This window comes from Neobacillus kokaensis, assembly GCF_014656545.1.
Taxonomy (GTDB): domain Bacteria; phylum Bacillota; class Bacilli; order Bacillales; family Cytobacillaceae; genus Neobacillus; species Neobacillus kokaensis.
The window spans coordinates 1-115,343 of sequence record NZ_BNDS01000006.1; the positions used below are offsets into that span (position 1 = coordinate 1).

Sequence of the window (115,343 nt, forward strand, 5' to 3'; positions counted from 1 at the left end):
CGTTCATGATAACTCGGCGCTAAGCGCCTGCGGGGTCTCCCCAGCCCCGTACTCCCGCAGGACATTGATTTTCATCCTCGAATTCGCCCACGCACGAAGGAAATGCGCCAGCATTTGCGAGGAGTCTACGCCGCCTTCCGCTCCAATCAACTGTCTGTTATTTAATAAAGAGCTTCCGTTCAACTAATATAAAATTAATATAAGTGGTAAAAAATCAATGTTTAAGCCAAAAGAGTTTAGCCAAAATGAATACGAATTTGTATCTATTGATGAATTAGTTCCAGATGATCACCTCCTTCGCTTGATTGACAAATATATAGATTTTTCATTTCTTCTAAAAAAAGTTCGTCCTTATTATAGTGAAGATAACGGACGCCCTGCTGATCCCCTTATTCTTTTTAAAATGATGTTTATTGGCTATATTTATGGCATTCGTTCAGAACGTCAATTAGAAAGGGAAGTAAAAACAAACGTCGCCTAACGCTGGTTTTTAGGGTTAAAATTCAAGGATCCAGTTCCACATCACTCCACGATTAGCTGGAATCGTCATTAACGTTTTAAGGATACCAATTTTTTTCAGGAGATTTTTATGTCCCGTGAAAACAAGCAGGAAATGTTCTGTTATCTTGAACACCGGACTACTGATATGAAATTCAATATTATTACAGATGTATTTGTTACATCTGGCAATGTTCATGATTCTGTTCCTTATCTATGTATGGGAGGAGCATAAGGAAAAGGTAAGGTTAAATCGTTTATCAAAATCGGGTAAAATGCTTTATAAATTCAGAAAGGAAAAAATCGAGCGAAGCTTCGCAGACTCTAAAGAGCTGCATGGGCTTCGCTACTGCCGGTTACGGGGATTGAATAATGCAAGTGAACAAGCTCTCCTTACCGCAGCTTGCCAAAATATAAAAAAGATTGCAACACACTTGGCAAGATTAAAAAGTGTGTTGCAATACTTTAGGTTGATTACCTTCCTGTTGATTGGAGCGGNNGCGCTGAGGAGGCTCCCGGACTTCCCCGCGGAAAGCAAGTGCCTGGAGCGGAAATCAACAGGCCTGTTAGCATGGACAATCTTTTAATAAATAATGGTATTATGTTCAGATAAAATAAAAAAATTGCCGAGAAAAATACCCTTTCTCGACAATCTAAGCTGCCGTCTAAAACGGCAGCTCTTTTGCATTTTAAGAGAAAATTGATTTAATAAAATCAATCAACCAAATAAAAAATTGCTTGATTTTCTCAAGAAAGCCTTGGCCTTCTTCAGAATGAAGAAATTTTGATATCCGGTCTTTTGCTTTATTCAATTGGTCGCTAACTTGATTCCAGTCAATATCCAAGTTTTTCAACTTATTAAATAGGTCAATCAAATTTTGTAACTCATTTTCACTAAGTGTCACATTTAAATCTTTAGAGGCTTGTTCGATAATTTTGCGCAGTTCCTCATCATTTTTTGGTTTATTCTTGGCAATTTCTTCTTTAACTTTTGCTATCAATGCAGCGGCATTTTCATCACCTATAGAATCGCCAAGCTTGGCTGTTTCAACCATTTCTTGGTTAGCCGCTTGTTTCACAGCTTCTGGGATAGTTTTATCAGCTGAAATTTCGTATGCCTTGATAATTCCTGTCAGAGCTGCGGTACCAGAGACGGAAATTGGAGAGGTGATGTAGATATTTGCATCTTTAACACCTGCCGTAATTAAGGCATTTACATACATTTCATCAGTTACCCAAGTAATATTTTTTGTTTTTACAGTTATTCCCGAACCTTGTGGGGCTATCGTGATAGCAGATGACGAAATAGCCTTTGTGCCAATTAATGATTTGGCAATATATTTTCCTAAATACTGATGTTCTTCTTGATTTGAAACCGTTACAATTTGCACCTCTTTAGGGGCGCGCATTTCCGTTAAAAGGCTATTTTTTTGAGCCTCTGTTAAATTTTGACCTAACGTTACAATCATGTCGCCTTCGGCCATATCTGCTAAACTTTGTATTGGATATAGGAACATAAAAAGACTTATAAGTACGATAAGATGTTTTTTCATGGTCTCCTCCTTCTTTAATAATATAACCTATTTCATTATAAATAACGAAAAAATGGTTTTAGAAGTTTCATAGAAAAATGAATAGCTGTAATTTAATTTATAAAGGAAAATGGATTATTTTTTATATTTGTTGTAGAATGAAGCAAAGCAAGAACTTTTTGGAGGCAGGCCTTTTCATGAAAAAAAGCAATTGGGTCTTATTTGGTATTCTAATTGGTATTTCTTTTATATGGGGGATCATCTATTGGATGTTTATTGTTCCAAACAAATAGATAGGAATATCCTGTCGTTTTGTGCTAAATAAGCAAAATCATTTTCATTACATATTATAAATAAAGGTTTATGATTTGAGTTGGTTGGGAAAAATATACTATTGTTAAACTGAATAATTAGCTCGGTTTATTTAATTTAATGAGGGATCTAAATGTTAATTCGTTATAAAAAAACATTTGAAAAAATCGCTATGGGTTTATTGTCCTTTATGCCGAATGAAAAGGATTTAAGGAAGCTTCAGCAGACCATGAAAGAATATGAAGCAGAAGAAAGCAGACAGCTTTTTTTATGGAAAGAAGAAGATATTATTGGCCTTCTTGGAATTGTGTATCATACGGATCGGAATGCGATTGAAATTCAACATATATCCGTTAACCCCTCCCATCGATTCCAAGGAGTTGGAAAAAGAATGGTAAAGGCGCTAAAAGAAATGTATCCAGATAAAGAGATTATTTCTAATGATGATACTGCGGCATTTATTCAAAAGTGTGATGTATGCTAAAGCGAACGAAAAGGCAGCGAATAGACTTATTTGCTGCCTTTTTTTGCTAAAAGTATTCTATTGCGTTCTTCGATTACGCTGGTTCGATCCCTTAATTTATGGCGGTGGATAAGGTGATCGTTTGTTAAATCACTATCTTTTCCCCATTCAAAGCCTTGCTGGTGACAAGTATTTAAACACAATTCGATTAACTGCGGATCAGTAATGGGCAGGGAAAAGCTGAAATATGTTTGATTTGACTCAATCATACGTAATCGACTATCTAATAAATGGATGAAATCTGATTCTTTAAAACCGAGTCTCGGTAAAATAGCATTATGTGATTGAACTATTTTTATCGCTTTTTCAAGTGTCCTTTTTGCCCCTTTGAAATTACCTCTGCGATGATGATAAGTCGAAACTGCCAATAAAATCAGTCCAACCCAAATAGAGTCTTTATTTCCTGGATCGATATCTTTCCAATAATCTTCAAGAATCTCGTGACATTCAAAATAATCTCGATCCCCGTGGAAATGAATTAAAAATTCGATGTATTCTTGTGGGTACAACCGGATTCCCCCCTATTTCTTTTACCTTCAGTTTACCACAATAAGGCGGCCTGATTATTAATAAACATGAAATTAAAAAGCCCGTCAAACAGACGGGCTTTTTTTACCATCCTAAAAAGGAATGTTTGCTCTCTTTAATCGGCATACCTAGTTTAATTTACCAAACCCAAGCAGCACCAACAATTATTAACAAAATAAATAGTACGACGATTAACGCAAAACCAGCACCGAATCCACCTGCTACTACGCCATCAGCCATGTCTAATACCTCCTAAATATTATTTTATATCTCGATAGGCTGGAACTGTTCTTTATTCTTAACCTTGCGCCTAAAGAGAATTGCACTAAGGCGAGTTTTCCTTAACATCATATGTAGGGGATTTGTCCAGTGTTATAGGCAATTATCATGTATTCGACTAATGCCGCGTGTCAAAAATACTTTTCTATTGGATAACCTAATCGAATCCTCTATACTATAAATAGTCAAAAATGAATTTAAGAATTTTGGTGAGACAATCATGCCATACCAGGTGAAAATTGATGCCTTTGAAGGTCCGTTAGATTTATTGCTTCATTTAATTAATCGGCTTGAAATAGATATCTATGATATTCCAGTTTCTCAGATTACAGAACAATATCTGCTATATATTCATACAATGAAGGAGCTGAGGCTTGATATTGCTAGTGAGTATTTAGTTATGGCTGCAACCTTGCTGGCGATAAAGAGTAAAATGCTTCTCCCTAAACATGAAGAAGATTTTCATGATGTGGATCAGGAAATTTCCTTCGAGGAAGACCCGAGAGATGAACTTGTAGAGCGTTTAATTGAATACCGAAAATATAAAGAGGCTGCTCAAGACCTGAAATTAATGGAAGAGGATCGGAGTCTCATGTTTACAAAGCCGCCAAGTGACTTATCAGGATTTGCAAAGGATATTCAGCCAAGTAAATCAGAATTAAATGTATCACTCTATGATATGTTAGCAGCATTTCAAAAATTGCTGCGCAGGAAGAAGCTTCAGCGCCCGCTGGCAACGAAAATAGCCCGTCAGGAAATATCGATTGAGGCAAGAATGTCTGAAATCATGGAAGAATTAGAGCAGCTTAAAGGACGAAAGAATTTTTATGATCTGTTTCCAACACCAACAAAGGAGCATATAGTGGTTACTTTTTTGGCCATTTTAGAACTGATGAAGCGGAAGAAAATTGAGATTGAGCAGCAAGTAAATTTTGGTGAAATTTTTGTTGGAGCTATTGAGGAAGGGAGAGACGTTGTTGGAAATTATTAATTGGACAAGCATCCTTGAAAGTCTATTGTTTGCTGCCGGGGATGAGGGGCTTACATTAAAGCAAATTGCCGAGGTTCTAGAGGTAGATGAACTTGAAGCAAATGAAATTATTGAAGATCTCAATAGGGAGTATGCTGAAAATGAAAAAAGAGGTGTTATAATCGTGCAGCTGGCGGGGACCTATCAGCTTGCCACCAAGAAAGAAAACGCCGATTATTTAAAAAAACTGGTGGACTCACCAAACACTTCAACATTATCACAGGCTGCTTTAGAAACATTAGCCATAGTTGCTTATAAACAACCGATTACACGAGCTGAAATTGAGGAAATCCGAGGTGTGAAGACGGAAAGACCGCTCCATACGCTTATGGCAAAAGCATTAATAAAAGAGGCGGGTCGAGCGGAGGGGACAGGCCGGGCTTATTTATATGGAACGACAAAGGAATTTCTTGATTATTTCGGTTTAAAAAGCTTAGAGGAACTTCCCAAGCTACCTGAAAAAGTGGAAGATGAATATATTCAGGAAGAAGCAGACCTGTTTTTTGAAAAATTTCAAGAAACGTTAAACACATAAATATCAATCGCAGGCTTGTTTTATGCTAAAATAATAATAAGATTTGTATCTCTAGGATTTAATAAGGAGCGGGATTAAGTTGCTAATAAAAGAATGTAAAGGATATGAATTGGAAAAGGAAAAATCTAATACTTCGGAGGACTTTTTTAATAGAAGTGAATTAACATTTGTAGAAGATGGAGCGGAGAAGACTCTTCATGTTTTGTATGTTAGGTATTTTGATGAAATTTTCCCGGAATTTACTCCTTTTAAACAGGATCCAGTATTTGTACAGGATGAATATGAAGTCAACTTTAAGGACATTGTCGCCCTTGTTTGTCTCTTGAAAAACCCTGGACTACGTGAACGGAAACGAGTTTATATAAATTCCAAACATGAATTTGCAAGCTATTTTCGAGATATTAATTTCTCGAAATTACCTGAAATTTTTGCTGGAGTACACCAAAAGAATGGGTTCGAGCTTCGATCACCGCTTGAATTCATACTGCAGCCGTAATAAGAAGAACATACTGAGAATCATGGCTGGCCCTATAACAGGGCCGGCTTTTTTTGGTCTTTATCCATACTTTTCTACATACCTTTAATTAAAATTGGGATGTAGGGGAGTGGAACACGGTGAGTCGTTTCAACCGTTATGTCAATGAATTATTTAAATGGAATGGACAAATGAGAGATTTTCTTCAATCGGAGCAGGTAGAGAAAGAATCGGAATTATGGGAGAAGCTTGATCTGTTTACTGAGTTGATTGAAAGTACAAATCATGAATTATCCACTGATGAATTGCTGACATTGCAGGTAAAAGCAGAACATATTCATGAGGAATTGGAGGCTTATTTTAATAGAAAACAAGTTCGGGAAATAGGAACAATCATGATGGTAGAAAAGCATGTTCCGCCTGGCGGACATACACTTCCCGATCTTCCCTACGCCTATGACGCATTGGAACCCTTTATTTCTGAGGAAATTATGCGGCTTCATCATGATCAGCATCATCGTACCTATGTGAATGGGTTAAATAAGGCTGAACTTGCACTAAAAAAGGCGAGAGAATCGAATGATTTCTCATTAGTCAAACATTGGTCCCGTGAGCTAAGCTTCCATGGCTCGGGGCATTATCTTCATTCTATTTTTTGGCGTAATATGAGCCCGAATGGCGGAGGACACCCGCAAGGAATTTTAAAAATTGAAATTGATAATTATTTTGGAAGCTTTCAAGCCTTTAAAAAACAATTTTCAGAAGCTGCAAAACAAGTGGAAGGTGCTGGCTGGGCGCTATTGGTTTGGTCCCCAAAAGCAAGACATTTAGAAGTACTCCAGACGGAGCGGCATATGATTCTAACGCAATGGGATACAATCCCGCTATTAGTCCTCGATGTATGGGAGCATGCCTACTATCTTCAATACAAAAACAAACGTTCCGATTATGTAGATAACTGGTGGAATATTGTAAATTGGCATGAGGTTGAAATGCGATTTGAAAAAGCTGCCGATATCAAATGGCCGGCTGTATAGCAAAATGGGAGAAGGTATCCGGTTAACCGGATGCCGTTTTCCTTATAATTGTCATATCATACCTTGTCCTGCATAAAATTTAATAAATAGGAAAAGCAAAAGCGACTTGGTCAGGGGCGACAAGCATAAGACAAGCCTGCGGAAAGGCTGCCTTTTAGCCTTTTTGATGGCTTGGCTGTAGACCTAAGAGCCACTAGGCGCTGGAGCTAGACATAAGAGAGGGACGAGGTATACCAATGAGAATGATACGGAAGCGTATAGTTTTTTTTCTGATGATAATTTTATTCATTGCAAATATTCCTCAAAAAGTGGATGCTTCGGCAGGCGTAAGTGCAGCAAGCGCTATTTTAATAGAACAGAAATCCGGTCGTGTCCTCTTTGAGAAAGAAGCACATACGAAAAGAAGAATTGCTAGTATTACGAAAATCATGACAGCAATTCTCGCTATTGAGTCAGGAAAAATGGAGCGAACGGTAACGGTAAGTGAAAAAGCCACCAGAGCAGAAGGATCATCGGTTTATTTAAAACCAGGTCAAAAAATAAAGCTTGAGGATTTGGTATATGGCTTAATGCTTCGATCAGGAAATGATACGGCTGTTGCGATTGCTGAGTTTGTTGGAGGCAGTGTTGAGGGCTTTGCTTATTTAATGAATCAAAAGGCAAAGGAAATTGGCATGGTTAACACTCATTTTGCTAATCCACATGGACTTGATGACCATGAAAACCATTATTCCACTGCCTATGATATGGCGCTATTAACCCGCTATGCAATGCAAAACAAAACCTACCAAAAAATTTCCGGTACAAAGGTACACCGTGCTCCTAACCCCAATGAGGCATGGGATTATAAATGGACTAACAAAAATCGCCTGTTGACTAAATATAAGTATTGTACAGGCGGGAAAACAGGCTTTACAAAACGGGCAAAAAGAACGCTTGTTACAACTGCAGCGAAGGGCGATATGGAACTCATCGCAGTTACATTAAATGGACCAGATGATTGGAATGATCATATTTCCATGTATGAATCTGGATTTGTCCATTATGACATGGCTGAAGTCCTTTCAAAAGGTAAACTAGATTTAGAAAATAATAAATACTATAAGAAAAATCAATTATATATTAAAAAGTCAATTCTCTACCCAGCAACAAGCAAGGAGATAGGGTTGTTTTCTGTCAAGTATAAATTGTACAAGCCAGAAAAAAAATGGAAAGTGACGAAAAAACAAGAAAAAGTGGCTGGTAAAGCTATTGTGTACTTAGACGGCAGAGCCGTGCAGGAAACACCTATTTTCTATCAGAATGTTCCCGAAAAAAAGAAAGGTATTTTTAATTTTATGAAGGATATTTTTCTTTCAATCATGGGTGTGAAGTTAAATGGTTAATTATATTTGGGTCGGTATGACGATTATTGGCATTGTGTTTGCGCTAATTAACGGAACAATCGATGAGGTAAACAAAGCCGTTTTTGATGGTGCAAAAGAGGCAGTAACTATTTGTATCGGGTTAATAAGTGTTCTTGTCTTTTGGCTTGGAATGATGCGAATTGCTCAAGAATCAGGGCTGTTGGAGAAGTTATCCAAACTATTCCGCCCGCTGGTCAAAATCATCTTTCCGGAGGTCCCGGTTAACCACCCAGCGATGGGATATATTTTATCCAATATGATATCGAATATGTTCGGCTTAGGAAATGCAGCTACCCCCCTCGGGATTAAAGCAATGGAGGAGCTAAAAAAATTAAATGACGGCAAAAACTCAGCCAGCAGGTCTATGGTTACATTCTTAGCGATTAATACCGCAAGCATTACCATTATTCCGACAACTGTCATTGCAATTAGAATGAATTATAATTCTGCATCACCAACAGAAATTGTGGTACCAACGATTATTACAACTCTATTGTCAGCAATTGGGGCAATTCTTATCGATCGCTATTTCCATTATCGCAGAAGCCGTAAAGGATGATGAGGTTATGTCTCTTTCGACCATTTCAATTACATTTATACCACTTTTAATTGGCTCTATACTGCTTTACGGTACGTTTAAACAAGTACCAACATATGAAAGCTTTGTAGAAGGCGGAAAAGAAGGAATAAAAATCGCTGTACAAATTATTCCTTTTTTAGTAGGGATGCTTGTTGCGATATCTATTTTCCGGGCATCCGGTGCATTAGAAGCATTAATGACTCTTCTACGTCCTTTGATGAACACAATCGGTGTTCCGGCTGAGATAGTTCCATTATTGTTTATTCGTCCAATCTCAGGGACGGCAGCATTGGGTATGACAAGTGACTTAATTGCTTCGCATGGACCGGATTCCTTCATCGGCAGACTTGCATCTATCCTGCAAGGGAGTACCGATACAACCTTTTATGTATTAACGGTTTATTTTGGGGCCGTCGGCATTAAAAAAATGGGAGATGCCTTAAAAGTTGGTCTTTTAGCTGATGTACTTGGCATCATCATAGCCATTGTAGTTGTTACGTTTATATTTGGAATGAAATAATAAGAATAATACAAGAATTACCTTAAAGCAGGTCTGAATATTCGGACCTGCTTTATTATTTTTCTTCAATAATAGTCTGTACTTTGAAAAGTGAAGATTTTGTGTCATAATTCAGTAGGATGAATGAATACATAGACCCATTAATAAAGGGTAATAAAGGCAATGATTTGCCCATGTCCTTTATTAGTTGAATAACTTTTGAGGTGAATTGAATGGAACGACTCCAAAAAGTCATAGCCCGTGCTGGCATTGCATCAAGAAGAAAAGCAGAAGAATTAATTAAAGAAGGCAGGGTTAAGGTAAACGGAAAGATTATAACGGAGCTTGGGGTAAAGGTCACAGCTTCTGATCGTGTTGAGGTTAATGAAATACCGATTGAACGTGAGGAATCGGTTTATTTCCTGTTATACAAGCCAAGGGGTGTTATCTCAAGTGTCAGCGATGATAAAGGCAGAAAGGTTGTTACTGATTTTTTCGCCGGACTCAAAGAAAGGATTTTTCCAATCGGCAGGCTGGATTATGATACATCAGGATTGTTGCTGCTAACAAACGATGGGGAATTCGCTAATTTACTAATGCATCCTAGAAGTGAAGTTGAAAAGGTTTACGTAGCAAAAGTGAAAGGGGTTCCTTTAAAGGAGAATCTGAGGAAATTAGAAAAAGGGATTCGTCTTGAAGATGGAAAAACAGCACCGGCTAAAGTGAAAATGCTCTCTTTTGATAAGAAAAAGGAAACAGCTATTATTGAAATCTCCATCCATGAAGGCCGAAATCGTCAGGTTAGAAGAATGTTTGAAGCTATTGGTCATGATGTGTTAAAGCTTAAGCGGGAGCGTTATGGTTTCTTAACCTTGAATGGCTTAAAGGCGGGAGAAGCGAGAGAACTAACCCCTCATGAGGTAAAACAATTAAGAGCGGCTGCTATGGAAACCGGAAAAAAATAATTAAAAAGTTCATAGAAAAGTCACAAATACCTGCTATAGTAAACACTATGCAATCAATGAAAAATGTTATAATTTAGCTTAATTGTGTCATGCTGTAATGGAGGGTTGTTAATGAAAAAACGGCGATTAATCATGCGATCAATTATCTTAGCAATATTAGTAGCTGCCGTTGCTTATACATTGTATGCAAATTTTATGAAAGATCATGCACAAAAGGTAGCAGTTGGGAATCAAGCTCCTGATTTTGTTCTAACTGATATGCAGGGAAATAAGCATCGTTTATCTGATTATAAGGGACAAGGTGTATTTTTGAATTTTTGGGGAACCTGGTGCCCGCCTTGCAAAAAAGAAATGCCATATATTAATAACCAGTATCACCAATTTAAAGACCAGGGTGTTCAAGTTTTATCAATTGATATTCAAGAATCAGAACTTGCGGTTAATCAATTTATTGCCCGTTATAAGCTTGATTTCCCCGTTATGATTGATACCGATAAAGAAGTCATGACCGCTTATGGAATCGACCAGCTTCCAGCAACATTTTTGATTGATAAGGACGGAAAGGTTGTAAAGTCTACAACCGGCGAAATGTCTGAAGATATGGTGAGGGAATATATGGAGAAAATAAAACCATAACGGTTACAGGGAGTTTGTTATCATGAAGGATGTAAAATGTGAATGTGGGCATGTCAATCCCCATGGAACTGTGCTATGTGAGGCCTGCGGGAAAATTCTCGATGAAGAGGAAAAGAAAAAGCAGCTGCTTGATATGCGCTACGAAGGCAGTGCCCGCCGCTCACAAACTTATTCTAAAACGATTATTGATAAAATATGGAACTTTTTTTCGTCTGTTAAGGTTGGGGTCTGGCTGATTGTCATTACCTTAATAGCTTCAATACTTGGAACGATCCTTCCTCAGAAAATGTACATAGATCTTCCTCCAGAAGTTTATTATGAGCAGGAATACGGCTGGTTTGGGAAATTATACTACCAATTAGGTTTCCATGATTTATATGGTTCATGGTGGTATTTATTGCTTATTGCCATGATTGGTATTTCGCTGGTAATTTGTAGTCTTGATAGAGTTGTGCCGCTTTATAAGGCATTAAAAGCTCAACGGGTAACTAGACATGAAGGCTTTTTAAAAAGACAGCGTATTTTTGGAATCAATACACTTGTAAATCAACAAGATATTGATATTGTTAAAGAGCGTTTAAAACAGAAACATTATCATGTGCGCGAAGAAAATGGCGATTTGCTTGCTGAAAAAGGACGGTTCTCGCGCTGGGGCCCATATGTAAACCATGTTGGTTTAATTATTTTTCTTTTTGGCGGAATGCTCCGTTTTGTGCCAGGAGTGTATGTGAATGAAAACCTTTGGGTTCGTGAAGGAGAAACTGCCTTAGTACCGGAAACCGGGGAACAGTTATATCTGCAAAATAATAAATTTATCTTACAGCACTATGATAAAGAAAAAAATAAGACCTTTGAAAAAGCACTGGAACGGGCCGGCGACGTTGTGAAAAACTACCAATCAAATGTCGTGCTTTATAAACGTTCTGGAGAGAAGATCCCTGGTGAAAAGCCAAAGCTTGAGAAGGTAAAGGATTATAAGGTGCGTGTTAATCATCCTTTAACTTTTGAAGGCTACTCCATATACCAGTCATCATATCGAAGTGAAATGAACTCAATGACATTTAACCTAATTAATAAAAAGACAGAGCAATCTTTTGGGGAGCTTACGATAAATCTGCAAGATCCAAAGGAAAAATATGATTTGGGAAATGGGTATTCTGTGAAAATTCTTAACTATTTTCCAGACTTTGAATTTGCTAAAAATGGTGAACCAAGTACGAAATCGCGTGTGCCGAATAATCCGGCGTTTATTTTTCGGATGACTGCTCCAGATAAGCCAAAAGGGGAAACAAGCTTTGTTGCCATTAGGCAAACAATTGAACCATTTGGCGATAATACTTATAAAATGGCCTTTAAAGGAATCGGAACAAAAAATGTTTCAGGATTTACTGTTCGTAAGGATTCATCTCTATGGGTTATCATTATTGGCGGGATACTATTTATGATTGGTGTTATTCAAGGTGCATATTGGAATCACCGCCGAATTTGGGTGCAACATAAAAATGGGGAAGTTTGGATTGCTGCACACACAAATAAGAATTGGTATGGGTTAAAACGGGAAATTGAAAAAGTATTAGAGGATACGAATCTGGGTAATCCGGAAGATCAGCTTCAAAGTGAAACAACGGACAAGGAGGGAGTTTAGTTGGCGGCCCTAAGTAGTAATTTATTGTTTTCAGCGTTTATTCTTTATTTAATTGCAACACTTTTTTTCGGCGGGTCAATTAAAGCCAAAAAGGATCTAAATGATACAAAGACTACTAATAATTGGGGGAAAATTGCTGTTTTCTTAACCATTGTAGGCTTTATATCACAGCTTGGATATTTTATTACCAGGTGGATTGCTGCCGGACATGCACCGGTTAGTAATATGTTTGAATTTACAACATTTTTTGGGATGGCTCTAGTTGGAGCATTTATTATTATTTATTTTATATATCGGACCACATTACTTGGATTATTCACGATGCCTGTAGCTATCTTGGTGATTGCTTATGCGAGTATGTTTCCGAGAGATATTTCACCATTAATTCCAGCGCTTCAAAGTTACTGGCTGCATATACATGTTACCACTGCAGCGATTGGGGAAGCGATTCTGGCAATTAGTTTTGCGGCTGGATTAATCTATCTTGTAAAAGTGATAGACCAAACTAAATCGAATAAGAAAACCTTCTGGCTTGAATTCGTTATGTTTGGTTTAGTTACGGTAATCGGTTTCGTGGCTGTCTCTTCCATATTTGCCGGGGCAGGTTATCAGGAAAAGTTTAATTGGATCGATAAACATGGAAACCAGGCAGAGATTGAGTATTTAATGCCTGCCTTAACAGGACCGCATGAAGGAGAATTGCTGACTAAAGACGGATTTAAACCGTTGGTAGAAATGCCTGCAATTATTAATGCTAAGAAGCTAAATACCGTTATCTGGTCGTTTGCAGCAGGAATTATTCTATACGCTCTAATCAGATTAATTCTCAGAAAACGAATTGGGGCGGCACTCAAACCGCTTGTTAAAAATATTAAACTGGATTTTGTAGATGAAATTAGTTACCGTTCCGTATTAATAGGGTTTCCGGTGTTCACTTTAGGGGCTTTAATTTTTGCGATGATTTGGGCGCAGGAAGCTTGGTCCCGATTCTGGGGATGGGACCCAAAAGAAGTCTGGGCGTTAATTACGTGGTTATTCTATGCTGCATTTATGCATTTACGGCTTTCGAAAGGATGGCATGGAGAAAAGTCGGCTTGGCTTGCGGTCATTGGTTTTGCCATTATCATGTTTAACTTAGTAGCTGTAAACCTTATCATCGCCGGTCTGCATTCTTATGCTGGTTCATAATAAAAATTTTGCCTTCGCTTTTATATAAAGTGAAGGCTTTTTATAAAATGACTATGTTATACACTGTGTTGATTGGGGCGGTAATTAACACCTTTTTTTCAATTTGTCATATTATTGACACTTTTTAAGGCGTTTATTAACACAGAACATATAGCAAAATTAGAAACCATTTTGTAAAATAAACATCATGGGGTGATTATTAATGGAAAAAGACGTGAAAATTTTAGTTGTAGATGATGAAGAAAGAATTCGCCGCTTATTAAGAATGTACTTAGAGCGGGAAGATTTTATTATAGATGAGGCTGAAGACGGAAATGAGGCTTTATCAAAAGCCATTACAAACGAATATGATGTTATTCTTTTAGACCTAATGATGCCCGGTAAAGATGGGATTGAAGTTTGTCGGGAATTAAGAGAAAAGAAGGCTACTCCTGTTATTATGCTGACAGCAAAAGGCGAAGAAGTAAACCGTGTACAGGGCTTTGAAGTTGGTACCGACGATTATATTGTGAAGCCTTTCAGTCCAAGAGAAGTTGTTTTAAGGGTAAAGGCACTATTAAGAAGAGCGTCTCAAACAACTTTTCTACAAACGGAAACAACCACAAAGGACGTCATTGTATTCCCGCATTTAACGATTGATAATGATGCCCATAGGGTTTCAGCTGATGGCAAAGAAGTCAGTTTAACACCAAAAGAATATGAATTGCTTTACTTCCTTGCGAAGGCTCCGGATAAAGTATTTGATCGTGAGCAATTATTAAAGGAAGTTTGGCATTATGAATTTTTTGGAGACTTACGTACTGTTGATACACATGTGAAACGTCTTCGGGAAAAATTAAATAAAGTGTCCGAACAAGCCGCGAGAATGATTGTAACCGTTTGGGGTGTCGGCTACAAGTTTGAGGTAACAAATGAATGACCTTTTTACGAAGCGTTGTAGGTAAGCTTTGGTTTACCATCCTTTTATTAGTTTCATTTGTCCTGTTCATTTTAACCGTAATGCTGCTAGAGTTCTTTCAAAACTATACGATTGAACAAACCAAGGATAATTTAATTAATACAGCGGAAAAAATCGCTCGGATTCTTGAAGAACACCCTAATGATAAGCAATCGATTGGATTGGAGATCTCGTGGGAAGTAATTGATAGAGTGACCAAAGTGGTGATTATCAAAAATGATCATGAAATCTATTACTCCCCTAACACGGAAAATGATCAAAAATTAGCCATCGATGATATTAAAAATGATCCAGATTTATCTCAAGTTTTCCATAAAGATATAATGGTTGAAAAAGTATCTAATCTATCGACGAGGAAATCGCCCAATGATGAGAATGCGAATTATTCCATCATTGGGGTGCCGCTGCATCTTTCAGGAAACCAAGGTGCTGTTTTTATTTATCAATCATTGGAAGTAATGAAAGATACATCGCGGTCCACAACAAAGTTTATTTTGCTCGTAGCAGGTGTCGCGATTGTCCTGACAACTATTTTCGCCTTCTTTTTATCAACTAGAATTACTGCCCCGCTAAGGAAAATGCGGGAAGCCGCTTTCGAAGTTGCCAGAGGTAAATTTGACACAAAGGTTCCGATACTTACCCATGATGAAATTGGCGAACTAGCAACTGCCTTTAATCAAATGGGACGGCAGTTGAAGTTTAACATGAATGCTCTTAATCAGGAAAAAGAGCAGTTATCAAGTATTTTAAGCAGTATGGCGGATGGGGTCATCACGTTCAATCGAGATGGAACAATCCTTATTACCAATCCGCCCGGTGATCGCTTTCTTCAATATTGGTATTATGAAAAAGGTGCCAGTACTTCTTCTGAAGCGATACCATCACAGGTAATGGAACTGTTTCAAAAAGCAGTCGAAACAGAAAAAGAACAAATGGGAGAAATATCGCTTCAAGGTCGTCATTGGGTTATTCTGGTAACCCCGCTATATAGCAATCGTTTTATTCGCGGTGCGGTTGCTGTTTTGAGAGATATGACCGAAGAGAGACAATTAGACAAAATGCGGAAGGATTTTATTGCAAATGTTTCACATGAGCTTAGAACTCCTATTTCCATGCTGCAAGGCTATAGTGAAGCCATTGTCGATGATATTGCAGAATCGCAAGAAGAGAAAAAAGAGATGGCAAAAGTTATTTATGATGAATCACTAAGAATGGGGCGCCTTGTGAATGAACTGCTTGATCTTGCTCGAATGGAGGCTGGCCATATTCAATTATCAATGGAAGAAATAAATCTTTCCTCTTTTATTAATCGAATTATCCATAAGTTTCAAGGACTAGCAAAGGATAATGAAATTTACCTAGATGTTGATATTGATAGTGGTGTTGAATCCGTTTTTCTTGACCCCGATCGAATTGAGCAAGTGCTCACTAATTTAATTGATAACGCTATTAGACATACACCAAAAGGCGGGACAGTCAAATTAACAGTTGAATTGGAAGAAAAGGGGTTTAGAATGAATGTACAAGATTCCGGCTCAGGTATTTCTGAGGAAGATTTGCCATTTGTTTTTGAGCGTTTCTATAAGGCAGATAAAGCAAGAACAAGGGGGAAATCGGGAACAGGACTTGGTCTTGCTATTGCCAAGAATATTATTGATGCCCATAAAGGAACGATTTCAGTGCAAAGCAAACTGGGACATGGAACGACATTTTCCTTCTTTTTACCTCGAAAATAGGTAAAAACAATAGATATTTGCCGATTGTTCTTGATTCACGAGGAACATTTAGAAGATGACCTTTTTAAGGGAAGTCTTTTAAATGTTTTTCTTTTTTTTGTTTTCCAAATAATACCTTCCTTTTTGTTGAAAAACCGTCTATATTTAAGAGGTGAAACCTTTTATACATAAATAACGACTAATACTATGAACGGGGAGGGGAAATGATGGACTCCGTTTTCGATGAGCTTTATAAAAAATACCACCACGATGTCTTTCAATTTTTATTTTATATGGTCAGAAACAGGGAGCAGGCAGAGGACCTTGTTCAAGAGGTCTACATTAGAGTTTTTAAGTCCTATAATCGTTTTGAAGGAAAAAGCAGTGAAAAAACATGGCTTTTTTCGATTGCCCGTAATGTGGCAATTGATTATTTTCGTAAGCAAAAGGGTTGGAAGGACAGACTGATGGAAAAGTTTGATTGGTCAACCAACCAGCTGAAAGATGATTACCCAATTCCCGAGGAGATTACAGTTCAAAAGGAAGAAATTCAATGGGTTTATAAATGCTTAGAATATTGTAATGTTGATCAAAGAGCAGTCATCATTTTACGGTTCTTACAGGACTTATCAATTGCGGAAACAGCGCAGGCTTTAGGTTGGACGGAAAGTAAAGTGAAAACAACGCAGCACCGGTCATTAAAGCTGATAAAAAAACATATGGAAACTTTTTATGCAAAGGAGGAATCAAACATTGAAAAAGTCAGAGTGGAGCGATAGAGAAATTGAGGAACTATTAAGGCATATGCCGAAAATACAAGATCATCGCGATCCTCGTGACATATACCAAAATCTTTCCTTAAAAAAGCGGAAAACATTTCCTTGGGTGTTGCCAAGTATTGCGGCGGCGGCTGCCTTATTCCTTCTTATTGTTTTAGGTCCTAAATTAATGGACGGGGGACCAAAGACACAATATTCATTCGATCAATCCAGCAACAAAAAATCGGTTGAACAAAATATTGCCATGAAAAAAAAGGATGCTGCACAGAAAGATTACTCCATATCAAAAGCAGAGAATTATGACCGAATGAGTGAGGGACCATTAAAAACAGCCATTTATGAGGATGAAATAGGAAGCGGAAAAGTAATTACTTATTGGGTACCGGATGATCAAGCGCAAAATCTTATTCCTGTTTCTACTATTGTTCAAGAATCACAAAATGAATCATGGCTGGATTTATTTAATGAACATATGTCCCAAGTGAATGAGGATGCCTGGGGTTTAAGTGAGTACTACCCAATAAATGCGGAGTTTAAATATGATGAAAAGAATCAAATACTTGAAGTGAATGTTCCTGCTGACCACCAATACGGCCAAGGAGCTGCAAATGAACTTATGTTTCTTAATATTATTAAAAAAGATATAGCGTCTAATAGTGATTTGAAAAAGGTTAAATTATTCACTGATGGAAAGCCTGGAATTGAATTTGGCAATACGGGGATTGAGACAGAACTTATTATTCAACCTGAAAAAAATCATGCTTATTTGCTTTATTATCCTAATAATAATGAAACACCATATCTTGTGCCAACGATTGAATCGTTTAAAACAATCAAGGATGCTATCGCAGCCATGAAAAAAGATGATCCAACAAATGGATTGAGGAAATCCATGCTGTTTGAGCTCAGTGAAAAAGATATGACGATTCAGGATAATACGCTACATGTAACAATGGAGAAAAATGCAAAAATGAAGAATGACCAAATAACATTGTTTTCCTTTGAGGCACTTTTACTAACGGCTAAAGAATTTGGCTTAGAAAAAGTTATGATCAAGAATGCGCCAATTAAACAAATTGGGCCATTTGATCTTTCTATAGAAAATAAGGTACCAATTGCACCTAACCTGCGTAATATAGAATAACGGTTTGTAATCAACCATTTATGGTTGATTTTCTTTTTGCTTAATTTTTGCATAAAATGTCTGTTGTCTCCAAAATATAACAAATATGTTCTGTCCATCATTTACGAAATGTTCTAAAGATGAATCATAGAACATATCGTGAGGAGGAGAGTAATGATTTTAAGGAGGAAAAGGGAAAGAAAATGCGTGATTACATAAGGAGATTTTTAATAGCCATCATCATGGCACTTTGTGTAAGTTTATTATTTTTAGGCGGGAAACACTCGCAGGCAGCAGGATTACCTAATTCTGCCGGTAATCCACATTGGATCTGGCCATCGGATGGTGTTGTCTCAGATACCTTTGGAACAAGAATGGAGAAGCATAAAGGGATTGATATTGCTGGAGGAATCGGTGCTCCAATTCTAGCTGTTGAGGATGGTATAGTGGAGAAATCATATTTCTCCGATACATATGGAAATGTAATATTTATAAAACATCCAAAAAATTTTGTAACAGTATATGCTCATTTAAACAAACGCTCCGTTCAAGAGGGGCAAAAAATAAAGCAAGGTAATGTGATTGGCATGATGGGTAAAACTGGACAAGCTACCGGTACACATCTTCATTTTGAAGTCCATCAAATGGAATGGAGATACGATAAGAAGTATGCCATCGATCCAGAAAAGCTGTTAGGTAAAACGGAGGTTGGTGAATTTGTTCGAGGCGGAGTCGCCAGTAATGGAGTTATAGCTGTAAGTTCTCCAATTCGTGAACAAAATCAGAAAGCTTCAGCAAAACCAGTAATCAACGGCAAATATATTGTCCGACAAGGAGATACTTTGTATTCGATAGCCTTAAAGCAAAATTTGACTGTTGCGAGAATAAAAGAAATAAATCACCTAACTTCAGATCTTATAGTTCCGAAACAAGTATTACTTGTAAAATAATAGGAAGTCCGCAGATTAAAAATCTGCGGTTTTTCTATTTCATTCACGAAAGATGAATGATAACAGCATAATGTTATTTTGCTTAACAAAGCTGCTTTTTTCCAGTATAATAAAGTTGTAATTTTATATCGATCTATCTTCGGGGCAGGGTGAAATTCCCGATCGGCGGTATTAGATATTTTCTTAAGCCCGCGAGCCTTTTTAAGGCAGGATTTGGTGTGATTCCAAAGCCGACAGTATAGTCTGGATGGGAGAAGATGGAGGTTCTGCAGACATTCAAAAAATTTTATTGTTTGAATGTTTATTAAGCGTGCCTTAAATTTCTCCCTCAAGCGTTTATCTTGGGGGATATTTTATTTTGTGCACCTAAAATGCTGAACCTCTCTTCCTAACATGATGGATCAAAAAGGAGAGAGGAAGATGAAAAAGGTGAGGAACACAAAAGTCAAAGCAATGGTTTCTATTGGTATGCTAAGCAGTATTGCGTATTTATTAATGCTGCTAAATTTTCCATTGCCGCTATTTCCAAATTTTTTGTTTGTTGATTTCAGCGATATTCCTGCCCTTCTTGCCACATTAATTTTTGGCCCGGCAGCAGGAATATTAGTCGAGTTTTTCAAAAATGTCTTAGATTATTTTGCGAAAGGAAGTCCCACGGGTATTCCAGTTGGTCATATTGCAAATTTTCTAGCAGGTATTGTGTTTATTCTGCCTACTTATTATGTTTATATGAAATTAAAAACCAAAAAAGGAATGACGTTCGCCTTAATTGCCGGAACGATTATAATGGCTGGTGTAATGAGCGCTTTAAATTACCTTCTCATATTACCAGCCTATACAGCTCTTTTAAATATGCCAGATATGCGAAACTTAGTGGTCCCTTTTATACTGCCTTTTAACCTTCTAAAAGGCGTGATGATGTCAATAATCTTTATGCTGTTATTTATCCGAATGCAGGCATGGATCAATAAATTTTCAGCAGTTAAAAACGTTTAAATAAAAAAACAGCCTTTTTACGGCTGTTTTTTATTGTAGAAAAATATTAAAACCCCTGCGGTTATGGCAGGGGCCAGTAGCTTAATAATATCGTACTGCTAAAAATTATTCGAATTTAGTTGGATTTCCATCGAATGGTTCGTCAGCAACTTTGATTGAATCAGTTGGGCAGCCCTCGAATGCATCCATCATGTCATCGATTAATACGTCTGGAATTTCAACAATTCCTTCGTTATCGTCAAGGGTTACAAAGGCAATCCCTTCATCATCGTAATCGTAAATATCAGGTGCAGCAGCGCCGCATGCACCGCATGCGATACAAGTTTCCTTATCAACAATTGTGTACTTAGCCATGAAAAAAAACCTCCCAGTGAAATTTCAATAAAACTTATTGGATGTTTACTGCTATAAACAGCAGGTAAACGCTTTTCTCAACCTCTATTGTAAATCTGTATTGATAACTTTTCAATAGAAAAATAATTATTCACTATTGTGTTTGTATTATTTCGTAACTTCCTTATTTTTAGAGCAACAAGATTCCACATTTCATGTTAAAATATATAAAGGTTTTAGACGGAATATGTCGAATCGACGAAAATGTGGTGGTTCAAAATGGTACAATTGGAATCAATCATTCTTTATTGTCTAATGCAATTAAATAACGAAAGAACTATTTACTCCATTTATCATCTGCTAAAGGGAAAAAAATCATCACAAACAATACAGGATGCTCATCTATTTAATTTAAAGAAGTATTTCGGTATTTATGATTTTTTATCAAGAGAAAACTTTGACCAGATTATTCAAATGCTTCAAGACCAAAAGCTCATACAAAGCTGCGGTCTTCAGCAATTTCGATCGACCTCCGAAGGAGAATTATTTTTAATAAAAAATCCAATTCCAATTGATTTAAACGGATGGGAATTCCATCAGGTGACGGCCAGATTTTGGGCAAGGCTGTCATTATTAATTCAAGTAGCCTCAAACCTTGAATACAAAGAAACAAATTATATACCGATTCAAAAAGATAAAGATATTCATTTATGGTTAAAAACTGTACTTAAAGAAATGAATGTCTCAAAAAAAGATATGGGCGGTAAGCTCTATGATGAGTTAATCGCATGTTTTGCTGAGAATAGTGAACTTGACCCTTCTGTATTGGTTTATCGGCTAACCGGTTTCAATCAAATTGGTTTAACCTCATTACAAGCTGCTCAAAAACTTAAAATGGATATTTTTGATTATCATCTCCATTTTATTAATATTTTACATTTTATGATTCGCAAGTTAGGACAAGAGCCAGAGCTTTTTCCGTTGTTAGCACATCTTCACAGGGCATTAATGCAGCAAAATGATTTAACACAATCTTCGCAAAAGACATGGCAATTATTAACCCTTGGCCATTCTCTTGAAACGATTGCTCAGATCCGCCAGTTAAAATTAAGTACGATTGAAGATCATCTTGTGGAGATTACTTTAAATTTCAAAGATTTTTCGATTAATGAATATGTTGAACCAATACTGCAAAAAGAGATTTTGCATGTTTCAAAACTTATTGCCTCAAAACAATTGAAACTGATTAAAGACCAGGTAAAACAAGCAAGTTATTTCCAAATCAGGCTAGTATTGGCGAAGTATGGTGGTTAAAAATGGAGCTAGAAGACCTATTAAATAAATATTTCGGTTATACTGCTTTTAAAACAGGACAAAAGGAAGTCATTTCAGCACTGCTTAATGGCGAGAATACGTTAGCCATGCTGCCCACAGGAACTGGAAAATCATTATGTTATCAGCTGCCTGGGTATATATTTAAAGGGCACATATTAATTATCTCACCGTTGCTTTCTCTCATGCAGGATCAAGTGGACCAAATGAAGCGTTTCGGTGAAAAACGTGTAGTGGCACTTAATTCATTTTTAACTCATATAGAAAAAGAGCAGGTTCTGAATGTATTAAATCAATATAAATTTATTTTTATTTCACCGGAAATGCTGCAGGTACCTTATATTATCAAAAAGCTGCAAAGCTTATCGATTTCCTTATTTGTAATAGATGAAGCTCATTGTATTTCACAATGGGGTTATGATTTTCGGCCGGATTATTCAAAATTAGGTGAGATCCGTAAGTCTCTATGTAATCCCCTAACCCTTGCTTTAACGGCAACAGCAACGGTTAATGTGCGACAGGATATTATTCAGTCGCTTGGACTAAGTAAAGTAACAAAAGTAGAGTCAACAATTGATCGCCCAAATATTGGGTTTTATGTCGAGGAAATAGCAGATTATCGCGATAAAGAACGGCGTGTACTAGAGCTTGTTGATAGGCTGCCAAAACCGGGCATCGTTTATTTTTCTAGTAAAAAAGCCGCAGAACAAATGGCCGAACTGTTATCATATCAGCAGAATTACCGATCGAGTGTCTATCACGGCGGATTAGAGCAAGATTCGAGAATATTAATCCAACAGCAATTTATCCATAATCAGCTCGATGTCATCTGTGCGACAAGTGCCTTTGGCATGGGTGTCAATAAAGAAAATATCCGTTTCGTCATTCACTTTCATATGCCAATGCAAATCGAATCGTATTTACAGGAAATTGGCAGAGCGGGACGCGATGGGAATCCAAGTATCGCCATATTATTATATTCACCTGGTGATGAGCTTCTTCCAATCCAACTGGCTGAAGCGGAACTGCCATCTGATCAGCAACTAGACTGGCTTTTCAATAGAACTGACTTTGCGATAAGGACTAATAATAGAGGATTCAAACTAACCAACACATTAAAGGAGCTTGGCGGTTTTTCAGATGTACAGTGGCGGATTGTAGAAGATCTACTAAATCGTCCTATACAAGATACAAGCAGCCTTCAACAGATAAAGGAAATGCTTCAAGACTTTACGAAAAAAAGATTAAAAGCAAAAAAAAATAATATTTTTAGAATGAAGCAATGGATCGATACGAAATTCTGCAGACGGCAATTTATCTTGGAATATTTTAATGACCGGTTAATAACGGAGGTTAATCCATGCTGTGATAGATGCGGTCTTGACATTAGAAATTATCACTCAGCCGAGGATCGCCCGCAGGTAGAACTATTAGAAGTTACTTGGATGGATTATCTACGCAAACTATTAACCAATAGCGAGTTGAGTAAATGAAAAAGAAATATAATGAAATCATCTCCAGTTTATCTGATAAGGAATTACTTCAACACTTGTATTTGACACAAATCATCATTTTAGTTATTTCATTATTCTTAGGATGGATTTTATTTGATGATTTATCTTTTTTAAATTATTTTCGTCTGAATGACCCAAATATCTTTAAAATAGGGTTCGTTGCAGGAATTGCTGTGGTTCTGTTTGATATTTTGTTAATGAAATGGCTGCCACGACATTTTTATGATGATGGCGGTTTAAATGAAAGAATTTTTAAACATCGAAACATCTTTCACATTTTTTTCATTGCAGCCGTTGTTGCAATATGTGAGGAATTGTTATTTCGAGGAATAATTCAAACAAAAGTTGGACTTGTATTAGCAAGTATCATTTTCGCGATTATTCACTATCGTTATCTGTTTAATTGGTTTCTATTTGTTAATATTGTTTCACTGAGTTTTGTTATAGGTGTGATCTATCAGTGGACTGAAAATTTCGCTGTGACGATCATGATGCATTTTGTCATCGATTTATTACTAGGTATATATATTAAGTTTACACGTTCGCAAAAATTGGAGGATGAACAGGAGGGGGGCTGCCATAATGAATAAAGAAGAGCCATATAGACAACAAGCAGAACGATTAAAACAACGGATTCAAAAAATTAACGAGACTACAGAGGTTGATGACCAATTGCCTCCTCGGGAGCAGCTCCACCGTCGAAAGAAAAAGAAATTTAAATTGAAACTTAAATATCCGGTTATACGCCTGCTGGTGCTATTTTTTGTCTTACTTCCTGTTATTATTTTTAGTGCTATTTCTTATCTCGATGGCAAAAAAGTTAACCATGCTGAGACAACCACTGTCAGCCCTGTCGGCTACGAAACGATCAATCTCGACCAATCAAATGATGAGGAGGAGAAGGTTCAAGAAGAGCGGTCTAGGGATACGATTGAAGGAACTGGTGATTCGAAGGAGCCTGGCGAAGAAAGCGATGAACCTAAACAAGTTAATGGAAGTGAAAGCAGCACGGCTTCCCAACCTCTAAGTTCGCCTATTACTGAAGCAAAACAGGATCAGAATAAAACAGCGGAGACAGATAAAACCAAAAATCAAACCAATTCAAAGCCTAAAATGAGAATTATTTATCATAAAGTGCAGCCAAAAGAAACGCTCTATCGTATTGCTATGACCTATTATCATTCTCCAAACGGAATGGCAGTAATCAAAGATGCTAATCGTTTAAGCAGTGATCAGGTAAATGCCGGTCAGGTTTTAAAAATTCCAGTTTCTAATTAGCCGATCAGTTTTTGATCGGTTTTTTGTGTTTAAAATAACATAATCAATGGGACAAGGTCATAAGTATATAGGGAGAATGGAGAATGGGGGGAGATATATGGATACTCCAATTCAATTACTGGATAATACTGACCCTGCGACAAAGCAAATGTTGGAAAACTTAAGAAAAAGAAAAGTGAAATTTGACGTTGCGGAGAAACGCCATTTTATCTCTGTTTATGGAACTCTTGGTTTAGCCTTCTTATTTTTTTGTTATTTCTACTTTAATATTGCGAACCATTACTCCTACTCGTTCTTTGCGATGTTTTCGGCGTCATTAAAAGATTCAATGAATATGTTTTTACTAGCGGTGACACTGATTAGCTATGGGATGATGAACGTTTTAAGGCAGCAGAAGGACAAAAAAGAAAAGGAATACCAAGAATTGAGATGTGAAATTGTGAATCGAAGCACGGACTTATGGAAAGGTGAAAAAGAGTGGAAAAATCGGCATCTTATTTTTGAATTAATGAAAAAGCAATATGATATTAACCTATTTCATGAAAAAAAATAAGAGGCAGCTTAGTACTGCCTCTTAGAATATTTTTTTTCTTCCTTGCTCTTCTTTTAATATTTCGACGGCTTCCCGGAAACGCTGAGCATGAATGATTTCCCGCTCCCTTAAAAAACGTAAGCTGTCATTAATATCTGGGTCATCACTCATATTGATGATCCATTGGTATGTTGCTCTTGCTTTTTCTTCAGCGGCAATATCCTCATATAGGTCTGCAATTGGGTCACCTTTAGCCTGAATATAGGTCGCTGTCCAAGGAACACCGCCTGCATTTTCGTAATAAAGTGCCTTTTCATGGTTGGCATAATGCGCACCTAAACCAGCAGCCTTCATCTGCTCTGGAGTAGCGTCCTTTGTTAATTTATATACCATAGTGGCGATCATTTCCAGGTGAGCGAATTCTTCGGTTCCAATATCTGTTAAAAGGCCGATTACCTTATCTGGAATAGTGTACCGTTGATTTAAGTATCGTAAGGCAGCTGCCAATTCACCATCAGCCCCGCCATATTGTTCAATTAAAAATTTTGCCAGCATCGGATTACAGGTACTGACACGGACTGGATATTGCAGTTTTTTTTCGTATATCCACATAGATTCTATATCCCTCCCTCAATTAACATGAAGATTTCGGCTTAATTGCTTAGCAGATTATTAGCACATACATGCGTCCAACACTTACACTTGCCACGGCCAAGGGGAATCATTCCAGTTCCAAGGTTTTCCGGAATAACTATTCCCAAATTGCTGTAATGGTCCAAATTGGCTTTCAAACTGTTTTTTAATACGTTTTCGTTCCTGAACATAATGATTAAATTGATTAATTGCATCCAGGTCATCATTATGAGTATCCAAATATAGCGTCAGCTCAACTAAAACAAAATCAACCGCTTGAAGCTGCTCCATTAATTGATAATACTCAGCAGGCACCTGTTTCATGAAGGGACCCCCCAGTTCTTCTTTTCATAAGGACCATACCAAGGGTCATAAAAGGCTTTCCAGAGTGTGCCTGCTCGGAGTGCCTCCATCGGGGTAAATTGCGGAAGATTCGGCGGCTGAAAACCGATATATAAATGGGGCGGTGTGGAATAAGTTTTTTCAATCATTGGTTTACAAGGGTCAAATGGACTTACGTAAGGTTGATAGGATTTGTGATGAGTATGCATTAAATTACCCTCCCTTTTTGTTTAACATCATTTAATCATATGAAAACGTTTTGGCTGAAATGCCATAAATCTTTACTATATTAAAGGGTATTTAAGAGGTATATCGAAGTATAATAAAGTGAAAGTACTAATCCTTGAGGTGATGGGATATGTTTGTGAAACAGATGATGATTCCTAGGCATGAATGCATTACTGCCAGTGAAAATGAAACATTAAAGGATGCTTTAAGAAAAATGGAGCAGTATCAGATTGATGGACTGCCGGTTTTACAAGGCAATCGCTACCTGGGGGTTGTTACAAGATACGGTATTTATGAAAATTATTTTCTTTCCGACAAACAAAGGAATGAATACCTCACGACAACCCTTGTGAAGGAGATTGCCACTCATCAAGAAAAATATTTAGTCGGGGCAGAATTATTTGAAAAAACCATGCTTGATTTAAAGGATTTTCCGTTACTTGCTGTAGTTGATGAGAAGCATATATTTCAAGGGGTAGTCACTCGATCTGATGTAATAGGAGCATTTGAAAGTGCTTTTGGCGTAAATCGCCCTGGTGTTAGGATTGCCTTTACATCCGTTGAAACGGAGGGGAGAATTGCCCGCCTATCAGAAATTGCCCATCACTTCCATGAGCATATCATTTCACTTGTTACCTTCGATGAAACTGATAAACTTATTCGCCGAATTGTCATGAAAATTGAAAAGAAAGACAATATTGATAGGTTTGTTAAGAAACTTGAAGAGCATGGCTTTCGAATTTTAAGCATACAGGAAGTTTAAATGATTATTGGTAATTATCACAAATCCTTCTCAATTCTGTTCTATGGGAGGGATTTTTTGATTATATTTTATTCCATAGTTTTCGTTATGGTATGATTTCTCTAGATATAAATTAATGAAATGGAGCAATAGGCTATGAATATCATTTTATTATTCTTAATCTTATTCGGAGTCATCCTTTTTTTATACATGCTGCGTGAGGCGTTTTTGAATCGAGTGGAAGAACATAAATTTCATTTTGCGGATTTTCCAAAATCCTTTGGGACTGTCTCCATTTTCTTTATCTCTGATATTCATCGACGGACAATTTCGGATAGTATTATTGATAGGGTAAAAGGCAGGGCGGATGTAGTGATTATCGGCGGGGATTTAGCGGAAAAAGGGGTTCCCATCAAAAGAGTCAAAGCGAATTTATGTAAATTGAAGCATATTGCTCCTGTTTATTTTGTTTGGGGTAATAATGATTATGAAATCAATCATAACAAACTGATAAAAATGATGGAGGAGCTACAGATCAAAGTATTAAACAATACAGCAAGTACGTTTAATTCTGAAAAAGGAGAGAAATGGTGTCTGCTTGGTGTTGATGACCTTGGTCAAGAACGTGACCGACTTGATTTAGCGCTCAAGGCTGCAGACGATCAAGGGTTTAAAATTCTAATTAGTCACTATCCAGATATTACGGAAAAGATCCTCCCTGAACACGATATTCGACTTGTGTTAAGTGGTCATACACATGGCGGGCAAATTCATTTTCTTGGATACAGCCCGCAAAAAAGAGGAGGGGTAAAACAATTAGCTAACACAACAATTCTAATTAGTAATGGATATGGGACTACGGCTCTGCCGTTAAGGCTAGGTGCACCGGCAGAGTGTCATCTAATTTCCGTTTCTAGATGATAGTGCCGGTTTAAAAAGACAATTCACCAACGCTCCCTTAGGGCATACACTAAAACAAGAGTAGTCATAAGCAGGGGGCTAAAACATGCGCTTAGAACGCTTAACAGCAAATAAGATTAAAATATTTTTAACCTCCGATGATCTTATGGATCGGGGTCTTTCAAAAGAAGATATTTGGAAGGATGCAAGCAAATGGAATCAGCTTTTTCATGACATGCTGGAAGAGGCAAGCATGGAATTCAATGTAGATATTCAAGGAACTGTAGCGGTAGAAGTGTTTTCACTTCAGGCGCAGGGGATGATCATGATTATTACAGTTGAGGAATTTAAAGATTCCGATGAGGCATTACATGACGGCTTTATTGAAATGCAGGTAAGGGCCTGCGGTTTTGAGAAGCTGTTATTTGAATTTACGGAATTCGAAGATATTATTAACGTATCAAAAAGGCTCTCCTTGGCCTCTTTGTTCGGAGGAAGTATATTTTTCATGCATAACCGTTATTATTTGTTAATGGAAGATCAACAAGAAACGGAAAAAAACAAAATGGCTGCCTGCATATTATCGGAGTTTGGAAATGCCTCTATTCTTAGTCCGCATATTCTTAGTGAGTATGGAAAAATTATAATGAAAAATAAAGCTGTGGAAACAATCCTTCATTATTTCCATTAAATTATTCTTCGAGTATCTGATATAAAAAAAGGAGCGGCAAAAGGGGCTTGAGCCCCTCAGATTGTTGAGAAAGGGTATTTTTCTCGGCAATTTTTTTATTTTATCTGAGCATAATACCGTTATTTATTAAAAGATTGTCCATGCTAACAGGCCTGTTGATTTCCGCTCCGGGCCCGCGGAAAGCGAAGCCGCCTGGAGCGGAAAACAACAGACCTATTGAAAAGATTTTTTAAAAAAGATTATATCAATTAACGTGGTGAATTGTTTAAGAAATCATACAAAAATAAAAGGCTATCGAAGTTTTTCGACAGCCTGAGGGGCATGTGAGCCCCTTTTTTTACTGAAATTTATTATATTAAATAAACATAGAATGGCAACGTTTACATATTCACAAAATAAAACACAGAAAGAAAATTTTTATTCTTGCATTAATCAATTAAAGGTGTATACTTGTGACTGAAAGCGGACAACATTCGTAAAAGTGATTTCTTAGGAGGTTTACAAATGGTAGCCGAAAAAGGTACTGATAAGACTAATCAAGAGGAGCAGCATGATGTGTTGAAATCAACACAAACAGTGATTCATAAAGCTCTTGAAAAGTTAGGTTATCCAGAAGAGGTTTACGAGCTCTTAAAAGAGCCATTACGTATGATGACAGTTAAAATTCCAGTTAGAATGGATGACGGTTCTGTTAAAATATTTACAGGTTACAGGGCACAACATAATGATGCGGTGGGACCTACAAAAGGTGGAATCCGTTTCCATCCGGGTGTGACAGAGACAGAAGTGAAAGCCTTATCAATTTGGATGAGCTTAAAATGCGGTATTGTCGACCTGCCATATGGCGGCGGTAAAGGTGGTATTATTTGTGACCCGCGTGATATGTCTTTTAGGGAGCTTGAAAGATTAAGCCGTGGATATGTTCGAGCAATCAGCCAAATTGTGGGCCCTACAAAAGATATTCCTGCACCAGATGTATTTACAAATTCTCAAATTATGGCTTGGATGATGGATGAGTACAGTCGAATTGATGAATTTAATTCCCCAGGGTTTATTACCGGAAAGCCGCTAGTTTTGGGGGGGTCACATGGACGTGAGTCAGCGACAGCAAAAGGCGTAACAATTTGTATTCGTGAAGCTGCCAAAAAGAGAGGCATCGAAATCGAAGGTGCAAGAGTTGTCGTACAGGGATTTGGTAACGCTGGCAGCTACTTATCTAAATTCATGCATGATGCTGGTGCGAAAGTCGTAGGTATTTCAGACGCATATGGTGCGCTTTATGATCCAAATGGATTAGATATAGATTACCTGCTCGATAGAAGAGACAGCTTCGGAACAGTGACGAAATTATTTGATAACACGATTACAAATAAAGAACTTCTTGAATTAGATTGTGATATTTTAGTTCCGGCGGCTATTGAAAACCAAATCACTGAAGAAAACGCTCATAATATTCGTGCAAGTATCGTTGTTGAGGCAGCTAACGGTCCGACAACTTTAGAAGCAACACAAATTTTAACAGAGCGCGGAATCCTTTTAGTGCCAGATGTACTTGCATCAGCGGGCGGGGTTACCGTTTCTTACTTTGAATGGGTTCAAAATAATCAAGGTTATTATTGGAGCGAGGAAGAAGTCGAAGAGAAGCTTGAAAAGATTTTAGTGAAATCATTTAATAGTATCTATGACACTGCCCAGACACGTCGTGTAGATATGCGCCTTGCTGCCTATATGGTTGGTGTTAGAAAAATGGCAGAAGCAAGCCGCTTTAGAGGCTGGATTTAAGATTGAAATAATCGAGAAAAACTCCTATCATTATCAGGTAGGAGTTTTTTTTTGGAATGCTTTTATAAGGAGTGTAATAACCGTGCAAAATGAAGAGATTATCATTGTTGGTGCCGGTCCTTGTGGGCTCGCAGCCGCAATTGCATTACAGGAAATAGGGAAAAAGCCGCTCATTATTGAAAAGGGTAATGTTGTTAATTCAATTTATCATTATCCGACACATCAAACGTTCTTTAGTACCAGTGAAAAATTAGAAATTGGCGGCTTTCCATTTGTGACTGAAAGCTATAAGCCAAAGAGAAATCAAGCGCTTGTCTATTATCGGGAAGTAGCGAAGCGAAAAGATTTGCGGATTAATGCATACGAAGAAGTTATAAAAGTAGAAAAAGATGAAGAAGGCTTTTCACTCATTACCTCTAAGGACACTTATCATACTCGTTATATTGTAATTGCCACTGGTTACTATGATCATCCAAATTATATGAATGTTCCTGGAGAAACTTTACCAAAAGTATTTCATTACTTTAAAGAAGCTCATCCATATTTTGATAAGGATGTTTGTGTCATTGGAGGAAAAAATTCAAGTGTTGATGCGGCCATTGAACTTGTAAAGGCAGGAGTAAGAGTGACTGTTTTATATCGCGGCAATGAGTACTCTTCAAGTATCAAACCATGGATTTTGCCTGAATTTGAGTCATTAGTACGAAACGGTATTATCAGGATGCATTTTTCTGCACATGTAAAGGAAATTACAGAGGACAGTGTGATTTTTATTAAGGATGGAGTAGAAAGTTCAGTCGTTAATGATTTTGTTTTTGCCATGACGGGCTATCATCCTGACCACAAATTCTTAAAAACAATGGGTGTAGAGATTGATGAAGAATCCGGCAGACCAAAAATTAATGCAGAGACAATGGAAACTAATATTCCGGGAATTTATATCGCTGGTGTTATTGCGGCAGGTAATAATGCTAATGAAATATTTATAGAAAATGGCCGGTTTCATGGCGGAATAATTGCAAACGATATTGTAGAAAAAGAACAAAAGGGTGAATAACGATTGAAAAAAGTGGTTTTGTTAACAACTGGTGGAACAATTGCAAGTAAACCCAACAAGGATTCAGGTAAATTAGCCTCGGGTGCCTTAACAGGTGAAGAACTGGCTGCGATGTGTCAGCTGCCGGATGATATTGAGGTCATTGTTGATTCCGTATTCCAAAAAGCAAGCATTCATATAACATTTGAGGATTTATTAGTGTTAAAAGAGAAAGTTGATCATTATTTTGAAGATGAGTCCGTTAGCGGAGTTGTCGTTACTCACGGTACGGACACAATGGAGGAAACTGCCTATTTTCTTGATTTAACGATTAAAGACCATCGCCCTGTCGTGGTTACTGGTTCACAGCGTTCCCCCGAGGATTTAGGGAGTGATGTTTATATTAATTTACGACATGCGATTTATACTGCCTGCTCCAGTGATTTACATAATGCTGGAACGGTTGTTGTTTTTAATGAACGTATTTTTGCAGCAAGATACGTGAAGAAAGAGCATGCCTCTAATATTCAAGGGTTTAATGTATTTGGTTTTGGTTATCTAGGAATTATTGATAATGACCAAGTTCATGTTTATCAAAAACCGTTAAAGAGGGAATATTTCTCTGTTCAATCGCAGATTCCGCAAGTAGAGATCATTAAATGTTATATCGGTGCGGATGGAAAATTTATTAAAGCAGCAAGAGAAGCAGGGGTTAGAGGCATTGTTCTGGAAGGAGTAGGTCGAGGACAAGTAGCCCCGAATATGATGGATGAAATTGAATTAGCAATTAAAAGTGGGATAAAATTGGTTGTTACTACAAGTGCCGAAGAGGGTGCTGTTTATACCACTTATGATTATGTGGGAAGTGCCTATGACCTTTATAAAAAGGGAGTTATCCTTGGCAGCGATAATGACTCAAAAAAAGCGAGAATTAAATTAGCAGTTGCCCTTGCAAGCGGGTTAGATCAAATTGAATTTTAAACTTTTAATTTTGTAAAAAATATCCAATTTTTCTAAAGAAAACAGCAGGAAAGATGAATCTTTCATTTTATACATCCCTGGTTTCATGGTACGATTAAGAAAATGGATTTTATGAAAAGAGGTTCATCATGCTGGGAATCTTATCTGCCGGAATTGCCCCCGGATTAGCCTTGCTCAGTTATTTTTATTTAAAGGATGAATATGAACCAGAACCGATTTCGTTTGTGCTGCGGACATTTCTGTACGGGGCTCTGCTTGTGTTTCCAATCATGTTTATTCAGCATGTACTCGTAACGGAGCATCTGGTTAAATCTGATCTTTTTGATGCCTTTTTTAGCACAGGACTATTAGAAGAATTTTTTAAGTGGTTTGTCCTTTTTTATGCTGTTTATCAGCATGTTGAATTTGATGAGCCATTTGACGGAATTGTGTATGGAGTTGCCGTATCGTTAGGTTTTGCTACGATTGAAAATATTTTTTATTTAGTTGCAAATGGTGTAGGCCACGCCATGACCAGAGCACTATTACCTGTTTCCAGCCATGCACTTTTTGGTGTGATTATGGGTTTTTATCTTGGGAAAGCAAAGTTTACTGGAGGATTGAAAGCAAAATGGGTTTTTCTTTCGTTGTTCATTCCTTTTATTCTTCACGGGCTGTATGACTTTATTCTCCTTACTTTAGAACATTGGGTATATATTATTTTTCCGTTTATGATTTTTCTCTGGTGGTTTGGTTTAACAAAGGTTAAAAAAGCCAAGATATTAAGTGCCAATCATTTTAAAAAACAATATGGCGTTCAAAAAACCCTTCATTCTTGATGAAGGGTTTTTGTATTTAATGGAATAAAAATACCGATATAACAGAAAATAGAGTTACTGTTAAAAGATTTACAATGGGGGTTCATGTTCCATGAATAAAAAAACGTTGTTTAGAATGATAATAGCTGCTTTATTATTTTGCGCTTCTATGCCATTTATCCAGGTCAATAAAGTTCAAGCCTTTTCCAATCAGGTCATCCAGCGTGGAGCAGTTGGTGAAGATGTAATAGAGCTGCAATCAAGACTGAAATATATTGGCTTCTATACCGGAAAAATTGATGGGGTTTTTGGCTGGAGAACTTACTGGGCCTTACGAAATTTTCAGTATGAATTTGGCCTTCCTATTGATGGGCTAGCAGGGGCAACAACAAAAGCAAAGCTCGTGAAGTCAACAAAATATACGAAAGGAAATAATGCTCAAGTAAACAATGGAAATGCTAATAAAACAAACAATAAGGCAACGGCTGTTAATATTCCGAAGGGCTTCTCGCAAAATGATATCCGATTAATGGCCAATGCTGTTCACGGTGAATCAAGGGGAGAGCCATATATTGGACAAGTGGCAGTTGCTGCAGTTATCCTGAATCGGGTAAATAGCTCTTCATTCCCGAACACCGTTTCTGGTGTCATCTTTGAACCTGGTGCATTTACAGCAGTTGCAGACGGACAAATTTGGCTCACTCCAAACGAAACATCCAAAAAGGCAGTTATAGATGCTATTAATGGCTGGGATCCAACAGGAGAGGCCCTCTATTATTTTAATCCTGCAACGGCAACAAGTGCCTGGATATGGTCAAGACCGCAAATTAAAAGAATTGGACAACATATTTTCTGCAAGTAGAGGTGGGTTAAATTGATTAGAGGTTTATTAATAGGAGTATTAGCACTCGGAGTGATTGGCACAGGTTATTGGGGGTATCAGGAGCATCAAGAAAAAAATGCTGTTCTTTTAAATGCCGAAAATAACTATCAACGCGCCTTCCACAGCCTTACCTATCAAATGGATTTATTGAACGACAAAATTGGGGCAACGCTTGCAATGAATTCAAGACATTCCTTGTCTCCATCTTTGGCGGAAGTATGGAGAATTACATCAGAAGCACATAATGATGTCGGCCAGCTTCCACTGACGTTATTACCATTTAATAAGACTGAGGAGTTCTTGGCTAATATAGGAAATTTTAGCTATCGTACTGCAATAAGAGATTTAGATAAAGAGCCATTAACAGATAAAGAATATGAGACTCTAAAGGTCCTTTATAAGCAATCTGGCGAAATACAAAGCGAGCTTCGTAAGGTTCAGTATATGGTTTTAAAAAATAACCTTCGTTGGATGGATGTAGAACTCGCGCTAGCCTCTGGCAAGGAAACGACAGACAATACGATTATTGACGGCTTTAAAACGGTAGAAAAAACGGTGACCGGATTTGATGAAACGGACTTTGGTCCAACATTTGCCAATATGCAAAAAAAGGATGAGAACTTTAAAAACGTGAAGGGAAGTCCGATTTCCCGTAACGAAGCTATTAGAATCGCTAAAAAATATATGAACATGGACGGAAATACAAAAGTAAAGGTAACGGAAAACGGTAAGGGTGCTGATTATGGGTTTTATAGTGTTTCCATTAAAAATGAGAAAAACGGACAAGAAGCCAGTATGGACATCACGAAAAAGGGCGGGCATCCTATTTGGTTTATTAATCAACGTGATGTAACGAAACAAAAAATCAGTTTACATGATGCTATGACAAAGGCCCAGACATTTCTAAAGGACACTGGCTTTACAGAATTAGAACTATTTGAGAGTACGCAATATGACAATATCGGTGTCTTTAATTTTGTTACAAATAAGAATGGAGTCAGAATCTATCCCGAAGCTATAAAGATGAAGGTTGCGCTTGATAATGGCGATATTATTGGGGTTTCTGCAGAAGAATATTTAAAATCATTACAATCAAGGAAAATTGGAAAGCCGGCTATTTCCTTAAAGCAAGCTCGCAGTAAGGTGAACCCCAACTTAAAAGTGATGGAGGATAGGCTAGCAGTCATTGTGAATGATTTAAATAAAGAAGTGCTTTGCTATGAATTCCTAGGAACAATCAAGGATGATACTTATCGTATTTTTATTAACGCAGATAATGGAAGAGAAGAGGAAGTTGAGAAATTAAAGGATTCAGAAAACTTATTTGAAGATGTTTTATAGGAAAAGCATTTGCTTTTCCTTTCTTTGCAGAGGACGGCATAAAATAAACGTATTGCTCCAATAATAGGGATATTCTTAATATGGAGTGGTTATCGTTTGGAAAGAGTTGAGAGAATTTTAATTAAGCTTATTATCGTCCAATGCATTTTTCTTTTGATTTCACAGTTCTTTTTCCATCAACTTAATCTTTTACCCGAAGTAAAGGAATTAACAAAATATGAAGGGGTCAATGAAAATACAATGACTGACATTCTTCAAACCTTAAAAGAAAAATAAAGCAGGGGAGCCTGCTTTATTTTTATGAAATTACATGCAAAATTAAGAAGCATTTCAATTTCTTATGGTAAAATAAAAAGAGACAGCATTAGAGAGAAATTTAGGAGGATTTATGAAGAAGAAATTATCAATTGCCATTGATGGACCAGCCGCGGCCGGCAAGAGTACCGTCGCCAAAATTGTCGCTGAAAAATTAACTTATGTATATATTGATACAGGAGCAATGTACAGGGCGTTAACATATAAAGCGATTGATGAGAAGTTAAACCTTGAAGATGAAGAAGCTTTATTAGATACCCTTTTGGCGGCAAACATCGAATTGCTTCCTTCAGAAAATGGGCAATTAGTCTATCTTGACCATAAAGAGGTTACCAATGAGATACGAACGGAAGAAGTAACCAATTCTGTCTCTATCGTTTCGAAACATCCTAAGGTGCGGGAAGAAATGGTTAGAAGACAACAATCGTTCGCAATTAATGGCGGAGTTGTTATGGACGGTCGTGATATCGGAACGCATGTCCTGCCAAATGCAGAAATAAAAGTATTTTTACTTGCCAGTGTAGAGGAAAGAGCCTTACGCCGACACGCTGAAAATCTGCAAAAAGGTTTCCCGTCCGACCTCGATAAATTAAAAGAAGATATTGCGCGTAGAGATAAAATCGATTCTGAGAGAAAAACTGCTCCGTTAAAAAAAGCTGATGATGCAATTGAAATCGACACGACCTCTTTGACCATTCCTGAAGTAGTCGATAAGATAATGGCTCTCGTGGACGAAAGGATTGGTTAGGTGTGACCTTCTACACATTTGCAAGATCTGTTGTTAATTCGATATTTCGACCATTGTACAGGGTTCAAGTAATTGGGCTTGAGAATTTTCCAAAAGAAGAGGGTGGAATTCTCCTGTGCTCCAACCATATCCATAATTTTGATCCGATTATCGTTGGGATCTCGACACCAAGACCGGTTCATTTTATGGCAAAGGAAGAGCTCTTTCAGGTTCCTATGCTCGGCGGGATAGTCCGTAAATGTAATGCCTTCCCGGTAAAACGGGGAATGAGCGATCGCGAGGCGCTTAGAAAAGGGTTAAATGTTTTAAAAGAGGGAAATGTTTTAGGGCTTTTCCCTGAGGGAACTAGAAGTAAAACAGGTGAGCTAGGAAAAGGTTTGGCAGGAGCAGGATTCTTTGCATTAAAAACAGACGCCTTAGTCGTTCCTTGTGCAGTAATCGGTCCTTATAAAAGTTTTAAAAGATTAAAAGTAGTTTTTGGGAAACCAATTGAGATGGAATCATTGCGGAAAGAAAAGGCGTCTGCGGAACAGGTGACTGAATTAATTATGTCAGAAATTCATAAACTTATTAAGGAACATCGATAGGTTCTGCTTGACAAAATAGTCTATTTATAAGAAGTTATTAATTGAGATTCTTTTTCGAATATTCTTAGTTTACCTGGAGCTAATGACAAATCAGCTCTAGCATGCTCTTAGTAAATAAAGGAATTATAGGTTTTCAGCCAAATGGATGAAGGAGGATTTACATATGTCTGAAGAGTTAAATCAAGTAGAAGTGAAAAGCTTTGAGGTAGGCGAAAAGGTAACCGGACAAGTTACAAAGGTAGAAGAAAAACAGGTCATTGTAGAAATTCAAGGAAGTAAATTGGATGGAATCATTCCTATCAGTGAACTTTCAAGTCTGCATATTGAGAAAGCATCAGATGCAGTACAGGAAGGCGACGAGCTGGAATTAGAAGTGTTAAAAGTAGAAGAAGAGGCATTAATTCTTTCAAAAAGAAAGGTTGATGCTGAGAAAGCATGGGAAAGTTTAGAGCAGAAATTTAACACTGGTGAAATTATTGAAACTGAAGTTAAAGACGTTGTCAAAGGCGGTCTTGTTGTTGATTTAGGAGTGCGTGGTTTTGTTCCGGCGTCATTAGTTGAAACGTATTTCGTTGAGGATTTCAGTGACTATAAGGGACGTAACCTAACGTTTAAAATTGTTGAAATAGATAAAGAAAAGAACCGCATAATCCTTTCTCACCGTGCAGTAGTCGAAGAGGAAATGGGTAAACAAAAACTAAACCGCCTTGAAGCGCTGCAGCCTGGTCAGGTCATTGACGGTACGGTTCAAAGGATTACCGATTTTGGCGCCTTCGTTGATATTGGCGGAATTGATGGACTTGTTCATATTTCACAATTATCACACGAACATGTTAACAAGCCATCTGATGTTGTTCAAGAGGGTCAAAAAGTCCGAGTCAAAGTTTTAAGTGTTGATCGTGATAGTGAAAGAATTTCCTTATCTATTAAAGAAACCTTACCAGGACCATGGTCAAATATTTCTGAAAAGGCTCCAAAAGGCAGTACCTTAACCGGCACAGTAAAAAGATTAGTGTCTTACGGTGCTTTTGTTGAGGTTTTTCCAGGCGTTGAAGGCCTTGTTCATATCTCGCAAATCGCCCATAAGCATATTGGCACACCGCATGAAGTCCTAAAAGAGGGTCAGGAAGTTAATGTTAAGGTATTGGATGCTAATGAAGCAGAACAGCGCTTATCATTAAGCATTAAAGACCTTCTTGAAAAAGAGGTAGAAGAAAAGTTTGATTATGAGCTTCCTGAAGAGACAAAAGGCTTCCAGCTTGGGGAAGTTATTGGTGATAAATTAAAGAATTTAAAAAAATAATGGTGATTAAGAGTGTCGAGAACTGAACGAAAATGGGACCATATACGCTTTGCCCTTGCAAATCAGGAGAAGTCAGCCTTTGCTTTTGATGAAATTAAATTTATACATCAAAGTCTGCCTAATATCAGTACGCTCGATGTTCGATTAGGTCACTCGATTGGCGAACTTTATTTAAGTTCGCCAATTTTTATCAATGCGATGACAGGCGGCGGCGGTGAAAGAACCTATCGAATTAATAAGGAGCTGGCACAGGTAGCTGCCGCAACAGGTTTGGCCATGGCTGTGGGCTCGCAAATGGCTGCTATAAAGGATAAAGCTCAACAATACACCTTTGAAGTAGTCAGAAAGGAAAATCCCTCAGGAATTTTGATTGCCAACCTAGGAAGTGAAGCCACACCGGATCAGGCCAAAGAGGCGGTTAATATGATTGAGGCAAATGCGTTGCAAATTCATTTAAATGTTATTCAAGAGCTGACCATGCCGGAAGGGGACAGGGATTTTACAGGGGCTTTAGACAGAATTGAGGCTATTGTTCGTTCTCTCGAAGTGCCGGTAATCGTTAAAGAAGTAGGATTTGGTATGTCTTGCGAAACTGTCAAGCTGCTTTCATCGATTGGAGTATCGATTATAGATGTTGGCGGTTTTGGGGGAACAAATTTTGCGGAAATAGAAAATAATCGCAGGGAAAGAGCCCTTTCCTTTTTTGATGATTGGGGAATACCTACACCTATCTCCATTATAGAAGCTGCTTCCGTTCTAGGCCAGGACACGGCAATCATTGGTTCGGGAGGTTTTAAGGGAGCAATTGATATTGTGAAGGGGATTGCCATAGGAGCAGAAGCGGTCGGGATGGCAGGATACTTTTTACAAACCCTCATTAAAAAAGGAATTGATTCATTAAAGGAAGAAATTGAAACACTTCATCGTGAAATAAGAATCATCATGACGGCATTAGGGGCATCTAACTTGGCCGATTTAAAAAGAACCCCATTAATGATCACCGGGGAAACTTATCATTGGTTAAACCAAAGAGGTATTAACACAAAAACATTTAGCCAGCGATAGAATAGAAAAGCTCCCGCATTGCGGGAGCTTTTCTAATTTTACAGTCTATCTTTTTCCGTCGTTCAGTCCTCTAGCTTCTTCAGGACTCGACAATTTAGTGGCACCAGGATAATGCAGGGCCTGATCACGATCTGATTCCACTCTTCTTGAGGCTTTTAACTTTTTTTCTTGACGGTCTTTTCCCATCATCCACACCTCCTCCTTTTAAGATGATTCACACATGAAAATATTATTCAAGGTAGTATGAAAGTACATACAGCTTACCGATAATGGGGATAATAGGAGGTGGATAGTATGGAAGGAGCCGTGTTTTTTTGGTTTTTTTGGGCTGTTTGGGTATACGTAACGTTTATCTTAGAAAAGCAAAGTCCCTATCGCTTAAAATTGGCAGTCATTGTTCTTGTTGTAATAATTTTTTCGAATAGTTATTTTATGGTTGGGAGATTACAAATTGCATGGAGCGGTCTAATTTTATTATTTTTTTCTTATTCATTTTTAGTAAATGAAAAGCATCGCATCATTATTTTTCATTCCATTTGCTCATTAATTATTTCGATTGCATATGCTTCATTTCATTTATTTGAGATATTTGATCCAATTTGGATTATTTTTAAAAAAGAATGGATGATTAGCATTTGCATGTGGTATTTAGCCATTGTTTTGCAAAAAAAATTAAAAGGCAGATTAATTATTGCTGTCAGCGGTACTATGCAGGGGGAGTTCTTAACGGCATATATTTTATATAAACTTCAAATTCCTTATACTGTTGGAGCTTTTCCTTACTTAGATGTTTGTTCGTTAATTGCTGTTTTGCTAGTCAGCTGGAGTATACTAGAAAATGCCGGAACATATCTGCAGAACCATTTCCCTTTTTTGGAAAAAGAGAAACAAAAGTCATCTTGATTTGATTTTCATTGCGGGAAGGGATTAACATTTGCTACACTATAAAGGTTGGCCCTTCTCTTTATCAGAAGGGTTTCTTTTTCATTAACTCTTACTTTGTAAATTGGTTGATGTTTATTATTGAAATAGAAAGGATGGCGATGTGAATGGTTAAGCCTGTTATTGCCATTGTTGGAAGACCGAATGTGGGGAAATCCACTATTTTTAACAGAGTTGTTGGAGAAAGGATTTCCATTGTGGAAGACGTGCCTGGAGTAACACGTGACCGGATATATAGCTCTGGAGAGTGGCTGGCACATGAATTTAATATTATTGATACTGGCGGTATTGATATCGGAGATGAACCGTTTTTAGAGCAAATCCGCCAGCAGGCTGAAGTAGCCATGGATGAAGCTGATGTTATAATTTTTTTAACAAACGGCAGAGAAGGAGTAACACCTGCGGATGAAGAAGTTGCTAAGATCTTATATAAAACAAAGAAACCGGTTGTATTAGGTGTTAATAAGATTGATAATCCGGAAATGCGTGAACAGATTTATGACTTTTATGCCCTTGGATTTGGTGAGCCTATACCGATTTCAGGTTCTCACGGATTAGGAATTGGGGACTTATTAGATGAAGCGGCAAAGCACTTTCCAAAGACAAATCAAGCTGAGTATGAAGCTGATGTAATTAAGTTTTCATTAATCGGTCGGCCAAATGTAGGAAAGTCCTCCTTAGTTAACGCTATTTTGGGTGAAGAACGCGTTATTGTAAGCAATATTGCCGGCACAACAAGAGATGCCATCGATTCTCCCTATACATATGATGGACAGAAATATTCAATCATTGATACGGCAGGAATACGAAAAAAAGGCAAGGTTTATGAGACAACCGAAAAATATAGTGTGCTTCGTGCTTTAAGAGCGATTGAACGTTCAGATGTTGTGCTTGTTGTTATTAGTGCAGAAGAAGGAATCATTGAACAAGATAAGAAAATTGCCGGATATGCTCACGAAGCAGGCCGAGCAGTTGTCATTGTCGTTAATAAATGGGATGCGGTTGAAAAAGATGAGAAGACAATGAAGGAATTTGAACAAAGAATAAGAGAGCATTTCTTATTCCTTGATTATGCACCGATTGTATTTTTATCTGCCAAAACGAAAAAACGAATTCATACATTGCTGCCTATGATTAATTTAGCGAGTGAAAATCATTCAATGCGAGTTGAAACCAGTGTATTGAACGACATTATTATGGATGCTGTAGCGATGAACCCAACCCCTACCGATAAAGGAAAACGGCTGAAAATTTATTATACAACACAGGTTTCGGTTAAACCTCCAACATTTGTGGTGTTTGTGAATGAGCCGGAATTATTACATTTCTCATATGAACGATTCCTTGAAAATCGAATTAGAGATGCTTTTGGCTTTGAAGGAACTCCTATTAAAATTTTTGCTAGGGAAAGAAAATAAGTTTGAGGCAGGTGTAATCATGCGAAAAAATCAAGAACCGATTGCTGTAATTGGAGCTGGAAGCTGGGGATCAGCATTAGCACTGGTCCTTGCAGATAATAATCATGAAGTGCGTTTATGGAGTCATAACGAGGAGCAGGTAAAAGAAATTAACGAATTTCACACAAATAAAAAATATTTGCCCGAAATTAAACTTCCAGGCTTAATCACGGGCTATGGTTCACTTCCAGCTGCTCTAGATGGGATTACTAACATCATTTTAGCGGTACCTACGAAGGCAATTCGTGAGGTTATAGGTAAAATGCGGGAAGTATTATCGGGTCCAATTACTATTACGCATGTAAGTAAAGGAATCGAACCCGATACATTATTAAGGATTTCTGAAATGATAAAAGAAGAAATGCCGGCTGATCTTCTGCGGGATATTGTTGTCCTCTCTGGTCCAAGCCATGCAGAAGAAGTGAGTTTAAGACATCCGACTACTGTAACGGTATCTTCGGAAAATATGGCTGCCGCAGAAAAAATTCAAGACTTATTTATTAACCACAATTTTCGGGTATACACGAATTCAGATGTCATCGGAGTGGAAATTGGCGGTGCATTAAAAAATATCATTGCACTGGCAGCAGGAATTACAGATGGCCTCGGTTACGGTGATAATGCCAAGGCTGCATTAATCACAAGAGGCTTAGCGGAAATTGCACGTCTTGGTACTAAAATGGGGGCAAATCCATTAACCTTTGCTGGACTGGCAGGAATTGGCGACTTGATTGTTACTTGTACAAGCGTTCATTCAAGAAACTGGAGAGCCGGGAATATGCTGGGAAAAGGTAAATCGCTTGATGAGGTTCTTGATAGCATGGGAATGGTTGTAGAAGGTGTAAGGACAACAAAAGCAGCCTTTCAGCTTGCGAAAAAATATGAGGTGAAAATGCCGATTGCAACAGCCCTTTATGATGTCCTATTCAATGGGAAGGATGCCAAGGCAGCGGCGGATGTGCTAATGTCACGCGGGAAAACTCACGAGATGGAAGATTTAGTGAATATTCTCGAAGAAAGAAATGAATAAAAAAATTATCTTTTCAATGTGAAATTAGGCGTTCGTCGATACGTTTTAAACTAAAGATGCATACAATGCAACGAAGCAAATTGTAGTATGACGCCCGGCGAATGGGTTATTTAGTCTTAAATATGGCTGAAGTAAAGAAAACGCCCCCCTTTACTTCAGCTTTTTTTATGCAGAATACTTATCCTATGCTATAATAACAATCGAATTAAGGGGGGGATGAAGTTGTCACCAGGTATGATAAAAATGTGGATATCGATAGCGGGAATGGGCTTAATGTTCCTTGCGATTATTACGATTTATTTCAGCAGGTATAAATTAAACGGGGTATTTCGCTTAATTACTGCAATCCTTGCTTATTTATTTATGATTTGCGCAGGTTTAACTTTGCTCATTGTCTTCTTCACTTGATTTAGAGAAATTACATAATAATAAAGGTGATTATATGAAGTGGAAAATGCTTAGCTTGCTTTTTGTCTTTACCACTCTGCTGCTTTCAGGATGCATGTATCCGAAAGAAGAGTTAACGCAGAATCAAGTCCCATACAAAGATCAAATTCAAAACGTTCAGCAGGCAGTAGATGATTTTAGAAAAGATAAAGGAGGCATCCTTCCGATTAAAACGAAGGAAGCCGATACACCAATATATCAAAAATATCCAATTGATTTTAAAAAAATTGCCCCGCAGTACATTTCTGAGCCTCCGGGAAATGCGTTTGAAAGCGGTGGGATTTTTCAATACGTGTTAGTAGATGAAGAAACCAATCCGACCGTTAAATTACTTGATTTAAGGGCTGCTGAGGCCATTCGTGATATCAACTTACGAATTAAAACAAAAGGCTTCCCGCCGTTTAAAAAGGAAATTGCCAAAAATGTTTATTCAATTGATTTTAAAAAATTAGGGTATGATCAGCCCCCGTATGTTGTCAGCCCATTTACCAATAAAAATTTGACATTTGTTGTTTCAACAGATGCTAAAGTATATGTCGATTACCGACCAGATCTATATGAGGCGTTGAAAAATTCCTCCAATGAGGTCAAGCCAGGCGAGGATATCCGCAAAATTTTAGTGGACCACTCCATGTTTGTTCCGGCATTTTCCCTTCCTTATACTATGGATGTGAAAACAAAGGAGCCAATCTTTTTGGAGAAATAAATAGGTGCTGTTAGCTTTTCATAGTGTTAGCACAGCTAATTTTAGTCATAACCCTTTTTCTGCGAAATATATTGTAGGAGAAGGGTTTTTTTGCTGAAAATAGTTATTTATCCAACCAAAGCTCATAATCATGAACTTTAGATAGAAACCCTCCATTTATTTTAATCTTAAACACTATAGAAGATATCTTGCGAATTCAGAAGAAGGGGGTAAAAAATTTTTAAAAAGAGTCATAACAGGATAGGACAACGTCATAAACATATACTGTCCTAAAATACCTAATTGGATGAAATTATCCCACTTTAGTCTATGATCAGGAGGGGATCACTTGGAAAAGGTCGATATTTTTAAAGATATTGCCGAAAGAACAGGCGGCGATATTTATTTAGGAGTAGTAGGTGCAGTTCGAACAGGAAAATCCACTTTTATTAAAAAATTTATGGAGCTTGTTGTCTTACCGAATATACACAGTGAAGCTGATCGATCACGAGCCCAGGATGAGCTGCCACAGAGTGCAGCAGGGAAAACTATTATGACCACAGAGCCAAAATTTGTCCCGAATCAGGCAGCTTCAATTCACGTCGATGAGGGGCTGGATGTGAACATACGGCTTGTAGATTGCGTAGGTTACACAGTTCCAGGTGCAAAAGGCTATGAGGATGAAAATGGACCAAGAATGATAAATACTCCTTGGTACGAGGAGCCGATCCCATTTCATGAGGCAGCGGAAATTGGCACAAGGAAAGTCATTCAAGAACATTCTACCATCGGAGTTGTCGTAACAACTGATGGGACAATTGGTGAAATTCCAAGAAGCAATTATATTGAAGCAGAGGAAAGAGTTATTGAAGAGCTTAAAGAGGTCGGGAAACCATTTATCATGGTAGTGAATAGTGCACAGCCGTACCATCCAAGCACTGAGACACTCAGAACAAATTTATCTGAAAAATATGATATACCAGTACTTGCAATGAGTGTGGAAAGCATGCGCGAAAGTGATGTTTTGAATGTCCTTCGTGAAGCGCTTTATGAATTCCCTGTACTCGAAGTAAATGTTAATCTCCCTAGCTGGGTTATGGTGCTTAAAGAAAACCACTGGCTAAGAGAGAGTTATCAAGAAGCTGTAAAAGAAACGGTAAAAGATATCAAGAGATTAAGAGATGTTGACCAAGTTGTACAACATTTCAGTGAATATGAATTTATCGACAAGGCAGGTCTAGCTGGAGTTGAAATGGGCACAGGGATTGCAGAAATCGACTTATTCGCACCAGATGAACTATACGATGAAATCTTAAAAGAAATCGTTGGTGTTGAAATTAGAGGAAAAGACCATCTATTGGAGCTTATGCAGGATTTCGCTCATGCCAAAGCGGAATATGATCACATTTCTGATGCTTTAAAAATGGTGAAGCAAACTGGATATGGTATTGCATCGCCATCGCTTGCAGATATGAGTTTAGAAGAGCCGGAAATTATCCGTCAAGGCTCCCGATTTGGTGTCAGATTAAAGGCTGTAGCCCCATCGATTCATATGATTAAGGTCGATGTCGAATCAGAATTTGCACCGATTATCGGGACGGAGAAACAAAGCGAGGAGCTTGTCCGTTACTTAATGCAGGATTTTGAGGATGATCCGCTGTCTATCTGGAATTCTGATATTTTTGGACGGTCTTTAAGTTCAATTGTTAGAGAGGGGATACAGGCAAAGATTTCCTTAATGCCTGAGAATGCAAGATACAAATTAAAAGAAACTCTTGAAAGAATTATCAATGAAGGATCTGGCGGCTTAATTGCCATAATCCTCTAATTTTGGACTCCTTTTGGGAGTCCTTTTTTTGTTTATGTCGAAAACTTTGTGAAACATAAGAAAAGATTACCATAAAATCATGTTTTCTTCTTGATATGCTGAATTGATTGTGATAATCTTTTAACAGATTACGTTATAGTGCTGAAAACCTTTATATGATAAGGTTTTGCTCAAAAACTAGATTCAAGGTCAAAAAGCGGATGTTTTTTACTGATTTTGCAATTAAACAGCACTTTGACGTATAGAATTTTGAAAAATTGTTTAGAAATGTAGATAAGTAATCTCATTTATCTGGATAATTCTTTGGGAGGAGGTGAAAGGCATGAACAAGACAGAACTAATTAATGCAGTTGCAGAAACTAGCGAACTTTCTAAAAAGGACGCTACAAAAGCAGTTGATGCTGTTTTTGATGCAATTTTAGATGCTTTGAAAAATGGTGATAAGGTACAACTTATCGGTTTTGGTAACTTTGAAGTACGTGAGCGTGCAGCGCGTAAAGGTCGCAATCCTCAAACAGGTGAGGAAATCGAAATCGGTGCTAGCAAAGTTCCTGCTTTCAAACCAGGTAAAGCGCTTAAAGATGCAGTAAAATAATTACATAAATATTGCTTTAAGCGAATGCTTAGGCAAAAAAGGCCATGGCTGTCCATGGCCTTTTTTCAATTGCGATAATTTCCCGCCCAATTCTCCTTTTTTATAAATAACCGAGCACTCTTTTTACTTCTATTTTTTTGCTTGCATAGAAAGGATTGTGCTAATATGTATTTTGATAAGACAAGCGTAGGAGGAATCGGAATGTCAGAAGTAAATCGTGCCCAAATCGAAGAGGCGGTACGTTTAATATTAGAAGCACTCGGCGAAAACCCAAACCGCGAAGGTTTATTAGATACACCAAAACGTGTGGCAAAAATGTATGAAGAAGTGTTTAGCGGGTTAAATGAAGACCCAAAACAACATTTTGAAACGATTTTCAGTGAGGATCATGAAGAACTTGTTTTAGTGAAGGATATCCCGTTTTATTCGATGTGTGAACACCATCTCGTCCCGTTTTTTGGAAAAGCGCATGTCGCCTATATTCCCCAAAATGGCCGCGTTACTGGGTTAAGTAAGCTTGCAAGGGCGGTTGAAGCGATTTCCAAGAGACCGCAGCTTCAGGAGCGGATAACTGCAACTATTGCTGACAGCATTATGGAGAAATTGGAACCACATGGAGCTATGGTTGTTGTAGAGGCAGAGCATATGTGTATGACTATGAGAGGTGTAAAAAAGCCAGGTTCCAAAACTGTTACAACAGCAGTGAGGGGTACACTTGCAAATGACGCAACAGCTCGTTCAGAAATTCTTACATTAATTAAAAATTAATCAATGTTTTGAGGTGCCGATATTGGAAAAGCGTCAGTTACCAAATAATGAGTATATAGTCATTAAAGCAAATGAAGATGGAGTTAATGTAATTGGATTAACAAGGGGTTCAGATACAAGATTTCACCATTCTGAAAAGCTTGATAAGGGAGAAGTGCTAATCGCACAATTTACCGAACATACCTCTGCCATTAAAATTAGGGGAAATGCGAAAATACTTACTCAATTTGGTGAAGTAGAAAGTGAACCTAAGAAATAAAAGTTAAAAATGAAATGAAATGAAAACTATCATATAACGGTGTAAATATATTTATTTTTTGAATTCCGGCCCATAAGAAAATCTTTTATGATATAATGATGACTGCCTTGTTTAAAGGGAGAGTAAATTTCGTTAAGATAGATGGGCTTGAATTTTTCTCATAATATTAGGTTAAACCATACATAGAGGACATTACTTCGGGGAAGCAAGGGTGATAAGCATGCAAGATATTCGGCAAAATTTCATGAACATTAAGGAGAAAGTCGAACAATACGTTTTTGACAAATACTTGCTTAAACATATTGACACTCCGGTTATTGATGAGGATAAGCTTCTTATCCTAGTTTCAATAATGGATCATCTAGAATTGCCGTTTACGAAACTTGAGAATTTTGCGACGTCAATAATGCTCATTCAAACTGCCCTTGATACCCATGAACATATTTCTAGAACATCAGACAATGAAAAAAGCCGACAGTTAACTGTATTAGCTGGAGATTATTACAGCGGTTTATATTATAAGCTGCTGGCAGATTCGGAAGACATTTTGATGGTTAAAACACTCTCTACTGGTGTTAGAGAAGTGAACGAACATAAAATTTCAGTATACCACTTAGAAACAGATAGCTTAGAAACATTAATTGAGAGTATAAAGGTGCTTGAATGCTCTTTGCTTGAAAGGTTCGTGTCATATTTTCAAGTGGATCTATGGAATGAGCAAACCGCTAATCTATTGTTATTTAAGCGCCTGCTTCAAGAGAAGAAACGATATTTACAAAAGGAAAGCTCGGTTGTTTTTGACGGGTTCAGGAATTTGACAACATACAGCCATCAAGGCCATGAAGGAGAACTCTTGAAAGGCCAGCAAGATCAATTGATTAACGTTTGCGACGAGTATCTTGACCGCTCTAAACAAATCATCAAGGACGGAATCAACAATATTCCTTTCTTAAATGAGCTGCTTGAGAAAAGGATTGGCTGCTTGTTACAAGAACATCAGCCTTATGTAAAAACTTTTATGGAAGAAGGGTAAAACATGCAGCAATCGAAAGAAGAACGAGTTCATCATGTGTTTGAAAAAATATCAGAAGACTACGATAAAATGAACTCTGTCATCAGTTTTCAACAGCATATCAAGTGGCGGAAAGATACAATGAATAAGATGAATGTACAGCCAGGATCTAAAGCACTTGACGTTTGCTGCGGGACAGCTGATTGGACGATTGCTTTAGCGGAAGCTGTTGGATCACACGGTGAAGTAACCGGTCTTGACTTTAGTCAAAATATGTTGAATGTGGGTATTGAAAAAGTCAAGCAGCTTGGAATGAAACAGGTGAAATTAGTCCACGGCAATGCAATGGAAATCCCATTTCCGGATAATAGCTTCGATTATGTTACCATTGGTTTTGGTTTAAGAAATGTTCCTGATTACTTACAGGTATTAAAAGAAATGAAGAGGGTTGTAAAGCCAGGAGGTAAAGTAGTCTGCCTCGAAACTTCCCAACCAACCTTAATAGGCTATAGGCAGCTTTTTTTCTTTTATTTTCGGTTTATAATGCCTTTATTTGGGAAAGTCTTTGCGAAAAGCTACCAAGAATACTCGTGGCTTCAAGAGTCGGCCCGAGATTTTCCAGGAATGAAAGAATTGGCGAGGCTTTTTGAACAGGCAGGATTAAAGGATGTAAAATACAAACCCTATAGCGGCGGTGCTGCAGCCGTTCATATCGGGATTAAAAAATAGGCTGTGTTATATGTGTTGATTGGACTGGAAGGCGCGATACTCCTTAGTGTTTACGAGTTCGAGGAAAGCAAAGCTCTTATGGTGTAAATCAACAGCATGTTTAACACAACCGAAAATAATGAAGTAACGAAGACAGGATGAAAAGCTGGGTGAATACAAATGAAATTAAAAATGATGTATTCATTTTTGAATTCGGATATTAATATTATTGAAAAAGCATTAGAAGAGACCATTGAAGCTGAGTCTCTTCTTTTAAAACAAGCTTCAATGCACACACTAAAAGCTGGAGGAAAAAGAATTCGTCCTGTTTTTGTTTTGCTCGCTGGTAAATTTGGCCATTATGATATTAATGTGATGAAAAATGTGGCTGTAGCTCTTGAACTAATCCATATGGGTTCACTGGTCCATGATGATGTCATTGATGATGCAGATCTTCGCAGGGGTGAACCGACTGTGAAAGCAAAATGGGATAGTCAAACAGCGATGTATACGGGGGATTTTGTATTTGCTCTTGCCCTTAACTTGATGGCCAATATCAAAAAGCCTGCCGCTCATAAGATTCTAGCCAATACAATGGTAGAAGTGACAGTAGGAGAGATCCAGCAAATTAAAGATAAATATCGTTTTAATCAAAACATAAGAGACTATCTTCGAAGGATTAAGCGAAAAACTGCATTGCTAATTGCGGCGAGCTGTCAATTGGGAGCCATTGCTGCAGGAGTGGATGAGTTCGTTCACAAGAAACTTTACTTATTCGGATATTATGTTGGTATGTCTTTTCAAATTACTGATGATATTTTGGACTTTACCTCCACTGAAAAAGAACTGGGTAAACCAGCTGGAAGTGATCTTCTTCAAGGAAATATTACCGCTCCTGTTCTTTTTGCAATGGAAAATAAGGAAATTCGCAAAGAGATCGAAAAGGTTCATGAACTAATGGCTCCTTCGGAAATAGTCCATATTATTTCTTTAATCAAACAATCAGGTGCAATTGATAAATCTGTCGCACTAAGTGATCAGTATTTGGATAAGGCATTAACAATCTTAGAAGAATTGCCTGATAATAAAGCAAAAAAAGCACTACGTGACATTGCAAGGTTTATTGGAAGACGTAAATTTTAAGTCTTATTGAAAAAAAATCGAAACAATGTTACTATTTTTTGTGGATTGTTGTTAAAACAACCATATACATATTTGATAATATAGGAGTGGGATTGATGGAAAAAACATTTTTAATGGTAAAGCCAGATGGGGTTCAGCGTAGTTTGATTGGTGATATCGTGGCACGTTTCGAGAAAAAAGGCTTCCAGTTAGTTGGTGCCAAATTAATGAGCATTCCAACTGAACTTGCAGAGGAACATTATGGTGAGCATAAAGAACGCCCTTTCTTCGGTGAATTAGTTGATTTTATTACATCCGGACCAGTATTCGCAATGGTTTGGCAAGGTGAAAATGTAATTGCTACAGCACGCCAAATGATGGGCTCAACAAATCCAAAGGATGCTGCACCTGGTACAATCCGCGGCGATTTCGGTATAACTGTTGGCAAAAACATTATCCACGGATCTGATTCACCAGCAAGTGCAGAACGTGAAATCGGTTTATTCTTTAAAGAAGCAGAATTAGTTGATTACTCTAAGCTAGCGAACGAATGGATTTATTAATAAATAATGAAACACCTGTATGTTTGTATACAGGTGTTTTTTTGTAAGCGGATTAAAAAAAACTCCATATTTTCTGAATTATTCTACTAGAGTAATTGCTTCTTATATGATATATTGATACATAATTCTTTAATGAGTTGAAGGGGGAAAGAGAATGGGAATGAGATATTTAACAGCAGGTGAATCCCACGGACCACAATTAACAACGATCCTAGAAGGTCTTCCTTCTGGAATGCCATTACTAGCAGAGGATATTAATGAAGAACTGTCAAGACGGCAAAAAGGTTATGGACGAGGCAGAAGGATGCAAATAGAGAAAGATACTGTCGAAATTAAGTCTGGGGTAAGACATGGGAAAACCCTCGGTTCGCCTATAACATTAGTTGTTGAGAACAACGATTGGAAGCACTGGACAAAAATTATGGGTTCTGAACCTCTTGAAGAGGGACAAGAGGATGAAATAAAACGCAAAGTAACTCGTGCCCGCCCAGGACACGCCGATTTAAATGGCGCCCTTAAATACGGACACAGGGATATGAGAAATGTACTTGAGCGCTCTTCAGCACGTGAAACAACCGTTAGAGTGGCGGCGGGTGCAGTCGCAAAAAAGCTTCTTTCTCTGGTAGGTATAGAAATTGTTGGTCATGTTGTAGAGATTGCTGGCATAAAGGCACAAGTGGATCACTCATTGACAATGAAAGAGTTAAAAGAAAGAACTGAAAATTCGCCTGTCAGGGTTGCTGATCCAAGTGTTGAGCAAGAAATGATGAATGCAATTGATGAAGCGAAGAAAAATGGTGATTCCATCGGCGGTGTGGTTGAAGTAATTGCATCTGGTTTACCTGCCGGTGTAGGCAGCTACGTCCATTATGATCGAAAACTAGATGCCAAATTAGCAGCGGCAATTGTCAGTATAAATGCCTTTAAAGGTGTGGAAATTGGTATTGGCTTTGAGGCAGCAAGGAAGCCGGGGAGCGAAGTTCATGATGAGATCGCTTGGGATCCTAAAGAGGGTTATTATCGTAAAACAAACCGCCTTGGAGGTTTTGAAGGTGGAATGACAACAGGGATGCCAGTCGTTGTTCGCGGTGTAATGAAGCCAATCCCAACCCTCTATAAACCACTTATGAGTGTCGATATTGAAACAAAGGAACCGTTTGCTGCAAGTGTTGAGCGATCTGACAGCTGTGCAGTGCCGGCGGCTGCCGTTGTAGCAGAACATGCCGTTGCCTGGGAGCTTGCGTGTGCCCTTGTTGATCAATTTTATAGTGATAGGTTTGATACATTTGCGGAAGAAATTAACAAACAGCGAGATTATGTGAGGGAATTTTAATGGAGACAATCCATATTCAAACGGTGTCTAAAAAGTACAATGTTTTTGTTGGGGAAGGTATAAGTCAAGACATTGCCGCTTTTTTAGCTTCTAATTTTCGTAAGCTGACACGAGTTTTAATCATAACGGATGAAACAGTTGCTGAACTTCACCTTAAACACCTGCTTCCACAGTTGAGTGAGTGGAACCCAGTTGTCTATACAGCACCAAGCGGGGAAAAGGCAAAAACCTTTGAAGTATATTATCAGGCATTGTCTGAAGCGCTTGAAAATCACCTTGACCGAAAATCACTCATATTAGCTTTAGGCGGAGGGGCAGTCGGGGATTTGGCTGGTTTTGTAGCCGCTTCTTTCATGAGAGGAATTCCCTTTATCCAAATCCCCACGACCATTTTAGCGCATGATAGTGCCGTCGGTGGGAAAGTAGCAATAAATCATCCGCTTGGAAAAAATATGATAGGTGCTTTTTATCAGCCGGAAGCTGTTTTTTATGACTTGGATTTCCTTAAATCACTTCCGGCAAAAGAAATCCGTTCTGGTTTTGCTGAAGTCATTAAGCACGCATTAATCCATGATTCGACTTTTTACAATTGGCTTATTTCAAATATTAATGATTTAAACGATCTTACAATGAATCAGCTCTCTTATTCATTGGTGAAGGGGATTCAAGTTAAGAATCATTTTGTCAGCCAAGATGAAAAAGAAATGGGCATTCGTGCGTATTTAAATTTTGGGCACACGCTTGGACATGCGATTGAAGCCGAGATGGGATATGGTAATTATACTCATGGCGAGGCTGTAATGATTGGGATGATTTTTGCTTTGAAGCTAAGCGAAGAGCTATCAGGACTTTCGTTCAATCTTGAGAAGTTTACTACCTGGGTCGAGAAACTAGGGTATCAAACCAAAATTCCACATCATTTGTCATATGATAAGCTCTTAAGCAAAATGAAACAGGACAAAAAGTCTGTTGGTGAATCTGTTCGCTTTGTATTACTTGAGGAAGTGGGACGGCCAATTTTAAGAGAGATTGACGATTCGCTAATTTTAGACAGTCTTCAAAAATTTTAAACTGCAAGGGGGGAGTTTGGCATGATCAGAGGAATAAGAGGGGCGACTACTGTTAGCAATAATTCAGCAGAAGAAATTCTTACTGCTACGGAAGAATTAGTTTCAAAAATAATTGAGCTAAATAAGATTGATCCTGATACAGTTGCCTCTGTTTTTATTTCAACAACCGAGGATATCACAGCTGTTTTTCCTGCAAAGGTATTACGCAATTTTACCGGCTGGACATATGTACCAGTAATGTGTATGCAAGAAATCCCAGTTCCAAATTCGTTAACTAAGTGCATTCGGGTAATGCTCCATGTCGATACTGACATTGCTCAAACAGAAATTAATCATGTGTATTTAAATGGTGCAAAAGTCTTACGTCCGGATCTAGACGAAAGTCTTATTTAATCGAGGCTAAAATTAATGTGATGAATGGAGTGGAGAAATATGAGATTTAAGGAACAATTATTATCATTGACCCCTTATCAGCCAGGAAAATCAATTGAGTCAGTAAAACGGGAATACAATCTAGAGCAAATCGTAAAGCTGGCATCAAACGAAAATCCTTTTGGCTGCTCAGAAAAGGCTATAGCTGCACTTCAAGAGAACCAAGTAAGTTTAGCCATTTATCCAGATGGCTATGCAACCTTGTTAAGGGAGAAGCTTGCAGCCTTTCTCAATGTTTGTGAGAATGAGCTGATTTTTGGAAATGGCTCAGATAATCTTATTCAAATGATTTCAAGAGCCTTGTTACATCCAAATGCCAGCACAATTATGGCGGACCATACCTTCTCACAATATAAACACAATGCTGTTATTGAAGGAGCTATTATTAAAGAGGTACCAACTATTAATGGCGAGCATGACCTTGATGGAATGCTTGCAGCGATTGATGAAAAGACAAATGTGATCTGGGTTTGCAGTCCAAACAATCCAACAGGTACATATGTATCAGAACAAAAATTAATTAATTTCTTGGATCAGGTTCCGGAACATATACTTGTCGTTCTAGATGAAGCTTATTATGAATACGTTGTGGCCGAAGATTATTATGAATCCATCAGCTTGACCCGAAAATACAAAAATTTAATCGTTTTAAGGACATTTTCTAAAATTTACGGATTGGCTGCACTAAGGGTTGGATACGGAATTGCATCCCCTGAAATTATCAAGGCGCTTGAACCTGCTCGTGAGCCATTTAACAATAATTCTTTTGGTCAGTTAGCGGCTGCTGCAGCCATTGCCGACCAAAAATTTGTAGAAATATGTAAAGATAAAAATCGACAAGGTTTGGCACAATTCTATGATTTTTGTGCGGAACATGGATTACAGTATTTTCCATCTCAAACCAATTTTATTTTAATTGATTTTAAGATGGATGCTAACCAAGTGTTTCAATATTTACTAGAAAGAGGATTCATTGTACGATCTGGAAAACCGCTCGGATTCCCAACCTCTGTGAGGATTACAGTTGGTTCCTTTGAGCAAAACGAAGGTTTAATAAAGGTGCTGGGAGAATTTTTGAAAGAAAACAAGTAAAGATAAGCGGCTTTCTTGCTTTGAAAAGCGGATTAAATCCACTTTTCTATTTAGGGGGAATTAACTTTGAACGGCCGGGTTTTTGTTATTGGTTTAGGACTTATAGGTGGTTCCTTAGCTCTTTGTATTAAAAAGCAGCATAAAGAGGTAACCATCAAAGGGTTTGATATAAATAGGGAACAGGCAAGGCTTGCCAAAATGCTGGGAGTAATTGATGAAGCCGCGGAAAATATTCCGGAAGGGGCAAAAGATGCTGATTTAATCATTATTTCTGCACCCGTCAATGATACGAAATCAATCATCCAGGCACTTTCAAATTTACCATTAAAGCCAGAGGTCATTGTAACTGATACTGGCAGTACGAAAGTAACAATTGTCAATACAGCAAGCATTTTAAGGAAACAAGGAATTACTTTTATTGGCGGGCATCCAATGGCGGGTTCACATAAAAGTGGTGTTTCCGCAGCGAAAGAAATACTATTCGAAAATGCCTTTTACCTTTTAACACCTGATGATAATGTCGAAGCAGTTAAAGTTGAGAGGTTAAAAGAATGGCTTAAAGGCACAAATGCGAAATTTTTAACCATTGCCCCTAGTAACCATGATTATTTAACGGGGATTGTCAGCCATTTTCCACATATCATTGCTGCTTCTATTGTACGTCAGACAGAAAAATTATCGGAATCAGAGCATTTGATACCTCGTCTAGCTGCAGGCGGATTTAGAGATATTACCCGTATTGCTTCAAGCAGTCCAAAAATGTGGAAAGATATTTTACTCCATAATCGAGAGGTTTTAATAGAGCTTCTTTCACAATGGCAGGATGAAATGAACGGGGTAAAGGATCTGCTGGAAACGGGAAATGGTGAGGAAATTTTGGATTATTTTTCTCAGGCAAAGCGATTTCGCGATGGCTTGCCACAGAAGGAAAAAGGGGCAATTCCTTCTTTTTATGATTTATATGTTGATGTCCCCGATTACCCTGGGGTTGTTTCAGAGGTAACTGGATATTTGGCGCAGGAAAAAATCAGTATTACAAATATCCGTATCCTTGAAACGCGGGAAGATATCATTGGTGTCCTTGTAATTAGTTTCCAAACAGAAGAGGACCGCGAACGGGCTGAAAAATGTATCTTATCCTATACTAGCTTTAGTACGTCCTACGGGTCCTAAAATGATTGTAAAAAGGTGATAAAATGGAGTCAGTAAAACTAAAAACGAATGTAAATAGATTGAATGGCAAAATTGAAATACCTGGTGATAAATCAATTTCCCATCGCTCTGTCATGTTTGGTGCGATTGCACATGGTGAGACGACGGTAACGAATTTCCTGCCAGGTGAGGATTGTTTAAGTACAATTTCCTGCTTTCGTAAGCTCGGAGTAAGGATTGAGGAGGAAAATGGCAAGCTCCGGATTTATGGTGCAGGGTTTGAAGGATTATCGGAACCTAGTGAATTATTGGATGTTGGAAATTCCGGTACAACGATTCGATTATTGATGGGAATTCTAGCAGGCAGACCATTTTTCTCAACACTTGTTGGCGATCAATCGATTGGCAAAAGACCAATGACTAGAGTTACCGACCCATTAAAGCAAATGGGGGCAGCAATTGATGCAAGGCAAAATGGGGCCTACACCCCAATCGCAATTCGTGGCGGTAATTTAACCCCCATCCATTATCAGTTACCAGTTGCCAGTGCTCAAGTTAAATCGGCACTGATTCTTGCTGGACTGCAGGCAGACGGAAAGACAACAATCCTTGAACCCGCTGAGACAAGAGATCATACGGAAAGAATGATTCGTCAGTTTGGGGGGGAAATTGAGAAGGACAATCGAGTAATAATGGTAGAAGGCGGTCAAAAGCTGACGGCTCAGGCGGTTCATGTTCCTGGAGATATATCATCCGCTGCGTTTTTCCTTGCTGCTGGAGCAATTGTACCAGAAAGTAATATTACTTTAAAAAATGTCGGGTTAAATCCGACAAGGACTGGCATGATTGAAGTATTGAGAAGAATGGGAGCTAATCTTGAGCTTATTCAAAAGAATAAGGATTCCTATGAACCGTCGGGAGACTTAGTCATTAAAACTTCAAACTTAACAGGAACGGTCATTGAAGGCGATATTATTCCAACGCTTATTGATGAAATCCCGATTATTGCATTAATGGCGACACAGGCAAATGGGACTACTGTTATAAAAAATGCTGAAGAATTAAAAGTGAAGGAAACAAATCGGATTGACACTGTGGTGGAGGAACTTCAAAAGCTCGGGGCAGCAATTGAGGCAACTGCGGACGGTATGATTATCCATGGTAATTCTAGATTAACCGGCGGTACGGTCTCCAGCCACGGCGACCACCGCATTGGCATGATGCTTGCGATTGCAGCGCTGCTATGCGATGGGGAAGTTCTGCTTGAAAATCCAGAAGCCATTTCGGTCTCATACCCAAATTTCTTTTCCCATCTAAATAAATTGATTCAATAAAAGCCGCTGAATTAGCGGCTTTTATTTTTGGAAATATTCTCACGATAGACATAGTTTTTTCAAATTCAGCATAGCTTGTCTTAAAAAGAGAGAAAGGGTGGCAGGATGCCGTATATCATTGAAAATGCCAATATCCTTAAAGACAAGGAGCTAACCGTCAATACATTATTAGTACAGGAAGATAAGGTATCTGCAATCTTAACCCGTTCGAAGCATTACCGATTCTTTAAAATGAATCTAGAACCGTTTATCATGACCCCGACATTTGTCCTTTTAAACTCAAAGATCTCACCGAAAGATTCCTTTCAAGAAATGAAGCAGATATTAAAAGATCAATTCTTATCAAAGGGTTGTACTACTATTTTTACGTATGTACCGGTTTCTTTCGAAAATGAACTAATGGAAAAAGTAAAGGAAATGCAAACGGTATTTATGAGCAGTCCGATTGATTATATCATTGGAATTAAAATACCATTACGGCTTCTCACTCCTTCGTTTCTGCGAAAATGTAAAAAGGAAAAAATTCCAGCTATTTTTGTTGAAATTGAGGATCAGGATGTTCTTAGTGATATTCCTTGGGGGTGGATACGGGAAGCTATGTTTCCGTACAATTGTCCGCTAATTCCATTAATTTCTTCTTCGAAAAAGAAGGAAGCTAAGGCCTTGTTGTCGAATTGGAAACATACGATGGTGCAGGAAAAAATCCCGGCAGTCTACGAGGAAATTCAAGAGAACACCCCGATTTCTAAATTTATCTTAAATAAAATCGGCCTCTATCCACAAAAATCTAGCCTTATGAATGGGACAGAATTGAGTTATAATTTATACTTTAAGGCAAGGGAAATCAAGAATGTTGATTGGTCAGATTTATTTCATTATCATAGTGATAGACTTGTTATTACAGTCCACAAAGGGAAAATTGTCCGCACTTTAAATGAGGTTTTATTTAAACCAGGTTATGGAGACCATGTAATGGTGCAAACCCCATCCTATTTTTCTTTGTAAATTTAGCAAAAGAGGTAAAAAATCTATGGATCGAGTCAATAAAATTATTCATTTGTTAGAAAACGGCCAACATAAAGAAGCCTTAGATGAATATAATGTTGTATTAAACAATGGCAGTCACGAAGAAAAATTTCTTCTTAGTGAAGAATTATTACAGTTTGGCTTCCTTGATGAAGCGAGGGCATTAATTGAAAAGTTGTTAACTGTTTTTCCAGAGGAGGGGGAACTCCTCATTCTGTTAGCTGAGATTTTAGTAGAAGCTGGGGAAGAAGAGCAGGCGATTCTCGTCTTAGAAAAGATTTCAACACAGGATACTAATTACGGACAATCATTATTGCTGCTAGCGGATCTTTATCAAATGGAGGGACTATATGAGGTTTCCGAAAATAAGATTTTAAGGGCAAAAGAACTTTTGCCGAATGAAATCATCATTGATTTTGCTCTAGGCGAGCTATATGGTGAACAGGGTGAGGTTTTAAAGGCGATGAAGGCCTATGAAGAGGTCCTAAAAGAAACAAATGAAATTGCCGGGGTCAATGTTCACAGCCGAATGGCTGATTTATTAAGTGCATCAGGTGCATTTGAAGATGCTTTAATCTTTTATGATAAAGCAATGGATGAAAAACTTGAAATTAATACCCTATTTGGTTATGCGTTTACGGCCCTTCAGGCTGGATATAATCGTACTGCTATTGAAAAGTTTATAGAGTTAAAAGAACTTGACCCTGAATATCACTCGCTTTATTTGCATTTAGCATCAGCCTATGAACGAGAGGAAGAGCTTGAAAATAGCCTTCGAACTGTTCAAGAGGGAATCAAACAAGATGAATTTAATAAAGAGTTATTTTTTAAAGGCGGGAAAATTGCCTTAAAACTCGGTATGGAAGAGGAAGCAGAGAGCTACTTACGAGAATCGCTTGTATTAGACCCTGGATATGTGGAAGCAGCACTTACTTTGAATAAACTCTTATTGCAGCAGGAACGATTTAGTGATGTGTTAGAATTAATGACAGAACTTGATTTAGCTGCAGAAGATGAACCACAGCTATTATGGGATTCCGCTTTGGCATATGCAGGTTTAGAAGAATTTTCAGACGCATTAGACAAATATGAAAGTGCATATACTTATTTTAAGAATAATGAAACGTTTTTATCTGATTATGGATATTTTTTAATTGAAGAAGGAAAAAACGCCCTGGCTGCCGAAATTTTTAAACAGATAATCAAGAAAGATCCAACTAATACAGAGGTCCTTGATTTACTTGAGCGACTTACGGAATCAGAAAAATAAAGCTTGAATATGCAGAGGAGGGAAATGACTATGGCAACCCCTGTATCTGTCAACGAGAAGAAGGATTTTATTCGTTGGTTTTTAAATCATTATCAATTAAAAAGAAGAGAATGTGTTTGGATTTTAAACTATTTAATGAGTCATGATCAGTTAATGGAAAAGGTTCATTTTGTTGAGCAAGCACAATATTGTCCAAGGGGCTTAATCATGTCAACACATTGTGTCGATAAAGTGCCGTTTCGCTTTTATAAGGAAAATGTGATGACAACTGATGCCGAGAAATCCTTTCATGATATTCGGCTTAATCGAGACGAAGATATTTATATTCAACTAAACTTTCATGCGTCTAATCAGGCACATCAATATGCAGCTGTTTTGGAGGAAAATCCTTATGTACCAAAACATTTGCAGGTAAATGAAAAAGACGGCATGATTGCCGAACAAATGCTGAAAGAAAGTATTGAACGATTTCAACGCGACAAGCTGCTGCGATTAATCGACGAGGCACTTGACAGGCAGGACCGAGAAGCATTTCAGGCTTTAACAGAAAAATTAAATCAATTATCACCATTAGTATCAAAAGAGAGTTTGCGATAAGCAGGCTCTTTTTTGGTGTAGAAGAGGGCGGAGCGCTGCAAAAATAAACCTATCTTGCTGAAATTAGTTTGATTAACAAGATTTGACAAGAGCAGTTTCGCTCTGAACACGCCGCCTCTTGTGTAAATAAACAACGATATCCAAAAAGATCCAGGGTTACTTTTTGTAAAGTTTCAATATGTTTAATTGTTTAGGGAATAATGGTACTATTGGGGTATTGAAATGAAAAAGGTTGGTGCAAAAAATGAAATGGATACCTCAAGATGTAGAAACGTACTCAAATGCGAAGGAGTATGTTGATACTGCTGTTGTGCCACTATACTCCGTAACAGTTGGAGGAGGGATCAAGCAATCAGCCGCAGCAGCTGAATTTATTACTTTATTAACGACTTATTTAGAAAAACAATTTACCGGTAGAATCTTATTATTTCCGCCTTTTACTTATCTTGAAAATGAACAGAGTGAAAGAGTGGTAACCGATTTGCAAAATTGGGAGGTAAATATTTTTGAGGCTGGGTTTAAACATGTTTTCTATATCACGTCCGATCTTGAATGGCGTGGAAGAGAAGCCCAGCTGGAAGGTTCAGTGATTTGGCTTCCATCAATTCCGCTAGAGCACATGAATGATCCTCAAAAATTAACAATGATTGATAGTCAGGTAAAACAGCTTTTAACACTTTTTACACAAAAATGGCATGAAAATGAATAAAACCACGTATATTAGCTGTTTTTAAAATAGTATGATATTGACCTTACCTGCAGATTGATATATCATTGTTATGTCCTAGTTTTATTGTGTTTAAATATGTCCGCTGGACTTAACTTCATGAATGGAGGGGGGATAAGCATGAGTAAAGATCGCGTTTCAAGACGTCAATTCTTGAGCTACACACTAACTGGTGTAGGCGGATTTATGGCGGCAGGGATTTTAATGCCAATGGTAAGATTTGCTGTTGATCCTGTGTTAAAGGCAGAAGCGGCAGGTGAATTTGTTGCAACAAAACAAAAAGTAGCAGATTTAACAAATGAACCGGTTCGTGTTGACTTTACCTATAAGCAGAAAGATGCATGGTATGAATCTGACGTTACAGAATCTGCTTGGGTTTACAAGGATGATGCAGGCAAAATTGTTGCCCTGTCACCTGTATGTAAGCATTTAGGCTGTACCGTTAACTGGAATTCGGACAAGGAGCACCCGGAACAATTCTTCTGTCCATGTCACTATGGCCGTTATACAAAGGATGGAACCAACGTTCCTGGTACACCGCCGTTGGCACCGCTTGATGTGTACCCATTCAAAGAAAAAGACGGTTATCTTTATTTAGGAAAAGCTAAACCACGGAAGGAGGCGTAATCATTGTTAAACAAAATTTACGATTGGGTAGATGAGCGTTTAGATATTACGCCTTTGTGGCGCGATATCGCTGATCATGAAGTACCAGAGCACGTAAATCCGGCGCATCATTTTTCTGCGTTTGTTTATTGCTTCGGAGGTATGACATTTTTCGTTACAGTTATCCAAATACTTTCCGGTATGTTTTTAACGATGTATTATGTACCGGATATTAAAAATGCTTGGGAATCAGTTTATTATTTACAAAATGAAGTTGCATTTGGGCAAATCGTACGTGGTATGCATCACTGGGGAGCAAGTTTAGTACTTGTGATGATGTTCTTACATACATTGCGCGTATTCTTCCAAGGCACTTATAAGAAACCTCGTGAACTGAACTGGGTTGTCGGAGTACTTATTTTCTTCGTCATGCTTGGATTAGGTTTTACGGGCTATCTATTACCTTGGGATATGAAAGCGTTGTTCGCAACAAAAGTAGGCTTGCAGATCGCAGAGGCGACACCATTCATTGGTACGTACGTGAAAGTGCTGCTTGCTGGTCATGAACATATTGTTGGAGCGCAAACATTAACTCGCTTCTTTGCGATTCACGTATTCTTCCTGCCTGCTGTATTATTTGGATTAATGGCAGCACACTTTATCATGATTCGGAGACAAGGTATTTCCGGACCACTATGATTTATTTTATAGTGGAATGTAAGTGATTTTTACTTATCTTTATAGAAAAAGGAGGGGATTGCTCGATGCATCGCGGTAAAGGTTTAAAGTTTGTAGGTGATTCACGTATTTTAGCACCTGAGGTAAGAGAACAGAAACTTCCAAAAGATTACTCCGAATACCCTGGTAAAACAGAGGCGTTCTGGCCAAACTTCCTTTTGAAAGAATGGATGGTTGGGGCAGTATTCCTTGTTGGAATTTTATGTTTAACAGTAGCACACCCAGCTCCGCTTGAAAGAATCGCGGATCCTACAGACACAGGCTATATCCCATTACCAGACTGGTATTTCTTATTCTTGTATCAATTACTTAAATATACGTATGCATCTGGTCCATATACTGTTATGGGGGCAATGATTATTCCGGGACTTGCGTTTGGTGGATTATTATTAGCTCCATTCATTGACCGCGGCCCTGAACGCCGTGCCAGCAAGCGTCCATTAGCGACTGGATTTATGTTACTAGCATTGGCAGCCATTACATTTTTAACTTGGGAATCTGTTGCGACTCATGACTGGGAAGCTGCAGAACGACAAGGGAAAATTGTCCAAAAAGTAGAAGTTGACAAATCAAGTGACGGATATCAAATCGCTAGTAAAAATACATGTATCACTTGCCACGGTGAAGATCTTCAAGGCGGACCTGCTGCTCCTTCATTAGCTAATACAGGCTTATCTGCAGATGAAGTAGCGAAGATTGCAAAAGAAGGCTATAAAAACATGCCTCCAGGAGTTTTTAAAGGTTCTGATGACGAGTTGAAAAAGCTTTCTGAATATATCTCTGGGCTTGGTAAGTAAGTATTAAACTAAAAAGCTGACGAAATTTCGTCAGCTTTTTTATTAATAAAAAGGCTGTGTTAAACTTGGCTGTTGATTTCCGCTACAGGAGCTTCGCTTTCCGCGGGCGTGCCGGCGAGCCTCCTTGGCGCTTAGGCGCCTGTGGGGTCTCCCCTGCCCCGTAATCCCGCAGGACATTGAATTACATCCTCGAATTCGCCCACGCACGAAGGAAATGCGCCAGCATTTTCGAGGAGTCTGCGCCCCTTTCGCTCCAATCAACTGAGTTAAAAAATCAACAATGACCTTTAACACAGCCAATAAAAAAGTAACGGGGTGTTGTTGTGCGCTGGATTTATCCGCTATTAGCAAATCGTTCCATTCTTCTATTATTGTTAATTGTTAATATTGCGGGAACTGCTTATGGGTATTATTGGTATGGGTGGCAATTGAAAGAAACACCTGATATTTTTCTGGCGTTTGTACCTGATAGCCCGACTGCCAGTCTATTTTTCGTTTTTGTACTGATTGCCTTTTTATTAAAAGGGAACTGGCCATTACTGGAAGCTTTTGCAATTGTAACTTTATTTAAATATGGTATTTGGGCAGTTGTCATGAATATCTTGGTTTATTTTGTACAAGGAGAGCTGGACTGGGTAGGTTTTATGTTAATATTCTCGCATTTTGCCATGGCCATCCAGGGAGTCCTATTTGCGCCTTTTTACCGTTTTAAAGGCTGGCATCTAGTGGTTGCAGCTATTTGGACATTACATAATGACGTTATTGATTATGTCTTCTTCATGCTCCCGAGCTATCATATGCTGGACCAATTCATTCCGCAAATTGGGTATTTTACATTTTGGTTATCTATAGTATCGATTGGAATCGCCTATTATCTAGTTACTCGTCCAGGAAGTTTTAAGCTGGAAATAAAATAATTATTATTCATCATTTAATATGGTCTAACCTTGTCCACCCCTTCATACACTTTATTAGTAACGAAAGGGGGGACAATTGTGAAAATAAAATGGCTTTATTTATTAGCAATCATCTTGATACTTACTCCCATAACAGTACATGCTGAGGTACAAACACCAATGGAGAAATTGGATGATATATCTGATGAGGCACTCCAAATGGTGAAGTTCCATAGATATGAAGATGCAAAGAAATTACTAGATTATTTTTCAGATCAATTTACAAGTGTTTCGGGCAGAGAGCAGCCGTTATCAATGGATGAGGTCAGGATCATTCACACCTCCCATGACGAAGCAATGGAAGCTGCTGTCAGCCCTACAATGAATCACGAAGAACGTATTAATAGGCTGACGAAATTCCGACTTGTCATTGATGCCATTGTCACAAGCCATCAGCCTTTATGGACGGAAATGGAAAACCAAATCATGACAGCATTTACGCACGCAAAAGTTGCCGCGATTCATGGTGATACCGCAAAATTTCATTCAAACTTTAATAATTTTTTATCATTGTACAACGTTATTTATCCGAGTATGAAAATTGATGTACCGGCAGAGAATATACAAAGATTAGATGCACGGATTAAATTCATCGATAATTATCGCTCAGAAATGATTAAAAATGAAGAGAGTAAGACGGAGCTGGAAAAACTTGATACAGATTTAAAAAATCTTTTTGCTAATATGGAAGATGATGAAGCTGATCCCTCACTCTGGTGGGTAATAATATCAACAGGCAGTATAATTATCATGACTTTGTCTTATGTTGGATGGAGAAAGTATCAAGGTGAGAAAGAAATAAAGAAAAATCGCTCCAGAGAGCATAAAGATTGACGCGTCTAATCGGCTTAATTAAAATATTATCAATACAAGCTGGTTAGGAGTGTAGAAATTGTACCTTATCTATTTTGCGATCATTGTCTTAATTCCGTTATGGGCTCAAATGAGAGTGAAAAGTACTTTTGCTAAATACTCACAGGTGCCTTCCGCCACATATAGAAGCGGAGCAGAGGTCGCGAGAGGAATTTTAAACGCTAATGGATTATTTGATGTCAGTGTCGAAGAGGGACAAGGATTTTTAAGTGATCATTATGACCCCCGCTCGAAAACAGTACGATTATCACCACAAAATTATCACGGTCAGTCTATTGCGGCTGCTGCTGTTGCTGCACATGAATGTGGACATGCTATCCAAGATTCCGAAGGCTATGCCTTCTTACGATTCCGTTCAGCGCTCGTACCTGTTGCAAACTTTGGATCTAATGTATCTTGGATACTGATTATGATTGGGATATTTGCTCATTTTTCGGGTTTACTATTAATCGGTATTCTTTTTATGGCGGCTGCTGTTCTTTTTCAAATTGTAACGCTCCCAGTTGAGTTTAATGCCTCCAGCAGGGCGATGGATCAAGTGGTTTCTCTAGGATTAATCGCAAACCGTGAAGAGCGGGAAGCGAGGAAAGTTCTAAATGCTGCAGCACTCACATATGTTGCTGCCGCAGCCGTTGCAGTTCTTGAACTTTTAAGGCTTGTGCTTATTTTTACAGGCATGAATCGCAGCAATGAAGACTAAAAAGGCAATGTCTTAGCGGACGTTGCCTTTAATCATTTATTGGCATTTTATTTTCATCCAGTGTAAATCCTTCACCTTGTACATCATGGACGACAGAAACGGATACAAATGCATGCGGGTCAACAGAGGTAATGATATTTTTTAACCGAATGAGTTCATTTTTAGCAACAACACAGTACAAAACTTCTCGTTCATTCTTCGTGTAGGAACCGTAACCTCTTAGTACGGTAACGCCGCGTTCCATCTCTTCCATGATCTTTTTGGAAATCTGTTCGTTTTGTTCTGAAATGATCATCGCTCCCCGAGCAGAATAGGCCCCTTCTTGAATGAAATCAATTACGCGTGCTCCAACGAATACAGCAACCAGCGTATACATTGCCTGTTTGTAGTTTAGGTAAGTAAATAATGACAGCGTAATGACACAAGCATCAAACAAGAACATTGTTTTCCCCATATTCCAGCCGATGTATTTTTGAACTAGCCTGGCAATAATATCCACTCCGCCCGTAGTGCCGCCAAAACGAAAAATAATTCCCAAGCCAATCCCTGCTAAAACACCGGCAAAAAGAGCTGCTAATGTTAAATCGTGCTCAAGCGGCATCTCAATTGAATTGCGCTGAAAGATCCAGAGAAAAATGGAAACACCAACAGTTCCGATAATCGTGTATAAAAAGACATTCCTACCAAGCAGCTTCCAGCCAATTAAAAAAAGAGGAATATTTAATAGCAGGTTAGTATAAGATGGGTCCCAGTTGAACAAGAAATAGAGTATGAGGGTAATTCCGGTAAAGCCGCCCTCAGCTAATTTATTTTGCATATTAAAATTAACGAGACCAAAGGACATAATGGCTGTTCCCAAAAGGATAAAAAGGATATTTTTTAATTTAAGGCCAAAAATCATAAACATTCCTCCCCTGCCATAATTTTCACATGATGGCGTTTTTAATTATATCTAATATAGTTTATAAGAGCAATCTACTGTAGAAAAATGTCGATATAAGCGAAAACATTTGTAAATCAAGCTTAATTTAGCTAACATAAAAAATAGAAAAATGAGATAAAAACGATGAAAAAGCAAAAAGGAAATGAGGGTGTAATTCTTATGGCAGCTGGAAAATCGATGAAAGACCTTCAGGAAGAAGTCGATTTATACATAAGTCAATTTAAGGAAGGATACTTTAGTCCGCTGGCAATGCTTGCTCGGATGACAGAAGAACTTGGTGAACTGGCAAGGGAAGTAAACCATCATTATGGTGAGAAGCCAAAGAAATCTACTGAAACAGAAAAAGCCATTGAAGAAGAGCTTGGCGATCTTCTGTTTGTCCTAATTTGTTTTGCCAATTCACTACAAATTGATTTGCAAGAGGCGCATGATTTAGTCATGAACAAGTTTAATACAAGAGATAAAAACCGTTGGACAAGAATTGAACAGGAATAATGGGAGTGAGAGGTATGAATCAAGTTAAAATTATCATTGCAGGCCCGCGCGGACGTATGGGACGGGAAGCGGTAAACTTAGTAATGAATACCGAACAATTTGAATTGACTGCCGTATTAGACCATAAATATGATGGCATGATGTTGAGTGATTTAGAAGGATTTCAGGGAGTTTCGAACGTTCTGGTTTATACCGATATTGAAAAATGTCTGCAAGAAACCGAAGCAGATGTTTTAATTGATTTAACTACACCAGAGACTGGCCCGTATCATGCTAAAACCGCCTTAAACTATGGCGTTCGTCCAGTTGTCGGGACTACCGGGTTTACGAAAGGGCAATTACAAGAGTTAGACGAGCTTTGTAAAGAAAAAGAATTGGGCTGCATAATCGCTCCAAATTTTGCTATAGGTGCAGTCTTGATGATGAAGTTTTCTCAAATGGCGGCTAAATATTTTCAAGATGTAGAAATCATTGAAATGCATCATGACAAAAAACTTGATGCACCTTCTGGCACGGCAGTAAAAACTGCTGAGATGATTGCAGCTGTAAGAGAAATGAAGAAACAGGGACATCCAGATGAGAAAGAAACGTTGCAGGGAGCCAGAGGTGCTGACTTCGATGGAATGCATATTCATTCTGTGCGCCTGCCAGGCTTAATAGCCCACCAGCAGGTAATGTTTGGATCAGACGGTCAAACGATTACCATTCGTCATGACTCATATAACCGTGCATCATTTATGTCAGGAGTAAAAGTTGCTGTTGAAACAGTCATGAAGCAGAATACATTTGTTTACGGATTAGAAAATATTTTAGATTAGGAGCTGTCCAAATTGAATATTGCTTTAATTGCCCATGATCAAAAAAAGAATGATTTAGTCCAATTTGTTACGGCTTACCAAGCCATTTTTGCAAAACATACACTGCATGCAACAGGTACTACAGGTTTACGGATTCATGAAGCAACAGGATTATCAATTACCCGTTATCAATCGGGGCCGCTTGGCGGGGATCAGGAAATTGGAGCGTTGATTGCAAAAAATCAAATGGATGCGATTTTCTTTTTTCGGGATCCGTTAACTGCCCAGCCGCATGAACCGGATGTATCAGCGCTTGTCCGTCTTTGTGATGTTTATTCTATCCCCTTAGCGACTAATATGGGTACAGCTGAATTATTAATCAGGGGATTAGACGAAGGGTTATTGGATTGGAGAAATATAGCAAGGGAGAAAGGTGTAAGGAATGGGAAATAAATTACATCTTCTTGCTTTTGGTGCCCATGCTGACGATGTTGAAATTGGCATGGGAGGGACGATTGCAAAACTAACTTCGGAAGGAAAAAGGGTCGGTATTTGTGATTTAACCGATGCTGACCTCTCTTCAAATGGGAATATCGATTTGCGGAAAGAAGAAGCAAGAAAAGCTGCTGACATTCTAGGACTATCAGTTCGCACTTCATTTGGTTTTCCTGACCGAGGGTTATATTTAAAAGAAGAATACATAAATGAGATTGCTAAAATCATTCGAATGTACAAGCCGAAAATTGTTTTTGCTCCATATGTAGAAGACCGCCATCCCGATCATGGTAATTGTGCCCGGCTGGTGGAGGAGGCAGTATTTTCGGCTGGCATAAAAAAATATCAAACACCTGGATGCGAAGAGCCGCATAAGGTGGAAAGAGTATATTTTTATATGATAAATGGCTTTCATCAGCCGGACTTTCTGCTGGATATTTCATCGTTTATTGATCAAAAGCTTTCGGCATTAAGAGCTTATAAGAGTCAATTTGAAAAAACATCTGACAGCTTCAATACACCGCTTGTCAATGGGTATATTGAAACGGTGGAAGCAAGGGAAAGAATGTTTGGAAAACTAGTAAATGTACCATATGCTGAAGGCTTCAAAACAAAAGTTCCAATCCTTTTGAAGCATGACTTGTTAGGAGAATAATAAATGAGGAGACTTAAAATAGGGATTACCTGCTACCCGACTGTGGGCGGTTCGGGGGTAGTCGCAACAGAACTTGGTAAAATGCTTGCAGAAAAAGGACATGAAATTCATTTCATCTCCTCAAGCATCCCCTTTCGATTAAATAAAATATATCATAATATTTACTATCATCAGGTTGATGTCAATCAATATTCTGTATTTCAGTACCCGCCTTATGATATTGCCTTAGCCAGTAAAATGGCGGAGATTGCGAATCGGGAGAAATTGGACGTCATTCACGTACATTACGCCATTCCTCATGCTGTTTGTGCTATTTTAGCTAAACAAATGGCCGGCAGGGATTTAAAAATTGTGACGACCTTACATGGTACGGATATTACGGTTTTAGGATATGACCCTTCATTAACAGATGCCATTAAATTCGGAATTGAAAAATCCGATGTGGTCACGGCCGTTTCTAATGCATTAGTCAATCAAACACATGAGCTTATTCATCCGGATAAACATATTGAAACAGTATATAATTTCATTGATGACCGAATCTATAAAAAAACAAATACAGGCCATTTAAGAGAAGAATTTGGAATTCAAGAAGACGAAAAGGTAATTATTCATGTATCAAATTTTCGGACTGTTAAACGGGTTCAGGATGTGGTAAAAGCTTTTGCGAAAGTTTCAGCAATCATGCCCGCAAAATTACTGCTTGTTGGCGACGGACCAGAAATGACAATTATTTGCAGGCTAGTCAGAGAGCTGGCATTAGAAGATCAGGTTATTTTTCTCGGTAAGCAGGAAAATCTTGAGGAATTATATTCCATTAGTGATTTAATGTTACTGTTATCGGAAAAGGAAAGCTTTGGACTAGTTGTTTTAGAGGCAATGGCATGTGGTGTACCATGTATTGGAACAAATATCGGCGGAATCCCGGAGGTTATAGATCATGGGGTTACAGGCTATATTTGTGAAGTTGGCGATATAGAGGAGATTGCTAGTAAAGCAATTAAATTGTTAGAGGATTCAGTCCTCCATCAGCATTTTTCTGATAAATCGTTGGAACTGGTAAAGACTAAATTTAAATCAGATGAAATTGTTAAACAATATGAAAGAATCTATTACCGTTTAGTGAATTAGGTGAAACGATATGAAAGAACCATTTTTATCGGCCGTTCCGGTTTTAACGCAGCTGGAGGATGCAGGATATGAGGCTTACTTTGTCGGCGGCTCTGTTAGGGATTACCTGCTGAATAAACAGATAAGTGATGTGGACATCGCAACGAGTGCAACACCCGAAGAAGTAAAAGCAATATTCCCAAAGACGGTTGATATCGGGATTGAACATGGTACTGTTCTTGTTCTTTATGGACAGAAATCCTATGAAATTACTACCTTTAGGACGGAAGGGGATTATCAAGATTTTCGAAGACCTAAAGAGGTGGCGTTTATCCGCAATTTAAAGGAAGACTTAAAGAGACGAGACTTTACCATGAATGCAATCGCCATGGATAAAACCGGACAAGTCATTGATCCTTATAATGGACAAGAGGCGATAAAGAATAGACTGATTCAGTCAGTGGGGAATGCTGAGGAACGTTTCAGTGAAGATGCACTTCGAATGATGAGAGCGGTACGTTTTGTAAGCCAGCTCTCTTTTCATATCAATGAGGACACCATGACAGCTTTGAAAAAGCTGACCCCTCTTCTAAGAAAAATTGCGATAGAACGGAAGAGGGCAGAGTTTGAGAAACTTCTGCTCGGTGAAAATTGGCAGGAGGCACTAAGGATTATTCTCGAAGCTAATATTAATGCTTATTTACCTGGCTTGAAAAATAAACCCTTACAAATTGAAAGATTGTTAACCTATAACTGTAAAGGTTTTACAAAAGAAGAAATGTGGTCCATTCTTATTTTTTGTCTGCAGATAGATAAAAAAAATATTGAAGTATTATTAAGAGAATGGCGTCTTCCAGTTAAGGAAATTAAATGGATTCACCAGCTAATATTTTATTTAGAAGTAAGACTTCACCAGGAATGGTCTATTTATGACCTGTATAAGGCTGGCTGCAGCGTGATAGAAGCTGTCGAGAAGTTATATCACGTTATTAACGATCTTCATGACTCAGCCGGGATTCAGGAACTGCTAGAACAGTATCATAAACTACCTATTAAGAGCAGCAAGGACGTAGCGATTACAGGCAGTGATTTGATGCAATGGTTTAATCGCAGCGGTGGTCCTTGGCTAAAAGAGACATTGATGAAAACTGAACAAGCAATTTTAGATGGAAAAGTAATAAACGATAAACGTAAAATTAAGGAGTGGCTATTGGCGTGCAGTCAGAATTAAGAAAACAGCTGCTTGATGCCTTCACAAATGCCGGTGAATCCTACTTATCAGGACAATATTTAGCCGAGCTAATTGGCTGTTCTAGAACGGCAGTATGGAAACATATGGAGGAATTGAGAAAAGAAGGATTCGAATTAGAGGCAGTGAGAAAAAAGGGTTATCGGATCATCAAAACAACGGAAAAAGTAACAGCTGATGAAATTATGCTCGGTTTAACGACCAGTTTTATTGGCAGGAATATCCATTATGAAGAAAGTGTCGAATCTACTCAAAAAATTGCCCACAGATTAGCTTCACAAGGTGTTCCTGAAGGAACGGTGGTAATTGCTGACGAACAAAAGTCAGGCAAAGGAAGAATGAATCGAAATTGGCATTCGCCTAAATATACAGGGATATGGATGAGTCTCATCCTTAAACCCAATATACCACTTACGAAGGCACCGCAGTTAACCCTATTAACAGCCGTAGCTGTTGTTCAAGGAATAGAGGAAATAACGGGACTCATTCCTGAAATTAAATGGCCTAATGACATATTAATAGCTGGAAAGAAAGTGACCGGAATTTTAACGGAATTACAGGCTGAGGCTGACCAGATTCATTCTATCATTATTGGGATTGGCATCAACGTCAACCAGAAACAGGAGGATTTTCCGCTGGAGCTGCAAGAAAAGGCGAGCTCGCTCTTTATTGAAACAGGGAAAACGATCTCCCGGGCGGAATTGATTCGGTGTATTTTCATGCACTTTGAAAAATTATATACACTTTATTTAGAAAAGGGATTTATGCCAATTAAACTTTTATGGGAAGGATACGCCGTCAGTATTGGAAAAATTATTAAAGCGAGAACCTTAACCGATGTTATTGAAGGAGAAGCTTTAGGAATTACTGATGAAGGGGTATTGAAAATAGAAGATCAGTCGGGCTTCGTTCATCAGGTCTATTCTGCAGATATCGAACTTTAAATATAGAAATATACTTCTTGCATGTATCTTATAATTTTTGTACAATTTTATTGGGCAGTATCCTCGACGTGAACTGCACCTACTGAATGTGGACTACACTAAATTTAAAAAGGTTTCTGCCTAGATCCGAAAGACGGACCGGGACAGAGGGATGGAACAAGCAAAAGAGTACGGAATCCTTCTGCCTTCAGAAGGATTTTTTTATTGTCTAGCGCAAGCGTCCCAGCCCCCCGTGGTCACAAGCCAATACGGCCAAAAGGTAAAAAAACAACTTTTCGTCTAGTTTGATCTTGTCCTTGTCAGGGCTGACCAAGGCGCTTGCGCTTTTCTAATTCCTCTTTTATGTTTTATCACCTCTTCCATATTTAAGAGGAGGGAAAGTGATGAAGCAAACGACAGATTTTTTGAAAATGAAGGAAGTAAATGAAAAGATTGTGATGTTAACGGCCTATGATTATCCATCTGCAAAGCAGGCGGAACAAGGCGGAGTGGATGTCATTTTAGTAGGCGATTCGCTTGGAATGGTCGTATTAGGTTATGATTCAACTGTTTCGGTAACGCTTGATGACATGATCCATCATGCGAAGGCAGTGAAGCGGGGAGCAAAGGATACGTTTATTGTCGTTGATATGCCATTTCTCACCTATCATCTATCAGTGAAAGATACCTTAATTAATGCGGGAAGGTTGATCCAAGAAACAGGAGCGCATGCTGTTAAATTGGAAGGTGCAGATGAAGTAATTGAAAAAATAGCCGCAATCACAAAGGCGGGAATCCCAGTATGTGCGCATTTAGGCTTAACACCGCAATCGGTTGGTGTATTGGGTGGATACAAAGTCCAAGGAAAAGACGCTCAAGCGGCAAAAAAATTAATCGAAGATGCAAAAAAATGTGAAGAAGCGGGAGCGTTTGCGATTGTTTTGGAATGTGTACCAAAACAGCTTGCAAAAGAGGTGTCTAAATCTGTTTCCATTCCAATCATAGGTATTGGAGCAGGTATTGAAGTTGACGGACAGGTCTTAGTATATCACGATATATTAGGCTATGGGGTTGAGCGGGTTCCTAAGTTCGTAAAACAATACCATTCCGTTAATCCGTTTATGATTGAATCTATTCAAGCCTATGCTTCAGATGTGAAAAACAAACAATTTCCGCAAGAAAAACATACTTTTACAATGAAGGAAGAGGAATTGAAAGTCCTCTATGGGGGATTGGAATGAAGATCATTACAACCATCAAAGAACTTCAGTCAGAACTAGCAATACAAAAGAAAAGCGGCAAAACGGTTGGATTTGTCCCGACAATGGGATACCTTCATGAAGGCCACTTAACATTAATAAAACACGCAAGACATGAGAATGATCTTGTCGTATTAAGTATATTTGTAAATCCCATTCAATTCGGACCAAAGGAGGATCTTTCCACCTATCCTCGCGATTTTGAACGAGATCGGGCATTAGCCGAATGCGAAAATGTTGATTACTTGTTTTATCCCTCTGTAGAAGAGATGTACCCAAATAAAATAACAGTGCAGGCAGCGGTACAGCAAAGAACCGATGTGTTATGCGGCAAGTCCCGTCCAGGACATTTTGATGGTGTCGCAACAGTGATTACGAAACTTTTTAATATTGTGATGCCCACTAAAGCATACTTCGGGAAAAAGGATGCCCAGCAGGTTGCAGTGATTGATGGTGTAATAGCAGATTTTAATTTTCCGATTGAGCTTGTTGCCGTTGATACTGTTCGTGAGTCTGACGGGCTGGCCAAAAGCTCGCGAAATGTAAATTTGCAGCCTGAAGAAAGAAAGCAGGCTCCGGTTTTATTTAAAAGCTTAAAAGCTGCAAAAGCAGCTATTAATCAAGGGGAAAGAAATCCTGATAATATTGTCAGTGCCATAAAGGAAATGATTTCAAAGGAATCAAACGGATACATCGATTATGTTGAAATCTATTCCTATCCAGAGCTTCAGCCGGTTGAAAGAATTTCAGGCAGGGTAATTATTGCGCTGGCGGTGAAATTTACAAAAGTCCGGTTAATTGATAATCTTGTTATTAATCTCGATTTAGAGGAGGACTAATTAATATGTTTCGCACCATGATGAACGGCAAAATCCATCGTGCAACGGTCACAGAAGCTAATTTAAATTATGTAGGCAGTATTACAATTGATAAGGATCTTTTAGATGCTGTCGGCATGATGGCGAATGAAAAGGTGCAAATTGTTAATAACAACAATGGAGCACGGCTTGAAACGTATATTATTCCTGGAGAGAGAGGGAGCGGCGTTGTTTGTTTAAATGGTGCAGCTGCACGGCTTGTCCAGCCAGGTGATATCGTCATCATTATTTCGTACGTCCTTGTATCAGAGGATAATGTTGCATCACATCAGCCAAAAGTAGCGATAATGGATGAAAATAATCATATTAAAGAACTTATTCATGCTGAACCAGCACTTACAATTATGTAGAGTCCCCGAGTCATCGGGGATTTTCTTTTTACTTATTTTATGGTACCGTTTAAGGAACGAAGGTTTGGGGTGTAAATGAAATGTTTAATAAATATGTTGTGATCGATTTAGAAACTACTGGGAATTTGCCTAAAAAAGGTGATAGAATTATCCAATTTGCGGCCGTAGTAATTGAAAACGGAATCATAACGGAACAATTCTCATCATTGATTAATCCCCAAAAATCGATTCCTATTTTTATTGAAGAATTAACAGGTATTAATAATGAGATGGTTAAGGATGCCCCGGTTTTTTCAGAAATAGCAGCGAAAGTTATCTCACTATTAGAGGGTGCCTATTTTGTTGCCCATAACGTTCTATTCGATTTATCATTCCTTCAAGAGGAATTGATTGCTGCAGGATACGAAGGTTTTTTTGGACCCGTGCTTGATACGGTAGAAATGGCAAGGATTTTATACCCTACTGCAGATGGATATAAGCTTTCTGACTTAGCCGAACAAGAGAATTTGCATCATGACCGCCCGCATCAGGCCGATTGTGATGCAGAAGTGACCGCAGAGCTATTGCTCATCTTTTTGAGGCGTCTTGCCTCTCTTCCAATTCTGACAATAAAACAGCTTTTACCATTAGCAGGTGGGTTAAAGAGTGATTTACAGCAGCTCTTGGATGAAATGTTGGAAGAGCTTGATGAGGAAGATAAGGAAATACCAGAAAATGTTGAAATATGTAAGAATCTTGCTTTAAAGAAGTTATACATACAAACAAACTCTGAGACTGTTAAACCGGATTTGTCATACCCAGAAAATGAAAACGACAAGTTAATCATCCTACATAAAGGGTTTCAATCTTTTGAAAAGCGAATGGGCCAATTTAACATGATGGATGCCGTTTATCATGCTTTCCAACAGGAAAGGCATTCATTAATTGAAGCTGGCACCGGGGTGGGGAAATCACTTGGATATCTGCTCCCTGCTGCTTATTTTTCAAAACAGAACCATAACAAACCAATTGTTGTCAGTACATATACGATTCAACTGCAAGAACAGCTGTTAAAAAAGGAAATTCCATTATTGAACAAAATACTTCCTTTTGATGTTCATGCTGTATTACTAAAAGGCAGGGGTCATTATATCAGTTTGGCAAAATTTCATCAGTCACTGCAGGATGAAAATGATAATTATGATACGACGTTAACCAAAATGCAAATTCTTGTCTGGCTGACTGAAACAGAAACCGGTGATAAAGATGAATTGAATTTATCAAGCGGCGGACTCATTTTCTGGGATAAAATTAAGAGCGGCCCAGCGGTATTTATTAATAATCACGAGTGGCATGATAAAGATTATTATTTGAAAGCGAAAAGAGATGCCGAGACAGCGGATATTATCATTACGAATCATTCATTATTGCTAAGTGACATAAAGGAAAAAGGTACGATTTTACCCGATTATGAATATGTGATCTTAGATGAAGGACATCATTTTGAGAAAACAGCTACACAATTCTTTGGTGCCTCATTAGATTATTTAGCAATTCGATTGTTAATAGGGAAATTTGGTTTATATGACCAGCCGCATCTTTTTCGTCAATTGGCGGAAATGATTGATTCGTTGTCAGATGGTCCAGTGCCTCCCCAACATACGTTCGAGCTTAACCAACTGGTATTAGATTTAACCTATGAAGTGGATGAATTATTTAAACTAATTGTTCTCTTTGCGAAAAAGAAACTCGGAGCAGCGCAGCGACACTATCGAGCAAAGGTGAAATTTTCTCAGTCAAATGGAGGAAGGGAAGCGAAGGCACTATTCATTAGCGCAGAGAGAATTGCTTTTTTACTAAAGGATTTACAAATTGCCATTCAGGAACGGATAGAATGGATTTTAAAAACCGAAAACTTACTATCAAATGACCAGAAGAACATACTCGAAGAAATTCAAGTATTCATCAATGAAACAGAGGAGTTAAGGGAGACGGTGAAGGGGTGCTTTATAAATGATTCGAATGATGTCAAGTGGATCGAGATTGATATGCGTTCACCACAAAACATCACCACATTCATTGCCCAACCGGCTATAGTAGCAGAACATTTACAGGAACAGTTTTTTTCAGCGAAAAAAGCAGTTGTAATAACCTCAGCGTCATTAACAGTTAACGGTTCGTTTGATTATATTCTGCAGGAACTTGGACTGGATCAGGTTTCAACAGAAAAAATGATCATTCAGTCAACATTTAACTATAAGAAGCAAGTGAAATTATTAATTCCCGAAGATTTGCCAGAAATTAATGGAGTCTCTTTGGATGAATTTGTAATTGCTTTGACGGAGCATATCATTTCAATTGCCGAAGCCGCTAAAGGAAGAATGTTAATTCTTTTTACTGCCTATGACATGCTGAAGAAAACGTATGAGCTGATAAAAGAGAGCGGTTTTTTAAATGATTATATTATAATGGCGCAAGGAATATCAGGCGGCAGTCCAGCGAGACTATTAAGGAATTTTAAGCGCTATGAAAAGGCGATTTTACTAGGAACCAGCAGTTTCTGGGAGGGAGTGGATATACCAGGGGAGGATTTATCCTGTCTCTGTATCGTCAGATTACCATTCAGTGCACCTGATGAGCCGTTAACCGAGGCAAAAAGTAAAGTGATTTTGGAACGGGGCGGCAATCCATTTACAGAATATTCATTACCAGAAGCAGTTCTTCGCTTTAAACAAGGCTTTGGCCGGCTAATTAGGACGGAAACTGATAGAGGAATCGTGGTTGTATTTGATAAAAGACTGATTACTACTAAATATGGAAAAAGCTTTTTAGAGTCGATTCCACCTGTTTCAGTAAAGAAAGGGTCAATTGAGGATTTAGTAACAATCATTCGCTCTTGGGTTTGATAATTTATGGAAAATTGCACATCCTAGAAATGCATAGGAGGTGTCGATTTGAGACGATTACTTTTATTATTGACTCTATTTTTTACGTTTTCAACGATTGCAACCGCGAAGACGCCCTCTGGACAGGTTGAAAATGTTAAATTAAATATTAAGGACAATGAAATGGCCATCACCTTTTTAGGGATTTCCGAAGGAGAAGCAACGCTCATTCAAGGTCCTAATGCTGAAAACATATTAGTGAATACTGGCGGAATGAGTACCGCTCTTGAGCTGGAAGAGTGGCTTGACCTTTATAATGTAAAAAAGCTAAAAGCGCTAATACTTACCAATGATATATCTGAGGATTCGATCAATCAATTAATGAAATTGGTTTCCAAATATAAGATTAAAGAGATCATTACAACACCGAAACGGAAAAGACAGCTTGTAACTCATCCCCTTCCAGCTGATTTGACAGTTACGAATTGGAACGCAGGGACCAAAACGTCTATCCTTCCGGAAGTATCCGCTATCGTTCAGTATGCAGGAGATAATCAAAATGAAGGCTTGGATTTTATGCTGGAATTTTTTAATCATCGAATCTTTCTCATGTCTTCTTATAGTGAGCGGGCAGAAAAAGTACTATTAAATAAGAATTTAGAAGATGTTAATATCTTTAAGCTGCCAAATTATGCAATGGAAGATACTTTATCCAAGTCTTTAATTCACTCTCTTAATCCTGAAATCTCTATTCTTTTTGCTGGAGCAGAGCAGCTGCCCAATGCTGATATATTAGACGATTTGCATGAAGCGTGGTCAGAAATTTACTATACCAAGAAGCATGGCACCATTACGATTAAATTTACCGAAACAAAATATGAGGTTATCACCATTCCTATTTACGAAGAATAAACATGTAGATTAATTTTGGAAAAAACTCAAATAAAACATACTTGATTTAGCGCATTTTTGTGATAACCTGTTATAATAGTAAAGTAAAATTACCGTACATAAAGAAGTGATGTAAAGTGAAAAAGTGGATCATTTCAATTACCATCGTGTTAGTCATTGTCATTCTGGGAACTTCTATAAAAGTGTACTTTACTTCAATGGAACCTGTTAAAGCAGCAGAAGCAAAAGCAGTAAAACTAGCAGGTGAAGAAATAACTGAGGTAGAGGATTTTCACATTTATAATGGTCAAGAACAGGTAAATGTTATTGAAGGGAAGAATAACCAGGGACAAAAAGTAATTGTTTGGATTCCCGAAAAAAGTAAACAAATTATTGTCAGAAAAGCTAGTGCTGGTCTTTCAAAAGAGGATGCTATCCACAAACTTTTACAAGAGAAAAAACCAGAAAAAATTATCTCAGTCCGCCTAGGAATGGAAAAAAATATCCCTCTTTGGGAAATTTATTACCGTTCTGAAAATAACCTAATAAATTATTACTACATTGATTTTGAAACAGGGGAATGGCTGAAAAAAATTGAAAATTTATAGCTTCAATGGAGAATGGAGGAAATACAAATGGTGTTGGAATTAGCTAACAGGGTGTTGTCACTTACACCGTCATCGACACTAGCGATTACTGCTAAAGCGAAGGAATTAAAGGAGCAAGGTGAGGATGTGATTGGTTTAGGAGCAGGGGAGCCTGACTTTAATACGCCGCAGCATATCTTAGATGCGGCTGCTAAATCCATGAACGAAGGCTTTACGAAATATACTCCATCAGCAGGATTACCAGCTCTAAAACAGGCTATTATCAAGAAATTTGAAACCGATCAAGGTTTAAGCTATAAACCTTCTGAGATTATTGTTGGAAACGGTGCGAAGCACGTTCTTTACACTCTATTTCAAGTACTGCTAAATGACGGGGATGAAGTTATTATTCCAACTCCTTATTGGGTAAGCTACCCTGAACAAGTGAAATTAGCAGGCGGTGTACCAGTATATATTGAAGGACAGGAAACAAATCAATTCAAGATTACTCCTGATCAGTTAGCCCAAGAAGTAACAGATAAAACAAAGGCTGTTATAATTAACTCGCCAAGCAACCCAACTGGGGTATTGTATACAAAAGAAGAACTTGCAGAATTAGGAAAAGTCTGCTTGGAAAAAGATATTTTAATCGTTTCAGATGAGATTTATGAAAAGCTTGTTTATGGCAGTGCAAAACATGTTTCAATTGCTCAGATTTCTCCAGAGCTTAAAGAGCAAACCGTTATTGTAAACGGTGTTTCTAAATCTCATTCGATGACCGGGTGGAGAATTGGGTATGCGGCCGGTAATGAAAAAATTATTAAGGCGATGACGAATCTAGCAAGCCATAGTACTTCAAACCCGACCACTACTGCACAATACGCTGCGATTGCTGCCTACAATGGACCGCAAGAGCCAGTAGAAGTAATGCGCAAGGCGTTTGAAGAGAGATTGGAAATCATATTTGAGCAATTAACTGCGATTCCTGGGTTTACATGTGTGAAGCCACAAGGGGCGTTTTATCTTTATCCAAATGTGAAAGCTGCTGCTGAAATGACTGGATATCAAAATGTCGATGATTTTGCATCTGCATTACTCGTCGAGGCAAAGGTAGCCGTTATTCCAGGCTCTGGTTTTGGAACGCCTGACAATATCCGCCTTTCTTATGCAACATCACTTGACCTTTTAGAAAAGGCTGTTTCCAGAATAAAGCAATTTGTAGAAGCGAAAGTTCAAGCATAAAATGTATACACAAGCGAAAAAGTCTGCGTGAAGCAGACTTTTTGCTTTCCTTTTCCAAAGCTGGATGCCTTACTATCTATCTGAGAGCATTCGTTCATGTTATACTGTTTAAGAGGTGTCAAAGATGAAATCAAATGTTATAGCATGGCTTGATGAAGGTAATATTACTGTGCCAAGTTTATTATTTTCTGAATACCGAAATCTTAATTTAAATGAAACGGAACTCGTTCTCTTATTAAATATTTTAACCTTCTTAGAAAAAGGAAACTATTTTCCAACCCCGGAAGAGCTTTCGAGACGTATGACTATTACCACAGCTGAATGCAATGATATGCTTAGAAGGCTGCTGCAAAGAGGCTTTCTTGAAATTATTGACCAATATTCGAATGATGGAATCCGTTTTGAAAAATACTCCATTAAACCATTATGGGAAAGACTTGTAGAATTGTTTTTAGTTAACCATCAGCTGCAAGTTCAGGAAACAAGCAAGAAAACCGAAGAAATGGATCTGTATACCTGCTTCGAAAAGGAATTTGGCCGTCCGCTTTCACCATTTGAATGTGAATCTCTTGCTATGTGGATGGATGATGACCACCACGATCCAGTAATTATAAAAGCCGCACTAAGAGAGGCTGTGATGTCGGGAAAGCTGAATTTCCGATATATAGATAGAATTCTGTTTGAATGGAAGAAAAACGGAATCAAAACCCTTGATCAGGCAAAAAATCATGGACGGAAATTTCGTCAAAAGCAGGTACAAAAAAATCTTCCTAAGGAAGAGGCACACAATCCATCAGTGCCTTTTTATAATTGGTTAGAGAATTAGCGGGAAGGGGGAGCAAAGGGTGTTGAACAATAGCCAGATTCGTTATTGTCTAGACAAAATAGGTGAAATGTTTCCAGATGCTCATTGTGAATTGCATCATTCAAATCCATTTGAGTTAGTCATCGCTGTTTCCTTATCAGCGCAATGTACAGATGCATTAGTGAATAAGGTAACTAAAGTGTTATTTCAAAAATATAAAACGCCCGAGGATTATTTAAAGGTTTCTTTAGAGGAATTACAAAACGATATTCGCTCGATTGGTCTCTATCGTAATAAAGCCAAAAATATCCAGAGTCTTTGTAGAATGGTAATTGAAGAGTACGGCGGGGAACTGCCGATGGATCGGGATGAGCTGATAAAACTGCCTGGGGTGGGAAGAAAAACAGCTAATGTTGTCGTATCAGTTGCCTTTAATATCCCGGCAATTGCCGTGGATACCCATGTAGAACGGGTAAGTAAACGCCTTGGGGTTTGCCGGTGGAAGGATTCAGTGCTTGAGGTAGAAAAGACATTAATGAAAAAAATTCCGAAAGAGGATTGGTCTGTTTCTCATCATCGGTTAATTTTTTTTGGAAGATATCATTGTAAAGCACAAAATCCTCAGTGTCCAAGCTGTCCATTATTAGAATTATGCCGTGAAGGGAAAAAACGTATGAAAGGGAAGGCTGCTGTCAATGAAAAATCAATCGATGGCAAGTTCTGAGATTCTCGACGAATGGAGCAGGATGAAGGCGCAGCTTGAGGAGATATTTCGAAGCCGTGATCAAACAAATGCTAAACTGCAAATGGAAAAGGGGATATCTTTATTCTTGCAATTTTTGTATTTAGTAAATGATACCTCCGTGCCGGCAGGACAAGCGATTCCTTATAATCAGCTGGAAATTAAGCCTGTCAATTTGGAAGAAAGACTGGGGTTCATTATATCCCGTCCAAGTTTATACCATTCCTATCGTCAGCTGTCAGAGCTAATGATTGAGCTTCAAAAACTTTATGTAAAAAAACAGATTATAAAAAAATCGTCCAGCTTAAAAAGCTAGACGATTTTTTTATTTAGGTTCCATCACTATTTGTGTCTTGTCCGTCAGCTGGAGTTGCAGGTGTTCCTTGGCCGCCCTGATCAGTCCCACTATCACCATCTTGTCCGCTGCCCGTATTATCATTACCGCTCTCATTATTGCTGTTACCATTATCGTTACCGGTGTTTCCCTTATTGTTACCATTGCCATTTTCGTTGTTATTACTATTTCCATTGCCATTATCTTGACCATTGCCATTATCTTGACCATTTCCATTCTCATTTCCAGGTACTGTTGGAATTTCTGGTTTTGGAATTTCAACAGAAGTTGATACTGGGTCACTCTTCTTACTTCCACTTATGGCGACAACAGTAAAGTTGTATTTTGTTCCAGGTTCCGCAGGCAATGTTAATGTAGTATCCTTAACTGAATAATGTTTGGTACCATCTGAAACATCAAAAGTAACAGATTCATTTGTATTTTTGTACTTCCAAGATAACACAATGCTCTTGTTGGCCTCATCATATTTGCCGGCAAAGTTTGATGGGGCATCCAATTTGTAATACCGCTGTGACACGGTGGTAGGCGCATGCCCCTTAACGGCATATTCTATAGAGACTTGGCTGCTTGGTGTATATTCGCTTGCTAGTACCGGCGGCATAGAGCCTCTTTCAATCCGGACCTTTTGCACACTGCTTGGCATCTCAAAGTCAGGTGTATCAATATCCTTTGAGACATATGCCATTAAATCTTTAAAAATTAATTGGGCAATTCTTTGATTATCGCCTGCCGCTGTAATTGGAGTGCTGCGATCCTTATAACCAGTCCAAATAGAGGCAGTGTAGTTTGTGGTATATCCGGTAAACCAGGCATCAGGTACGGCTTTGCTGTCCGGAATATCCCATTTGTTTATTTCTTCATCTGTATAGTTAGTGGTTCCAGTCTTACCGGCAATCGGCAGACCGGGAACTTTTGCTCTTACACCAGTTCCTGGATATTCTAGTACACTCTTTAACATATCTGTAGTCATAAAGGCAGTCGAATCTTTCATTGCTACTTTTGGTTCTGGAGCCATACTAATAACAGTACCATCACGAAGTTTAATCTTATTGACGGCGTGCGGTTTATTGTAGATGCCATTATTCCCAAAAGCACTGTAGGCACCAGCCATTTCAAGCGGAGAAACCCCGATTGTTTTGCCGCCAAATCCACCAATGGCATAGGATTCATAAATTTCTTTTAGAGGGATTCCAATACCAACAGCAAATTCTTTGGCTTTATCAAGGCCAACCTTCTGCAGCGCTTGGACAGCAGGGGTATTTCTTGATAATTGCAAGGCGGTTCGAATCGTCATAGGACCCTTATATGATTGGTCCCAGTTGCCAAATTTTTGACCTGTTGAATAAGTAATTGGTTTATCCTCAATCATTTGATAGGTGCCCCAATTTAAATATTCAATGGCTGGGGCGTAATCAAGCACTGGTTTAATTGTAGAACCAGGCTGTCGCTGTGTATCAATCGCATAATTAAAGCCGCGCTGAACCTTCTGGTTCCTTCCTCCGCCAATTGCCCGTATTTCCCCAGATTTAGTATCCAGCAGGGCAATACCGGCCTGGAACTCATCATCAGGATATGGCATTTCTTCTGAGTTCAGAATTTCGTCAACATGTGTTTGAGCATCCTGATCTAAAGTGGTATAAATGGTTAATCCGTCTGTGAAAATATCAAAATCCGTATTTGCTTTTACCTCATCTATAACGGCGTCAACAAACGAATCAAACGGCTTCGTATTAACTTTACGTTCCTCTGGCTTTAAAACCGTATCTTTAACGTGAACCTTTTTCGCGTCTTCCATTTGTTTCTTCGAAATGAATCCATGCTGGTGCATCAGACTCAAAACAATATTCCGTCTTTTTTCAGCTAGATCTGGATGGGTGAACGGATTATAATTATTTGGGCTTTGCGGCATACCGGCAATTTGAGCGGCTTCCGCTAATGACAATTCCTTTAATGATTTTCCATAATAAATTTTAGCTGCGGTAGCGATACCATGGCTGTTTTCAGAGATGAACACTTTGTTCACATACATTTCAAAAATTTGATGTTTCGTATATTTTTGTTCAAGCTGATAGGATAGCCATGCTTCCTGCACTTTTCTCTTTAATGTTTTTTCATGTGTTAAGAATGAGTTTTTGACTACCTGCTGGGTAATCGTGCTGCCGCCCTCTGCGCCAAAACCGCGCTGGAAATTGGCTAATATTGCACCGCCAAGACGAATTGGATCGATGCCATGGTGCTTATAAAAACGATAGTCTTCGGTTGCTAATATGGCGTTTTCCACCGTCTGGGGTATATCTTTATAACTAACGTATTCACGGTTGACTGCTCCAACTTCTGTTACAAGTTCTTCATTTTTATCTAATATTTTCGATGGAATTGGATCTTTTAATAATTTCGGATCAAGCGGAGGTGTATCCTTTACTAAATACGCGAAAGTGCCGACTCCGGCGATAATACAAACAATGCCCAAGATGACAAGGGACAGAAAGATTTTCTTAAATAGTCCTTTCTGTTTTTTTCTTGGTTTTTGCTTTCCTTTTTCCTGGAGTTTCTTTCGGCGCTCCTCTCTTGATTGGTATTGATCAGCCATTCTGTTTTCATTCCTTTCTAACCTTTGGAATAGGTTTTCAGCAAAGGTTTAGTGCATCTAATATTTTAATATAGTCTATTCTAGGTTGAAATCCAAGCGAAATGAGGTGGCCATTTTGCTCAATTTCCTGTTTTGTAATCGACTTTCTGCCTCCATTCATCATTCTTTCCCAAAATGCTAACAAATGTTTTGCTTCTAGGAAAAATACTTCGTCAAATTTAGTAAACATGAGAATTACAAAGCAGATTCCTCCTTGAGCTATCACTTCTGTCATATGGGTAATTTGATGCTGGTGGAAATTCTTCAGAGGAAATGAAGTGGGGTTTTTTGTTTCCTTCGCTTCAAAATCAATATATTTTCCTTTGTATACCCCATTATAATCTGTTGTAGACGCAAGTTTAAAATAAGCCTCTTTAATCACAGCCGCACTTCGTTTCGGATAATCCACCTGTACGATTTGGACAGGAGTTGGTTTTTTGTGAATGACGGCTATTTTTCGGTCCAGGTAAAATTGATTCGTCTCATTTAAATATTCTTCTAACGTCATTCCACGATTTCCATACGTTTCGATTTTTGGTTTAGTTACCGGCGCTTTCTTCGGAAGTTCTTTCCGTTCAAACTTTTTTCCATTTGGATACTTAATATCCATCTCTTACACCTCTTTAAGCCACACCTTATAATAAACAATTCTTTGCATTACAGCACGTATAAAATAGAACGCCTGACAGAATCTAATAGTAATTGTAACGTTAATAAATGGGATTGGCATGAATCTTTTTACGTAGAAGCCGGGAAACTAATAATCTATGAAAAATATCATAAAGGAAGAAGACTGTCTATGAATTATCTTACCATACAGGAACAACACCTCATTCGTCAAATTAAAGCTGAAACAACTAAAAAAAATATCGATAATATATCCCGGACAAATGCCTATTTATCTTATTTTAAACAAAATCCGGATATAATTTGGACCTTTCTTGCTCATATGGTTTCACGCAATGGCGGGTGGAATATGTGTGATCTAGAGGGACCGGTTTTCTCTCAGCTTATACCGCCGCAAACAAGGAAGCAGCTTTTTTTAACATATGAACGTGCTAATTGGCTCATTTTTCATGATGTTTTTCCACAGCTCTTGGTCTACCAATATTCGACGAAATTACAGGAGCCTTTGTTTCATTTATTACCCTATTTTCATGTTTCTTCATTTATTCAAGTGGAATGGATACGATATTGGAAGGAAAAAGATCAAAATCGGTTAACAACCTCGTTAATAGTAAATGAGCAAAACGTTATTCAAACTCCTGTGATTGAGCATCCCAATTTTAAGAAGCGAGTATTTAGAACATGGTTGTTTAATTTTCAGGATTGGCTGCATTTCAGCTGCGTTCTGTTTCCAACCTGCGGAGGGGAAGTTTACGGTGCCTGCGCTAATGGTTTTCGTAAGCTGTCCAACCGGATAGATTTAGGAAAAAGACTGGCAAATATTTTAGTTCATCCGCGTCTGTTTCCCCATTTTTTAGAATTTGCCGATAAGACGGCCCATACAGGTTCAAGATATGATTATGAACAATATTTTAAAAAGAAGTCGGGCCGTAAAACGCCAATGCTTAGAACAAGCTTCCCGCTGATTGAACATAACCGCCATACATATGAGGATTGGAGCCTAAATCGTTTAATATCCCCTTTATGGCTTCATGGTCCTGTTCGTCATAAGCAGTCAATTCATCTGACAGATTGGTATTTCGAGAAATCGTACCAGCTGGACTTGCTGCTTTCTTTTCAACAAATACTTGATTTTCATAAAAGGCAATAAAAGAAGCAAGGGAGACGTACCCTTGCTTTAAAACATTTGCTCACGTTGAAGGTCTATCAGGTCCTTCAAGCTTTTTATCACCATACCCTGCTTTTGTCTCTGGTTCTGCTTGCATAGGCTGTTTTTTATTTTGTTTATTCTTTTTGGACATCATAAACACCTCCGATTTTAGGATGTACTGTTTTCTATCGTTTCATGCTATGACGGGAAGATGTCGAAAATCACATAATGTAATGGGGGATAAACACTTTCTTTGACGAATAGCTTCTAGTTTTGTCAAGCGGGAAGGAAGCGAGAATCTTAGCGAGAATATTTGTAATTAAGAAAACCATGAGGAGGTTAAGTAAATGACTGATTCAATAACTGAAAAGGGTAAGGTTCTATCCATGCTGGCGGAAATTCATGACCAATTAGAAGCGTTAGAGTCGGTTCTAGAGGTTTCTTTCTCTAACCAACGAAACCAATTAAATAGGAACGTGCAGGAAAAATTATCTGATACAGCTAATAAACTCTCCATCATGGAAAATAAAATTTCACAATTTAATCAACACTCTGATAGAGAAGAAGAAGTCGTTTTTTCCACTTCGGCTAAAGTTCAAAACTTGAATTGGGCATTTAAGTAATAGTATCCTTATAATAAAATTGGAAGCACCATGACTAGGGGATTAGGATAAATGAATCGTACAATCAATGAACTAACTGAAAAACTGTTAGAATATAATGCCTTATTTTTAAAATATTATCAGCAGGCTCGGGAAACAGGAGAAAAAAAGGATTTCCATCATATTATTAAACCATTTGTTGATGAAGTTGAGAGTGTTAAAAAAGAATGGAAATTATTGATGAAAAAGCGGCTGTCTAATTCGAGACATACACATATTTATGAGAAACAGGTTGAGACCACGGCTGATCATATTTCTACGCTTGCAATCCAGTGCTTTTTCGCGGAATCAAGCAAAACAAGGTTTTTAAATTCGCAGCGGACAGTTGAATACGTTCTACGGGAAGTATTGAAAGAAATAAAAGACATGAAAAAAGATGCTTAGCAGCATCTTTTTTCAATTTCAATTTTGGATGAGGGAGTTTTCAATAGGCTCTTCAGGCAGTGCAGCCCCTTGATCTTCGAGTTCACGAACTAGTAGGCGATATTCTTTAATGCTAATTTCATTTTGGATATAGGTCTTTTTGGCAAAATCCATTAGTGCATTAACGTCATCTGTACGGAAATTTCGATTTAGACTAAATCTTTCTTTTAATTCGTGAATGTTCATTTTTACTCCTCCTTCATCATTTTTTCTATCGTAACATAAAATAAAGCGCTTTCTTAGTTTTTAAAAAATTTAAACTTCAGACAAAATCATACTAATTTTGACACGGGTAAATTATTTCTGTTAAAATTCACCAATCATTTTTGTCCTTCATAAAGTGTAATAGTGATAAATGCGGAGGAGATGTTTGCCTATGTTCGCTAAAAGGAGAGCATTCAATAATCTTAATAAGGGGTACCAAGGGCAAATGACATACTATGGCCCAATTGGAGCGCAGCAAAATCTGCAGCCCTTTTACCGAAATCAACCATTTACATTTCAAGCACCGCTTCAAAATCAGGAATGGAATCCATACCAGCAGCAAGGTCCTTATTTTCCACAAGGGGCTCAGTCATTTGCGCAAAACTATCAGCCTGGATTGTTATCCCATCATATGCCAAACCAATACTTTTCACAAAAGGATTCACAATTTTTATTTCAAAATCCATTGCAGCCAAAGGATGATATGATGCCTAAGCCGTATATGCCAATGAATAATTATCCCATTATGAACCCTTATCCGAAACAAAGCTTTATCCCAAAGCAGCCAAATGGAATGCAGTCGCTCATGAATTCCTTTAAATCCCAAGATGGGTCTGTGGATTTTAATAAAATGATAAACACAGCTGGACAAATGATGAACGCTGTAACACAAGTTTCATCACTTGTGAAGGGCTTTGGTGGTATATTTAAAGCGTAAAAAGACGGCGGATTGCCGTCTTTTCTTAATCAATCTCAATAATTTTCCCTTTTTCACGGGGGACGCGAACCTGTAATAAACCATCACGGTACGATGCCTTAATCATTTTTTCGTTGATTGCATGCGGCAGTGAAATGGTCCGCGACGATTGCTGGCTGACATATTTCCGTCGATAAATATGGTTATTCGTATCTTCAGCCGTTTCCAGCTCGTTATTTTCGACAGAAATTGTTAAGTAATTCCCAGTGATATTTAAATGGATTTGCTCTCTTTTTATACCAGGAAGTTCAGCAGTAATTATATATTCATTACCTGTTTCTACTGTATCCACATGAAAGCCTGCTTCAAATGGAAACGGAGTTTTGAAGAAATCGTCAATAGATTGTAAAAATCCTCTAATCGGCTTTTCGTTAAAAAACTCATTCATGGCTTTTCTTAAGTCGCCAAATGGATCCATCGGCTTTTTGGAGTTATTCTTATCGCTTGGAAGATTAGAAGACATCTAAATCCCCTCTCTTTCACAATTTTCACACGATATCATATGCATAACAAATTACCGATGTGCTGATATTCGTTTTAGCACTATTGTGTAGCGTAGAATGCTCCTAAAAAGAAACACTGCGGCTCTTCCTGCTGCAGTGTTTTAAATCAAATGGATTTCTTCCATTAAGATTTCAATATCTAAAATCATATTACCGTCTTCATCAACCTCAATTAATTCATCTTTTTTCATTTTTGTAAGTGTTCGGCTGATCGTTTCTCTTGTAGTCCCGATCATATTAGCCAAATCTTTATTAGTAAATTCTGATTTTAAAAGGATGGTTCCATCTTCCTTTTTCTTACCATGATTTTTAGCAAGACGAATTAACAGTTTGACAATCTGTTCGTACGTATTATTGAGAATTTGTTCTTCCAAGCGGTTTTGTAAATCAACAATTTTTTCGCCTAATACCTTAAAAACCTTGATACAAAGCTCAGGGTTTTCAATCAGAACGTTTTCAAATTTAGAAATGGGAATCGCTATAAGTGTGGACTGCTCCAGAACTTCGGAATAAGCAGGGTAATCTCCTTTTCTAAAGAAACCCACATGAGGAAACATGTCACCTTTTTTCATTATATTAACAATCTGTTCTTTCCCGCTGACGTCACTCTTATAAATTTTGATTTTACCATGATAAATAAAGTAGACATTTTCCAGAGGATCACCTTGAAGAAATACATGGCTGTTTTTTTTCCATTCCCTAACAATGGCGATATCTGTAATCTTTGTCAGCTCATAATCATTTAAATCACGAAAAAGAGTAAACCCAGAAAGGACTTTTTTAATTTCCTCTATTTTCATTCAATCACCTTCACAATAAATTCAATTACTTCTATTCTAACAAATAATGATTTAATAGTTTACTTTTTGAACAAAAAACTTTGATGAAAATAACTTATTCAAATTCAGCAAAAAAACCTCAATGTTTTTTGACTTTGTACTGTACTTTTTACTTTTAAAACGAACATTTATTCTCTAAAATAGAAGTATCGAGGTGAGGCGGTTGAAGTTTAAAAAAAATTTAGCAGAAATCCTAGAAGACTTAAAAATTAATGAAGATTTTAAAAAAAATATTGTGACATGGCATACCATTCCAGATAAGCAAGCGCAAACTGTCCAATTACCAGATGGCTTGCATCCTTCTCTAATAGATGCATTACGTTCCAAGGGGATTAACCAGCTTTATACTCATCAAAAATCTGCATATGAGAAAGTAAGTTCAGGGAGCAGTATTGTGGCGGTTACCCCAACAGCATCAGGAAAAACATTATGCTACAATCTCCCGGTTTTGCAATCGATCCTTGCTAATCCAAAGACTAGGGCACTATACATGTTCCCGACAAAAGCTCTTGCACAAGATCAAAAAAGTGAAATCAATGAAATTATTCAAGCAGCTGGCGTTAATATTAACAGCTATACCTATGATGGTGATACACCAGCAAATATCCGTCAGCGGGTAAGAAAAGCCGGGCATGTAGTGATTACCAATCCTGATATGCTTCACTCTGCCATTCTGCCGCATCATACGAAATGGGTTTCACTGTTTGAAAATCTTCAATTTGTTGTAATAGACGAGCTGCATACGTACCGCGGTGTTTTTGGCAGTCATGTTGCAAATGTAATTAGAAGATTGAAGCGGATCTGCCGTTATTATGGGAGCAATCCAGTTTTTATTTGTACATCTGCTACCATTGCCAATCCCTTAGAGTTAGCCGAAACGTTAACCGAAGCGAAAATGGAGCTTATTGATAATAATGGGGCACCCCAAGGGAGGAAGCATTTTGTTTTCTATAACCCGCCGATTGTCAATAAGCCGTTAAATATTAGACGGAGCGCAACGCTTGAGGTTAGGAAAATTGCTGGTGAGCTATTAAAAAATAAAATTCAAACGATTGTGTTTGCCAGGAGCAGGGTACGGGTTGAAATCATTCTGACATACCTGCAGGAATTAGTGAAACACCAATTAGGTCCAAAATCAATTATGGGCTACCGGGGCGGCTATCTTCCTACTGAACGGAGGGCAATAGAAAAAGGCTTACGTTCAGGTGAAATTTATGGAGTGGTCAGTACAAATGCGCTTGAACTTGGTGTCGATATTGGGCAGCTCCAGGTTTGTATTATGACGGGGTATCCTGGAACGATTTCGAGCGCTTGGCAGCAGGCTGGAAGAGCGGGGAGACGTCATGGGGAGGCGTTGGTCATCATGGTGGCAAGCTCCAGTCCGCTTGATCAATATATCATTCAAAACCCGGATTACTTTTTTACAAGAAGCCCGGAAACTGCCCGAATCAATCCTGATAACCTGATCATCTTAATTGATCATATGAAGTGTGCCGCATATGAGCTTCCGTTTAAAATGGGTGAAGAGTTCGGCGGAGTCGGAACGGAAGAACTGTTAGAGTATTTAACAGAGGAGCGGGTTCTTTACCGTAACGGCGACAAATGGTTTTGGATGAATGATTCTTTCCCTGCCCATAATATAAGTCTCCGTTCGGCTTCACAGGAAAATGTTATTATTGTTGATCAATCTGACGTCGCTAATGTTAAGGTCATTGGCGAAATGGACCGGTTTTCGGCAATGACCTTGCTGCATGATGAAGCAATTTATTTGCATCAAGGAAGGCAATTTCAAGTTGAGAAGCTGGACTGGGATGAAAAGAAAGCTTTTGTTCGTGAAGTTGATGTTGATTATTTTACCGATGCTAATTTAGCGGTTCAATTAAAGGTGTTAGAGGAGGATAAGCACGAGACCTTTTCAAATAATGAAATCGGTTTTGGCGATGTTAGTGTCCGGGCAATGGCAACGATTTTTAAAAAAATTAAGTTTGAAACCCATGAAAATATCGGCTCTGGTCCAATTCATTTACCTGAAGAGGAACTGCATACAAATGCTGCTTGGATATCATTACATCAGACTTTGACAGAAATGGGGCAGGATCGGCTAGAACAAGGCTTGGTCGGGGCAGCGCATGCTTTGAATCATATTGCTCCTTTATTTGTAATGGCTGATCCGCAGGACATTCATGTCATTCCACAAGTGAAGGCAGATCATAATGAAAAGCCGACGATTTTTTTCTATGACCGCTATCCAGGAGGAATCGGTTTAAGCGAAAAAATTTATAAGGATATGATGAATGTTTTTAAAGAAACAAGAAGTATGATTATTCGTTGCCAATGTGAAGCAGGCTGTCCATCTTGTATTGGATCTGATGCTATCAATGAAACAACTAAAAAAGATACATTAAAAATCATTGATACTTTTCTGCAAACTTCCGAAAAGGACAAGGGCGTGCCGTCATGTCATTAAAAAATAAATTAAATCGGTTAAAGCCGCATCTATCGGTTGGAAATCAGCAGGAAGGCCGGAGCACTACTGCTAAAGGAGCGGCTGCTATTGAAGTACCATTCCGTGAACAATGGGAAGCGGAAAATGTTTATCCTTATTTTATTGAACAGGATTACTGCCTGCTAAGGGAGGTGGAATATCCGCTTTCACAAAGACATGGCCATTATCGCTTTCAAGATTTCCTAACTGCGGTGGATACGTGGAATAAACAGGACGTGAATCATCCTTTGTCTGCAAGCGGTTTTAGTTCTGAGGAATTATTCTTTTTTGATACTGAAACCACGGGGCTCGGCGGCGGCGCCGGAAATACCATCTTTTTATTGGGATATGCCAGCATTTCTGGTGATAAGCTAATACTCCGCCAGCACATTCTACCGCACCCTGGGGCAGAGGTTCCTTTATATCAAAGCTTTTTAGAAAAAGTTAATTATAAAACACTTGTCACCTATAATGGAAAATCATTTGATTGGCCACAGGTCAAAACAAGGCATACGCTAGTCAGAGAGCATGTCCCCAAGCTTCCTGCATTTGGGCATTTCGATTTATTTCATGCTGCAAGAAGGTTGTGGAAACACAAATTAGACCGCTTAAAGCTATCCGTTGTGGAGAAAGAAGTTTTAGGAATAGAAAGAGTGGATGACATTCCGGGCTTCTTGGCCCCGATGATTTACTTTGATTTTATCGAGAGCAAACAGCCAGACGGCATGCTTGGCATTTTAAAACATAATGAAATTGACATTTTATCACTTGTTTCTCTTTATACTCATTTGACATTTCAACTTTGTGGTGTGGATTCATTACAAACGAGAATGGAAACCTATGAAGTTGGCAGATGGTTTGCATCGATAGGTGAAAGGCAGGAAGCGGTGAAGACGCTGACGAAGTTAACAAACAATGACGACTTAACCGCTTATCGTGCAAAGCTTGTTTTGGCTTTTCAAGCAAAAAAGGACCGTGATTGGGCGAAGGCGCGGGATTTGTTTTTAGAGGCTGCAGAATCAGCGGATGAGTCATTGAGTATGGGAGCATGTGTGGAGCTTGCAAAAATTTACGAACATCGATTAAAGAACCTACAGAAAGCGGCTCAATTTTGTGACAAAGCTATTTTTCTGTCAAAACAAATAAAAGGAATAACTAAAATATCCAGTGAAACTTCAGATGAACAGCTTCAAAAGAGACTTCTTAGGCTTAAGCAAAAGCTTTCTAAGTTTCCTAGATAGCGTAAAAAATGTAACAAAAATAGCGCTTAAACATCATTTTTTACCAATATTCATTAATTGTAACAAAAAGTTCACATTTTTATTTCAAAAAACCAGCTATTCCATATTGTTTATCTGCCGCTGACAAGGTACAATTTAAAATTGTTGAGTGAAATCAACTCTAGAATTATATGGAGCTGGTAATGATGTACAAAGCAATATTATTATTGTTCTTTATTGTTGTATGTTTGACTGCTGTTGTTTTTACTAGTTTAAAAGATAGCTTTTATTCATTTTTTTAAAAAATCTGATTGTTTTCCATGGAGATTAGTGAAATAATCATCAAAATTGAAAATTACCGAAAAAATAGGTATTTTCATTAGTACAAGAGTACTCCTTTCTTCATAGGCTGTTAATGTAAACACAATATGTATGGAAGGGAGAATAAATTATGTTTCCAGGATTTAATGTTACACCGCCAGTTGTTCATCCTACTACCAACTATGTGAACCATACTTTCTCTAAAACGGTGGTGCCTCATATCCATCCGGTTCACACTACAACGGTGAACCACCACATGTTTGAGCATAAGCATTACTGTCCACACACATCTTCTTGCTGTGAGGAAGTATGTAATCAACATGTGAACTGTTGTAACCCATGTGCACCAGGCGGAATGCCGGTTTCAAATGCTATGCCGGGATATGGTATGGGCGGAGCAGGTTTCGGTCCAGGAGGACCAGGCTTTGGCCCGGGAGGTCCTGGTTTTGGGGCAGGACCATATATGGGACCTAGACCATAAATTAATTGATAACATTTACAGGGGCTTTTAAGCCCTTGTTTTTTATATGTTTTATTTATTATATGTTATGCTGATTTCATTAAAATGTTTGTCCTATTTATAAAAAAATTCAAAAGGAGACGTTTTATATTAACGTATTGGTGATTTCTGGATATAAACCATTTGAATTAGGGATTTTTAAGAAAGATGATGCATCTGCTGCATTTATTAAAGCAGCGATTCGAAAATCGTTATTGCCTAAGGTTGAAGAAGGACTTGAATGGGTCTTAATCAGCGGTCAGCTGGGTGTTGAGTTATGGGCGGCTGAAGTGGTTTTTGAACTGCAAACAGAATTCCCGGAAATTAAACTTGCGGTTATTACTCCATTTTTGAATCAGGAAGCTACATGGAACGAAAATAATAAAGAATGGTATGAGTCTGTTCTAATGCAGGCAGACTTTGTGGATTCAGTAACGAAAAAGGGATATGAAAAACCATGGCAATTTCGTTTGAAAAATCAATTTTTCCTTGAAAAAAGTGACAGCCTTTTGCTTCTTTATGATCAGGAAAAGGAAGGAAGTCCAAAATATTTATACGAATTGGCAATAGAGTATCAAAAAAAACACGATTATCAAATTGAATTGATTACATTTTATGATTTACAAATGATTGTAGAAGAGGAACAATCGAAACATATGGATTATTAATTTTTTTAGGTATAGTTGCTTTTCTTCCTAATATAATGAAATTGGATGTGCTAGTCTGCCAATGTTACATGAAAATTGACAAAACCGTATATTTTTGAAAAAATAAAAGGTAATGATGGGCTAAACTTGAGGTGATTTGAATGCTGTCAGATAAAGTGAAATTAACGGCGAAAGATATTTTAGAGAAAGAGTTTAAAACGGGTGTCCGCGGATATAAACAAGAAGAAGTGGATAAATTTTTAGATTTAATTATTAAAGATTATGGAACAATGCATCAGGAAATTGAAGATTTGCAGCAAGAAAATCTAAGGTTGCGTAAACAACTTGAAGAGGCATCGAAAAGGCAGCCGGTCGCTCAGCCAGCCGGAACTACCAATTTTGATATTTTAAAGCGTTTATCTAATCTTGAAAAGCATGTATTTGGCAACAAATTATATGATTAACAAGAAAAACCGCAATTTCCTAATAATAACCATTGAATTAACTGCATGATATACATATAATATAAAAGTACTCATTAATAACGTTCGGGTAATCGCTGCAAGGAGCTATTTAGCGAATTGTTGAGGAAAGTCCATGCTCGCACGATGCTGAGATGCTCGTAGTGTTCGTGCCTAGCGAATTCATAAGCTAGGGCAGCTGGCGATGCCAGTTGACGGCCGGGAAAATACCTAAGTCCTTTTGGATATGGTATGAATACCTATAAAAGTGCCACAGTGACGTAGCCTTTCCAGAAATGGAAAGGGTGGAACGGGTAAACCCCACGAGCGAGAAACCCAAATTATGGTAGGGGCATCTTCCTTGAGGAATTAAACAACGGGAAGGACAGATTATTATAAATCTGTAGATAGATGATTACCGCCTTTGTACGAGACAATAGTCGCTTGGAGTACGGAGGAACAGAACATGGCTTACAGAACGTTTTTAATGAATAAATCATGCAAATAATTGCCCTCCTAAATCGGGAGGGCTTTTTATTCGTATACTTATTAAACTTTCTTGACAATAATGATTACGGAAAGAGTATGGTACATAGGAATTAAAAAAGGGTGAAATGATGGGTAAATATGAAATTATTGCAACCGCTGCAATGGGGATGGAAGCACTGGTGGCTAAAGAAGTTCGGGCTCTCGGGTATGATTCCAAAGTGGAAAATGGAAAAATAATGTATAGTGGGGATGAATATGCAATTGCTCGAAGTAATCTATGGCTCCGAACTGCCGATCGGATCAAAATAAAAGTCGGAGAATTTAAGGCCTATACGTTTGATGAATTATTCGAACGGACAAAGGCACTCCCGTGGGAAGAATTCCTTCCTGAGGATGCTGAATTTCCCGTCATTGGCAAGTCGGTAAAGTCTAAGCTGTTCAGCGTCTCCGATTGTCAAGCAATTGTTAAGAAGGCAATTGTGGAACGGATGAAGAAACACTATAAACGTAATAGCTGGTTTGAAGAAAATGGAGCCTTATACCGAATTGAAGTGGCGTTATTAAAAGATGTTGCCACTATTACAATTGATGCTAGCGGTCAAGGTCTTCATAAACGCGGCTACCGCGCTGCTCAAGGTGAAGCGCCATTGAAAGAAACAATGGCAGCTGCCCTTGTGATGCTCACCAATTGGCACCCTGACAAACCATTTTACGATCCTTTCTGCGGCTCCGGTACGATTCCGATTGAAGCAGCATTGATTGGACAAAATATCGCCCCAGGCTTTAATCGAGATTTTGTTTCCGAAGAGTGGAATTGGATGCCACAAAAGGTATGGGATGATGTTAGAACGGAAGCAGAGGACTTGGCGAAGTATGACCAAGAGCTTGATATTGCTGGATCTGATATCGATCATCGAATGGTAAAGATGGCACAGGAAAATGCTTTTGAAGCAGGGTTTGGCGACCTTGTTAAGTTTAAGCAAATGCAGGTGAAAGATTTTACAACAACAAAGGAATATGGTGTTATTGTAGGAAACCCTCCATATGGAGAAAGAATTGGAGAAAAAAACGCAGTTGAAATGATGTATCGGGAAATGGGACAAGTTTTCAGAGAACTAGATACATGGTCGATCTATATCTTAACTTCAAATGAGGAATTCGAGCAATTTTACGGCAGGCCGGCAACGAAGAAACGTAAGCTATATAATGGCTCAATCAAAACTGATTTGTATCAATATTGGGGCAAAAGGCCGCCTCGAAATAAAGAGTTAGAAAATTAATATTGAATAGCGTCGTTTTTTGACGCTATTCTTTTTATGAGGGGGATCTCATGCAAAACGGCATGCCTTTTACCGTCTCAAAGACGGAATCATTTTATGAAAAATTAAGCGAATGGATCGGCGACGTATTTTACGACATTCTTCCTGAGGCAGGGTTTGAGCTTCGTGATGAGCAAATTTTTATGGCCTTTCAGCTTGAAAAGGCTTTTAAAGAGAAAAATGTCATGTTTGCCGAAGCTGGAGTTGGAACAGGAAAAACGATCGTTTACCTGCTTTACGCTATAATGTATGCCCGTTATACCCATCGGCCGGCAGTGATTGCCTGTGCCGATGAAACCTTAATCGAACAACTGGTAAAAAAAGAAGGCGATATAGCTAAATTAGAGCAGGCATTAGGGTTAAAAATTGATGTGCGCTTAGCAAAATCACAAAATCAGTATTTATGCTTGAAAAAGCTCGATCAGGTTAGAAACTTTTCCGAAGAAATCAGCGAAATTTATAACCAATTGCCTGATTTTGTTCATTTGACAGGGTCGATGCAGAATTTTACTAAGTATGGCGACCGCAAGGATTATCCGACACTCCCTGACGAAGTATGGGGGAATATAGGCTGGGATCCGCTTCAGGATTGCTTTTCCTGCGATAAGCGTCATCGCTGCGGTTTAACATTACACCGCGATTTTTACCGTCATGCAAAGGACTTAATTATTTGCTCGCATGATTTCTATATGGAGCATATTTGGACAAAAAATGCTAGAAAGCGTGAAGGTCAGATGCCGCTGTTACCTGAGCATTCTTCTGTAGTATTCGATGAAGGTCACTTGCTCGAATTTGCTGCTCAAAAAGCTTTAAGTTATCGTTTTACGGACTATACATTAGAGACGCTGCTAACAAGGCTGATGGAGAATGAGGTACGGGAGAAAACCTTGTATATTATTGAAGATGCATTAATAGAAAATGAAGCATTTTTTGAGTGTCTGGCGCAATTTGCCAATCGCACACAGGGTTCAGAAAAACACGTGATTTCAAGACATCCAATGGTGATGAAACAATGTCGCAAATTACTTTCCAAGCTGCAAGAACTTGAAGAAGAACTTGTGTTTGAAAGTGAATTGTTTGTCATTGATGAATATGATTTAAAAATTGTCGAGGAATATTTAGAACGAATAACCTATTCCTTATCGCTGTTCTTGCAAGAATTAAACGGTATTACCTGGTTTGAAGAGATCGGTGACGAACACACTTTAGTCATTATGCCGAAAATGGTAGAAGAAGTTATGCGTGAAGAGGTTTTCTCAAATACAAAACCATATATATTCTCTTCAGCCACGCTATCAAATCAGAAGTCGTTTGATTATATTGCCTCCAGTCTTGGAATCGATAAATATTTCTCATTTTCGGTTGCTTCACCTTTTGATTATGAGGAAATGATGCAAATTTCTTTACCTGTGTTCAAAAAGGGAAATCATGATAAAAAAATTGAGTATGTCCTGAAACAAATCCATCAATCAGAAGGTAGAGCTATCATATTATTAAATAACCAAGCTGAATTAACAGAGGTTAGGGACAAGCTGAGTGAGGAATCTTTTCCATTTTCGATTTATTATGAAGGTGATGAGGAGATTAGTACCCTAGTTTCTAAATTTCAAAATGAAGAGCACGCTGTTCTTTGCTCCATTCATCTATGGGAAGGACTCGATATTCCCGGCAGGTCGCTTGAAAACGTGCTAATCTATTCTCTTCCATTCCCGCCGGATGATCCGGTTTTTACGGCGAAAAAGGCGGGCCTAGCGGATCCCTTTTCAGAAGTGGATTTACCATATATGCTGCTTCGCTTGAGGCAGGGAGTTGGCAGGTTAATAAGAAGTGAACAGGATTGCGGGACAGTCCACATTTTATTAGACGAAGGCATTGATATGGACGTTTTAAATAAAATTAAAGCTGTTTTACCGGTTCGCGTACAATAGGAAAAGCGGAAGCACCTGCTGCTTCCGCTTTTCTATTCACCATCTTCCTAATGCTCTTTTTCCGTCTTCAGTCATTTTGTCCGGTGACCATGCAGGCTGCCAAACGAGGTTGACATCTACATTTCTTACTTCTTCTACTGCTTCTACGCAGTAGCGGACCCCGCTTGTAATACTATTATGGAGCGGACAGCCTGGCGTTGTTAATGTCATCGTAATTTGAACATTTCCATTATCAGAAATTCCAATTCCATAAATTAACCCTAAATCCACTACATTGATATTTAATTCCGGATCGTAAACACTTTTTAAAGCGTCAAGAATTTTTTCTTCTGAGTTCATGTCAAACACCTCGTTATTTTTTTAGAACGCTGATTATGCTAAATGCCATCACAATAAATGTTATGGAAGCGACTGACTGTCCAATATTAAAGAGAATTACTGATTTGAGAACTAACGCAAAGAAAATTACAATAACTGAAGCGACAAAGAAGAATAAAACTGGGACAATGATCCTGTCATTCATCATATCCTTCAATACTGGTACTTTGGCTTTACCTATTTCTTTACTGTATTTAAATGTCCACCAAAGAAAGGGTACAATCTTATATAAATATCCGGTAATACTTAAGATGATCCAAAGCAAAATATAGGTGTAAACTAGCGGACCGATCAAATCTTTAAAACCAGGAGTCCATAAAAGGATAAAAGCTGATAAATGAATGATGTTCCCAAAACCAATAGCAGATAAGGCAAACGCAAAGGGTTTATCTAGCTTTTTCTTTAATCTTTTTTTAATAATGATACTAATATGCCAGCTAAAGATAGAAAATCCAACCAGCAGGAAAAAGAAACCGGTTTTTAATAGTAAGCTTTGTTCTGTAAAGAAAGATAATAGTGCCATCACAAGTCCTGACACATAGAAACTAAACACGAATCTGGCTTGAACCATTGGAAAACCATGAGATAGCGAAAACATCGGAACCATCTTATAGGAAAATCCGAAAATTAATAGGGTAAACCAGCCGGTTAAACCTAACAATAAATGACTTTTAAAAATAGCTTGATAGTAATCGGCAGCCGCGCCAGATTTTAAGCAATAAATTAAAGTAATCCCTAAAGCAATAGTTAGAAACAAACAAACTAGTGCTGTACCGACAAAGGCGGTTAAGATATTTGGTTTTGCCTGTGCTTTTAACGTCAGCACCATTTGCAATAGGAACATTAAAATCCCTAATAAGGTCAAGGTCCCTGGAATCATCGCATGCTGCGGTGACCAATAAAGGGCAGCTGCAAATAAAACGATCCCTGTTCCGGTTACAAAAAATTGAATAAAACCAAATGTTTCATTCCATATTTTTGTAAGGAAGGCCACTGGTACAAGCTGATACATAGAACCCATAGCGACCATTAAGGCCCAGCCTAAGATTAATAAATGGGCAGCCGACCAAATTGCCGGTATACGAAAGCTCCCAGCTGTCATCATCTGACCGTTGAATAATAGTAAAGCCTGTGAAACTACTAATGCAACTAAACTAAATATGATAAATGAAAAAGGAAGCTTAATATTTGTTTCACTTCCTAAATTTTGCGGAAGCATGTTCTCACCTTCTTAACGGAAGATTTTAATCTTAAAACTTCCGTCTGATTGTTGTTCTGTTCGCTGTTGATAGCCTAACTCTTCAAGCTGTTCATAAAGGAACATTGGCCGTCGATCATTAATAATCGTTAATATTTCATTCTCACCTAAGTTTTCCAATGCTGCTAATGTTCTCATCATAGGCTGCGGCGGTTCCAGTCCGCGATTATCTAATATCTTCATGAAATGTCACCACTCCTAGTTGATTTTTGTAAATGTTACTTTCCAGTGTTTCTTCTCAATTTCTACAGCATCATGTGAAAAGCCCTTTGCTTTTAATACCGTAAACAGCGGGGTGGGTTTGAATGGTGCATGAAGGATAAAGATATCATCCTTTTTACATTCTTTTACCGCCTCCATGATTTTTTGAAATGGTTCAATTTTATTTTTTAAATCCTCACGTACATCAAGCTCAATAATTTTTGGCTCCATCTTAATCACTCCTTTTCAATTAATAGTTTTTAAATAAATAATTCGGTTTGCAAACCTTCACGGTCGATGAAATAATCACCCTCTTCAGTCTGAAGAATATATTCTTTCTTTTTTAATTGATTAATGGTTCGGCTGACGGTTTCTCTTGAAGTTCCAATCATATTGGCTAGTTCACGGTTGGTAAATTGGGTAGTCAGCCGAAAGCGGCCCCCGATTTTTTCTCCATTTGTTTTACACAGCCTAATAAGAAGTAAAACAATTTGTTCAAAGGTATTATGGAGGACTTGAGCTTCTAATCTTCCTTGTAAATCAACAATTTTTTCACCTAGAACTTTAAATAGTTTGATACAAAGTTCTGGATAAGCAATGAGTATTTCCTCGAATTTATTAATTGGGATAACAATTAAATGTGTATCTTCCATGACTTCTGCATGTGCCGGAAAGTTTCCTTTTCGAAAAAAGCCAGCGTGAGGAAACATTTCACCAGGTCCTAATACAGATACAATTTGTTCTTTACCCGAAAAATCTGTTTTATAAATTTTTACCTTGCCGTTATGAATAAAGAATACGCGGTCAAGGGGGTCATCCTGCATAAAGACATACATTTTGTGTTTATAGAACCGAGTTTGGGCTATCTCAATGATTGGTGCTAGCTCATCAGCAGATAACTCTTTAAAAAGAGGGACATCAGACAGCCTCTTTTCAATATCTTCTTGCCTCATTAACATCACCTTCATGTTATTAATTCCTGATTGATTTTATTTTAGCAATGTCATCACAGGAAATATGTGACCTGCATCATAGAAACGGGGTTTTTGTGAAAATAATTCTCAACGTGACAATATGTTAAATGTGTGGTTTTATGTGAGAAATATCACAGACAAGAAATGAAACATCTCACAATCAACAAACTTTGTGAGGGTTAAAATAGGCTTTGTAAAAAAATTGAGAGGATGAAAAGCATGGAAATACAACGGGGAACACCATCAACAAAGGTCGTAAAGGAAAATAAGAATGCCCTAATGAAATCCATTTTAATAGTAACAATATTACTGAGCTTCACTGTACTGCTTGGCGGTGGTTATTGGATCTTTAAGGAACAGGCTCCAAGACCGCTAGAAGTTACCAATCAAAAAGGTGAAGTGTTGTTAACGAAACAATCGATTATGGGAGGGCAGGCTGTTTGGCAAAAATATGGATTAATGGATTATGGTACTGTGTTGGGACATGGTTCTTATATGGGACCAGACTATACAGCTGAATCCTTAAAAATATATACCGAAGGAATGCAGGATTTTAAGGCAAATCAACAGTTTGGCAAAGATTATGCTTCCATAAATGAAAACGGAAAATCTATTATAAAAAATCAAGTCATTAAAGAAATGCGGGAAAATCGATATGATTCCAGCAAAGATACGTTACAGTTAACAGATGCACAGGTCTATGGTCTACAAAAAGTAAGAGCCTACTATAAGGGAATTTTCACAAAAGGCGATGGCTGGGGCTTAAAGGGAAATCTTATTAAGGATTCTGATATGCCAAAAACCGACAGAGCCTATGTTGATAAAGGTGACCAAATTAAGCAAATTTCCGATTTCTTCTTCTGGACTGCATGGCTTTCAAGCACTGTTCGCGAAGGGGATAAGATTACTTATACGAATAACTGGCCGTATTATGAAGATGCCGGTAACCATATGTCCTTCTCGGCAGTTTGGTGGAGTGGTGCAAGTATAACGATTTTAATTTTAATGGTGGGGATTATTTTATATTTCTTTTACCGCTATCAATTTAGCATGCAGGAAGCGTACAAAGAAGGAAACTTCCCGCGGATTGATTTACGGAAAATACCGGTGACGAGCTCACAGGTGAAAACAGGTAAGTACTTTACGGTTGTTTCGATCTTATTCTTTGTTCAATGTATGTTCGGTGCTTTGCTTGCCCACTATTACATTGAACCAGACAGCTTCTTTGGTATTAAGTGGATCCATGATATTCTTCCATTTAATATTTCAAAAGGCTATCACCTTCAGCTAGCGATTTTCTGGATTGCTACTGCATGGCTTGGTATGGGGATTTATGTTGCACCGCTTGTTGGCGGTTATGAGCCTAAGAAACAAGGCTTATTAGTTGATATTTTATTCTGGGCACTAGTAGTACTTGTCGGCGGCAGTATGGTCGGAGAGTGGCTTGGGGCAAATGGCTATCTTGGAAACAACTGGTTCCTCTTTGGGCACACTGGCTGGGAATATATTGAGCTTGGACGGATTTGGCAGCTGATTCTTATTATTGGGATGTTCATCTGGCTGTTTATTGTTTTCCGAGGAATTAAGGCAGGGCTGAAGAAGGAGTCAGATAAAGGAGGCTTGATTCATTTATTATTTTACTCTGCCATTGCTGTACCAGCTTTCTATATATTTGTTTTATTCATTAATCCAGGTACAAGCTTTACCTTCGCTGATTACTGGCGCTGGTGGATTATTCACCTTTGGGTAGAAGGAATTTTTGAAGTGTTTGCTGTTGTAGTCATTGGTTTCTTATTAGTGCAATTAGGGCTGGTAACAAAGAAATCGACAGTAAGACAATTGTACTTCCAATTAACCTTGCTGCTAGGAAGCGGGGTTATAGGAATTGGACACCATTACTACTATAATGGATCTGCTGAAGTATGGATCGGGCTTGGCGCTGTTTTCTCAGCACTTGAGGTTATTCCCTTAACATTGTTAATTCTAGAGGCATACGAGCAATATAAAATGATGCGTGATGGCGGCGTGGATTTCCCATACAAAGGCACTTTCTGGTTCCTTATTTCAGTTGCCATTTGGAACTTAGTCGGAGCAGGTGTTCTTGGCTTCCTTATTAACCTGCCGGCGGTTGCCTACTTTGAACATGGGCAATTCTTAACACCGACACATGGCCACGGTTCGATGATGGGTGTGTATGGTATGTTTGCCTGTGCAGTACTGCTATACTCATTAAGAAATATTGTCAAACCGGAGGCATGGAATGACAAATGGATTAAATTCAGCTGCATTATGCTGAATATCGGGCTTGCTGGAATGGTTTTCTTTTCACTGCTTCCTGTCGGATTCATGCAAGTTAAAGAAGCATTTTATCATGGCTATGCCGCTAGCCGTGCATCATCCTTTTTACAAAAGGATCTTGTACAGACAATTTTAACTTGGCGTGCTGTGCCTGACACCATTTTCTTAATTGGTGTTATTGTCTTAACCTTATTCTGTATCAAAGCACTTTTCAATTTACGTAAGCCAACGCATAAAGAGGAAGAGAAGCTGCCTGTGAAAGATCTTTCAGTTAATGAAGAATAATACAGAAAATCCGCAAGGCTTAGCTTTGCGGATTTTCTTCTTCATTAGAACTGGTTTCATGGCAGTCAAAACAATACGTCTGTTTATTCTCTGTAATGACTCCGTTGAAAAAGCCATCTAAACAAAAAATTTCTTTACCACAGCATTTGCACATACCAACTAATTCTTTCATTAATTTTTCCCTCCCAGTGTTTAACCCTATTAACAAAATCATGTAGGAAGTGTGATAGGGTTCACTATTAATTGATAAGCATTTTTCTATAATGAAATAGAAGTTAACAAACTAAAAGGAGTGATAATGATGCAATCATTTGCGAAAGTTATCAATGTACCAGATTATCCACCGAAAGAAAAACATCCAACAATTTTTAAAGCATTTGATGAATTAGCCTCAGGTGAAACGATGCAAATCGTTAATGACCATGATCCAAGACCGCTTCTTTATCAATTTATGATGGAAAGACCAGAGCAATTTAACTGGGAATACTCCGCAGAAGGTCCAGAGATTTGGAAGGTTTCGATCAGTAAAAAGTAATAGGGGTTTTATAACCCGATACCGCTGCACTCTCTCTTAACGTTTTTTAATTTTCCATAAGTATCCTCTTTTTTCCTATAAATTTATTTTACAACAGAATTCATTTCTGTTGTCTTTTTTTGGAGATAATATTCTGAAGAATATGATAAAATTTATAAGAGAAGCGCAAGTGCCTTCGGAACAAACACAGCTTGTTCCTGCGATGATTATTCTATGGAGCTTTCCTTAGTGGTCAGTCCCGAAAAGCACAAGACGACCGGTGAGAAGGCTATTCTTTAGCATTCTTGACGGATTGGCTTGTGACCTCGAGGGGCTAGGCGCTTGAGCTGGACAATTAGAAAAGAGGAGGGGATCAGTAATGGATTTAGCGCAATTAGAAAAAGATTTTTTAACTTATGTTAAAAAGATGACGGCCTATAATGAAGCACTTGGTGTCTTATATTGGGATATGAGGACAGGAGCGCCTAAGCAGGGCGTGGAGCAACGGTCAGAAGTAATTGGCTTGTTATCTACTGAGGTCTTTAATATGTCTACATCGGAAGATATGGCTGCATACATAGCTAGTTTATCGAAAGCAAAATTATCGGAAACAACTAGAAAAATTTTGGAGGAATGTAAGAAGGAGTACGACCGGAATAAAAAGATTCCTTCAGAGGAATTTAAGGAATTTGTCATTCTTCAATCAAGAGCTGAAAGCATTTGGGAAGAGGCTAAGGAAAAATCAGACTTTAGCATGTTTCAACCATACCTAGAGAAGCTTGTAGAAATGACAAAACGATTTGTCGGCTACTGGGGGCATCATGAAAATATGTATAATGTTTTGCTGGACCTATACGAGCCAGGCATAACGGTTGAAGTATTAGATGAAGTGTTTGGAGAATTAAAAGCAAAGATTATTCCTTTAGTTAAGCAGATTTCTGAATCCCAAAATAAACCCAAAACTGATTTTCTATTTCAAGCCTTCCCAAAGGTTAAACAGCGTGAATTAAGCCTCGAGATTCTAGCACAGATGGGGTATAACTTTGATGCCGGCCGGCTTGATGAAACGGTTCACCCCTTTGCTATCGGTTTAAATCCTGGAGATGTCCGTGTAACGACCAAATATGATGAACAGGATTTCCGGACAGCCGTTTTCGGCACCATCCATGAGGGAGGCCATGCCTTATATGAACAAAATATTTCAAAAGACTTAATTGGTACACCTTTATGTGATGGAACTTCGACTGGTATTCACGAATCACAGTCGCTTTTCTATGAAAATATTGTCGGTCGCAGCCTGCCGTTTTGGAAAAAGAATTATCAACTTTTGAAAAACTTTGCCGGCAGCCAGTTTAATGATGTGGAGGTTGAAGACTTTTATCGGGCGATCAATGAATCAAAGCCTTCCTTCATTCGAATTGAAGCGGATGAATTAACCTATCCGCTTCATGTTATTATCCGATATGAAATTGAGAAGGGATTATTTAATGGTGAAATTGAGGTGAAAGACCTTCCAGCAATCTGGAATGATATGTATGAGCAATATTTAGGAATTCGCCCTGAAAATGATGCACAAGGGGTTCTCCAGGATGTTCATTGGGCAGGAGGCAGCTTTGGTTATTTCCCATCCTATGCTCTCGGTTATATGTATGCGGCTCAGTTTAAGCAGGCGGTAATAAAGGATCTTCCGAACTTTGACCAATTGCTCGAACAAGGTGATTTACTGCCGATTAAGGATTGGCTTACAAATAAAATACATCGCTTTGGAAAATTGAAAAAACCGTTGGAAATCTTGCAGGATGTAACAGGGGAGGGCTTAAACGCCAAATATCTGATAGAATATTTATATGAAAAGTATAGGAAGGTGTATCAATTAAATTGAAACGCCTATACCCGATTCTTTTAATTACCGTCAGTGCATCGTTATGGGGAGTCATCGCCATTTTTGTCCGCAAGCTTTCCGATATAGGTTTTTCTTCTATGGAGATTGTGACAATTAGAGTGGTAACAGCATCTGTTTTGCTTTGGATAATTGGGCTTATGAAATATAGCCAGCAAATGAAAATCCAATTATCGGACATTAAATTATTCATTGGAACAGGTATTTTTAGTATTGTTCTATTTAACTGGTGCTATTTTACCTCTGTAAATCAAATGAATTTGTCATTAGCCGTCATTTTACTTTATACTTCACCGGCGTTTGTGACGGTTTTATCGTTTCTATTTTTAAAAGAAAAAATGACGTGGGTGAAGGCAGTTTCAGTAACTGGAACGATCGTAGGCTGTATTCTTATTGCAGGCGTCAGCCAGCATGATACGGCATCAATAAGTACAATAGGGATTATTACTGGACTTGGTGCCGGTTTTGGTTATGCTCTGTATAGCATCTTTGGGAAATTTGCTTTAGAAAAATATCAGCCATATACCGTAACTTTTTATACATTCTTAGTCGCGTCTATTGCCTTAGTCCCCTTAACCCGTTTGTGGAATAAAGGAAGTCTGCTTATGAGTATGGATGTTTTAATTTATGGTATTGGATTTGGATTGTTTCCGACGGTTATTGCTTTTCTATGCTATACAAAAGGACTTGAGAAAATCGAAAGCAGCAAGGCAGCCATTATCGCTACAGTAGAACCAGTAGTTGCTACCATTTTAAGTTTATTGCTTTATAAGGAGAGCTTTGGCTTGATTCAGGCTGTTGGTTCAGTAATTATCCTGTCATCCGTAGTAATCGTTAATCTCCCGAAAAAACAAAGGGCTTCAATCACTTAGGATTGAAGCCTTTTCCATTGATTGGTTTTTTACCAAGTTTTAAACCCTTTTGATCCTGGAGGAGCATTTTGGATAATATCGATAAACGGAATCGTGTAAGCAAACAGAATCAGTGCTGTTAGGATCCCAAGCCATAATTTCCAATTTTCAAATACCATTGGTGCTTTTTCATCGAGATTTTCTGCTTCCCCAACAGGGAATTCTTCTTCTCCTTTTGGAGCAAAAAAAGCAAGGTTAATAAAGATGATCACAACTAAAATAATGCCAAGGAATAAAATTGTACCGCCAACAGCTTGGGCAATTTGATATGGAATCCAATCAAGAGCCTGCTGAGAATCTCCATAGGTTGAGAACGCTGAACGGCGTGGACCCCCCAAAAGACCTTGAATATGCATGGCACCTGACATGAACGCCATTCCAATAAACCAAACCCATGCTTGGATAATCCCCAACTTATTCATTGCTTTTGTTAATTTCCGACCGGTTAAATGAGGCACAAGCCAGTAAGAAATACCAAAGAATGTTAACACTACAGATGTTGCTGCAGTTAAATGGAAGTGTCCTGTTACCCAAATGGTATTATGGACAACTTGGTCCATTTGGTTCGAAGCATTGATAATACCGCCTGCACCAGCAGGAATAAAGGAAGCCATTCCAATGAACGGAACGATGAAACGGGCATCATTCCAAGGCAGGACCTTAAACCAGCCAAGAAGACCTTTAGCTCCTTTACCGCGTCCATATCTTTCAAATGTTGCAAATAAAGAAAATGCAGTCATTAATGATGGGATAACAACCATGAACGTTAAAATAACTTGGAAAAACTTCCATGCTGGATCAATTCCTGGTTCGGTCAACTGATGGTGAAACCCAACTGGAATTGAGAAAAGCAAAAATAGAATAAAAGATAAACGTGCCAATGAATCTGAGAAAATCTTACCGCCAATAATCTTCGGAATGATAGCATACCAGCACATATAAGCTGGGAGTAACCAGAAATACACAAGCGGGTGTCCGAAGTACCAGAATAGGGTACGGCTCACTAATACATCCACACGGTCAACTAAACCTAAAGACCAAGGAAGTAATTGGAATAAGACGGTTGCTGCGACACCGATTGTAGCGACAATCCACATGACAGTATTAATAACGGCCATAAAGCTTAATAATGGACTTGGTTTTCCAGGGTTATTCCTGCGCCATTTAGCATAAGTCATAATTTGTGCAGCACCGTCAACCCAGCTGCCGACAACGACTAATGTTAAGCCTAAGTAAAAAATCCAATGTGCCTGCAGCGGTGCATAGAATGTATAAAGTACAGATGCTTCATTAAGTAAAATCATGGTACCGGACATTAAAGTGCCGGCTGTCATTAACCAAAAACCGACCCAGCCTGTGGTTCTAGCGGCATTTGAATGGGTGCCGGCAGTTCTGCTGACAGCAGCATACTGGAAGCCCATGATAAAAAACGTTGTTAGAACAAGTCCCATTAGCACACCATGTGCAGTTAATACTTGATAATAGCCAATTCCTAAAGGAAGTTCAAATTTCCCTGACCGGACAAGGGTTTGAAGTAACCCCATAAGCCCGCCTAGAGCAAGCGCACCGAATGCAACAAAGAAATGCGCCATAGAAAGTTTTGCATCTTTAGGATCAACTTTTGCTTTTGCACCGTAACTGTTAATCATTATTTAACCACCTCAATCTTAGAGAACATTAAATGGTGTCCCGATCCGCAATATTCATTACATACGATTAAATATTCGCCGGCTTTATCAAAGGTTGTTGTATATTCGCTGACATAACCTGGTTCAAGCATCATGTTGATATTTGTTCCGGCCACCTCAAAACCGTGAATAACGTCTTTAGTTGTTGCGATTACTTTAACCTTTGCGCCAAGTGGAACTTCCACTTTAGCTGGATTATACGAGAAAGCGGAAGCCACATAAACTAATTCATAGTCCCATTCTTTTCCCTCAACCTTATGCAGTCCTGGTTTATCGAATGGTTTTGTCGTATCCACCTTTTCTGAATCAATGGTGGTTAAACAGCTTGGCGGTTTGTTGCCAAGGTAGAAGGCGCTTACACCTACAGTTGTTAAGAAAATGATGAGACAGCTGATACCGAGGATCAGCCAAATCTTCTCCAGTTTATGCATGTGCATAATTTTTTCCCCCTTCAATTAATTAGAAACGTTCTACGAATAGGAAGTAGACACTAAGCCACGAAATGATAATAAATAATCCTAAGAATAAAACAGAGGCAAACGTCCCCTTTAAAGAAGAACTGTCTTCTATTTCTGTTTTTTGCTTTGTTTTTAATTCTGGATTCGCCATCCCTATACACTCCCTTCCGAAAGTTGAAAAAATAAATTTAGTAAGTTCTCTTTCATAATACAAAACAATTGGAAAAGGAAAATATGAAATTTCGCAGTTCACAAATTGTTCATTACTTAGGTATTCACTATGTTAATGTTAAAAACTTGATATAACAGTGATTTATGTCACAAATACCTCGGTGTAAATGTGAATAAAATGTGAAAGATCACATCTTCTCTGTGACTTAAGTAATTGAATAGTTGTAATCAGAATCACATTGATTTTCTGTCACATTGCGGAAAAGACAGAAATAAAATAACAAAAAAACTATTTTTTTAATTCCGAAGAGAGTGGTGAATATGGAGAAATATTATTGTGAACAATGCCGACTGCTATATAACAAAATGGAAACATGTAAAATATGCGGAACCCTTGCAAGTAACAAAATAAAAATAGAGGTACAAAAACAGCCAGAGAAATAAGTAATTTAAAAATTGGAAAAGATTGTGCAATGCTTGTCGATTCATCCTGTTATATAATAAAAGTGCACAACAACAACAACAACCTTCAAAACGTTTGCTTCTCCACTGGGGGGAGCTTTTTTTTAATTCCCCGCCGTAAAATAAACTGCATAATTCTGTTTAAAGTGGTAAAAATACCCGTAAAGAAGAATAGGGGGTATGAACCATGCCGACCATCATTTCAGCTGCAGAAGCTATTCCTCCTTACATGATCAATCAAGAAACAGCCAGCCAGTTTGCCAGAGAGCTATTTTTCGATTCTTTTAAGGACATTGAAAGGCTGCTTGCAGCCTTTCAAAATGGGCAAATTGAGAAACGTCATTTTGTAAAAAATGTAGATTGGTTTAGAACAAGCCATTCATTTGAAGAAAAAAATGAGGCTTATATTGAAGCGGCCGTCTCCTTAGGTAAAGAGGCAATTGAGAAGTGTTTAACCAATCGTTCATTTCTATTGAATCCCGTTCATTTTGAAGAAATCGATGCAATCTTTTTTATCTCGACGACCGGACTTGCGACTCCAACGATTGAAGCAAGAATCATGAATCAGCTTCCTTTTCATCCGTATACAAAGCGGATACCAATTTGGGGGCTTGGATGTGCTGGGGGTGCTGCCGGTTTATCTAGAGCATATGAGTATTGTTTAGCGTTTCCTAAAGCTAAGGTTCTTGTCCTTGCCGTCGAACTATGCAGTCTTACGTTTCAGCATAACGACATGTCAAAAAGTAATTTAATTGGTACATCTCTTTTTGCTGATGGGGTTGCCTGTACCTTAGTATGTGGCGATGAGTGCAATTTGGAACAGATTCGCAGAAAGAAGACCATGCCGTCGATCATGGCAGTTCAGTCTACACTAATGCCGGATTCCTTAGACGTGATGGGGTGGGATATTAAAAATGAGGGGTTATATGTTGTATTCTCTCGAGATATTCCTCGTATCGTCGAAAACTGGCTAAAACCCAACGTTATGAGCTTTCTACAGCAGCATCGAATGGATATTAGCAATATTGATTATTTTATTGCTCATCCAGGCGGTAAAAAAGTATTGGACGCCTATGTGAAAGCGCTTGAAATTCCGACTGATTGGACTAATATTTCATTGGATGTGCTGAGACAATATGGGAATATGTCATCAGTGACCATTCTGTATGTTTTGAAACGCTATTTAGAGCTGGAAATCCCGCGTGGTTCATATGGTTTATGCACTGCTCTTGGTCCTGGCTTTAGTTCAGAATTGCTGCTATTGAGGTGGTTTGATTGATAGATTTTTTCCCTTTTATTTGCCTTATTAGTTATCTAGCCGCCATTCGGTCAATGGAACTCGGAATTGCTAAAAGCAATGAAAATTGGATGAAACAGCGGGGAGGCGTAGAATTTGGAGCTTCCCATTATCGTGTTATGGTATTGATGCATATGCTGTTTTTTGTGGCTTTTATCCTAGAGAAAATAGGATTAAACCAAGGCCTCTCACCGATTTGGCCTGTGATTTTATTTTCTTTTGTCCTTGTGCAATTTTTAAGAGTCTGGGTAATTGTATCTCTAGGTAGATATTGGAATACAAAAATTATTGTACTCCCAAATGCGAAAGTCATCATGAAGGGGCCATATAGATTTTTACGACATCCAAATTACTGCGTCGTTTCACTTGAACTCTTAGTTATTCCATTGCTGTTTTCATCGTACATTACGGCAATCCTTTTTACCTTATTAAATATTTTGATGCTAAGAGTGCGGATTCCAGAAGAAGAGAGGGCGCTTAGAAGTTTAACGGAATACGAGGGAATCTTTCAAGAGCATAATCGGTTTATTCCAAAGTATGTTAAATAACTGTGAAATTTTTAATTTGGACTGTTGAAAACGATTATCATCTGTGCTAAAATCTATTTAACAATGATATTCATTCTCAAGTACGAGCGTGATAAGGAGAGTGTTACATATGGCATATGCTTTAGTTGGCGGAACCATTCTTATTTACACATTTGTTATGAAGCACGTATTAAAGAACGTTACACATTAAAATAGGTATTTCCAATACAGCCAAGGAGTTTCCAAACTCCTTGGCTTTTTTATTTTTTATCTTTTTTTATAATGTTCAATATGTCAAGATAGGAAAAGTAAGAATTATCGTATAAAATAGATACTATTATCATGTTTGTTAAGGGGTATAAAACATAATGGTGAAAACAGCTAATCCAAACGAAACCATTCAGACGTTAAAACAGAAAATTGTTTTACTTTATGAATACTTAATGGAAAAAAACGATATTGAGAATGCTGAAAAGGTGAAACAGCTTGCAAAAAAATTAGTAAATCGAGAATATGCGATAGCGTTTTGCGGTCATTTTTCCGCAGGCAAATCAACCATGATCAATCGGGTAGTAGGGGAGAATTTATTGCCATCAAGTCCTATCCCAACAAGTGCCAACCTGGTAAAGGTGAAATCCGGCGAAGATTATGCAAAGGTATTCTTTAAGAATGAAAAGCCACGGCTATATTTAGCTCCCTATGACTATAACTTAGTAAAAAATTATTGCAAAGATGGCGACAAAATTGAAGAAGTAGAAATTAGCAGCAGTGAGTCACACCTGCCTGCTAATACGGTGATTATGGATACACCCGGCATTGATTCTGCCGATGATGCCCACCGTATAGCCACAGAGTCAGCTATTCATCTTGCTGACTTAATTCTGTACGTAATGGACTACAACCATGTTCAAGCGGAACTAAACTTTTTATTTACGAAAGAATTGACCGAAGCAGGAAAAGAAGTTTATTTAGTAGTCAATCAAATTGATAAACATAAAGATGAGGAGTTAAGCTTTCAAGATTTTCAAAAAAGTGTTATCGATTCTTTTGGTTCATGGGGTGTAAAGCCAGCTCGGATTTTTTATACATCATTAAAATATCCAGATCATCCGCTGAATCAATTTCACGAGTTAGAGCAGTTCATTGCAGACCATTTAGTAGCCAAGGACAAATATTTACTGCCATCTGTTTTTCACTCTTTGAAAAAAATTGCCGGTGAACATAATACGAAAACAAGCAAATTGGAGGAGGAAAAGCTTGCGCCAATTTTTGATCGTTTAAACGAATTATCTGATCAGGAAAAGGCGGGATTAATGGAATCCTACCAAAAGCTAACTTCAGACCTTTCAGGTTTAAAAGGTGGAATCGAAGCAAAAGAAAAGGAATTTGATAATGAAATCAATCAAATTTTAAAAAATGCCTATTTAATGCCATTCCAAACAAGGACACTTGCTGAAAGCTATTTGGAATCCTGCCAAAAGGAATTTAAGATTGGCTTCTTATTCTCCAAGCAGAAAACGCTGGAAGAGAGAAAAGCAAGGCTGGATAAGTTTTATCAAGACATTGCTGACAAAACGAAGTCACAGCTTGAATGGCATTTGCGTGAATTCCTGCTCAGGACTCTAAAAGAGACAAAATTGAATCAAGGTGAGCTGCTGGGATTGGCCCAAGCCTTTACCGTCACCGTTTCTGAACAAATATTAGTTGAAGCAGTAAAACCTGGCGCACGCTTATCTGGTGAATATCTGCTTCATTACACGGAAGATGTCGCAAATGAAATTAAAAAGATTGCTAGAAATCAGCTGGATGAATTTAAAACGGTATTCCTAGATGCAGCTGCTGAGCAAATAGCAAATCAACAAGCACAATTTGAGCAGCAATTCAGCAAAATGGAGAGATATGTTGAGGCGTTGGACGCCTTACAAACATATCAACAAAAAGCAGCAGATAACGAGAGACAGCTTCATGATCTCCTTAGTAAATCGGAAGAATTACATGACAATGATCATCATGTATTTGATCAAGAGGAAGAAGAATACGAACTTGTTAAAACGGATGCTGAACTGATATCTGACAATGAAAAAAAGAATATACGTTCAAATCAAAACAAAGAAGCTGTTACTAAAGTTAATGAACCCGTTCTTAAGAGTGAAGATGACCATTTAAAAGCAACAGTTGGGCGGCTTAAGCTTGCTTCGAATTTAATCTCTGATTTACCTGGCTTTAAAAAGCTTTCCGCTGAATTAACAGAGAAAGCCAGCAGGCTTGAAAACAAGGGCTTTACGATTGCGCTATTTGGTGCCTTCAGTGCGGGAAAATCCTCTTTTGCCAATGCCTTAATGGGAGAAAAGGTGCTGCCGGTTTCGCCTAATCCGACAACTGCCGCAATTAATAAAATTAAACCGGTTACCCCTCATTACAAGCATGGTACTGCGTTGGTAAAGTTTAAGGAAAGTGCAGCAATGCTTGAGGATGTTAACCGTTCCCTGAAGGTTTTTGATTTGGAGGCAAAAGATTTTTATGAGGCGGCTGAGGTCATCAGCCAAA

124 protein-coding genes, 1 other RNA gene, 1 pseudogene and 1 riboswitch (1 of these 127 running past the window's edge) are annotated in these 115,343 nt (G+C 38.2%); of the genes and pseudogenes, 103 read left to right on the plus strand and 23 right to left on the minus strand.

Features of this window, described 5'->3' with window-relative positions:
• Window positions 1–217 precede the first annotated feature (217 nt).
• Window positions 218–1,085 (plus strand): annotated as a pseudogene (locus tag IE222_RS08355) (transposase).
• A 102-nt stretch (window positions 1,086–1,187) separates the two neighbouring features.
• Here the strand turns inward: IE222_RS08355 and IE222_RS08360 are convergent.
• On the minus strand, window positions 1,188–2,051 hold the full coding sequence (locus tag IE222_RS08360; RefSeq protein WP_191271703.1) for a DUF1002 domain-containing protein: 864 nt from the start codon (window positions 2,049–2,051) through the stop codon (window positions 1,188–1,190).
• 424 nt (window positions 2,052–2,475) lie between these two features.
• On the opposite strand from IE222_RS08360, the gene IE222_RS08365 reads away from it, so the two are divergent.
• Complete coding sequence (locus tag IE222_RS08365; RefSeq protein ID WP_191271705.1) at window positions 2,476–2,826, plus strand: GNAT family N-acetyltransferase; 351 nt, start codon at window positions 2,476–2,478, stop codon at window positions 2,824–2,826.
• A gap of 26 nt (window positions 2,827–2,852) precedes the next feature.
• Here the strand turns inward: IE222_RS08365 and IE222_RS08370 are convergent, their stop codons facing one another.
• The gene (locus tag IE222_RS08370; protein WP_191271707.1) at window positions 2,853–3,374 is read right to left on the minus strand and encodes a DUF309 domain-containing protein; all 522 of its coding nucleotides are present in this window, start codon (window positions 3,372–3,374) and stop codon (window positions 2,853–2,855) included.
• Window positions 3,375–3,531: 157 nt separating this feature from the next.
• Window positions 3,532–3,633, minus strand: coding sequence for a YjcZ family sporulation protein (locus IE222_RS08375; protein WP_191271709.1), 102 nt, complete (start codon window positions 3,631–3,633; stop codon window positions 3,532–3,534).
• A 259-nt stretch (window positions 3,634–3,892) separates the two neighbouring features.
• On the opposite strand from IE222_RS08375, the gene IE222_RS08380 reads away from it, so the two are divergent.
• From IE222_RS08380 to IE222_RS08460, 17 genes are all read left to right on the plus strand, one after another.
• Window positions 3,893–4,663, plus strand: a complete 771-nt coding sequence (locus IE222_RS08380) for a segregation/condensation protein A (RefSeq protein ID WP_191271710.1) — start codon at window positions 3,893–3,895, stop codon at window positions 4,661–4,663.
• Entirely contained in the window at window positions 4,650–5,237 is a 588-nt protein-coding gene (gene scpB, locus IE222_RS08385) for an SMC-Scp complex subunit ScpB (RefSeq protein WP_191271712.1), read from the plus strand. The genes IE222_RS08380 and scpB overlap by 14 nt, the downstream gene beginning before the upstream one ends.
• A gap of 79 nt (window positions 5,238–5,316) precedes the next feature.
• The gene (locus tag IE222_RS08390; protein ID WP_191271714.1) at window positions 5,317–5,733 is read left to right on the plus strand and encodes a hypothetical protein; all 417 of its coding nucleotides are present in this window, start codon (window positions 5,317–5,319) and stop codon (window positions 5,731–5,733) included.
• 119 nt (window positions 5,734–5,852) lie between these two features.
• The gene (locus IE222_RS08395; protein ID WP_191271716.1) at window positions 5,853–6,749 is read left to right on the plus strand and encodes a superoxide dismutase; all 897 of its coding nucleotides are present in this window, start codon (window positions 5,853–5,855) and stop codon (window positions 6,747–6,749) included.
• Between the two features lie 236 nt (window positions 6,750–6,985).
• The gene (locus tag IE222_RS08400; RefSeq protein ID WP_223282630.1) at window positions 6,986–8,134 is read left to right on the plus strand and encodes a D-alanyl-D-alanine carboxypeptidase family protein; all 1,149 of its coding nucleotides are present in this window, start codon (window positions 6,986–6,988) and stop codon (window positions 8,132–8,134) included.
• Entirely contained in the window at window positions 8,127–8,714 is a 588-nt protein-coding gene (locus IE222_RS08405; protein ID WP_191271717.1) for a nucleoside recognition domain-containing protein, read from the plus strand. Before IE222_RS08400 ends, IE222_RS08405 begins: the two co-directional genes overlap by 8 nt.
• Window positions 8,715–8,721: 7 nt before the next feature.
• On the plus strand, window positions 8,722–9,255 hold the full coding sequence (locus IE222_RS08410) for a spore maturation protein (protein WP_191272158.1): 534 nt from the start codon (window positions 8,722–8,724) through the stop codon (window positions 9,253–9,255).
• A 212-nt stretch (window positions 9,256–9,467) separates the two neighbouring features.
• Complete coding sequence (gene rluB / locus IE222_RS08415) at window positions 9,468–10,199, plus strand: 23S rRNA pseudouridine(2605) synthase RluB (RefSeq protein ID WP_191271719.1); 732 nt, start codon at window positions 9,468–9,470, stop codon at window positions 10,197–10,199.
• A gap of 111 nt (window positions 10,200–10,310) precedes the next feature.
• Complete coding sequence (resA, locus tag IE222_RS08420; protein ID WP_191271721.1) at window positions 10,311–10,835, plus strand: thiol-disulfide oxidoreductase ResA; 525 nt, start codon at window positions 10,311–10,313, stop codon at window positions 10,833–10,835.
• Between the two features lie 22 nt (window positions 10,836–10,857).
• Window positions 10,858–12,480 carry a cytochrome c biogenesis protein ResB gene (gene resB / locus IE222_RS08425; protein ID WP_191271723.1) on the plus strand — a complete coding sequence of 541 codons (1,623 nt, stop codon included), beginning with the start codon at window positions 10,858–10,860 and terminating at the stop codon, window positions 12,478–12,480.
• Window positions 12,481–13,668 (plus strand): c-type cytochrome biogenesis protein CcsB, encoded by a 1,188-nt coding sequence (ccsB, locus tag IE222_RS08430; RefSeq protein ID WP_191271725.1) that lies wholly within the window; start codon window positions 12,481–12,483, stop codon window positions 13,666–13,668.
• A gap of 202 nt (window positions 13,669–13,870) precedes the next feature.
• Window positions 13,871–14,587, plus strand: coding sequence for a response regulator transcription factor (locus IE222_RS08435; RefSeq protein ID WP_191271727.1), 717 nt, complete (start codon window positions 13,871–13,873; stop codon window positions 14,585–14,587).
• A complete protein-coding gene (locus IE222_RS08440) occupies window positions 14,584–16,362 on the plus strand; it encodes an ATP-binding protein (RefSeq protein WP_191271729.1) in 1,779 nt (592 codons plus the stop codon). The genes IE222_RS08435 and IE222_RS08440 overlap by 4 nt, the downstream gene beginning before the upstream one ends.
• A 206-nt stretch (window positions 16,363–16,568) precedes the next feature.
• On the plus strand, window positions 16,569–17,120 hold the full coding sequence (gene sigX, locus IE222_RS08445) for an RNA polymerase sigma factor SigX (protein WP_191271731.1): 552 nt from the start codon (window positions 16,569–16,571) through the stop codon (window positions 17,118–17,120).
• Window positions 17,095–18,264, plus strand: a complete 1,170-nt coding sequence (locus IE222_RS08450; protein ID WP_191271733.1) for an RsiX family anti-sigma factor — start codon at window positions 17,095–17,097, stop codon at window positions 18,262–18,264. Before sigX ends, IE222_RS08450 begins: the two co-directional genes overlap by 26 nt.
• Window positions 18,265–18,446: 182 nt before the next feature.
• Window positions 18,447–19,193: a peptidoglycan DD-metalloendopeptidase family protein gene (locus tag IE222_RS08455; RefSeq protein WP_191272160.1), complete on the plus strand. Its 747-nt coding sequence runs from the start codon at window positions 18,447–18,449 to the stop codon at window positions 19,191–19,193.
• Window positions 19,194–19,324: 131 nt separating this feature from the next.
• Window positions 19,325–19,456: riboswitch (FMN riboswitch) on the plus strand.
• 166 nt (window positions 19,457–19,622) lie between these two features.
• Window positions 19,623–20,189 carry an ECF transporter S component gene (locus IE222_RS08460; RefSeq protein ID WP_370465029.1) on the plus strand — a complete coding sequence of 189 codons (567 nt, stop codon included), beginning with the start codon at window positions 19,623–19,625 and terminating at the stop codon, window positions 20,187–20,189.
• 105 nt (window positions 20,190–20,294) lie between these two features.
• On the opposite strand, the gene IE222_RS08465 is transcribed toward IE222_RS08460, so the two are convergent.
• Complete coding sequence (locus IE222_RS08465) at window positions 20,295–20,543, minus strand: ferredoxin (protein ID WP_042355233.1); 249 nt, start codon at window positions 20,541–20,543, stop codon at window positions 20,295–20,297.
• A 258-nt stretch (window positions 20,544–20,801) separates the two neighbouring features.
• On the opposite strand from IE222_RS08465, the gene IE222_RS08470 reads away from it, so the two are divergent.
• The 5 genes from IE222_RS08470 (at window position 20,802) to IE222_RS08490 (ending at window position 25,199) form a co-directional block, all read left to right on the plus strand.
• Window positions 20,802–21,836, plus strand: coding sequence for a YpbB family protein (locus IE222_RS08470; protein WP_191271737.1), 1,035 nt, complete (start codon window positions 20,802–20,804; stop codon window positions 21,834–21,836).
• A gap of 2 nt (window positions 21,837–21,838) precedes the next feature.
• Window positions 21,839–23,347 (plus strand): RecQ family ATP-dependent DNA helicase, encoded by a 1,509-nt coding sequence (locus IE222_RS08475; RefSeq protein ID WP_191271739.1) that lies wholly within the window; start codon window positions 21,839–21,841, stop codon window positions 23,345–23,347.
• Window positions 23,344–23,958 (plus strand): type II CAAX endopeptidase family protein, encoded by a 615-nt coding sequence (locus IE222_RS08480; protein WP_191271741.1) that lies wholly within the window; start codon window positions 23,344–23,346, stop codon window positions 23,956–23,958. Before IE222_RS08475 ends, IE222_RS08480 begins: the two co-directional genes overlap by 4 nt.
• A complete protein-coding gene (locus tag IE222_RS08485) occupies window positions 23,951–24,646 on the plus strand; it encodes a LysM peptidoglycan-binding domain-containing protein (RefSeq protein WP_191271743.1) in 696 nt (231 codons plus the stop codon). Before IE222_RS08480 ends, IE222_RS08485 begins: the two co-directional genes overlap by 8 nt.
• 97 nt (window positions 24,647–24,743) lie before the next feature.
• Window positions 24,744–25,199 (plus strand): YpbF family protein, encoded by a 456-nt coding sequence (locus IE222_RS08490; protein WP_191271745.1) that lies wholly within the window; start codon window positions 24,744–24,746, stop codon window positions 25,197–25,199.
• Between the two features lie 21 nt (window positions 25,200–25,220).
• Here IE222_RS08490 and IE222_RS08495 read toward each other — a convergent pair whose 3' ends face one another.
• The 3 genes from IE222_RS08495 to IE222_RS08505 all read right to left on the minus strand — a co-directional run bounded on the left by IE222_RS08495 (window position 25,221) and on the right by IE222_RS08505 (window position 26,362).
• Window positions 25,221–25,790 (minus strand): manganese catalase family protein, encoded by a 570-nt coding sequence (locus IE222_RS08495; protein ID WP_191271747.1) that lies wholly within the window; start codon window positions 25,788–25,790, stop codon window positions 25,221–25,223.
• An 84-nt stretch (window positions 25,791–25,874) separates the two neighbouring features.
• Window positions 25,875–26,135: a spore coat protein CotJB gene (locus IE222_RS08500; RefSeq protein ID WP_191271749.1), complete on the minus strand. Its 261-nt coding sequence runs from the start codon at window positions 26,133–26,135 to the stop codon at window positions 25,875–25,877.
• Window positions 26,132–26,362, minus strand: a complete 231-nt coding sequence (locus IE222_RS08505) for a spore coat associated protein CotJA (protein ID WP_191271751.1) — start codon at window positions 26,360–26,362, stop codon at window positions 26,132–26,134. Before IE222_RS08505 ends, IE222_RS08500 begins: the two co-directional genes overlap by 4 nt.
• A gap of 149 nt (window positions 26,363–26,511) precedes the next feature.
• Between IE222_RS08505 and IE222_RS08510 the strand changes: the two genes are divergently transcribed.
• The 14 genes from IE222_RS08510 (at window position 26,512) to fni (ending at window position 39,552) form a co-directional block, all read left to right on the plus strand.
• Window positions 26,512–27,144 (plus strand): CBS domain-containing protein, encoded by a 633-nt coding sequence (locus IE222_RS08510; protein WP_191271753.1) that lies wholly within the window; start codon window positions 26,512–26,514, stop codon window positions 27,142–27,144.
• A 135-nt stretch (window positions 27,145–27,279) separates the two neighbouring features.
• Window positions 27,280–28,044, plus strand: a complete 765-nt coding sequence (locus IE222_RS08515) for a metallophosphoesterase (protein WP_191271755.1) — start codon at window positions 27,280–27,282, stop codon at window positions 28,042–28,044.
• Between the two features lie 85 nt (window positions 28,045–28,129).
• Window positions 28,130–28,714 carry a genetic competence negative regulator gene (locus tag IE222_RS08520; protein ID WP_191271757.1) on the plus strand — a complete coding sequence of 195 codons (585 nt, stop codon included), beginning with the start codon at window positions 28,130–28,132 and terminating at the stop codon, window positions 28,712–28,714.
• Window positions 28,715–29,218: 504 nt separating this feature from the next.
• Entirely contained in the window at window positions 29,219–30,496 is a 1,278-nt protein-coding gene (locus IE222_RS08525; RefSeq protein ID WP_191271759.1) for a Glu/Leu/Phe/Val family dehydrogenase, read from the plus strand.
• Window positions 30,497–30,578: 82 nt separating this feature from the next.
• Window positions 30,579–31,553 (plus strand): YpdA family putative bacillithiol disulfide reductase, encoded by a 975-nt coding sequence (locus tag IE222_RS08530; protein ID WP_191271761.1) that lies wholly within the window; start codon window positions 30,579–30,581, stop codon window positions 31,551–31,553.
• 3 nt (window positions 31,554–31,556) lie between these two features.
• The gene (locus IE222_RS08535) at window positions 31,557–32,513 is read left to right on the plus strand and encodes an asparaginase (protein WP_191271763.1); all 957 of its coding nucleotides are present in this window, start codon (window positions 31,557–31,559) and stop codon (window positions 32,511–32,513) included.
• 128 nt (window positions 32,514–32,641) lie between these two features.
• Window positions 32,642–33,331 (plus strand): glutamic-type intramembrane protease PrsW, encoded by a 690-nt coding sequence (prsW, locus tag IE222_RS08540; RefSeq protein ID WP_191271765.1) that lies wholly within the window; start codon window positions 32,642–32,644, stop codon window positions 33,329–33,331.
• 91 nt (window positions 33,332–33,422) lie between these two features.
• Window positions 33,423–34,172 carry a spore cortex-lytic enzyme gene (sleB, locus tag IE222_RS08545; protein ID WP_191271767.1) on the plus strand — a complete coding sequence of 250 codons (750 nt, stop codon included), beginning with the start codon at window positions 33,423–33,425 and terminating at the stop codon, window positions 34,170–34,172.
• A 12-nt stretch (window positions 34,173–34,184) separates the two neighbouring features.
• On the plus strand, window positions 34,185–35,534 hold the full coding sequence (gene ypeB, locus IE222_RS08550) for a germination protein YpeB (protein ID WP_191271769.1): 1,350 nt from the start codon (window positions 34,185–34,187) through the stop codon (window positions 35,532–35,534).
• Between the two features lie 96 nt (window positions 35,535–35,630).
• A complete protein-coding gene (locus IE222_RS08555; protein ID WP_191271771.1) occupies window positions 35,631–35,810 on the plus strand; it encodes a YpfB family protein in 180 nt (59 codons plus the stop codon).
• Window positions 35,811–35,922: 112 nt separating this feature from the next.
• Complete coding sequence (gene cmk / locus IE222_RS08560) at window positions 35,923–36,597, plus strand: (d)CMP kinase (RefSeq protein ID WP_191271773.1); 675 nt, start codon at window positions 35,923–35,925, stop codon at window positions 36,595–36,597.
• A 2-nt stretch (window positions 36,598–36,599) separates the two neighbouring features.
• Window positions 36,600–37,184, plus strand: a complete 585-nt coding sequence (locus tag IE222_RS08565) for a lysophospholipid acyltransferase family protein (RefSeq protein ID WP_191271775.1) — start codon at window positions 36,600–36,602, stop codon at window positions 37,182–37,184.
• Between the two features lie 163 nt (window positions 37,185–37,347).
• The gene (gene rpsA, locus IE222_RS08570; RefSeq protein ID WP_191271777.1) at window positions 37,348–38,487 is read left to right on the plus strand and encodes a 30S ribosomal protein S1; all 1,140 of its coding nucleotides are present in this window, start codon (window positions 37,348–37,350) and stop codon (window positions 38,485–38,487) included.
• Window positions 38,488–38,499: 12 nt separating this feature from the next.
• Complete coding sequence (fni, locus tag IE222_RS08575; RefSeq protein ID WP_191271779.1) at window positions 38,500–39,552, plus strand: type 2 isopentenyl-diphosphate Delta-isomerase; 1,053 nt, start codon at window positions 38,500–38,502, stop codon at window positions 39,550–39,552.
• Window positions 39,553–39,597: 45 nt separating this feature from the next.
• On the opposite strand, the gene IE222_RS08580 is transcribed toward fni, so the two are convergent.
• The gene (locus tag IE222_RS08580) at window positions 39,598–39,738 is read right to left on the minus strand and encodes a YpzI family protein (RefSeq protein ID WP_007084885.1); all 141 of its coding nucleotides are present in this window, start codon (window positions 39,736–39,738) and stop codon (window positions 39,598–39,600) included.
• Window positions 39,739–39,846: 108 nt separating this feature from the next.
• On the opposite strand from IE222_RS08580, the gene IE222_RS08585 reads away from it, so the two are divergent.
• From IE222_RS08585 to IE222_RS08725, 29 genes are all read left to right on the plus strand, one after another.
• Window positions 39,847–40,455 carry a YphA family membrane protein gene (locus IE222_RS08585; protein ID WP_191271781.1) on the plus strand — a complete coding sequence of 203 codons (609 nt, stop codon included), beginning with the start codon at window positions 39,847–39,849 and terminating at the stop codon, window positions 40,453–40,455.
• A 146-nt stretch (window positions 40,456–40,601) separates the two neighbouring features.
• Window positions 40,602–41,912, plus strand: coding sequence for a ribosome biogenesis GTPase Der (gene der, locus IE222_RS08590; protein ID WP_191271783.1), 1,311 nt, complete (start codon window positions 40,602–40,604; stop codon window positions 41,910–41,912).
• A gap of 19 nt (window positions 41,913–41,931) precedes the next feature.
• Entirely contained in the window at window positions 41,932–42,981 is a 1,050-nt protein-coding gene (locus IE222_RS08595) for an NAD(P)H-dependent glycerol-3-phosphate dehydrogenase (RefSeq protein ID WP_191271785.1), read from the plus strand.
• 222 nt (window positions 42,982–43,203) lie between these two features.
• Window positions 43,204–43,389 carry a DUF2768 domain-containing protein gene (locus tag IE222_RS08600; RefSeq protein WP_191271787.1) on the plus strand — a complete coding sequence of 62 codons (186 nt, stop codon included), beginning with the start codon at window positions 43,204–43,206 and terminating at the stop codon, window positions 43,387–43,389.
• 34 nt (window positions 43,390–43,423) lie between these two features.
• Window positions 43,424–44,134, plus strand: coding sequence for a YphF family lipoprotein (locus tag IE222_RS08605; protein WP_191271789.1), 711 nt, complete (start codon window positions 43,424–43,426; stop codon window positions 44,132–44,134).
• A 328-nt stretch (window positions 44,135–44,462) separates the two neighbouring features.
• A complete protein-coding gene (gene spoIVA / locus IE222_RS08610) occupies window positions 44,463–45,941 on the plus strand; it encodes a stage IV sporulation protein A (RefSeq protein ID WP_191271790.1) in 1,479 nt (492 codons plus the stop codon).
• Window positions 45,942–46,263: 322 nt separating this feature from the next.
• Window positions 46,264–46,536, plus strand: a complete 273-nt coding sequence (gene hbs / locus IE222_RS08615; protein ID WP_141650889.1) for a non-specific DNA-binding protein Hbs — start codon at window positions 46,264–46,266, stop codon at window positions 46,534–46,536.
• A gap of 201 nt (window positions 46,537–46,737) precedes the next feature.
• Window positions 46,738–47,304, plus strand: coding sequence for a GTP cyclohydrolase I FolE (folE, locus tag IE222_RS08620; RefSeq protein ID WP_191271791.1), 567 nt, complete (start codon window positions 46,738–46,740; stop codon window positions 47,302–47,304).
• Between the two features lie 22 nt (window positions 47,305–47,326).
• A complete protein-coding gene (mtrB, locus tag IE222_RS08625; RefSeq protein WP_191271792.1) occupies window positions 47,327–47,563 on the plus strand; it encodes a trp RNA-binding attenuation protein MtrB in 237 nt (78 codons plus the stop codon).
• A 220-nt stretch (window positions 47,564–47,783) separates the two neighbouring features.
• Window positions 47,784–48,596, plus strand: a complete 813-nt coding sequence (locus IE222_RS08630) for a heptaprenyl diphosphate synthase component 1 (protein WP_191271793.1) — start codon at window positions 47,784–47,786, stop codon at window positions 48,594–48,596.
• Window positions 48,597–48,599: 3 nt separating this feature from the next.
• Window positions 48,600–49,304 carry a demethylmenaquinone methyltransferase gene (locus tag IE222_RS08635; RefSeq protein WP_191271794.1) on the plus strand — a complete coding sequence of 235 codons (705 nt, stop codon included), beginning with the start codon at window positions 48,600–48,602 and terminating at the stop codon, window positions 49,302–49,304.
• Window positions 49,305–49,463: 159 nt separating this feature from the next.
• Entirely contained in the window at window positions 49,464–50,426 is a 963-nt protein-coding gene (gene hepT / locus IE222_RS08640) for a heptaprenyl diphosphate synthase component II (protein WP_191271795.1), read from the plus strand.
• Between the two features lie 95 nt (window positions 50,427–50,521).
• Complete coding sequence (ndk, locus tag IE222_RS08645; RefSeq protein WP_191271796.1) at window positions 50,522–50,968, plus strand: nucleoside-diphosphate kinase; 447 nt, start codon at window positions 50,522–50,524, stop codon at window positions 50,966–50,968.
• Between the two features lie 160 nt (window positions 50,969–51,128).
• Window positions 51,129–52,301 carry a chorismate synthase gene (gene aroC / locus IE222_RS08650; RefSeq protein ID WP_191272162.1) on the plus strand — a complete coding sequence of 391 codons (1,173 nt, stop codon included), beginning with the start codon at window positions 51,129–51,131 and terminating at the stop codon, window positions 52,299–52,301.
• A complete protein-coding gene (aroB, locus tag IE222_RS08655; RefSeq protein ID WP_191271797.1) occupies window positions 52,301–53,371 on the plus strand; it encodes a 3-dehydroquinate synthase in 1,071 nt (356 codons plus the stop codon). The genes aroC and aroB overlap by 1 nt, the downstream gene beginning before the upstream one ends.
• 21 nt (window positions 53,372–53,392) lie before the next feature.
• A complete protein-coding gene (gene aroH / locus IE222_RS08660) occupies window positions 53,393–53,764 on the plus strand; it encodes a chorismate mutase (RefSeq protein ID WP_191271798.1) in 372 nt (123 codons plus the stop codon).
• Window positions 53,765–53,803: 39 nt separating this feature from the next.
• Window positions 53,804–54,895: a histidinol-phosphate transaminase gene (hisC, locus tag IE222_RS08665; RefSeq protein ID WP_191271799.1), complete on the plus strand. Its 1,092-nt coding sequence runs from the start codon at window positions 53,804–53,806 to the stop codon at window positions 54,893–54,895.
• A gap of 66 nt (window positions 54,896–54,961) precedes the next feature.
• Window positions 54,962–56,068 (plus strand): prephenate dehydrogenase, encoded by a 1,107-nt coding sequence (locus tag IE222_RS08670; RefSeq protein ID WP_191271800.1) that lies wholly within the window; start codon window positions 54,962–54,964, stop codon window positions 56,066–56,068.
• A gap of 23 nt (window positions 56,069–56,091) precedes the next feature.
• Window positions 56,092–57,381 (plus strand): 3-phosphoshikimate 1-carboxyvinyltransferase, encoded by a 1,290-nt coding sequence (gene aroA / locus IE222_RS08675; protein WP_191271802.1) that lies wholly within the window; start codon window positions 56,092–56,094, stop codon window positions 57,379–57,381.
• Window positions 57,382–57,486: 105 nt separating this feature from the next.
• On the plus strand, window positions 57,487–58,386 hold the full coding sequence (locus tag IE222_RS08680; protein ID WP_191271804.1) for a hypothetical protein: 900 nt from the start codon (window positions 57,487–57,489) through the stop codon (window positions 58,384–58,386).
• 25 nt (window positions 58,387–58,411) lie between these two features.
• Window positions 58,412–59,677 (plus strand): tetratricopeptide repeat protein, encoded by a 1,266-nt coding sequence (locus tag IE222_RS08685; RefSeq protein ID WP_191271806.1) that lies wholly within the window; start codon window positions 58,412–58,414, stop codon window positions 59,675–59,677.
• A gap of 30 nt (window positions 59,678–59,707) precedes the next feature.
• Window positions 59,708–60,274 (plus strand): ReoY family proteolytic degradation factor, encoded by a 567-nt coding sequence (locus IE222_RS08690; protein ID WP_191271808.1) that lies wholly within the window; start codon window positions 59,708–59,710, stop codon window positions 60,272–60,274.
• Window positions 60,275–60,518: 244 nt separating this feature from the next.
• Entirely contained in the window at window positions 60,519–60,983 is a 465-nt protein-coding gene (locus IE222_RS08695) for a YpiF family protein (protein WP_191271810.1), read from the plus strand.
• A gap of 138 nt (window positions 60,984–61,121) precedes the next feature.
• Entirely contained in the window at window positions 61,122–61,628 is a 507-nt protein-coding gene (locus tag IE222_RS08700) for a QcrA and Rieske domain-containing protein (RefSeq protein ID WP_275671450.1), read from the plus strand.
• 3 nt (window positions 61,629–61,631) lie between these two features.
• Window positions 61,632–62,306 carry a menaquinol-cytochrome c reductase cytochrome b subunit gene (qcrB, locus tag IE222_RS08705; RefSeq protein ID WP_191271812.1) on the plus strand — a complete coding sequence of 225 codons (675 nt, stop codon included), beginning with the start codon at window positions 61,632–61,634 and terminating at the stop codon, window positions 62,304–62,306.
• 65 nt (window positions 62,307–62,371) lie between these two features.
• Window positions 62,372–63,142, plus strand: a complete 771-nt coding sequence (locus IE222_RS08710) for a menaquinol-cytochrome c reductase cytochrome b/c subunit (protein ID WP_191271814.1) — start codon at window positions 62,372–62,374, stop codon at window positions 63,140–63,142.
• Between the two features lie 323 nt (window positions 63,143–63,465).
• The gene (gene lhaT, locus IE222_RS08715) at window positions 63,466–64,059 is read left to right on the plus strand and encodes a lipoprotein heptaprenylglyceryl N-acetyltransferase LhaT (protein ID WP_191271816.1); all 594 of its coding nucleotides are present in this window, start codon (window positions 63,466–63,468) and stop codon (window positions 64,057–64,059) included.
• Window positions 64,060–64,137: 78 nt separating this feature from the next.
• Window positions 64,138–64,932 (plus strand): sporulation protein YpjB, encoded by a 795-nt coding sequence (ypjB, locus tag IE222_RS08720; RefSeq protein WP_191271818.1) that lies wholly within the window; start codon window positions 64,138–64,140, stop codon window positions 64,930–64,932.
• A 58-nt stretch (window positions 64,933–64,990) separates the two neighbouring features.
• Window positions 64,991–65,671, plus strand: a complete 681-nt coding sequence (locus tag IE222_RS08725; RefSeq protein ID WP_191271820.1) for a zinc metallopeptidase — start codon at window positions 64,991–64,993, stop codon at window positions 65,669–65,671.
• Between the two features lie 28 nt (window positions 65,672–65,699).
• Here IE222_RS08725 and IE222_RS08730 read toward each other — a convergent pair whose 3' ends face one another.
• Window positions 65,700–66,572 (minus strand): YitT family protein, encoded by an 873-nt coding sequence (locus tag IE222_RS08730; RefSeq protein ID WP_191271822.1) that lies wholly within the window; start codon window positions 66,570–66,572, stop codon window positions 65,700–65,702.
• A gap of 201 nt (window positions 66,573–66,773) precedes the next feature.
• Here IE222_RS08730 and IE222_RS08735 point away from each other — a divergent pair, with 201 nt between their 5' ends.
• The 17 genes from IE222_RS08735 (at window position 66,774) to IE222_RS08815 (ending at window position 82,272) form a co-directional block, all read left to right on the plus strand.
• Window positions 66,774–67,109: a nucleotide pyrophosphohydrolase gene (locus IE222_RS08735; RefSeq protein WP_191272166.1), complete on the plus strand. Its 336-nt coding sequence runs from the start codon at window positions 66,774–66,776 to the stop codon at window positions 67,107–67,109.
• A gap of 14 nt (window positions 67,110–67,123) precedes the next feature.
• Window positions 67,124–67,927: a 4-hydroxy-tetrahydrodipicolinate reductase gene (dapB, locus tag IE222_RS08740; protein ID WP_191271824.1), complete on the plus strand. Its 804-nt coding sequence runs from the start codon at window positions 67,124–67,126 to the stop codon at window positions 67,925–67,927.
• Between the two features lie 12 nt (window positions 67,928–67,939).
• Window positions 67,940–68,359, plus strand: coding sequence for a methylglyoxal synthase (gene mgsA, locus IE222_RS08745; protein WP_191271826.1), 420 nt, complete (start codon window positions 67,940–67,942; stop codon window positions 68,357–68,359).
• The gene (bshB1, locus tag IE222_RS08750) at window positions 68,349–69,056 is read left to right on the plus strand and encodes a bacillithiol biosynthesis deacetylase BshB1 (protein ID WP_191271828.1); all 708 of its coding nucleotides are present in this window, start codon (window positions 68,349–68,351) and stop codon (window positions 69,054–69,056) included. Before mgsA ends, bshB1 begins: the two co-directional genes overlap by 11 nt.
• A 3-nt stretch (window positions 69,057–69,059) precedes the next feature.
• Window positions 69,060–70,187 (plus strand): N-acetyl-alpha-D-glucosaminyl L-malate synthase BshA, encoded by a 1,128-nt coding sequence (bshA, locus tag IE222_RS08755; RefSeq protein ID WP_191271830.1) that lies wholly within the window; start codon window positions 69,060–69,062, stop codon window positions 70,185–70,187.
• Between the two features lie 10 nt (window positions 70,188–70,197).
• Window positions 70,198–71,397, plus strand: coding sequence for a CCA tRNA nucleotidyltransferase (locus tag IE222_RS08760; protein WP_191271832.1), 1,200 nt, complete (start codon window positions 70,198–70,200; stop codon window positions 71,395–71,397).
• Window positions 71,382–72,359 (plus strand): biotin--[acetyl-CoA-carboxylase] ligase, encoded by a 978-nt coding sequence (locus IE222_RS08765; protein WP_191271834.1) that lies wholly within the window; start codon window positions 71,382–71,384, stop codon window positions 72,357–72,359. The genes IE222_RS08760 and IE222_RS08765 overlap by 16 nt, the downstream gene beginning before the upstream one ends.
• Window positions 72,360–72,742: 383 nt before the next feature.
• Window positions 72,743–73,579: a 3-methyl-2-oxobutanoate hydroxymethyltransferase gene (gene panB / locus IE222_RS08770; RefSeq protein ID WP_191271836.1), complete on the plus strand. Its 837-nt coding sequence runs from the start codon at window positions 72,743–72,745 to the stop codon at window positions 73,577–73,579.
• Window positions 73,576–74,436 carry a pantoate--beta-alanine ligase gene (panC, locus tag IE222_RS08775; RefSeq protein ID WP_191271838.1) on the plus strand — a complete coding sequence of 287 codons (861 nt, stop codon included), beginning with the start codon at window positions 73,576–73,578 and terminating at the stop codon, window positions 74,434–74,436. Before panB ends, panC begins: the two co-directional genes overlap by 4 nt.
• A 5-nt stretch (window positions 74,437–74,441) precedes the next feature.
• The gene (panD, locus tag IE222_RS08780) at window positions 74,442–74,825 is read left to right on the plus strand and encodes an aspartate 1-decarboxylase (protein ID WP_191271839.1); all 384 of its coding nucleotides are present in this window, start codon (window positions 74,442–74,444) and stop codon (window positions 74,823–74,825) included.
• Window positions 74,826–74,905: 80 nt separating this feature from the next.
• On the plus strand, window positions 74,906–77,710 hold the full coding sequence (gene dinG / locus IE222_RS08785) for an ATP-dependent DNA helicase DinG (protein ID WP_191271841.1): 2,805 nt from the start codon (window positions 74,906–74,908) through the stop codon (window positions 77,708–77,710).
• Between the two features lie 48 nt (window positions 77,711–77,758).
• Window positions 77,759–78,601: a ComEC/Rec2 family competence protein gene (locus IE222_RS08790; RefSeq protein ID WP_191271843.1), complete on the plus strand. Its 843-nt coding sequence runs from the start codon at window positions 77,759–77,761 to the stop codon at window positions 78,599–78,601.
• A 116-nt stretch (window positions 78,602–78,717) separates the two neighbouring features.
• Window positions 78,718–79,188, plus strand: coding sequence for a cell wall elongation regulator TseB-like domain-containing protein (locus IE222_RS08795; RefSeq protein ID WP_191271845.1), 471 nt, complete (start codon window positions 78,718–78,720; stop codon window positions 79,186–79,188).
• Window positions 79,189–79,215: 27 nt separating this feature from the next.
• Complete coding sequence (locus IE222_RS08800; RefSeq protein WP_275671451.1) at window positions 79,216–80,409, plus strand: pyridoxal phosphate-dependent aminotransferase; 1,194 nt, start codon at window positions 79,216–79,218, stop codon at window positions 80,407–80,409.
• Between the two features lie 124 nt (window positions 80,410–80,533).
• Window positions 80,534–81,235: a DnaD domain-containing protein gene (locus tag IE222_RS08805; RefSeq protein WP_191271847.1), complete on the plus strand. Its 702-nt coding sequence runs from the start codon at window positions 80,534–80,536 to the stop codon at window positions 81,233–81,235.
• A gap of 19 nt (window positions 81,236–81,254) precedes the next feature.
• Entirely contained in the window at window positions 81,255–81,938 is a 684-nt protein-coding gene (gene nth / locus IE222_RS08810; RefSeq protein ID WP_191271849.1) for an endonuclease III, read from the plus strand.
• Window positions 81,910–82,272: a YpoC family protein gene (locus tag IE222_RS08815; protein WP_191271851.1), complete on the plus strand. Its 363-nt coding sequence runs from the start codon at window positions 81,910–81,912 to the stop codon at window positions 82,270–82,272. Before nth ends, IE222_RS08815 begins: the two co-directional genes overlap by 29 nt.
• Window positions 82,273–82,285: 13 nt before the next feature.
• Here the strand turns inward: IE222_RS08815 and IE222_RS08820 are convergent, their stop codons facing one another.
• Window positions 82,286–84,901 (minus strand): penicillin-binding protein 1A, encoded by a 2,616-nt coding sequence (locus tag IE222_RS08820; RefSeq protein ID WP_191271852.1) that lies wholly within the window; start codon window positions 84,899–84,901, stop codon window positions 82,286–82,288.
• 37 nt (window positions 84,902–84,938) lie between these two features.
• Complete coding sequence (gene recU / locus IE222_RS08825; RefSeq protein WP_191271854.1) at window positions 84,939–85,550, minus strand: Holliday junction resolvase RecU; 612 nt, start codon at window positions 85,548–85,550, stop codon at window positions 84,939–84,941.
• A gap of 189 nt (window positions 85,551–85,739) precedes the next feature.
• Here recU and IE222_RS08830 point away from each other — a divergent pair, with 189 nt between their 5' ends.
• From IE222_RS08830 to IE222_RS08840, 3 genes are all read left to right on the plus strand, one after another.
• The gene (locus tag IE222_RS08830; RefSeq protein ID WP_191271856.1) at window positions 85,740–86,717 is read left to right on the plus strand and encodes a DUF2515 family protein; all 978 of its coding nucleotides are present in this window, start codon (window positions 85,740–85,742) and stop codon (window positions 86,715–86,717) included.
• A 347-nt stretch (window positions 86,718–87,064) separates the two neighbouring features.
• The gene (locus IE222_RS08835) at window positions 87,065–87,340 is read left to right on the plus strand and encodes a hypothetical protein (RefSeq protein ID WP_191271858.1); all 276 of its coding nucleotides are present in this window, start codon (window positions 87,065–87,067) and stop codon (window positions 87,338–87,340) included.
• Between the two features lie 51 nt (window positions 87,341–87,391).
• Window positions 87,392–87,763: a DUF1798 family protein gene (locus IE222_RS08840; protein WP_191271860.1), complete on the plus strand. Its 372-nt coding sequence runs from the start codon at window positions 87,392–87,394 to the stop codon at window positions 87,761–87,763.
• Between the two features lie 18 nt (window positions 87,764–87,781).
• On the opposite strand, the gene yppF is transcribed toward IE222_RS08840, so the two are convergent.
• The gene (gene yppF / locus IE222_RS08845; RefSeq protein ID WP_191271862.1) at window positions 87,782–87,988 is read right to left on the minus strand and encodes a YppF family protein; all 207 of its coding nucleotides are present in this window, start codon (window positions 87,986–87,988) and stop codon (window positions 87,782–87,784) included.
• 244 nt (window positions 87,989–88,232) lie between these two features.
• Between yppF and IE222_RS08850 the strand changes: the two genes are divergently transcribed.
• Window positions 88,233–88,724: a YppG family protein gene (locus IE222_RS08850; RefSeq protein ID WP_191272170.1), complete on the plus strand. Its 492-nt coding sequence runs from the start codon at window positions 88,233–88,235 to the stop codon at window positions 88,722–88,724.
• Window positions 88,725–88,749: 25 nt separating this feature from the next.
• On the opposite strand, the gene IE222_RS08855 is transcribed toward IE222_RS08850, so the two are convergent.
• The gene (locus IE222_RS08855; RefSeq protein ID WP_191271864.1) at window positions 88,750–89,226 is read right to left on the minus strand and encodes an Hsp20/alpha crystallin family protein; all 477 of its coding nucleotides are present in this window, start codon (window positions 89,224–89,226) and stop codon (window positions 88,750–88,752) included.
• Window positions 89,227–89,367: 141 nt separating this feature from the next.
• The gene (locus IE222_RS08860) at window positions 89,368–90,066 is read right to left on the minus strand and encodes a Crp/Fnr family transcriptional regulator (RefSeq protein WP_191271866.1); all 699 of its coding nucleotides are present in this window, start codon (window positions 90,064–90,066) and stop codon (window positions 89,368–89,370) included.
• 202 nt (window positions 90,067–90,268) lie between these two features.
• On the opposite strand from IE222_RS08860, the gene IE222_RS08865 reads away from it, so the two are divergent.
• The 8 genes from IE222_RS08865 (at window position 90,269) to IE222_RS08900 (ending at window position 99,474) form a co-directional block, all read left to right on the plus strand.
• Window positions 90,269–92,572, plus strand: a complete 2,304-nt coding sequence (locus IE222_RS08865; RefSeq protein WP_191271868.1) for a DEAD/DEAH box helicase — start codon at window positions 90,269–90,271, stop codon at window positions 92,570–92,572.
• Window positions 92,563–93,831 carry a ribonuclease H-like domain-containing protein gene (locus IE222_RS08870; RefSeq protein WP_191271870.1) on the plus strand — a complete coding sequence of 423 codons (1,269 nt, stop codon included), beginning with the start codon at window positions 92,563–92,565 and terminating at the stop codon, window positions 93,829–93,831. Before IE222_RS08865 ends, IE222_RS08870 begins: the two co-directional genes overlap by 10 nt.
• Window positions 93,832–94,261: 430 nt before the next feature.
• Window positions 94,262–94,612 carry a CotD family spore coat protein gene (locus tag IE222_RS08875; protein WP_191271872.1) on the plus strand — a complete coding sequence of 117 codons (351 nt, stop codon included), beginning with the start codon at window positions 94,262–94,264 and terminating at the stop codon, window positions 94,610–94,612.
• A 128-nt stretch (window positions 94,613–94,740) separates the two neighbouring features.
• Window positions 94,741–95,298 (plus strand): SLOG family protein, encoded by a 558-nt coding sequence (locus IE222_RS08880; protein ID WP_191272172.1) that lies wholly within the window; start codon window positions 94,741–94,743, stop codon window positions 95,296–95,298.
• Between the two features lie 140 nt (window positions 95,299–95,438).
• Window positions 95,439–95,741, plus strand: coding sequence for a cell division regulator GpsB (gene gpsB, locus IE222_RS08885; protein ID WP_191271874.1), 303 nt, complete (start codon window positions 95,439–95,441; stop codon window positions 95,739–95,741).
• A gap of 80 nt (window positions 95,742–95,821) precedes the next feature.
• Window positions 95,822–96,217: RNase P RNA component class B (gene rnpB, locus IE222_RS08890), an RNA gene on the plus strand.
• Window positions 96,218–96,355: 138 nt separating this feature from the next.
• Entirely contained in the window at window positions 96,356–97,507 is a 1,152-nt protein-coding gene (locus IE222_RS08895; RefSeq protein ID WP_191271876.1) for a THUMP domain-containing class I SAM-dependent RNA methyltransferase, read from the plus strand.
• A 50-nt stretch (window positions 97,508–97,557) separates the two neighbouring features.
• Window positions 97,558–99,474: an ATP-dependent DNA helicase gene (locus IE222_RS08900; protein ID WP_191271878.1), complete on the plus strand. Its 1,917-nt coding sequence runs from the start codon at window positions 97,558–97,560 to the stop codon at window positions 99,472–99,474.
• 36 nt (window positions 99,475–99,510) lie between these two features.
• Here the strand turns inward: IE222_RS08900 and IE222_RS08905 are convergent, their stop codons facing one another.
• From IE222_RS08905 to IE222_RS08925, 5 genes are read right to left on the minus strand one after another with little or no spacing between them, the layout of a single operon-like run.
• Window positions 99,511–99,813 carry a metal-sulfur cluster assembly factor gene (locus IE222_RS08905; RefSeq protein ID WP_191271880.1) on the minus strand — a complete coding sequence of 101 codons (303 nt, stop codon included), beginning with the start codon at window positions 99,811–99,813 and terminating at the stop codon, window positions 99,511–99,513.
• A gap of 13 nt (window positions 99,814–99,826) precedes the next feature.
• Complete coding sequence (locus IE222_RS08910) at window positions 99,827–101,071, minus strand: hypothetical protein (protein WP_191271882.1); 1,245 nt, start codon at window positions 101,069–101,071, stop codon at window positions 99,827–99,829.
• A 12-nt stretch (window positions 101,072–101,083) separates the two neighbouring features.
• Window positions 101,084–101,293: a DUF2249 domain-containing protein gene (locus IE222_RS08915; RefSeq protein ID WP_191271884.1), complete on the minus strand. Its 210-nt coding sequence runs from the start codon at window positions 101,291–101,293 to the stop codon at window positions 101,084–101,086.
• A 15-nt stretch (window positions 101,294–101,308) separates the two neighbouring features.
• Window positions 101,309–101,542: a DUF2249 domain-containing protein gene (locus IE222_RS08920; protein WP_191271886.1), complete on the minus strand. Its 234-nt coding sequence runs from the start codon at window positions 101,540–101,542 to the stop codon at window positions 101,309–101,311.
• A 29-nt stretch (window positions 101,543–101,571) separates the two neighbouring features.
• Window positions 101,572–102,264 (minus strand): Crp/Fnr family transcriptional regulator, encoded by a 693-nt coding sequence (locus tag IE222_RS08925; RefSeq protein WP_191272174.1) that lies wholly within the window; start codon window positions 102,262–102,264, stop codon window positions 101,572–101,574.
• A 240-nt stretch (window positions 102,265–102,504) separates the two neighbouring features.
• Between IE222_RS08925 and IE222_RS08930 the strand changes: the two genes are divergently transcribed.
• Window positions 102,505–104,868, plus strand: a complete 2,364-nt coding sequence (locus tag IE222_RS08930; RefSeq protein ID WP_191271888.1) for a nitric-oxide reductase large subunit — start codon at window positions 102,505–102,507, stop codon at window positions 104,866–104,868.
• Between the two features lie 19 nt (window positions 104,869–104,887).
• On the opposite strand, the gene IE222_RS08935 is transcribed toward IE222_RS08930, so the two are convergent.
• Window positions 104,888–105,040 carry a hypothetical protein gene (locus tag IE222_RS08935; RefSeq protein WP_191271890.1) on the minus strand — a complete coding sequence of 51 codons (153 nt, stop codon included), beginning with the start codon at window positions 105,038–105,040 and terminating at the stop codon, window positions 104,888–104,890.
• A gap of 129 nt (window positions 105,041–105,169) precedes the next feature.
• Between IE222_RS08935 and IE222_RS08940 the strand changes: the two genes are divergently transcribed.
• From IE222_RS08940 to IE222_RS08950, 3 genes are all read left to right on the plus strand, one after another.
• Window positions 105,170–105,403: a DUF2249 domain-containing protein gene (locus tag IE222_RS08940; protein WP_191271892.1), complete on the plus strand. Its 234-nt coding sequence runs from the start codon at window positions 105,170–105,172 to the stop codon at window positions 105,401–105,403.
• A gap of 358 nt (window positions 105,404–105,761) precedes the next feature.
• Window positions 105,762–107,264 (plus strand): carboxypeptidase M32, encoded by a 1,503-nt coding sequence (locus IE222_RS08945; RefSeq protein WP_191271894.1) that lies wholly within the window; start codon window positions 105,762–105,764, stop codon window positions 107,262–107,264.
• Entirely contained in the window at window positions 107,261–108,154 is an 894-nt protein-coding gene (locus tag IE222_RS08950) for a DMT family transporter (RefSeq protein WP_191271896.1), read from the plus strand. Before IE222_RS08945 ends, IE222_RS08950 begins: the two co-directional genes overlap by 4 nt.
• 29 nt (window positions 108,155–108,183) lie before the next feature.
• Here the strand turns inward: IE222_RS08950 and IE222_RS08955 are convergent, their stop codons facing one another.
• The 3 genes from IE222_RS08955 to IE222_RS08965 are packed head-to-tail and all read right to left on the minus strand — an operon-like array spanning window position 108,184 to window position 110,490.
• Entirely contained in the window at window positions 108,184–109,842 is a 1,659-nt protein-coding gene (locus IE222_RS08955; RefSeq protein WP_191271898.1) for a b(o/a)3-type cytochrome-c oxidase subunit 1, read from the minus strand.
• Complete coding sequence (locus IE222_RS08960) at window positions 109,842–110,318, minus strand: cytochrome c oxidase subunit II (RefSeq protein ID WP_191271899.1); 477 nt, start codon at window positions 110,316–110,318, stop codon at window positions 109,842–109,844. The genes IE222_RS08955 and IE222_RS08960 overlap by 1 nt, the downstream gene beginning before the upstream one ends.
• 22 nt (window positions 110,319–110,340) lie before the next feature.
• Window positions 110,341–110,490: a cytochrome c oxidase subunit 2A gene (locus IE222_RS08965; protein WP_191271901.1), complete on the minus strand. Its 150-nt coding sequence runs from the start codon at window positions 110,488–110,490 to the stop codon at window positions 110,341–110,343.
• Window positions 110,491–111,159: 669 nt separating this feature from the next.
• Between IE222_RS08965 and IE222_RS08970 the strand changes: the two genes are divergently transcribed.
• The 3 genes from IE222_RS08970 to IE222_RS08980 all read left to right on the plus strand — a co-directional run.
• Window positions 111,160–112,251, plus strand: a complete 1,092-nt coding sequence (locus IE222_RS08970) for a type III polyketide synthase (RefSeq protein WP_191271903.1) — start codon at window positions 111,160–111,162, stop codon at window positions 112,249–112,251.
• Window positions 112,248–112,817, plus strand: coding sequence for an isoprenylcysteine carboxyl methyltransferase family protein (locus IE222_RS08975; protein WP_223282631.1), 570 nt, complete (start codon window positions 112,248–112,250; stop codon window positions 112,815–112,817). Before IE222_RS08970 ends, IE222_RS08975 begins: the two co-directional genes overlap by 4 nt.
• Before the next feature lie 347 nt (window positions 112,818–113,164).
• A protein-coding gene (locus tag IE222_RS08980) for a dynamin family protein (RefSeq protein ID WP_191271905.1) crosses the window boundary here: on the plus strand, window positions 113,165–115,343 show its 5' portion. 1,478 nt of this gene lie beyond the right edge of the window; the window shows 2,179 of its 3,657 coding nt (coding positions 1–2,179); it begins with the start codon at window positions 113,165–113,167; its stop codon lies off the right edge, out of view.

Bases quoted from the DNA above. Each gene is read 5' to 3' on its own strand.
- IE222_RS08360 (WP_191271703.1), bottom strand. From the start codon at position 2,051: ATGAAAAAACATCTTATCGTACTTATAAGTCTTTTTATGTTCCTATAT.
- IE222_RS08365 (WP_191271705.1), top strand. From the start codon at position 2,476: ATGTTAATTCGTTATAAAAAAACATTTGAAAAAATCGCTATGGGTTTA.
- IE222_RS08375 (WP_191271709.1), bottom strand. From the start codon at position 3,633: ATGGCTGATGGCGTAGTAGCAGGTGGATTCGGTGCTGGTTTTGCGTTA.
- IE222_RS08380 (WP_191271710.1), top strand. From the start codon at position 3,893: ATGCCATACCAGGTGAAAATTGATGCCTTTGAAGGTCCGTTAGATTTA.
- IE222_RS08400 (WP_223282630.1), top strand. From the start codon at position 6,986: ATGAGAATGATACGGAAGCGTATAGTTTTTTTTCTGATGATAATTTTA.
- IE222_RS08405 (WP_191271717.1), top strand. From the start codon at position 8,127: ATGGTTAATTATATTTGGGTCGGTATGACGATTATTGGCATTGTGTTT.
- IE222_RS08410 (WP_191272158.1), top strand. From the start codon at position 8,722: ATGTCTCTTTCGACCATTTCAATTACATTTATACCACTTTTAATTGGC.
- rluB (WP_191271719.1), top strand. From the start codon at position 9,468: ATGGAACGACTCCAAAAAGTCATAGCCCGTGCTGGCATTGCATCAAGA.
- resA (WP_191271721.1), top strand. From the start codon at position 10,311: ATGAAAAAACGGCGATTAATCATGCGATCAATTATCTTAGCAATATTA.
- resB (WP_191271723.1), top strand. From the start codon at position 10,858: ATGAAGGATGTAAAATGTGAATGTGGGCATGTCAATCCCCATGGAACT.
- IE222_RS08435 (WP_191271727.1), top strand. From the start codon at position 13,871: ATGGAAAAAGACGTGAAAATTTTAGTTGTAGATGATGAAGAAAGAATT.
- IE222_RS08440 (WP_191271729.1), top strand. From the start codon at position 14,584: ATGACCTTTTTACGAAGCGTTGTAGGTAAGCTTTGGTTTACCATCCTT.
- sigX (WP_191271731.1), top strand. From the start codon at position 16,569: ATGGACTCCGTTTTCGATGAGCTTTATAAAAAATACCACCACGATGTC.
- IE222_RS08455 (WP_191272160.1), top strand. From the start codon at position 18,447: ATGCGTGATTACATAAGGAGATTTTTAATAGCCATCATCATGGCACTT.
- IE222_RS08465 (WP_042355233.1), bottom strand. From the start codon at position 20,543: ATGGCTAAGTACACAATTGTTGATAAGGAAACTTGTATCGCATGCGGT.
- IE222_RS08470 (WP_191271737.1), top strand. From the start codon at position 20,802: ATGGTACAATTGGAATCAATCATTCTTTATTGTCTAATGCAATTAAAT.
- IE222_RS08475 (WP_191271739.1), top strand. From the start codon at position 21,839: ATGGAGCTAGAAGACCTATTAAATAAATATTTCGGTTATACTGCTTTT.
- IE222_RS08480 (WP_191271741.1), top strand. From the start codon at position 23,344: ATGAAAAAGAAATATAATGAAATCATCTCCAGTTTATCTGATAAGGAA.
- IE222_RS08485 (WP_191271743.1), top strand. From the start codon at position 23,951: ATGAATAAAGAAGAGCCATATAGACAACAAGCAGAACGATTAAAACAA.
- IE222_RS08490 (WP_191271745.1), top strand. From the start codon at position 24,744: ATGGATACTCCAATTCAATTACTGGATAATACTGACCCTGCGACAAAG.
- IE222_RS08495 (WP_191271747.1), bottom strand. From the start codon at position 25,790: ATGTGGATATACGAAAAAAAACTGCAATATCCAGTCCGTGTCAGTACC.
- IE222_RS08500 (WP_191271749.1), bottom strand. From the start codon at position 26,135: ATGAAACAGGTGCCTGCTGAGTATTATCAATTAATGGAGCAGCTTCAA.
- IE222_RS08505 (WP_191271751.1), bottom strand. From the start codon at position 26,362: ATGCATACTCATCACAAATCCTATCAACCTTACGTAAGTCCATTTGAC.
- IE222_RS08510 (WP_191271753.1), top strand. From the start codon at position 26,512: ATGTTTGTGAAACAGATGATGATTCCTAGGCATGAATGCATTACTGCC.
- IE222_RS08515 (WP_191271755.1), top strand. From the start codon at position 27,280: ATGAATATCATTTTATTATTCTTAATCTTATTCGGAGTCATCCTTTTT.
- IE222_RS08520 (WP_191271757.1), top strand. From the start codon at position 28,130: ATGCGCTTAGAACGCTTAACAGCAAATAAGATTAAAATATTTTTAACC.
- IE222_RS08525 (WP_191271759.1), top strand. From the start codon at position 29,219: ATGGTAGCCGAAAAAGGTACTGATAAGACTAATCAAGAGGAGCAGCAT.
- prsW (WP_191271765.1), top strand. From the start codon at position 32,642: ATGCTGGGAATCTTATCTGCCGGAATTGCCCCCGGATTAGCCTTGCTC.
- sleB (WP_191271767.1), top strand. From the start codon at position 33,423: ATGAATAAAAAAACGTTGTTTAGAATGATAATAGCTGCTTTATTATTT.
- cmk (WP_191271773.1), top strand. From the start codon at position 35,923: ATGAAGAAGAAATTATCAATTGCCATTGATGGACCAGCCGCGGCCGGC.
- rpsA (WP_191271777.1), top strand. From the start codon at position 37,348: ATGTCTGAAGAGTTAAATCAAGTAGAAGTGAAAAGCTTTGAGGTAGGC.
- IE222_RS08580 (WP_007084885.1), bottom strand. From the start codon at position 39,738: ATGGGAAAAGACCGTCAAGAAAAAAAGTTAAAAGCCTCAAGAAGAGTG.
- IE222_RS08585 (WP_191271781.1), top strand. From the start codon at position 39,847: ATGGAAGGAGCCGTGTTTTTTTGGTTTTTTTGGGCTGTTTGGGTATAC.
- der (WP_191271783.1), top strand. From the start codon at position 40,602: ATGGTTAAGCCTGTTATTGCCATTGTTGGAAGACCGAATGTGGGGAAA.
- IE222_RS08595 (WP_191271785.1), top strand. From the start codon at position 41,932: ATGCGAAAAAATCAAGAACCGATTGCTGTAATTGGAGCTGGAAGCTGG.
- IE222_RS08605 (WP_191271789.1), top strand. From the start codon at position 43,424: ATGAAGTGGAAAATGCTTAGCTTGCTTTTTGTCTTTACCACTCTGCTG.
- hbs (WP_141650889.1), top strand. From the start codon at position 46,264: ATGAACAAGACAGAACTAATTAATGCAGTTGCAGAAACTAGCGAACTT.
- folE (WP_191271791.1), top strand. From the start codon at position 46,738: ATGTCAGAAGTAAATCGTGCCCAAATCGAAGAGGCGGTACGTTTAATA.
- IE222_RS08630 (WP_191271793.1), top strand. From the start codon at position 47,784: ATGCAAGATATTCGGCAAAATTTCATGAACATTAAGGAGAAAGTCGAA.
- IE222_RS08635 (WP_191271794.1), top strand. From the start codon at position 48,600: ATGCAGCAATCGAAAGAAGAACGAGTTCATCATGTGTTTGAAAAAATA.
- hepT (WP_191271795.1), top strand. From the start codon at position 49,464: ATGAAATTAAAAATGATGTATTCATTTTTGAATTCGGATATTAATATT.
- ndk (WP_191271796.1), top strand. From the start codon at position 50,522: ATGGAAAAAACATTTTTAATGGTAAAGCCAGATGGGGTTCAGCGTAGT.
- aroC (WP_191272162.1), top strand. From the start codon at position 51,129: ATGAGATATTTAACAGCAGGTGAATCCCACGGACCACAATTAACAACG.
- aroB (WP_191271797.1), top strand. From the start codon at position 52,301: ATGGAGACAATCCATATTCAAACGGTGTCTAAAAAGTACAATGTTTTT.
- aroH (WP_191271798.1), top strand. From the start codon at position 53,393: ATGATCAGAGGAATAAGAGGGGCGACTACTGTTAGCAATAATTCAGCA.
- hisC (WP_191271799.1), top strand. From the start codon at position 53,804: ATGAGATTTAAGGAACAATTATTATCATTGACCCCTTATCAGCCAGGA.
- aroA (WP_191271802.1), top strand. From the start codon at position 56,092: ATGGAGTCAGTAAAACTAAAAACGAATGTAAATAGATTGAATGGCAAA.
- IE222_RS08680 (WP_191271804.1), top strand. From the start codon at position 57,487: ATGCCGTATATCATTGAAAATGCCAATATCCTTAAAGACAAGGAGCTA.
- IE222_RS08685 (WP_191271806.1), top strand. From the start codon at position 58,412: ATGGATCGAGTCAATAAAATTATTCATTTGTTAGAAAACGGCCAACAT.
- IE222_RS08690 (WP_191271808.1), top strand. From the start codon at position 59,708: ATGGCAACCCCTGTATCTGTCAACGAGAAGAAGGATTTTATTCGTTGG.
- IE222_RS08695 (WP_191271810.1), top strand. From the start codon at position 60,519: ATGAAATGGATACCTCAAGATGTAGAAACGTACTCAAATGCGAAGGAG.
- IE222_RS08700 (WP_275671450.1), top strand. From the start codon at position 61,122: ATGAGTAAAGATCGCGTTTCAAGACGTCAATTCTTGAGCTACACACTA.
- IE222_RS08710 (WP_191271814.1), top strand. From the start codon at position 62,372: ATGCATCGCGGTAAAGGTTTAAAGTTTGTAGGTGATTCACGTATTTTA.
- IE222_RS08730 (WP_191271822.1), bottom strand. From the start codon at position 66,572: ATGATTTTTGGCCTTAAATTAAAAAATATCCTTTTTATCCTTTTGGGA.
- IE222_RS08735 (WP_191272166.1), top strand. From the start codon at position 66,774: ATGGCAGCTGGAAAATCGATGAAAGACCTTCAGGAAGAAGTCGATTTA.
- dapB (WP_191271824.1), top strand. From the start codon at position 67,124: ATGAATCAAGTTAAAATTATCATTGCAGGCCCGCGCGGACGTATGGGA.
- bshB1 (WP_191271828.1), top strand. From the start codon at position 68,349: ATGGGAAATAAATTACATCTTCTTGCTTTTGGTGCCCATGCTGACGAT.
- bshA (WP_191271830.1), top strand. From the start codon at position 69,060: ATGAGGAGACTTAAAATAGGGATTACCTGCTACCCGACTGTGGGCGGT.
- IE222_RS08760 (WP_191271832.1), top strand. From the start codon at position 70,198: ATGAAAGAACCATTTTTATCGGCCGTTCCGGTTTTAACGCAGCTGGAG.
- panB (WP_191271836.1), top strand. From the start codon at position 72,743: ATGAAGCAAACGACAGATTTTTTGAAAATGAAGGAAGTAAATGAAAAG.
- panC (WP_191271838.1), top strand. From the start codon at position 73,576: ATGAAGATCATTACAACCATCAAAGAACTTCAGTCAGAACTAGCAATA.
- panD (WP_191271839.1), top strand. From the start codon at position 74,442: ATGTTTCGCACCATGATGAACGGCAAAATCCATCGTGCAACGGTCACA.
- dinG (WP_191271841.1), top strand. From the start codon at position 74,906: ATGTTTAATAAATATGTTGTGATCGATTTAGAAACTACTGGGAATTTG.
- IE222_RS08800 (WP_275671451.1), top strand. From the start codon at position 79,216: ATGGTGTTGGAATTAGCTAACAGGGTGTTGTCACTTACACCGTCATCG.
- IE222_RS08805 (WP_191271847.1), top strand. From the start codon at position 80,534: ATGAAATCAAATGTTATAGCATGGCTTGATGAAGGTAATATTACTGTG.
- IE222_RS08815 (WP_191271851.1), top strand. From the start codon at position 81,910: ATGAAAAATCAATCGATGGCAAGTTCTGAGATTCTCGACGAATGGAGC.
- IE222_RS08820 (WP_191271852.1), bottom strand. From the start codon at position 84,901: ATGGCTGATCAATACCAATCAAGAGAGGAGCGCCGAAAGAAACTCCAG.
- recU (WP_191271854.1), bottom strand. From the start codon at position 85,550: ATGGATATTAAGTATCCAAATGGAAAAAAGTTTGAACGGAAAGAACTT.
- IE222_RS08830 (WP_191271856.1), top strand. From the start codon at position 85,740: ATGAATTATCTTACCATACAGGAACAACACCTCATTCGTCAAATTAAA.
- IE222_RS08835 (WP_191271858.1), top strand. From the start codon at position 87,065: ATGACTGATTCAATAACTGAAAAGGGTAAGGTTCTATCCATGCTGGCG.
- IE222_RS08840 (WP_191271860.1), top strand. From the start codon at position 87,392: ATGAATCGTACAATCAATGAACTAACTGAAAAACTGTTAGAATATAAT.
- yppF (WP_191271862.1), bottom strand. From the start codon at position 87,988: ATGAACATTCACGAATTAAAAGAAAGATTTAGTCTAAATCGAAATTTC.
- IE222_RS08850 (WP_191272170.1), top strand. From the start codon at position 88,233: ATGACATACTATGGCCCAATTGGAGCGCAGCAAAATCTGCAGCCCTTT.
- IE222_RS08855 (WP_191271864.1), bottom strand. From the start codon at position 89,226: ATGTCTTCTAATCTTCCAAGCGATAAGAATAACTCCAAAAAGCCGATG.
- IE222_RS08860 (WP_191271866.1), bottom strand. From the start codon at position 90,066: ATGAAAATAGAGGAAATTAAAAAAGTCCTTTCTGGGTTTACTCTTTTT.
- IE222_RS08870 (WP_191271870.1), top strand. From the start codon at position 92,563: ATGTCATTAAAAAATAAATTAAATCGGTTAAAGCCGCATCTATCGGTT.
- IE222_RS08875 (WP_191271872.1), top strand. From the start codon at position 94,262: ATGTTTCCAGGATTTAATGTTACACCGCCAGTTGTTCATCCTACTACC.
- gpsB (WP_191271874.1), top strand. From the start codon at position 95,439: ATGCTGTCAGATAAAGTGAAATTAACGGCGAAAGATATTTTAGAGAAA.
- IE222_RS08895 (WP_191271876.1), top strand. From the start codon at position 96,356: ATGGGTAAATATGAAATTATTGCAACCGCTGCAATGGGGATGGAAGCA.
- IE222_RS08900 (WP_191271878.1), top strand. From the start codon at position 97,558: ATGCAAAACGGCATGCCTTTTACCGTCTCAAAGACGGAATCATTTTAT.
- IE222_RS08905 (WP_191271880.1), bottom strand. From the start codon at position 99,813: ATGAACTCAGAAGAAAAAATTCTTGACGCTTTAAAAAGTGTTTACGAT.
- IE222_RS08910 (WP_191271882.1), bottom strand. From the start codon at position 101,071: ATGCTTCCGCAAAATTTAGGAAGTGAAACAAATATTAAGCTTCCTTTT.
- IE222_RS08915 (WP_191271884.1), bottom strand. From the start codon at position 101,293: ATGAAGATATTAGATAATCGCGGACTGGAACCGCCGCAGCCTATGATG.
- IE222_RS08920 (WP_191271886.1), bottom strand. From the start codon at position 101,542: ATGGAGCCAAAAATTATTGAGCTTGATGTACGTGAGGATTTAAAAAAT.
- IE222_RS08925 (WP_191272174.1), bottom strand. From the start codon at position 102,264: ATGAGGCAAGAAGATATTGAAAAGAGGCTGTCTGATGTCCCTCTTTTT.
- IE222_RS08930 (WP_191271888.1), top strand. From the start codon at position 102,505: ATGGAAATACAACGGGGAACACCATCAACAAAGGTCGTAAAGGAAAAT.
- IE222_RS08935 (WP_191271890.1), bottom strand. From the start codon at position 105,040: ATGAAAGAATTAGTTGGTATGTGCAAATGCTGTGGTAAAGAAATTTTT.
- IE222_RS08940 (WP_191271892.1), top strand. From the start codon at position 105,170: ATGCAATCATTTGCGAAAGTTATCAATGTACCAGATTATCCACCGAAA.
- IE222_RS08945 (WP_191271894.1), top strand. From the start codon at position 105,762: ATGGATTTAGCGCAATTAGAAAAAGATTTTTTAACTTATGTTAAAAAG.
- IE222_RS08955 (WP_191271898.1), bottom strand. From the start codon at position 109,842: ATGATTAACAGTTACGGTGCAAAAGCAAAAGTTGATCCTAAAGATGCA.
- IE222_RS08960 (WP_191271899.1), bottom strand. From the start codon at position 110,318: ATGCACATGCATAAACTGGAGAAGATTTGGCTGATCCTCGGTATCAGC.
- IE222_RS08965 (WP_191271901.1), bottom strand. From the start codon at position 110,490: ATGGCGAATCCAGAATTAAAAACAAAGCAAAAAACAGAAATAGAAGAC.
- IE222_RS08970 (WP_191271903.1), top strand. From the start codon at position 111,160: ATGCCGACCATCATTTCAGCTGCAGAAGCTATTCCTCCTTACATGATC.